The following is a 115,343-nucleotide window of genomic DNA, read 5'->3' as shown; positions in this document are numbered from 1 at the left end:
TCGGTGGACGCGACCACACCACCGTGCTGCACGCGGTGCGAAAAATTGCCGATGAGCGCAGCAAGGACGCGCAACTGAACCACGAATTGCATGTGCTGGAGCAGACGCTGAAAGGCTGAGCGGCCGGGGAGGGAAGCGGCAGAAAAAACGACCTGTTTATTTCCAAACTCGCCCCCATTTTAGTGAGGCGGTTCCGTTTTCAGGCACAATACAGGTTTAACCGCCCGGCGGCCGCGGGCGGATTTCACGCCGTGACGGGCGCTGCGTGGCGCCGGCGGGGAGCTGCGGTTGCGTGCCGGAAAAAATGCCTCACAAGGCTGAAAGGCACGCGGGCCGTTATATCAACGAAGGAACTCTATGCAACTGGTCAAGACCGAACGCGATAACCTCCTCAGGCCGCTGCAAACTGTGAGCGGCATCGTCGAACGCCGCCATACGTTGCCGATCCTCGCCAATTTGCTGATTACCAAGAACGGCCCGGACGTGTCGTTCCTGTCGACCGACCTTGAGTTGCAGATCACCACGCGCGCCGATTTCGGCGTGGGCGGCGATTCCGTGGCGACCACGGTGGCGGCGCGAAAGCTCCTCGATATCCTGCGCGCCATGCCCGACGGCCAGGTCACGCTCACGCTGAACGACAAGCGTCTGACGGTGCAATCCGGCAAGAGCCGCTTCGCGCTGCAAACGCTGGCTGCGGATGAGTTTCCGACCGTCGCACAAGCTAAAGACTACGGCGCGAGCCTCGTGGTTCCGCAAAAGACGTTCCGCCAGTTGCTTGGCATGGTGCATTTTTCGATGGCCCAGCAGGACATTCGCTACTACCTGAACGGCATGCTGCTGGTAGTGGACGGCGACCAGTTGATGGCGGTCGCGACGGACGGTCACCGTCTGGCGTTTTCGTCGATGAAGATCGAAGGCTCGTTCGCGCGCCAGGAAGTGATCATTCCGCGCAAGACGATTCTGGAATTGCAGCGTCTGCTCGAAGATATCGACGACACGCTGAACATTGACATCGCGCAAACGCAAGTGAAGTTCACGTTCGGTCAGGTTGAACTGGTGTCGAAGCTGGTTGAAGGAAAATTCCCCGACTTCCAGCGCGTGATCCCGAAGTCGCACAAGAATCAGTTCGTGATCGGCCGTGAAGAACTGCAGCGTTCGCTGCAACGCGCCGCGATTCTGACGTCGGACAAATTCAAGGGCGTGCGCTGCATCATCGAGCCGGGCCAGTTGAAGATCATGTCGACCAACGCCGATCAGGAAGAGGCGCAAGAAGAACTGGAAATCGCGTACGACGGTGATAGCGTCGATATCGGGTTCAACGTCACGTATCTGCTCGACGTGCTCGCGAACCTGAAGGTGGACACGCTGCAAGTGAGCCTTGGCGACGCCAGCTCCAGCGCGTTGATCACGATTCCCGAGAACGACGAATTCAAATACGTCGTGATGCCGATGCGCATCTAACGCGTCCAAAAACCAGAACACACCAAGGGGCGCAGCGCCCCTTTGGCGTTTTTATGGCGTTTTGAAAAGTCCCGAGCAGCAACCCAGCAGTAATGCAGAACCGGAAAAAATCCATGACTGAAACGAACAATACGCAACCCGACAACAGCTACGGCGCCTCGTCTATTCAGATCCTCGAAGGTCTGGAGGCGGTGCGCAAGCGGCCGGGGATGTACATCGGGGATACATCGGATGGCACCGGTTTGCACCACCTCGTGTTCGAAGTGCTCGACAACTCGATCGACGAAGCGTTGGCCGGGTACTGTAACGACATCCAGGTGATCATTCACGCGGACAACTCCATCTCGATCACCGACAACGGCCGAGGTGTGCCGACCGGCCTCAAGATGGACGACAAGCACGAGCCGAAGCGCAGCGCTGCCGAAATCGTGATGACCGAGCTGCATGCCGGCGGCAAGTTCGACCAGAACAGCTACAAGGTGTCGGGCGGCTTGCACGGCGTGGGCGTGTCGTGTGTGAACGCGCTGTCGGCGTGGCTGCGCCTCACGGTTCGCCGCGACGGCAAGAAGCACTTCATGGAATTCCACCGTGGCGTGCCGCAGAACCGTGTGATCGAAGAGATCAACGGCGTGGCGGTGTCGCCGATCCAAGTGGTGGGCGAGACCGAGAACCGCGGCACGGAAGTGCATTTCATGGCCGACGAGACGATCTTCGGCAATGTCGAATATCACTACGACATTCTGGCGAAGCGGATTCGCGAACTGTCGTTCCTGAATAACGGCGTGCGGATTCGCCTGACAGATCAGCGCTCGGGCAAGGAAGACGATTTCGCGTTTGTCGGCGGAGTGAAGGGTTTTGTCGAGTACATCAACAAGACCAAGAGCGTGCTGCACCCGACCATTTTCCACGTCAACGGCGAGAAAGATGGCGTAGGTGTCGAAGTGGCGATGCAGTGGAACGACAGCTACAACGAGAACGTGCTGTGCTTCACGAACAACATTCCGCAGCGCGACGGCGGCACACACTTGACGGGTTTGCGCGCGGCGATGACGCGCGTGTTGAACAAGTACATTGCCGACCATGAAGTCGCGAAGAAGGCGAAGGTCGAGACGTCCGGCGACGACATGCGCGAAGGGCTTTCGTGCGTGCTGTCGGTGAAGGTGCCGGAGCCGAAGTTCAGCGCGCAAACGAAGGACAAGCTGGTGTCGTCAGAAGTGCGCGCGCCGGTGGAAGATGTGGTCGCGAAGGCGCTCGAGGAATTCCTGCTTGAAACGCCGAACGACGCGAAGATCATTTGCAGCAAGATCGTCGATGCAGCGCGGGCTCGCGATGCGGCTCGTAAAGCGCGTGAGATGACGCGGCGTAAGGGCGTGCTGGATGGCGTTGGTCTGCCGGGCAAGCTCGCGGATTGCCAGGAGAAGGATCCGGCGAAGTCGGAGATTTATATCGTCGAGGGCGACTCGGCAGGTGGCTCAGCGAAGCAGGGCCGCGACCGGAAATTCCAGGCGATCTTGCCGTTGCGCGGCAAGGTGCTCAATGTGGAGAAGGCGCGCTATGACAAGCTGCTTTCTTCGGAGCAGATCGTGACGCTGATTACCGCGTTGGGTTGCGGGATTGGCAAAGAGGATTACAACCTCGATAAGCTGCGTTATCACCGCATCATCATCATGACCGATGCCGACGTGGACGGTGCGCACATCCGAACGCTGCTGCTGACGTTCTTCTATCGGCAAATGCCGGAGATGATCGAGCGCGGGTATATCTATATCGCACAACCGCCGCTGTACAAAATCAAGGCGGGTAAGGACGAGCGGTATTTGAAGGATGAGAACGAGGTTAATGCTCATATTCTGAAGCTTGCGTTGCAGGGCTCGGAGCTGTTGCCTTCCGAGAATGCGACGGCGATTACCGGCGATGCATTGGGCGAATTGGCCCGGGCTTATTTGCTGGCACAGGCGGTGGTTAATCGATTGAGCCGGTTGTACGACGCGGGCGGACTCGAGGCTGTGATGGATGGGGTTGTTATTGATCTCTCCAGCGGAGATGCAGCCGAGGCTTCAGCTAAAGCGCTCGAGGCCAAGTTGCGGGATGACGCGCTGAAGCCCGAAGTTACCGTCACGACAATGTACGACCCGGTGCGTGAATTGCGCTCGCTGCGCGTTGCGCGGACGCATCATGGGAATCAGAAAATTTCCGTGCTGGATGAAGAGTTTCAGTTGACTGCTGATTACCAGCAACTGGTCAATACCGCTAATACGTTCAAGGGCTTGATTGGTGCGGGTGCGGTCATTAAGCGCGGCGAGCGGAGTATGGCTGTTAGCGACTTCAAGTCTGCGATGAAGTGGTTGCTGGCCGATGCTGAGAGGAATGTTTCCAAGCAGCGCTATAAGGGACTCGGGGAGATGAACCCGGGGCAGCTTTGGGAGACGACTATGGATCCGGCAGTGCGTCGTTTGCTGAGAGTGCAGATCGAGGATGCTATTGCGGCTGATGGTATTTTCACTACGCTTATGGGGGATGATGTTGAGCCGCGTAGGGCTTTCATTGAGTCTAATGCGTTGCGGGCGGGGAATATTGATGTTTGATGTCAGTTCTCAGCGTAGGGCGCCAGAGTAAGTGCGACTGGCGCCACAGTTTCGCGACTGTGGGACGGAGTTAATGAGACTGGCCTACTTTAGACGTGAGGTGACCGCCGCCGCTATTGGAGACGTAGGTCGTAACAGCAATTGGCTGGCGCAACAGACATGAGACGGGTAAGTGCTAGAAATCGCGAATGCCCCAAGATCGGGCTGCGCGATGCAGAGTCATGGATTCGATCCCCCTTCCCTCCGGCTTCCGTTGACAGTCGGGGGCATGTAGCCATATTTTTTCAGGCGAGCACGCTGGAGACTGATGAACGCAAGCCGTCGGGTTCGACCGGGATGAAGCGCCGCGCGGCGAGCGCGAATGTGGAGGCCGCCTTGCGGCCTTTACCGGGTCAAGGTGTTGCGTCAGGGGTTGATGCCCGAAGAATCGAGACACTGCAGGCGGCTCGATGTCCGCCCTTTCACATGCCATCGAACATACTGTTACATACCGTTGTCAGTTCCTCATCGTGGAAGCACGGAAAAGTCTTGCACGATCCACGGGCGTACCTTTCCATCGCTCCGATCTACGAATACGACCTGTCTTGCCGGTTCGGGGCTGAATGAGACATGTATTGGACGGTCCGTCCCATAGATGTAGATGCGATCAAACGGCAGGTTGGCCGCGATCCACTCGGCGACCGCATACATGTCCTCGTCCCGGATCAGGAAGTCGACAGCGGCGCCTCCACGCGAGCATATTAGATTCCCTGATCGGTCGACTTCGTGGGCAGCGTGCTGATCAAGATTTGCTGCGATCCGACCTGTGCCCTGTCGCTTGATTGCACGTGCCAACTGCGGTGAGCAAAAACCATACGTGAGTTCGATTCGACCAAAATAGTCGATAATTGGGTCAACGATATTTTTAGTGAGTGCGAGCAGCGCGTTGTAGCTTTGAGGCACAAGGGGTGCGTTGTCAATCCCAGTGCTTTGAGCTGTCTCGCTGCACCGAGTCAGATCTCGATATGAGTACCATTTGCCGCAGGCATCGTCCAAGCTTGGCAAAGTTTCTGAGGGTCGAAGCTCAAATCCGGACAACTCGATCCGTTCATTGCGCAACAATTGCTCAAACTGGGACTTGGTCGGACCATGTTCGGGCAGCGATAGGCATAAGGGTACTAGCTGTTCATCCAAAGCTGCCTGGTGTGCGTATCCGGGGAACTCGTCGTTGATAAACTTCGATTTGCCAAGCAAAAGCGTAGGTTCGTAGTTTTCCGCATACTCGAACACATCGATTTCCTGCGTACGCAGGTGTATCTTCACGCGACGCCGAAGCAGCGGTGTTGGCGATGAGTCGAAGTCGTCAAATTCAAGTATGGTGAGTTTTCCCGATTTAACGTGAACCTTGACAAGGTCTCCGCTCCGGACGTCTCCCCGGCACAGTGACGGGTCCCAAAGGAGGAAGTTACTCGCCGACCGGCACGTCCGATGCATTCGGAAATCCTATATACCTCGGTAACAATGGCAACTACTACACACTGTCAACAGATGGCTCGACTCGAGTCGTATCCCCGAATCCGCCAACGGGTATTGGAGCTACGGGGAAAATTGGGGAAGATGCGCTTAAAGCGCTAGGGGGCAGCCCCAAGTGACGTTCCCAACGACTCTAGGGCCGCGCGTGGTCGATCAGCTCGCCCCGGGCAATGTCGCGAATGAGGGCAAAGTGGGATACGTCGCGTACGACGCATTTACAGCACAACAGGTCGCTAAAGATGCGGAACTATTAAATACAGGTGCCGTGAATGGCGTAACATGGAATTTTTATCGTAGCCCCGTTACGGGGCAAGTGGGACCATCTCCGGCGTTGAGCGACGCGCTCAACAAGGCGGGGATTAAAATTGTGACGCACTGACTATGAAATTTTCGACTTCTTATACCCCGGTGACGACGGCGTTCACATTGATGGGCAAGAGCGATCTAAAGGAATTTTACGAGTGGTTCATGAGCAATTTGCCGTATTGCATCGAAGAACTGATGCAGCTTGTGCGGAGCACGCCTGGCTTCGAGAATTGGAATCCCGACTATTCTCCCGAGTCGCTGAACTCACTTGGCGATTGGTTTTCCGTAAAGGCCAAGAAAAGGAGATTATCGCAGCAGGAAATAGATGCACTCAGTAGTAGCAACGATGGATCGGCGGAAACTTCACCGTGGGATCTGACTGACGAAACAAAGACACTTGCTGCCTATGTGGGTATGTACTACGGGCAAGTGGCGCTAGAAAATTTTCCGTCGCTCAAGTGGAAGCAGCAACTGGAAAATAAGAAGCTGGTGATTTCGGTCAGCCCGTGATAGTTGGTGACGGCTTTTTGCCCTGCAATCCTGTAAGGGTTGCTAACGCTTTCGCGTGGGGAATAATTGAAGGATCCAGATCAGGATCGCGATTGCGTGAGGTTTACGATTACTGGACAAACTTGAGCAAGTAGTGGATCGGTTGCCGTGCGCGGTGAACGCGCGTGCGAGATGGCGCTTTCGGGGGACTGTGAAGCGCATGAATTTTGAGCCCGAGCGTGCGATGCTGGTCTTCCAGCTTGCTGGCTCGAATGCTACTGATGCAAAACAAGTGCACCGCAGGAGGCGCTGACCGATGGCTTGGGGATTGCCCGCCGCACGGTCGCCGCAGTTCAGAATGAGGCGGTTTATGAGATATGGCAGTGAGTTGTGTCCCCGACAAACATACCGTTGCTGTTGGATTGTTTCGGAATGCGAAATGCCGCGTGCGACTAGGATCGACTGTCACAATCTAGCGAATCGTTAGAAAAACAAAAAAGAAGCGGAGTCCTGCTGTAGTGGTCAACTAATTTCGGACAGGCAGATAGGTTCTTTTGCTGTCGGTTTCGCCTCCTAAGCGGCGGGCGACAGATATGCGCCGATTCGTTCTCGAGTAGCCTCGCGAGATAACCTTTCGTGAGCATGACGTTGAGGACGTCCTGCCGTAGGTCTGCTCGACGACCCACCCTCGATGATTTCCGCCATATGCCAGAGCGCTGGTTGTTAATGATTTTATTAGGGTCGCTTGTTGATTTGCACGGAATCCTGACCCACGGCGGGGTCAGGATTCCGTGCAAATCAACGCCATTCCAGGCACCGAGCGAGCCCACTCCCGGATACTCCTGCTTTTTGGCCTTCGGCATCGCGAGCGCGGCAGGGGTAGGTCCGGCGCTATCGAAAGCGCGATGCGAAGAGAAGCCTTGACGCTGGAAGCGCGTGGATGCCAGCCATCGATCGAAAGATCAGCGCGTTGCAGTGCCCTCGCAAATCGCCACAGCGATTCATACTCGGTTTCAATGGCAGGCAGTTCCGCCCAGGACAGGCGGAACATCAATACGAACCTCAGGGCCTAATGGATGCCGTCGGTCCACTTGAGTTTGACCTTAGAGTTCAGTGAATAAAGGCAGCAAATCCTGATCGACTAATCGCTCTTCAATTGCGTTGGCGATCTTCACATGCTCCGGATTTGAAGCAGAGAAAGGCTCATCGATAACACTGACGATGAGGGTGCCTATCCGCTGCTTACCATCCATGACCGGAATCAGGTCGCGAGCCTCGGGCACTTGCTGCGCGGTGAAAACTCTCGGCAAATAAAGCATCCAACCGGCGCCGGGTCGTTTTTCGAAGACCTGCTGCTGCGAAAAATACTTGAATGGCCCGACCTGAACGCTCGACGCGGACCAGATGCGCGCTGCTTCCGAAACAACGTCCGCCACCAGCGTTGTCTGCTGAAATCCGACAATGCCTTTCATCTGGAAGGTCACCGAGCACACACTATCAATGCCTTGCGAGTCGGAAAAAGCGGCTCCACCGTCTCCCTCCAGGCCATTCCATACCCCGAGCGACCTGATGCTGGTGCCATTGGATAAAGCGGAATTCTTCGCCATGGCAATCGCCGCGCTGGTCGGTCCATTGGCATCGAAGGCAGCGTTTAGCAGTGACGCTTTTTCCGTATCCGCTGCTGGATACCATTTGTCCACGGGTAAGCCGGCTCGCGTCAGGACCTTCGCAAACTGCCAAAGTCGGCCGTATTCCGACTCGATGGTCGGCAATTGCGGGGCAACTAGGCGATAGGTGACGTCAATATTCAGATGAAAGGCCATGTTCGTCAACGTTCTGTGCTCGTGCTCATTAAAGTGGCTTCAATTCTGTGTTAACCAGCGGCGCGGTGGTGCGAAAACTGCGCGTGAAGTACCGATAGCTGAGCGGCTGCATGAAGTACCAATGCAACAGCGCCGGTGTATTGGCCGCCGCAACGAGGTTTTGTTCTCTCGCCTGGTTGCGCATTTTTTCAACACCAGATATCAGGAAGAATCGCTTTGGATTGCCCGTCTCCGGATCAAAAAACTGATCATAATTCGCCTTTGCCTCTTCCAGCTGGCAAAGCGACGCACGAAACCCATCGAAGTCGAGCCCGCTGAAATTCCACTCCGTATTCGGCGCGAAGCCTGTCACCTGCGCCTGATACGTGCGCGAGGTATCGGACATATTCCAGTTACGCGTCACGAGGTTACCCGCGTCCGGTGGACACTTCTTGCATGCTTCGTCCGTCTTCGGCATGGTTCGCGCGACAGGTTGGGTCTTGCTCTTGTCTTGCGCCTGATCGCCGGATAGCGACAGGATTCCCGCCACCGCGGTCCCGCCCAACAAAGCGGGGAATGCTTCGGCGAGCAGCGCGCCCGCTCCTTCGATGAGCGGAATTGCCAACACAGCCATCAACGCTTCTCCCTATCCCGATCAATCAACTTCCGCCGAGTCACCGCCAGCAGATCCTCGAACCGCTCCTCGACCGGTCGTCCCGGCTTCGCGAGCCAGGCCGCGATCCCCGGCTTGCGATAAAACTCCGGCACATCCGCCTCGATATAAAGAAACTCCACCAACTCCTTGTCCTGCTGAAAGCCCATGCGCTTCGCGTCTCCATACGCGCGCACCAGACGGTCGAGCAAGGTCGGATCGTCGGCGTAACGCGGGGCGTCGCGCACGATATCGTCACGAATTGTCGCGACGAAATTGCGTTCGTCGCTCGCGCACAAAGCGGCCCATTGTTCTGCGGTCAGTTCAAGCATGGTGAGAGACGTGAAAGCGTTTGCCGTCCGCGAGGCCGTGCCACTCCTCCACATCGCCGAAATAAGCGCGACGTCCTTCGGTGTCGAGCGCATTGAAGAGCGGCACGAAAACACGCGGATCCCAGAACCGGAGCAACGCAATCTTGCCATTCGGCAGTTTGCTGTTGAGCTTGCATTGCAGTGTCCGCACGAGCGACTCGATATCCTGCGTGCTGAACAACCACATCACACCAGGCCGCGCTGTTTCCAGTTCATCGAGTGAAGCCACCACGTCGGCATCGGGTTGCGCGATGTCGACAAGCCATGGTCCAGCGGATGCCAATGGCTCATCTTCTGTCCCGGCGAAAAGCGTGTGCACAGTGCCCCAGCGGCGCCGCAAGCTGCGGCCAAAATGCTGTTCGTACTGCAGGCCATCGACCAGCGCATACGCACGCAGCCCCGGCGTATCCGCGCGCAAACGCTCCAGCCGTTCAGCGAGAGTCGCCGGGATCATGAGCGCACGACAGTCGAAGCGCCCGTTTCTGCGGCATGAGCGAGGCACTCGCGACACAGCGTCGGCGCGACTGTGGACTCCGCCGCCGCGGCCGTCGTGCCCTGCATCGACGCAGGTACATTGCCGGTGGTCTCGGATTGCGCGGCGATCAACACCGCACCGCACGAGGTCTTGTCGCCATGAAAAGCGAGCGGCACGCCTTCCACGGTCATTGCCGGATTCTGCGAGGTCACAATCGGAAACGTGCCGTCGCATTTCGGACAATGGACTAGGTCACCGAGCCGGGCGGCGCGCCGTCCGCTGTCGCCGACGCCGATGGTCGCCGAAGCGGAAACGATCTTGCCGCCGTGCGACGTGCTATCGCCTTCACATGCGATCGAAGTCATAGGTCACCTGCCATCAATCTCGAATATCGAATCACGTTCAAAGCTAGGTCCGTTTGCTGTGGCGCGCACCGCTGAAGTCGACGGTGCTGACAAAAAACACACCAACGGCGAAGAACGGCAAGCCGATGACAACGAGGATGGCAGGCAGTCCCCAGTGCTCCCAGAAGCTGTCGATCATCGCGCGATCGGGCGTATTCGCATCGTAGAGAACACTGACCTCGTCACCGCTGCCGAGATCGTTATGCGATGACGACGACCCCTGCGCAAAGGTGACTTCTTTCCCCGTCGCGGTTTTGAACGCGACAATCGCCGAGTACATGTGCGAGCGCGGCTGATAAGGCCGCTCGGCTTCCTGGACTTCGACGACTTTGCCAGTCGTGCGCGTATAGCTTCCAATGATCTGCCGTTCGCGCATCGCCGAAGCGGCAGCGCCCAGCAGAAATCCCGCGCCGATGACAATCGGAATCAGGCAGATCAGTAGATTCTGTCGGCCGCGTTTGCGCCTCCCCTGCGAGTACGACGAAGGCCCGACATGTTTAACGTTGCCGCGCTCGAGTACGAACATCATCGCGCCAATCGCTGAAAACACCACGCTGAGCAACATCACTACACCGACAGGAAACCAGCGCTGCCCAAAGTCGTCGATGATCGCCGAGCGTGCGGGGCTCGCAGGGTCGTAGAACACGCGCAACGTTTGGCCGATATCGTAGGCCGGCTGCGTCGACGACGTCTGGCCCGTGATCTGTTCGCGCTCGCCGCGTGCGGTCGTGAAGACGATCACGGGTTGATACGAACGCCAGTTCCGGCCGCCCTGGTCGTAACTCACCACGGTTCCTTCGGCGACCGTCATGCGATGCGTGGCGATCAGCGAAGACACGAGCCAGCACAGCGAAAAAAGCAGCGCGCCGAGACTGAGCGTCAGGATGACGAGCGTGCTCCGACTGTGTGGCGACGGGGCGGCGGGTGAATTCATCATGAGTGGCCGGTTGGAGCGTGCGTGAGCATCTCACTGACCTGCTGGCGAAGACTGGTTGAGCACGCATCGAAACCCGAGATCGGCCTTCGTGGTATCGGGCGCGAAGCCTGTGCGGTCAATGACGAGTCGCGTGCGGCTATCGGTTGCATACCGGACGCTGCGCAGGCTGCCTCGCTCCGGACCTCGCGGATCGTGCGACGCCGCGTGGCTATAGTAGTTCTTGTCGAACCAGTCATAAGTCCATTCCTTGCCGCGGCCGAACACGTCCGACACGCCCAGCCGATTGTCGCCATACGTGCCTACCGGCCGGCTAACCAGCGGCTCCGGGCTGGTGCCGTTCTCTTCCATTTTGTCGATGATGTTGTCGAGCTGTTCGAGGTTGTATTTGCCGTCGACAACCGGCACCGCGGCACTGGGAATCACCCACAATTCGCCGCGCGAACGTGCTGCATATTCCCACTGCGCCTCAGTCGGCAAATCGACCGGCAGACTCACGAGCTTACCGACCCATGCGCAGAAATCGCGCGACTGTTGCCACGTGATATGCGCCACGGGGTAGTCGGGAAAACGGAACTCCAGGTCTTCGTGTTTGCTGATCGCGATCGGCGGCAAGCCATTGGCGCGTGTGTAAAGGTCATAGTCGGCGTAAGTCACGCGGTGCTTGAGAATCGAGTAACTGTCGAGCGTCACGTTGTGTGCGGGCGCGGCACCGTCGTTGGCGGAGTAGGGCAGTCTTTCCTGCGACTTTTCCGGACCGAAGTCGCCCATCAGGAACTGCCCGCCTTTGACGAAGACCAGTTCGCGATGCACCTTGTCCTTGAATCTGGCGAGTTCGTCATTAGACGGCGGCGGCAACGACTTGAAGTAATCCTGCAAGATACGGATGGTGTCGTCGTACGGCTTACCGGTTCCCCAGTTCAGCACAGTGCTGAGATGTTCCCACGTGTCCTTCTTCGGTGACGGTGTCGTAATCTCGCGGATCAATCGATCTTTGTCAGCGGGTGCGTTCACATCGACTTTCTGCGCAAAAACGCTGCCCGACAACAGCAACGATATTCCAGCAACCAATAACGCCCGTGATTTCATTTGAGCCAGACGCGACCGATAACCCATGCAGCACCACTCCTATATTCTCTATTGAACCGATGTCGCCGCTCAAGCCATCTGGGAGCCGTCGCCCGCGGTCGTTTTTGGATCCATCCAGGCGAGCGCGGTTCCTTGCTGCATCTGGTACGCGGCCGAATCGTTGAAGACAAAGCCGAAACCCGGCGCCGGGTCGACACGCATACGGCTTTCCACCATCGCCAACTGGCTCGTGCCGAGGAGCTGTCCGATCTCATTGCGCGCAACTTGCGCATTGCCCTTAACCGCAATTTCCGACGAGGTGAACTGGTAGACGTTCTCCAGTTCGTTCCTTATCTGGGCGGCTGCCAGAATACGGCTGATCGCATCGGTCGCTTCCAGCCGCCATTCGTCGAATCGGTCAGCGATGGACTTTAACGCATAAACGATATAACCCTTCACCTCCGCAAGACTGTTCAGCAGCGAGTCATGTGCGTTCCTGATTGCGTTCAGAAATGCCCGAGGCTGGGTTCGGATAAAGTCGGTCAGCTCGGTTCTCATTTCGTCGAACTGTTTGCCGACGTAGGCGCCGATCTCCTTACCCTTGGCAATCGCCAACGTGTACATCGCCACGAACGTCCTGAAGGCGTCCTTGGCGAAGTACTGAAGGTTTTTGTCGCCAGCATAGGCAATCTGGGTTTTGGCCCACCAGGCGAACTCGGCCATGTTGACGACGTCGACCGCGGCTTCCACTTCGCCCTTCAAGCCAACACCGACGCATAAGCCCGCCCTCATCAGAATGCGAAACTTGTCGTCATAGGTAATGTGGAACGCGGCCTGCGCGCCGGCGCCGGCCTGGCCGCTCACGCCCGGCTTGACGGATGCGAACGAGGTCCATTTGACCTTTTCCTGCGGGCGCCGCCATTCGAATGCTCCTTCCACGGAGGCCTCCGCCTCGACGCCGGCAAAGGCCTTCAAATCACCGCCTGCGTCAGCCTTGACTTCGACCTTTGTGACATCGAGTTTGGGCTGCTGCATTTGCGCCGCGTTGCGAGTAGCACGCGTACCTTTGACCTTCTGCGTCTTACCGTCGCGGCCGACTTTGAATTCGACCCCGCCTTCCGCGAGGAGGCTCGCACCGCAAGAAGCTTCTGCCTTTGCCGCGAGCGAGATCCTGAAGAAGCCCAGCGTGGTGTCGGGCGTGGTCTTCCACGAGATCGCGCCGCTCTGGCTCTCGGTCGGTGCCGGAATCCATAGTTCGAGCCCGGATTTCCACGGCAGATAAAGCGTGGCTTTGATGTTTCCGTCAGCCAGCACTCCGCCGACTTCCCCCTTGGCTTTTGCCGATGCAGCGACTTCGCCGCGCAGATGCAACAGGTCGTCGAACGACTTGATGGTGCTTTCCGCTTTGGCGCTCGCGCCAGCACCGGCGAACAACCGCAGGATCTGAGTGCCACCGGAGAACTCGCACATTGCGTTGGGATCGTCCGGTGACTTGAATTTGGCGGCCTTGTTGAATGCCTCGGCGAACTCAGGCGCCCACTCGCGGCCCCAAGGCGGTGTCTTCCATTCGTGGAGCTTCGCTTTCTTGAACGCTTCGTCGAGCTTCTCCTGGATCTTCTCGTGATCCAGCTTGTAGTTGCCCGTCGTCGCGTCCTTGACGAGAAAGGACTTGAGTTGGGGCTTGTCGGAGTCCAGCTTGTAGCGTCGAAAATGGTTCTTCACTTTCGACGACCGCACGTACGTAAAGCGCTGACCGCTGTACTTATCTTTGCCGGCCGCAGTCTTGCGCAAGGGCAAAAGCTCCCACACGCCATCCTTGTTGAAGGCTGGCGTCTCCTCGAGCTGCTCGTGAACTTCGGCAGTGGCAGCCTCTTCTTTCTTGATCGCTTCTTTCAGGTTTGCTTCAAGTTGCGGGCGCAACGCCACGTTCGCCTGCTGCTCCAGCCACGCAGCGTGCGCGACGCCCAGTGCTTGCCGTGCCTCGATCAGGTTTTCGGATAGCCGGCTCATCAGCGCAATCTCTTTCGCCACGGCATCGACGGATTCGACCGGGCATTCGAAAAGCTCGGCTGTATCCGGATAAAAAAAGAAGAGCGGCCGCTGCTTACCCTTGGCGTCGGCGGTGCTGCCTTCCTGCGCGTTCGATTGGCTTGTCCCGGCTGCGTTCTGACTATTCATGATTTGATCTCGACTCGCCCGTCATGTTGTTGTCGATCCTAGGCCTGATCGTCCTCATGGAACATCTTCAACTGCTGTTCCTGAGTACCGGTGAAGACCCGCACGGTTTTGCCCTCGGCGTCGGTAATGCCGCGAGCCAGCACCTGACCATCGCCGCTTTCGATGCGGTAGGGCGCGAGCGGCATCACGTTGCCGGTGGTCTCGTCCTTCAGGATGAATTGCTGGTCGTTGACCACACTCTTGGGCAATGTCGCGGGTTGCCCGTCGTAGCGCGTCGGGCCGGTGAACGAATGTTCGGATCCTTTGATATCTACCTGGCCCGGCGCGTGAACCTGGATGTTTCCGCCGCTGATGCGGATATAGGCGCCGCCCGACGTGAGCAGAATTTCTTTTTCCGCGCTCAGCTGGATGGCATCGGTGGAAGATGAAATCTTGATGCCTTTGCTTGCAAGAACGTCAATGCCGTCTGTCTGCGCCTGAATCTCGAGCTTGCCGCGCGCGGCGATCAGTTTCATGCCGAGCTTGTATGCGAACAGGCTGATCTTATCGACCGCATTTGCGACGAGGCTCTTACCGATCGCAACGTTGATATCGGTGTTCGCGGATATCGTCGCGTTCTCGCCCGCGTGAATATGGACGCTTTCCGGCGTGGTGATTCCTACGCCTTTGGGGGAAGCGAGCAACAGCACGGGATCGCTGAAGCCGTTGGCTTGCCCAGTGCCGCCCGACGTCTCCTGTCCCTGCGCGGAGGAAGCCGACGAGGCAGGCGAAGCGCTTCCGCCGTAACTGGATTGGGTGGCATTTGTGAACGTCTTCAGCGAGTCGATTGCTTGCATATCGGCTGCACCGTGTTGTTGCGCAGCGTCCGCCGTTGCGCTCAACAACTGCTGACCTGCGGTTAACTGACCGCGCGCCTCGGTGGCGTCGAGTTGCTCACCGCTCGCAGCCGGACGGCCAAACGTGCTGATGTAGAGCCCTTTCTGGGAGCGGATCGCGCCGTAGGCGTCGGTGGCAAGTTCGAAGCCGGTGCCGCGGAATGCGCCACGCGTGTTGTCGGTTTGCGAGACCAGATAGCCGAGATTCAACTGTGCTGCGGTTTGCGTGCTGTAAAGCTGCGCGCGATTCTGACCGGTGGAATCGTCGAGTACTAGCTGGTTATACCCCGAGCCTTTATGTTCCTTTGACTTATAGCCGGACAACTGACCTTGGGTGTGCCACTGCGGCGAGCTTGCGGAGTTATAGACGCGGCCTGTAATGAGCGGCCGGTCAGGATCGCCGTCAATGTAAGTGACGATGACTTCCTGACCGATACGCGGCACGAAGACCCCGCCCCAGTTGCTGCCGGCATTCGGGTATGACACGCGCACCCAGCAGGATGCCTTTTCGTCGCCGCTATTGACCCGGTCCCAGTGCATGCGGACCTTCACGCGATTCAACGAGTCCGTAAAGACTTCTTCACCCGGGGGACCGACGACCGTTGCGGTCTGCGTCGGCATGACGGGTTTGTGATGCTCCAACGGGCTGCGAAACGGAATGCTGCGCCGCTGAGCCTCAATGGTCGCCATGAAAAAGCCGGTGCTGCCGTCACCGCTCGGAATCAGCGCGGACGGCTGCGCAGGGCCGAAATTGGCGCGCGTCGCGTTGACCTTGGTCTGGAGACTATGGGGAAAATCGGCACCGCCACGTGATACCGGCAGATTGTTCTCGATCACCCACTCCACTGCTAGCACAGCGAACTGCCGCTCCTGCTCGTTGCCGCCTGAATGATCCGGATGATCGACGAGTTCAAACCACTGCCCCGCATCGAGTCGCCGCACTGCGCCTACGCCATAGAAACGCTTGGCGCGCGACTCCCACTCCTCCATGCGGATCTTCGAAAGCGCATCGCCACGGTCCTGCTCGCGATAAGTGTACGCACCGGAATATTCATAGACTTCCGCTTGCGAAGGCAATGAACCTTGATTGCCGACCGTCGGGATATTGGTGCCTTTCGCATATTGCGGCGATTTATAGTCGAATGTACTCGTGACAAGCGAGGTGCTTTGCAGCGTTCGGATACCGGACCATTGAACGAGCGCGTCGGTTTCGCTGTTTGTGCCCGCCCGATAGAACGCCACGCTTTGCGGTGAAGCAGGTTTGAACGAATCCAGATTGTCCGTCACCACCAACTTGTGCGACTGTCCGTCTTTGGCCTGTTCAAAATAGCTGTACCAGCCTTCGGCTTCCATCAAACGATTGACGAAATTCAAGTCGTCTTCGTATTGAACACAGAATGACCGCGGCTGCAGCGGCTTGTTCAGCGCAAAACGAAATGCGCCTTGGGCTTGAGGATGCTGATTGAATACGTTGGTAATGATTTCATCAACCGTGACGTCCTGCCAGATGCGCGCATCACGCCTGAAGCGCAGAAAATGCAACCAGCATGCAAATGCGATTTGATAGCTGGTCAGCCCGCCATCCGAGCCGAGCCGGCGAGCGGTGTGAACGAAGCCGTGCACTGGCCGATACGATTTGTCGATTTGCTGGATCCATAGCGTAACCGGCTGCGCAATAAGCCTTTTGAGTTCGATGTTTTCGTCTGTAGACGCGATGTCGACGGTAAATGCGTAATCGCGACCTATGCGACTCGTTCCCACTACCCGCTGGACGAGCAACGCATTCGCACCGATAGGTGTATCCAGTTTAAGCAAACGCTCATTCTGGAAGATTCCCGAACGAATTTGTTCGATCAGGTCAGCTGCGCCCATTTTTTGCACCCCGTCTTGTCACGTATTGTTTCCCGCCGGCAGATTCTAAGTCTGATGATAGAGGATAGTAAACGTTCTTTATTCGTTTCTGGTAAAGGTGGCTGCGACTAGAAATGCGTCCCGATCAAATTGTTAAATTCCGCAAATCGGAAATATTTTCCTTGACATGTGCGCGTTACTGTAATCGGCTCCAATTGGAAGGATGGGATTCGTGACAATGAGTTTGGCTTGGAAAACGAATCCTTTGCCGAGCAGAGACACACAAGCAAGGGAGCAGAAGATAACCGCTCGACTTATAAGTGAATGCGTTGTTGATGATAAAGGTATGTTGTTGGAGTTGGTGCTGGATGAATTCGTAACGTTGGCGATCTGAATTATTGCTGCGGATGGTGAACTTTGCCTTTCTTTCAACGGAGCCTAGCCATTCCATGCTGCCGGGATCAGGACCGTGTCCCTGCCCATCCGAGATATCAAAATAATGTTGACTCAGGTATGACAGCCACTCATCGCTGCCGGGCCTCGATTCAGGTGGGTTCGGAATATTTGTATTGATGGCGAGCCATGCAGCTACGATCAACGCAACAACGTAAAAAAGTCTTCTTCATCGAAAATTTGTCTCTACAAGGATCTTGCCGAACTTGATGCGCTACTCCGTAGCTAGGAATTCACGCATTGGGCATATACGATTCTCTTTGGGGATGTGGATGATGTGGGCAATGGACAGAGAATATTATCGACAACGGAGCGAACTTTTCAACACTAACTCACAGCACTGAACTGCTGTTGATCGAGCGAAATCGTTTCAACAATCGTTTGGGACTCTGCGAGAAGGTCCGACTGTCGCTGCCGCAGATATCGTCACGGACACCCAGCGCGCGGCGACCTCTGGCCGGTGATCAGCAACGGGCGCGGGCCGCAGTACGTTTTCCGGGCCGAGACGCGCGACGAGCAGTTCGAGCAGCCGAGCGTGATCGGACGCGGTGCCGCCGGGCTCCGGAAAGAGCGAGTCCGATGCGGCTTCCGCTTCCTTCACTTCCTGCACGACGAGCTGGAGCGCAATCACGGCGGCCGCCAGTTCAACCCGCGTAAGCCGTTCCTTCAGCAGGCGCATAAGGTGGTCCTCGCGCCACGTTGGCTCGGCTAGCGACACTTCGATTGGAGTCGGCTCAATTGCGTCGCGGCCGCGTTCGTGTTCCAGCAGCAGGACGATGCGCGTCACAGCAAGCTGTTTCTGTGACAGCCAGCCGGCATGACCGACAGCGGCTCAATCATTCCCACTTCTACGATCGAGCTTATGATTTGCCTGAACTTGCGCGATATCGTCACTCCAGTCGACAAGCGTTTGGACGGCAGGATATTGCCGATCGGAACTGTCAACGGTTCGGGAATAAATCCACGCGCAACGATGCTCATGCCGGGCTCCCGCCAGACCAGTGATATGGCGACAAGCACGCGATGTCCGCGAGCCGACTGATGTCGAGCGGCTCGTCGAGATGATCGTAGATATGGTCGAGCACGCGGCCAAGCCGTGTCTCGTAGCGGGTCCGACTCGCTGATCCGTTCATGTTGTTGCCGGCGTTCAGGTCGTCAATGGGATGCGAGCAGAGGAATAGAAGCGAAAATACCACGCACCGGTTTTCCAAATCCTGCAAATCCCCAGCGCATTTCACGCGCAACCACTTAAGCGCCCATTGATATAAACCCCCGCCAACTTTGCCGAATTTCGATAACACCTCGAATAATGGCTCACTACCATCGGCGAAAGCCTGTCCGCCCATTCACCGCAAAACCTTGCGACGTCGAACAAGCGGCAAACTCAGGGAGTGCCCGATGAAATCAGAGTCCAATAGTCAGCACGTCGGAAAAGTCACGCATCACGAGTTGAAGCAGACGCTCGGCACATGGCAGCTATGGGGGATCGCGGTCGGTCTCGTGATCTCCGGCGAATACTTTGGCTGGAGTTATGGCTGGGCGAGCGCGGGCACGCTCGGCTTTGTCGTCACGGCGATTTTTATTGCCGCGATGTACACGACCTTCATTTTCAGCTTCACGGAACTCACCACGTCGATTCCGCACGCAGGCGGCCCGTTCGCCTACGCGCGCCACGCGTTCGGTCCGACTGGCGGCTATCTGGCGGGCGCCGCGACGCTCGTCGAATTCGTGTTTGCGCCACCGGCCATTGCACTCGCAATCGGCGCTTATCTGCACGTGCAGTTTCCGGGCCTGGAGCCGAAACATGCAGCAATGGGCGCGTATCTCGTCTTCATGGCATTGAATATCGTCGGCGTGCAGATCGCTGCGGCTTTCGAACTATGCGTGACATTGCTCGCGATCTTTGAACTGCTGGTCTTCATGGGTGTCGTATCGCCGGGCTTCGAGTGGTCGAACTTTACGAAAGGCGGCTGGGCCGGCGCGGACACTTTCAGCATGGGCTCGTTTAACGGCATGTTCGCAGCGATCCCGTTCGCGATCTGGTTCTTCCTTGCAATCGAAGGCGTTGCAATGGCCGCGGAGGAAGCGAAAAACCCGAGGCGCTCGATTCCCATTGCGTATGTCGCCGGCATCCTGACGCTGGTGGTGCTGGCCATCGGTGTGATGGTTTTCGCGGGGGCCGCCGGAGACTGGACGAAGCTCTCGAACATCAACGATCCGCTGCCGCAAGCGATGAAGTTCATCGTTGGCGAACATAGCGGCTGGATGCATATGCTCGTGTGGCTCGGCCTGTTCGGTCTGGTCGCGTCGTTTCACGGCATCATCCTCGGCTATTCGCGGCAGATCTTTGCGCTGGCTCGCGCGGGCTATCTGCCGGAGTGGCTTTCCAAGGTGCATCCGCGCTTCAAGACACCGCATCGCGCGATTCTCGCAGGCGGCGTAATCGGCATTGCGGCCATCTACAGCGATGAGCTCATCCAGTTCGGCGGCCAGACGCTCACGGCGAACATCGTGACGATGTCCGTATTTGGCGCTATCGTGATGTATATCATCAGCATGTTGTCGCTGTTCAAGCTGCGCCGCACGGAGCCGAACATGGAGCGTCCGTTCCGCGCGCCGCTGTTTCCGGTCTTTCCGGCGTTCGCGCTGGTGGCCGCGGTGATCTGTCTGGCAACGATGGTGTACTTCAACTTTCTGGTGGCAGTGGTATTCGCGATCTTCCTCGCGCTTGGCTACGTCTATTTCCTGTCGACGCGCCATCAACGCGAGGCCGCGCCCGCGGACGCGCTGCTCGAAGAATGACGGACGAAGCCGCTGCGCGCGCAGCGGCGCTGGAGTCGTAAAGATGAGCTATACGGAGACAATCGGCAGCCGAACTTATCGCTTCGCCGATCTGAAGACACTCATGGCGAAGGCGAGCCCGCAACGTTCCGGCGATCAACTCGCGGGCGTGGCGGCGGCGAGCGAAGAGGAGCGCGTCGCCGCAAAGATGGCGCTCGCGCAAGTGCCGCTGCGCACCTTCCTCAACGAAGCGCTGGTTCCATACGAAAGCGACGAAGTCACGCGTCTTATCATCGACGATCATTCGCCGCAGGCGTTCACCGAGATTTCGCATCTGACGGTGGGCGACTTTCGCAACTGGCTTTTGAGTACCACGACGGATGCCGATGCGCTCACGCGTATCGCTGCCGGCCTCACGCCTGAAATGGTCGCAGCCGTGTCCAAGCTGATGCGCAATCAGGACCTGATCGCAGCGGCGCGGAAACGCCCGGTGATCACGCGCTTTCGCAACACGGTCGGCTTGCCGGGGCACATGTCGGTGCGCCTGCAACCGAATCATCCGACGGATGACGTGCAGGGCATCGCGGCCTCCATGCTCGACGGCCTCATGTACGGCTGCGGCGACGCAATGATCGGCATCAACCCTGCGAGTGACAATCTCGCCGCGATCACACGACTGCTGCTAATGGTCGATGAATTCCGGCAGCGCTATCAGGTGCCGACACAATCCTGCGTGCTGACGCACGTCACCAACACAATTGCTGCAATCGAAAAAGGTGCGCCGGTCGACCTGGTGTTTCAGTCGATTGCGGGCACTGAAAAAGCGAACGCCGGTTTCGGCATCTCGCTCGCGTTGCTCCAGGAAGCGTATGAAGCGGGACTGTCGCTAAAGCGCGGCACCGTGGGCAACAATCTGATGTACTTCGAAACGGGCCAAGGCAGCGCGTTGTCGGCGGATGCGCATTTCGGCGTCGATCAACAGACCTGCGAAGTGCGCGCTTATGCGGTCGCGCGCAAGTTCAATCCGTTTCTCGTGAATACCGTGGTGGGTTTTATCGGCCCCGAGTATCTGTACGACGGTAAGCAGATCACGCGCGCCGGTCTCGAAGATCACTTCTGCGGCAAGCTACTCGGCGTGCCGATGGGTTGTGACATCTGCTACACGAATCATGCGGAAGCCGACCAGGACGACATGGACAACCTGCTCACGCTGCTTGGCGTGGCGGGCATCAATTTCATCATGGGCATTCCAGGCGCCGACGACGTAATGCTCAACTATCAAAGCACGTCTTTTCACGATGCGCTCTATGTGCGCGACGTGCTCGGCTTGCGCCGCGCGCCGGAGTTTGAAGAATGGCTCGAGTCGATGCAGATCGCCGACGCGCGTGGCGCATTGCTGAGCGCGTCTGCACAACAACCGCTGCTCGAGGGCGCGCGCGACTGGATGGGCATCGAATGAGCGACTTTGTAGACAAGAACCCGTGGAATGCGCTGCGTCGGTTCACGAACGCGCGCATCGCTTTGGGTCGGGCAGGCAACAGCTTGCCGACTGCGCCTTTGCTCGAGTTCAATCTTTCCCATGCGCAAGCGCGCGACGCCGTGCATCATCCGCTCGATGCCGACGCATTGCACGAGCAACTGCGTGCGCAAAACGTAAAGACACTGGATGTGCATAGCGCGGCGCCCGACCGCGAGCACTACCTGCGGCGTCCCGATCTCGGGCGGCGTTTATCCGACGAAAGTCGCGCAGCGCTCGCGCAGTCGCCCGGTGAATCTCCCGATGTGGTGTTCGTGATCGGCGACGGCTTGTCGGCGTTTGCTGCATCCAGGCAAGCCGTTCCGCTGCTGCAAGCGGTCACTCCGCAACTCGCGGATTGGACGATCGGTCCAGTCGTCGTCGCGAGACAGGCACGCGTTGCACTCGGCGACGAAATCGGCGAGTTGCTGAATGCGAAGATCGTCGTGGTGCTGATCGGCGAGCGGCCGGGTCTCAGTTCGCCAGATAGTCTCGGCGTCTACATCACGTACGCGCCGAAAGTGGGCTGCAGCGACGCGCAACGCAATTGCATTTCCAACGTGCGTCCCGAAGGACTCGACTATCCGGTAGCCGCGCACAAGCTGCACTATCTGCTAACCCATGCACGGCGCCTTGGTCTCACCGGCGTGGGCCTGAAAGACGATAGCGACGCATTGCTGGCAGCCGCGCCGGCAGCGCGCGCGATCAGTGATGACAAACGCACGAGCTCAAACCCGAACCCGACTCAAAGCTAACTCAGGCATCGGCTCGCTGAACCGGATGCGCCTCAAGCCACGCGTTCTCGTCGTCGTCGAACAATCGGGAACGCGTCAGAAAGCGCAGACCGGTTGGCCGTTCCAGCGAAAACATGCCGCCGTTGCCCGGCACCACATCGATGACCAACTGTGTGTGCTGCCAATACTCGAACTGCGAATCGCTCATGTAAAACGGCACGCCTCCAATGGTGCCGAGCTTGACGTCGGACGAGCCGACCATGAATTCGCCATGAGGAAACATCATCGGTGCGCTACCGTCGCAGCATCCGCCGGATTGGTGAAAGAGCACCTCGCCATGTTCCGCGCGCAACTTGTCGATCAACTCGATAGCGGCGGGAGTGGCAATCACGCGAGCTACTTCTTTTTCGTCGGCCATCGTGCCCTCGCTGAAACACAGCGAGCCGCACAATCGGCCCGCTCTCAAAGAAACGCTACACCACGAACACTTAGAAGAAACCGAGCGGTTTCTCGCTGTAGCTGACGAGCAGGTTCTTCGTCTGCTGGTAATGGTCGAGCATCATCTTATGATTTTCCCGGCCGATGCCCGATTGCTTGTAGCCGCCAAACGCCGCGTGTGCCGGGTACGCGTGATAGCAATTGGTCCACACGCGGCCCGCCTGAATCTGCCGGCCGAAGCGATAGGCGCGCGTGCCGTCGCGTGTCCATACGCCGGCGCCCAAACCATAGAGCGTATCGTTGGCGATCTCGAGCGCTTCGTCTTCGGTCTTGAATGTAGTGACCGAAACAACCGGCCCAAAGATCTCTTCCTGGAAGATGCGCATCTTGTTGTGACCGCGGAATACGGTCGGCTCCACGTAATAGCCTTTGCTCAACTCGCCGCTCAACGTGTTGCGCTCGCCGCCGATCAGACACTCAGCGCCTTCCTGCTTGCCAAGGTCCACATACGACAGGATCTTCTCCAATTGTTCCTGCGAAGCCTGCGCGCCGATCATCGTCCTCGTGTCGAGCGGATGACCTTGCGTGATCGCCGCCACGCGCTTCAACGCGCGTTCCATGAAACGGTCATAGATCTTTTCGTCGATCAACACACGTGACGGACAGGTGCACACTTCGCCCTGATTCAGCGCGAACATCGCGAAGCCTTCGAGCGCTTTGTCGAAATAGCTGTCGTCCTGATTCATCACGTCCGCGAAGAAAATGTTCGGGCTCTTGCCGCCGAGTTCGAGCGTGACGGGAATGATGTTCTGACTCGCGTATTGCATGATGAGGCGGCCGGTCGTGGTCTCACCGGTAAACGCGATCTTTGCGATGCGCTTGCTCGATGCCAGCGGCTTACCGGCTTCCAGGCCGAAGCCGTTGACAACATTCAGCACGCCGGCGGGCAGCAGGTCCTGAATCAACTCCACCAGCACGAGAATCGACGCGGGTGTTTGCTCGGCCGGCTTGAGCACTACGCAGTTGCCGGCAGCGAGCGCGGGCGCGAGCTTCCACACGGCCATCAGAATAGGGAAATTCCACGGAATGATCTGGCCCACCACGCCAAGCGGCTCGTGAAAGTGATAGGCAACGGTGTCGTCGTCGATCTCCGAGATCGAGCCTTCCTGCGCGCGCACGGCGCCGGCGAAATAGCGGAAATGGTCGATGGCAAGCGGAATGTCGGCGGCCATCGTTTCGCGCAACGGCTTGCCGTTGTCGATGGTCTCAGCGACCGCGAGACGCTGCAGGTTCGCTTCCATCCGGTCGGCAATGCGGTTCAGAATGTTCGCGCGATCGGTCGTCGAGGTCTTGCCCCATGCTGCTTTAGCGCGGTGCGCAGCGTCGAGCGCGAGTTCGACATCGGCCTCACGCGAACGTGGAATCGAGGTGAACGGCTCGCCTGTGATCGGCGATACGTTGTCAAAGTACTCACCGCCCGCGGGTTTCACCCATTCGCCGCCGATAAAGTTCGCATATTGCTTCTTGTAGGGGAATTCGGTCGTCAGAAACTGCATCTCTGCGTGATTCATCTGTGTGCTCCTCACATGTCTGAATGGGCTATAGCCGGCGCGATGCTGCGCGCGGTTGCAATCCGTTGAAGTCGGCCGCGTCACCGTAGAGCCAGAACTATGCCAATGCACCTGGCTGGTGAGCCATGCACGCGTGGCACGCATAGGCGCACCGGGTCGCGCGTTTTTACGTTGAGTCGACGGCGGCGTGGCGCGTCGTTTCTGATCAATGCGGTTGTTGCTGTTCACGAATTGAACAAGGGCGGAGCGCGTGACGAGGCAATTAGTGCGGTAAGCCGGTGCGCGCGATCGGCATGGGACTTGCCTTGTCTTTTCTCATCGATACTCCATTGCGCGGATTCGCCATGACGATCGAAACCACCAGCGGCAACCCGGCAAGCGCAACGGCCTGCACAAGCGCCACGCTCACGCTACAGCCGGGCTTTCGCGTGCAGACCCGCGTCGCTTACGACGCGGACGAACAGGCGCGCAATCTTCACGGCTGGCATCAGACCTACGACCAGTTGACCGCGGGAAGCTTTGTCGGCGGCTTGACGGAGTTGTGCCTCGATCACATGCAGGTCTTTGTCGAAACGACGAGCCACACGTTGAGGCAAACCTGCGAAGTGCAGAAAGACGCGTACTGGTTCGGCATTCCGACGAGCCGCGCAGGCTCCGGTCGCATCGACGCGCAAGTCATTGGCGGCGACGCGCTCGCGTTTCGTCCGGGCGGCATCGAGTTCGAACTGCTGACGTCGGCGGGCTACGAGATTTTCGGCGTGGTCGTGAAGGGCGACGTGTTGCGCCGCTACGCAGCGCAGGTGGAGCGCGTCGGTCTGTCCGAACCGTTGCCGCAGGCTGAAGTCGTGCCGCTCGGCATGGCGCGCAAGGAGCGCTTGTGCGCTTGGCTGCGTGAGCTTTTCCGGCACAGCGCGGCGAGCGCTGCGCCCTTGTCTTCGTCCGCGCGCGAGAACTTGCAGGCGTCGGTGCTGGCGTCGTTGTTCGACGTCGGCGCGTTACCCGCATCTTCCGAACCGGTGACGATACCCATGCGCGCGCGCCGTCAGTTGATCGTCTCGGATGCGCGCGACTATGTGCTCGCCCATCGCGATCGCGCGGTCGGCGTACCGGAACTTTGCGAACGTCTGCATGTAAGCCGGCGCACGCTGCAGTACTGCTTTCAGGATGTGCTCGGCATGGCGCCCGCGACCTATGTGCGGGTAATTCGTCTGAACGGCGCGCGGCGCGATCTGTGCAATGCATCGCGCGAGTCCCGCTCGGTGCAGGACGTGGCAGCCGCGTGGGGCTTCTGGCATATGAGCCAGTTTGCAACCGATTACCGCAAGCTCTTCGGCATGCGGCCCTCGGATACCTTGAAGGCCGCAATCGGCGCGAATCCGGCCATGAACAGCCGCTCGTTCGCGCACTAGTCGTAGTTGCCTCGCGGCGGCGCCCGGCGTGTTCTCCGCGTGTCTATTTGCGCAGCAACCGCAAACCGTTAGCTACGACTAGCAGGCTCGCGCCAACATCGGCGAAGACAGCCATCCACATAGTGCCGAGACCCATCACGGTCAACACCAGAAATACGCACTTGATGCCGAGCGCGAGCGCGATGTTTTGCACCAGCACGGCATGCGTCGCTTTCGATAGACGGATGAAAAGCGGAATCTTGCGCAAGTCGTCGTCCATCAAGGCGACGTCGGCGGTTTCGATTGCGGTGCCGGTTCCCATCGCGCCCATCGCAAAGCCGATGTCGGCGCGTGCAAGCGCGGGCGCGTCGTTGATGCCGTCGCCCACCATGCCCACTTTCGCGCCATCGGCCGACCACTGCGCGATAGCGTCCAGCTTGTCTTGCGGTAGCTGATTGCCGCGCGCTTCGTCGATACCGACTTGCTGTGCGATCGCGGCAGCCGTGTGCGGATTGTCGCCAGTGAGCATGGCTGTGCTAACGCCCACGCGGTGCAATTCGGCGATAGCGGCGGAGCTCGTCTTCTTCACCGTATCGGCGACGGCGAACAGCGCGAGCACGCGCTCAGCGTCGCTTAGCAGCACCACTGTTTTGCCTTGACGTTCAAGCGCGTCGAGCCGCGCTTCGAGTGACGGCGAACAACGCCCGAGTTCTTCAGCGAGCCGATGATTGCCGAGCCAGTACGTCAGGCCATTTATGTCGCCGCGCACGCCGCGTCCCGCGAGCGCTTCGAACGAATCGACGGTGACTTTGCCCACGCCGTCGTTCTTTGCCGCCGCCGCAATCGCCATCGACACCGGATGATCGGAGCGCGCCGCAAGACTCGCGGCGAGCGTGCGGCAACGCGCGGCGTCGGCATCGGCATCGGCGAAGATGACGAATTCGGTTTGCACGGGTTTGCCGTGCGTGATCGTGCCGGTTTTATCGAACGCCAGGCGCCTTAGCTTGCGGCCTTGTTCGAGGTAAGCGCCGCCCTTGATGAGGATGCCCTTGCGCGCAGCGGCGGCAAGACCGCTGACGATAGTCACCGGTGTCGAGATCACGAGCGCGCACGGACACGCGATCACCAGCATCACCAGCGCTTTGTAGATCCACGCTTGCCACATCCCGCCGAACAGGAGCGGCGGCACGAGCGCCACCGCCAGCGCGACGGCGAACACGAGCGGCGTGTAGACACGCGCGAACTGATCGACGAAACGTTGCGTGGGCGCTTTGGTGCGTTGTGCCTGTTCGACTGCGTGGATGATGCGCGCAAGCGTCGTGTTGCTCGCCGCGGCCGTCACGCGATAGTCGAACGAGCCGGTTTGATTGACGGTGCCCGCGAACACGGCGTCGCCGATGGCCTTCTCGACCGGCAGACTTTCTCCGGTGATAGGCGCCTGGTCCACGCTCGAACGCCCTGCGACGAGTTCTCCGTCGAGCGCAATCCGCTCGCCCGGCTTTACGCGAACCAGCGCGCCTGGCGCGATCGCCTTCAGATCGGTGAGCCGCCAGCTGCCGTCGGGTTGCCGCACGCTCGCCTGTTCGGGCGTGAGTTGCATCAGCCCCTGGATCGCGTTGCGGGCGCGGTCGAGCGACTTTGCCTCGATCAGTTCGGCGACGGTGAAGAGCACCATCACCATCGCCGCTTCCGGCCATTGACGCAGGATCAATGCACCGGTCACCGCAATGCTCATCAGCGCGTTGATGTTGAGGTTGCCGTGGCGGATCGCGAGCCAGCCCTTGCGGTACGTTGTCAGGCCGCAGGACGCGATCGCGATGACCGCGAGAACCGCTGCCACCCAGGCAGGCGCGCCGAGCCAGCCAGCCGCCTCTGAAGCCGCCGCGGCGACGCCCGCGAAGGCGAGCGGCCACCAGCGTTTCGACTGACCGGGCGCGGCTTGTTGAGTGGCTGGTTGCAAAGCCTGCGTTTCAGGACCCGCGAATTCGGGCGTGAAGTCGAGCGAACGAAGCGCGGCAAGAATGGAGTCGAGCGCATCGGGCGCGTGCACTACGGTCAGCGCGCGCTGCATCAGGTTGAACTCCACGCTGCGTACGTCCGGCATACGACTGAATTTCTTGCGGATCAGCGCTTCTTCGGTCGGACAATCCATTTGCATAATGCGGATCGCGGTGCGCACGTCGTTGCCCACCACTTCGGATGGCGGCAACTGCGTGCGCAACTGCGCAGGAGGGTGAGCCGAGACGCCGCAGCAGCCTCCACCCGCATGGTCGTGTCGATGCTTTTCATGGTTATGGGCGCGGGCTTTGGCCTCTTCGGCCTGATCAACATTCGCCTCGTGGGCGTGCGGCATGGTGGCTTCCTCGTTCGATTTGTGGTCTAGTAAACACCTTGAAGCCACTACAAGGTCAAGGCCGGCATCGGGAGGGCCCATGAAAATAGGCGAATTGGCGAAGATCGCCCATTGCACGACCGAAACCATCCGCTTCTACGAGAAGGAAGGGCTGTTGCCCGAAGCGGAGCGCACCGAGGCCAATTACCGCAGCTATACCGCGAAGCATGTCGAGCGGCTGCGCTTCATTCGCAATTGCCGCGCGCTCGACATGACCCACGACGAGATCCGCGCGCTGCTGCGTCTGACCGACGCGCCGGCTAACGGCTGCGGCGGCATCAATGATCTGATCGACGAGCATATTGCGCACGTCGATACGCGCATCGACGAACTGCAGCAACTCAAGGCGCAACTGCGCACGCTGCGCGAGCAATGTCACGGCGAACAGGCCGTCGAAGATTGCGGCATCGTGCAGGGTCTGAGCGAAATGGACGTGAGCGTACCGCGTGCGCGGCATACGCATCTCGGTTGATGCGTCCCGTCGAATCAATAATCGAATCCAGTTGGAGAAGCAACGTGTTCACATGTAGAAATCAGTCCTGCGGCGCGCAGTGGGAGCAGTCGGACGTCGTCATCAAAAACGAGGGACAGGGGCTGCTGTTCCGTTGCCCGCTGTGCGGCGCGCGAAATTACGTCGAGCGTTTCGAAGGCGACGACGGCTCGGTGCTGTACGAGCAGATGGAAGGCCGCCCCTTTCCCGGCCCCGTTGCCGAATAGTCTCCAGCCTTCACCCGATAACGAGCCATCATCCTATGAACAGTCCCACCACCGCCGGCGCGCCGTTTAGCCAGTTGCCGCTGCCGCCCGCCGCGCTCGCGAACCTCACGCAACTCGGCTATGTCGAGATGACGCCGATCCAGGCCGCGAGCCTGCCTATTGCGCTCGCCGGCCACGATCTGATCGCGCAGGCGAAAACCGGCAGCGGCAAGACCGCGGCGTTTTCGCTGGCGCTGCTCGCGCGTCTCGATGTGCGCAATTTCGCCGTGCAGGCGATGGTGCTCTGTCCGACGCGCGAACTCGCCGATCAGGTCACGCAGGAAATTCGCCGTCTCGCGCGCGCGGAAGAAAACATCAAGGTGCTGACCTTGTGCGGCGGCACACCGATGCGTCCGCAGACCGCGAGCCTCGAACACGGCGCGCATATCGTGGTCGGCACGCCGGGCCGCATCATGGATCACCTGGAGCGTGGCAGCCTGCCGTTGCAGTCGCTCAACACGCTCGTGCTCGACGAAGCGGACCGCATGCTCGACATGGGTTTCTTCGACGATATCGCGACGGTCGTGAAGCAATGCCCGAAGGAGCGGCAGACGCTGCTTTTCTCGGCAACGTATCCTGAAGGCATCGTCAAGCTCAGTCAGCAGTTCCTTCGGAACCCGAAGGAAGTGAAGCTCGCCGAGCGGCACGACAATACGAAGATCCGCCAACGCTTCTATGAAGTGACCGAAGACGAGCGTCTGCATGCGGTCGGCCTGTTGCTGAACCACTATCGCCCGGTGAGCACGCTCGCGTTCTGCAATACCAAGCAGCAATGCCGCGATCTGCTGGACGTTTTGCGCGCACAAGGTTTTCATGCGCTCGCGTTGCATGGCGAACTCGATCAGCGCGAACGCGATCAGGTGCTGATCCAGTTTGCGAACCGCAGCTGCTCGGTGCTGGTCGCAACAGACGTCGCCGCGCGCGGCCTCGACATCGCGCAACTGGAAGCGGTGATCAACGTGGACGTGACGCCCGATCCGGAAGTGCATGTGCATCGTATCGGTCGCACGGGTCGTGCCGATCAGGAAGGCTGGGCGTTGAGCCTCGCGAGCATGAACGAAATGGGGCGCGTCGGCAGTCTGGAGCAGGCGCAAAAGCGGGAAGTCGAATGGCACAAGCTCTCCGAACTGACCGCGGCCAGCAATGAGCCGCTATTGCCGCCGATGGAAACGCTGCAGATTCTCGGCGGCCGCAAGGAAAAAATCCGTCCGGGCGATGTGCTCGGCGCGCTGACCGGCGAGGCCGGTTTCGCCGGGTCGCAGATCGGCAAGATCAACGTGACGGAGATGTCGACGTATGTGGCGGTCGAACGCAGCGTCGCGCGCGAAGCGGTGCGCAAGCTGAGCGCGGGCAAGGTGAAGGGCAAGAAGGTGAAGGTCCGTTTGATGGACGAGGCCTGATTCCCCAACGAAGCGGTGAGGGCGGCGCGCCGGCATAGGCGCGCCGACTGCCTCAGCGGCATTCACCGCATTCGCCACTTTGGCCGCTTTCACTGCTGATGCGCACCTGCTGCACCTTCCCTTAGGTCGCCTTGCCGTGTTCTCCGCTTCGACTGTCGCCCGAAGCCGCATCACCTCCGGTCATACCTAAAAGCTGTTCCACCTTCCGCCGTACCTCCTTCTTCTTCCATCGAACTCCATATACGGCCGCTCCTCCGGGCGCACGCGCCGTGGCGCGCGCCATGACATAAACGCATGCCGCGTATGACAAAGTTTCGATTGTGACGGTTCTTTGGCTGATGCCTAATCATCCAACCGGCAACAGCCGCAACGACCGGCACTCGACCGGAATGGACAGCCGCGCGATCCGCAGCCGCAAATTCGCCGCCGGACGAAGATAGGGAGAAGCCTTATGAAGAGCGCCACGCAAGCCCGCTCGAAATTGCCAGACGTTGGCACGACGATCTTCACAGTGATCGGTCAACTGGCCGCCCAACACGATGCGCTTAACCTGTCGCAAGGCGCGCCCAACTTCGCGCCGGACGCCAGGCTGATAGACGGCGTCGCGCAGGCGATGCGCGCCGGCCATAACCAGTACGCGCCGATGGCCGGCATCTCGGCCCTGCGCGAAGCGCTCGCCGACAAGGTGCACACACTCTACGGCGTGCGCTACGACCCGGCGAGCGAAGTGACGGTGATCGCGAGCGCGAGCGAAGGCCTTTATTCGACGATCAGCGCATTGGTGCACCCAGGCGACGAAGTCATTTACTTCGAGCCTTCGTTCGACAGCTACGGACCGATCGTTCGGCTGCAAGGCGCGACGCCGGTGCCGATCAAACTGTCGCTGAGCGATTTTCGTGTGAACTGGGACGAGGTCGCCGCCGCGATCACGCCGAAGACGCGCATGATCATCATCAATACGCCGCACAATCCGACCGCGACCGTGTTGAGCGAAGCTGACATCGCTCGATTGAAAGCGATCACGCGCAACACGGACATTGTGATTCTCGCCGACGAAGTCTACGAACACGTGGTGTTCGACGGCGCGAAACATCAGAGCATGGCGTGCGATAGCGAGCTTGCCGAACGCAGCGTAATTGTGTCGTCGTTCGGAAAGTCGTATCACGTCACCGGCTGGCGCGTCGGCTATTGCCTCGCCCCCGCCGAATTGATGAACGAAATCCGCAAAGTGCATCAGTTCATGGTGTTTTCCGCCGATACACCGATGCAGTACGCGTTCGTCGACGCATTGTCCAATCGCGACAGCTACCTGGGCTTGTCCGCGTTCTATCAGCACAAGCGCGATCTGCTCGCGCGTGCGCTTTCCGAATCGCGCTTCGAGCTATTGCCGAGCGAGGGCAGCTTCTTTATGCTCGCGCGGTTTCGCGGATTTTCCGACGAAAGCGATAGCGATTTCGTGTTGCGCCTGATTCGCGATGCGCGCGTCGCGACGATACCGCTGTCCGCGTTTTACAGCGACGGCACCGATTCGGGCCTGATTCGCCTGAGTTTTTCGAAGGACGACGCGACGCTAATCGAAGGCGCGCGCCGTTTATGCGAGATCTGAAGTGGATGGGCGTCCGCGCGACGGCGGCAAATCCAGGCGCAGTATGATCGCCGCACCGTTGCGCCGTCGCGTCGCTGAACATCACACGCTGTGCATTCGCAGTACAACGAAACCGGAGAAAAGGGACCTGCTATGAAATTGCTCAAGCCTCTATTGGCGCTGGCCTGCGCATTCGCATCGATGGCGGCCTCGTCTGCTGCCGTTGCCGCCGATACATCGACGCTGCGTTTCGGGCTCGAAGCGCAGTATCCGCCGTTCGAATCGAAAGGGCCTAGCGGCGAACTGCAAGGTCTCGACATCGACGTCGGCAATGCTGTATGCGCCGCCGCGCATATGACCTGCAAATGGGTCGAGACGTCGTTCGACGGTTTGATTCCGGCGCTGCAAGGCCGCAAGTTCGACGCGATCAACTCGGCGATGAACGCAACCGAACAGCGCCGTCAGACGATCGACTTCACGACAGTTGTCTATCGCGTGCCGACGCAACTGATCGCAAAGCGCGACAGCGGTCTGCTGCCGACGCCCGAAGCGTTGAAAGGCAAACGCGTGGGTGTGTTGCAGGCGTCGATTCAGGAGACGTTTGCGAAGGCGCATTGGGAACCGGCTGGCGTCACGGTCGTGTCGTATCAGGATCAGAACCAGGTCTACACGGACCTCGTCGCCGGGCGTCTGGACGCAACGCTCGTGCTGGCGCCCGCGGGACAAACCGGCTTCCTCTCGAAGCCGAATGGCAAAGACTACGCGTTCGTCGGACAGCCGGTGCGCGATGACAGGATTCTCGGCAGCGGCATTGCATACGGCATCCGCAAGGGCGACACGGCGCTGCGCGAGCGGCTGAACGCGGCGATTGCGAAGGTGCAGGCCGACGGCACCGTGAAAACGCTCGCGGCGAAATACCTCGGCAATATCGACGTCTCGGCGAAGTAATCGTTTGCGGTTCCCGGTTCCCGGTTCCCGGTTCGCGTACCGCGTGAGTCCGCTTGTTCGCTGAGCGTTTGACGGCTACGATAAGTGGCCTCGCTGAGGCTGCAGCTTCGGCTGCGGTCGCTGCTGCGAGGTCCACGCAAAACCGGAGGCGCGCGAATGAGCGGAACTATAAAGGCGGCAATTCGCGCGAAGCGCGCATGCGAGCCGCGTTTCTGGCGTAGCGAGGCATTGCCGTTCATCGAGGCGCGCTCCATCGAGGACGGCCGCGAAATCTGCTACGCGAAGCATTCTCACGAAACGTTTTCGATCGGCGCTGTCACAGGTGGACGCAGCGTGTACGTGAATCGTCACACGCGCGAATGGACCGGCGCGGGCGCGGTTGTCCTGATGAATCCCGACGATGTACACGCGTGCAATCCCGTTGCCGACGAGCGCTGGTCGTATCGAATGCTTCACCTCGACGTTGCATGGCTCACTGGCCTGCAACACGAACTAGGCTTCGGCGAAAACCACGCGTTTCGTGCGTTTTCACAGACCATGACGACAGACGCGGCACTATTCAGCGGTTTGAACAGGCTGCATCAGATTCTTGTCGACACACACGCGGACCTGCTGCGCAAACAAAGCGCGGCGACCACGTTTTTCTCGGAAGTACAACAGCGTCTGAACCCCGCACCTCTTTGCGCCGACGACGCGAGCCGCCAGATCGCGCGAGCGGCCGAATTCATCGCTGAAAATTGCACACGCTCGCTGAAACTCGAGGACGTGTGCAATGCGGCGGGCTTGTCCGCATCGCATCTGATTCGCGCATTCAAGCAGCGTTACGGCATGACGCCGCACGCCTATCTGATCAATCGCCGCATTCAATACAGCCGCGCTCAACTCAGGCGGGGCCGTCTGATCGCCGACGTGGCGCTCGACGCGGGCTTTGCCGATCAGGCGCATTTGCAGCGTACGTTCAAGCGGCTTGTCGCGGCAACGCCGGGGCAGTACCGCAACTGAGATCGTGCCGGCGCTCACCGCTACTCTCTTCGTGGCGCATCACGTTGCAAGCAGATACAGCGCGCTCGCGGCGAGTAACGCGGCCATGATTCGATTGAAGAACCTGACACGCTTCGGCGCCTGCAAGTACTTGCGCAAGAACGTGCCGGCGTAAGCCCAGCTTGCAATCGACACATAGCAGATCACGAGGTAGATCACGGTGAATTGCCAGACGAGTTTGCCGTCACCGTCGGCTGCATACGCGCCCATGCCCGCCAGCGAAGCGAGCCATGCTTTCGGATTGAGCCATTGCATCGCCGCGCCATAGGTGAAGGAGGGACCGCGTGACGGCTTATCGGTGCCGAGCTGGCCATCATCGGCGGCGAGCTTGTAGGCCATGTACAGCAGAAACGCGACGCCGGCCCATTTGACGATGCTGATGAGATGGGGGAAGTGCGCGAGCAGTTCATGCAGACCTAGGCCAATGAGCAGAAGCAGCAACGTGAAGCCGGCAGTCGCGCCGCTCACATGACGCATGCTCGCGCCAAAGCCGTGCTGTGCGCCGGCGCTCAGCGCAACGACATTGACCGGGCCTGGCGAAATCGACGAAGCCAGCGCGAACGCGGCCATAGAAAGCAAAGCGGACATCGGGTGCCTCGATACGTGAATGCGCGGGATTGACGCGGCTCAACGGTATCGGCGGCGAGGCGGAGTGTATTGAAGGAAATTGCTGTGCGAGCCTACATACCGGCATTTTCGACGACGCGGCCTTCCGCGCGCCAGCGCAGCATGCCGCCGGCGAGATTCGCGACGTCGTTGAATCCCGCTTGCCGCAGTATTACCGTGGCTTGCGCCGAACGGCCCCCGGCACGGCACACCGCCACGATCGGCCGCTCTTTCCCGAGCTCCGTCGTGCGCGCGGCGAGATCGCCGAGCGAAATAAGCCGGGCTGCCGGAATGCGGCCGAGCGGTCCGTCGAATTCGTCCGGCTCGCGCACGTCGACGATTTGCACTGAGCGGAGATTGTCCTCCAGCCATTGCGGGCTGACTTCCCAGATGCCCGCGAAGGTGTACGCGAGCGGCGCCCATTCCGGCTCCGCGGCCTGCGTGGGATCGCTCGCGGCGACGCCGCACTTCAGATTCGCCGGCACCGCGATGTCGATCTGCTTCGGATGCGGCAGACGCAGGTTCGTCACGTATCCGACGAAATCGTCTTCGCACAGTTCACCGCCCAGGCGCGGATTGAAGCGCCGCTCTTCACCGACACTCGTGACAGTTAAACCGCGGTAGTCGTGCGCCGGGTAAAGCAGGCATGTGTCCGGCTGACTGAATATCTCATTGTGGATTGCGCGGAACATCGCGCGCGCGTCGCCGTGCTGGAAGTCGGTGCGGCCCGTGCCTCTGACCAGCAGACAATCGCCGGTGAACATCATCGTGCCGTCGTCGAGTGCAAGGCTGATGCAGCCGTTCGTGTGGCCCGGCGTCGCGCGCACTTCAAGGTGACGTGTGCCAAACGCGCAGCGGTCACCGTGGTTCAGATAGCGGTCGGCGCCTTGCGCGCCACTTGCGGCCGATATCGCGATCGCGCTACCTGTGCGGCGTTTTAGCATCCACGCGCCCGTCACGTGATCGGCGTGCACGTGAGTGTCGATCGTATAAAGCAGGCGCAGTCCGAGTTCCTGGATCAGCGCGGTATCGCGGCGCACCTGCTCGAAAACCGGATCGATCAGAATAGCCTCTCGCGCTGTGCTGTCGGCAAGAAGATAGGTGTACGTCGACGATTGCTGGTCGAATAGCTGCCGGAAGATCATCACGTTTTTGCTCCGGTGGCCCGCGTCGTAAAAAACACCAGGCGCATGCGATGCGCCCGGCTTCACTACACCGCGATCACTGCGGCTGTGTCACGTACCGCAGATAAGGCTTCACGGTTTTGAAGCCTTCCGGGTATTTTTTCGCCGCATCGTCGTTTGAAACCGATGTCGGAATGATGACATCGTCCCCCGGCTTCCAGTTCACGGGCGTCGCCACCGAATGCTTTGCGTTGAGCTGCAGCGAATCGAGCAGACGCAGCACTTCGTCGAAATTACGCCCCGCGCTCATCGGATACACGAGCATGGCCTTGACCTTCTTGTCCGGCCCGATGATGAACACCGAGCGTACCGTTGCGTTGTCGGCCGCGGTGCGCGTGCCGCCGCTCGCGTTCGGATGGATCATGTCGTAGAGCTTCGCGACATTTAGATCAGCGTCGCCGATCAGTGGGTAGTTGACCGCGTGGCCCTGCGTCTCTTCGATATCCTTCACCCAGTTCTGGTGATCACTGACGGGATCGATGCTCAGCCCGATGATTTTCGTATGGCGCTTCTCGAATTCGGGTTTGAGGCCGGCCATGTAGCCAAGCTCAGTGGTGCATACAGGTGTGAAATCCTTCGGATGCGAAAACAGAATCACCCAATGGTCGCCGATCCATTCGTGAAAATGAATCGTGCCTTCGGTGGTTTCGGCAGTGAAATCTGGAGCTTCTTCTCCAAGTCGAATCGACATTGTCATCCTCCATGAGAGTGCGCCGGGCGGTGGCGCCGCTATTCGAAGAGGCGGTCCCCGGGCTGCCTGATGTTTCGATCAGGCGATTGCTTGACTCACGATCAGCCTCCAGCCGGTTGGACTGTATTTGCGCGGGAGGACCATGCGGACGCAGCGAATCAAGAAGTTTTCGCAGATTGCTGTGGAGCCGAAAATACCGATGCGCTACGCGTCGCGCTTAAAGCGTAGGACAAAAATGCGCATCGCTCTAGCCAGCTTGCAGGGCTAATCCGCCGTTTGCCGGAATTTACGTATCGCTCCACATGCGCAGCAGGTTGTGATAACAGCCGACGAGCGTGCGACGCGCGGCGTCATCCGCATTCGAGGCGTTCAGACGCTGAATGGCGCCGTCCATATCGAACAGCATCGCGCGCTGCGTATCGTCGCGCACGAGGCTTTGCACCCAGAAGAAGCTCGACACGCGCGCACCGCGCGTCACCGGCCGCACCTGGTGGAGACTGGTGCCGGGGTAAACGATTGCGTGGCCGGCGGGCAGCTTCACTTCCTGTACGCCGAAGGTATCTTCGATCAGCAGTTCGCCGCCTTCGTATTCGTCGGGCGGCGTGAGGAACAGCGTGACCGACACGTCGGTGCGCACGCGCGCGCCGCTGCCGGGCACGAGACGGATTGCACCGTCGACATGGCTGCCGAAATGCATGCCGCCTTCGTAGCGGTTGAAAAGCGGCGGATAAACCTTGTTGGGCAGCACCGCGCTGATAAAAAGCGGATGTCGCTCGAGCGCCGCGATGGTCCTGTCGCCCATTTCGAGCGCGATCGGCGAGCCTTCCGCGATCTGCTGGTTGCGCTTGACTGGCGCTCCCTGATATCCCGCCGTCGCGCGGCCGTCAACCCAGGCATCCGTTGACGCTTCGAGATGCGCGCGCATCGCGGCGGCGTCGGCGGGGCTGAATACGTCGGGGATCGAGACAATCATCGTGGGACTTTCCTGCGAAACCGCACGCTTTGCCGCTGTGTGACAGCGGACAGCAGCAAAGCGCGCGGCGTGCGTGGCGTGGGTCGCCCGTTGTGGCGATCAGAAGAACCGATAGTTTAACGTCGCGAGGAACGTGCGGCCGTTACCCGGCACAGCGCGCCCGCCGTCCGATGGAATCAGCGCGTCGTAGTAATTCTTGTCCGTGATGTTCAGCACGTTGAACTGCACGTCGTACTTTTTCGCGTGATACGCAGCCATCGCATCCCAGCGCGTGTAGCCGCCGACCTTCACGAAGTTGTTGTTCGCCGCATAGCGCGAGGACGTGTAGATCGGACCGCCGCCGATTTCCCAATGCGGCGTGAATGCATACGTCGTCCACAACGTCAGCATGTTGCGCGGCGTGTTCGCGGGCGTCTTGCCGGTGGTGCCGTCGAGCGCCTTGAGAATCGTCGCGTCCATGTACGTGTAGCCGCCGAACACTTGCCACTTGTTCGTGATGTGGCCAGCGACGCCGAGCTGGTAGCCGCGCACGCGGATGTCGCCGTCGAGCGTGTAGCTGCCGTCCGCGTTCAGCGTGCGGGCGTTCGTCTTCTCGATGTTGAAGAGGGATTGGGTGACCGAGAGGCCGCCGCCCAGCAGATCCCATTTCGCGCCGACTTCGTACGACTTGTTGTGCTCCGGCGGCAGGCTCTGCGTGTTGTTCGTGAGCGTGAGCGCTTCGAGCGACGGATTGAACGACGTGCCGTACGACACGTAGTAAGACTGCCAGTCGGCCGGCTGCCAGATCACGCCGCCGCGCACGCTAGTGAAGTAATTCGTCTGCGTCGCATACGAAGGCGAATTGATCGAGTTGTGGATCGACGCTTCGTAGCGGTCCCAACGAAGGCCGCCCACGATTTTCCAGTGTTCACCGATCGAAACGGTGTCGTTCGCATAGACGCCGACGCCGTTCGCGCTCGATTCGGCGAGGTTCGTCGCAACGGTTTTGGCATTCGACGGACGCGTCGTATAAGATGGATCGACGAGCGGCACGATGGCGATCGTGTTGGACGGAAGGCCCGGCGTGGTGGTTGCGAAACTCTGGTTGCTGTACGTTTCGTGGCTCAGATCCACGCCCGCGACGACTTCGTGCTTGATGAAGCCGGTGTTGAACTTCGCCTGAATGTCGGTCGAGTTGTAGACCGAATGGTCGTTGATGTTGCGGTCCTTGCCCTGCAACTTCACGAACAGTTGCGACGGATCGATCGTCGTGAAATTGCCGTTGGTCAAAGCCGTCGACGTCGGCAGCGGACCCGTCAGCACCGACGCCGCGTTCGTCGCGCGCGCTTCTGTGCTGTAGTGGCTGAACTGGGTCTGGTTGCGCACCTTGAGGTTGTCGTTGAAGCGGTGTTCGATGCGCGCGTTGAGCGTCTGCACGTCCTGGATCGTGCGGTCGTCGGTGAAGCCGTAGAACGTGCCGCGATTCACTGGCGCGGGATGACCGTTCAGCGCCGGAATGCCGTAGTCGGGCTGATCGCGGTTGTGTTGGATCAGCGCGGACAGCGTGATTTCCGTCGGCGTGCCGATGCCGAATTTCACTTCGGGCGCGACGCCGTAATCCTTGCTCTTCATCACGTCACGCGAGGAAGCCAGGCTTTGGCCGAATGCGTTGATCCGGAACGCGGACGTCGACGTGATCGGCGTGTTCAGGTCGACGGTCGTGCGGTAGCGGTCATGCGTGCCGGCCTGCACGGAGACATCGGCACGGGGCTTGAGCGTGGGCTGCTTGCTGACCTGATTGATGACGCCGCCCGTCGAGCCGCGCCCGAAGTACAGCGACGACGGGCCGTACAACACGTCAATCGATTCGAGGTTGAACGTGTCGCGATAGTACTGGCCGCGATCGCGGAAACTGTCGAGGTAGATGTCGGTGCGCGCGGAGAAGCCGCGCAGATTGATGTTGTTGCCGATTTGCCCGCCTTCCGCGGCACCGATGGTGATGCCCGGCACGTTGCGCAGGGCGTCGGTGAAGGAACTCGCAGCCTGCGATTGCAGCACGGCCTTTGGCACAACGACGGCCGCTTGCGGAATGTCGCGCAGCGCCGTTGGTACTTTTGCGCCGACGCTCGACACGTCGGGGGCGAAATCCGCGGACGTGCCGTTTTGGCCCGTCACTTTGACGGCGGGCAAGGTGGCGCTTTCCGCTGTCTGGCTCGAAGAGGTGGAAGCTGGTGCCGCGCTTTGGCCGCCGGTCGCGGTCGTTGCAGTCGTTTGAGCGTAGAGCGGCGTCGCGAACGCGACCAGAACGGCCGCCGCGAGAGGCGTGTTTCGGAACATCTCGATACCCTGTCGTTGTCGCTATTTTTCTGATTCGACGGACGCCAACGCCCGTTGCAGCACCGACAGGTGGACTGTCTGCCCCAAAGCGTTATGGACCCATCGTCTTGTTCTCAAATGAGAATCAGTATCATTACACGGATGATAATAGTTCGCAATAATTCGTTACGCATCGGAAATTTTTCAGGCGGCGAATTGGGCTTGCGGTTTGGGGCGACAGCCGGCGGACGAGGGCGCGATCAGGAGCGCGTGGTTTTCGTGAGGAGATAGGGGATGTAGCGAGGTGTTCGTTGAGCTCCTTCGGATGCCGTGGCCAAAGAAAAAGGCCGGTTAGCTTTCGCTAATCGGCCTTTCGATTTCTTTGGTGGGGCGTGAGTGACTCGAACACTCGACCTACGGATTAAGAGTCCGCTGCTCTACCAACTGAGCTAACGCCCCCAACAGAAGCGAAATTATGCAGCATGTTCCAACCGTTGCCAAGCCCCCGTTAGCAGTTTTCTTAAAAATACCGCGAGGGCCGTGTAGAGCCTTCGCTCGTCAAAACCCATGCCGTCGGAAACGCGTCGCGTCCGGCCTCCCGGTATCATGTCGCGGACACTTGCCGCTCCGCGCCGCGCGGCTTTCAACGGGGAATCGTCATGGATGACAAAGAGATCGCCGAATTGCTCGACCGCGTCCTCGCGCCGTGGGTCCGGTCGCTAGCGTTAAGCCCCGTCAAGGTCGATGCCGACAGCGCCACGCTTCGCCTGCCTTTTTCCGGCGAACTGCGCCATTCGGGCGGCGTCATCTGCGGACAGGTGTTCATGGCTGCGGCCGACACCGCGATGATCGTCGCCATTTCGGCTGCGCTCGGCGGCTTCAAGCCGATGACCACCGTATCGCTCAATATCAGCTTCATGCGCGCCGTACGTAACGGCGACGTGCTGATCACCGCGCGTGTGCTGCGTCTGGGCCGCAACCTCGTGTTCGGCGAAGTCGAACTCTTCGACGACACCGGCAATATGGCAGTTCACGCGACGACGACCTACGCGTTGCTCGGCTGAAACGAGCCGCCAAGCGGCATTAGAGGAAATCAGGATGTTCGATCAGGTCGTATTCGCGGGCGGCGGCAATCGCTGCTGGTGGCAGGCGGGCTTCTGGGACGTCGTGCAACCGGAGTTGCGCATGCGTCCGCGCGTCATCGCCGGCATTTCGGCCGGTGCTGCCACCGCGTGCATGCTGTACACGCGCGATTCGCAGTGGGTCATGCGCTATTACGAAGACGCGCTGCGCCACAATTCGCGCAATGCCTATTGGGGCAACCTGCTGCGCGGCGAGTCCGTGTTCCCGCATTACCGCATCTATCGTCAGGCGCTGCTCGATATTTACGGCGAGAACTTTTCGTCGCTTGCCGATGCGCCCGAAATTCGCATCGGTGTTTCGCATCTGCCGCGCTGGCTGGGCGCGCGCAGCGCCGTCGCGGCAGGCCTGATCGCGTACAACATCGAAAAATACGTGCGTAAGACATTGCACCCTACGCTCGGACAGACGCTCGGCTTTCACCCCGAGTTCGTGCGCGCACAGGACTGCGCGACCGTCGAAGATCTCGCGGACCTGATTCTGCAATCGTCGAGTACGCCGCCTTTCACGCCGGTCCTACGGCGCAACGGCCGCCCGGTGCTCGACGGTGGAATGGTCGATAACGTGCCCGTCGGTGCGCTCGACGCCGACGCGCCCGGCAACGTGCTCGTGATGGTCACGCGCCTCTATCCGCGGCCGCAGATGTTCGTCGTGCCGCACGGCGCGCAGCAGCGGCTTTACGTGCAACCGTCGCGCAAAGTGCCGATTTCCAGCTGGGACTACACTAGCCCTTCGCAAATGGTGCATGCCTACAACCTCGGCCGCGCGGACGGCGAAGCTTTCCTCGAACGCATGCCCGATCTGCTCGAAATCGCCGCCTGACTTTAGCCCTTACCGTCGGCGTCCGCCCTGCAACGCTTCGGGATTGGCCACGCTAGCGGTGTCGCCGGCGTCGAAAGCCAGGATGTTCCGGAACGCCGCGCTGAAATACAGCTCGTAGCTCTCGCGCTCGACATAGCCGATGTGCGGCGTGCAGATCACATTCTCCATGCGCAGCAGGCTATAGCCCTGCAGAATCGGCTCGCTTTCGTATACGTCGATCGCGACCATGCCGGGACGATTGTGCGAGAGCGCATTGACAAGCGCGTTTTCGTCGAGCAACTCGGCGCGGCTTGTGTTCACTAGCAACGCGGTCGGCTTCATCCGCATGAGATCTTCCTGCTTGACGATGCCGCGCGTGTCGTCGTGCAAGCGTAGATGCAGTGACAGCACGTCGCTTTGCTCGAATAACGCTTCGCGGCTTTCCGCGACGCCGTAACCATCCGAGCGAGCGGCTTCGCGCGAATGCTCGCGGCCCCAGATCAACACGTTCATGCCGAACGCCTTGCCATAGCCGGCGACGAGCCGCCCGATCTTGCCATAGCCCCAAACGCCCAGCGTCTGACCACGCAACACCTGACCCAAACCGAAATTCGGCGGCAGTGCCGACGTCTTCAGGCCGGACTGCTGCCAGGCGCCTTGCTTAAGGTTTGCCACGTATTGCGGAATGCGCCGCTGCGCGGCCATGATAAGAGCCCACGTCAGTTCGGCCGGAGCAATCGGGGAGCCGCTGCCCTCCAGCACGGCGATGCCGCGCTCGGTACAGGCGGCGAGATCGATGTGGTTGGACACCTTGCCCGTCTGGCTGATCATGCGCAAACGCGGCAGTTTATCGAGGAGTTGCGAGCTAATGCGAGTGCGTTCCCGAATCAGAACAAGAGCGTCGACTTCCGAGAGACGGCTCGCCAGTTGGCCGAGCCCGCGCACGGTGTTGTTGAAAACTTTGACCTCATGGTCGGCCAGCAGTTGAAAGCAATCGAGCTTGCGAACGGCGTCCTGATAATCGTCGAGGATGGCAATCTTCATGGTATGTGTCTTGCGCCGCACCAGGAAGGTGCGGAACGGAGTGTTATGCTGACTGTCCCACCATGTGACCCAGGTCACATGCCGGTGTGGCTGGATGCCTTACCGTAGAAGCTGCCGCGGAGAACGACAGCGTTATGGCAAGGCCGATTGACATCGTTTTTAACAGTTTGTTGCGTGTTGAGGCAAGCCGCTTTACAGACGGTTGCAGACGCCCGTCCCGCGCGCCTTCGCCCAACAGACTGCGTTGAAGCCCGTGATGACCTGCGCAATTGCGCGTCGGTTTGTAGAAACTGGCGCAACCAGTTAAATGCCTCTCGCATGCAGCATCGCCGGGCTTGTACCGTTTTCCAATTCCCTACAAACGGAGACAAGTCGATGAATCTTCCATCATTCGAAGGACAACCCACGGTCAAAGCGTCAGTACAGGCGCCGGAGTGGGTCAAACATCGGAAACTGATCGACTGGGTCCAGCGCGTTGCCGCTATGACCAAGCCAGACAACATCGTCTGGTGCGACGGCTCGCAGGAAGAGTACGACCGCCTGTGCGCGCAGATGGTCGAAGCCGGCACGCTCAAGAAGCTCAATCCCGCGAAACGCCCGAACTCGTACCTCGCATGTTCCGATCCATCCGATGTCGCGCGCGTCGAGGATCGCACTTTCATTTGCGCGCAGCGCGCAGAAGACGCAGGGCCGACCAACAACTGGGTCGCGCCGCAAGAAATGCGCGAAACGCTCAACGGCCTGTTCGACGGTGCAATGCGCGGCCGCACGATGTACGTCGTTCCGTTCTCGATGGGTCCGCTCGGCTCGCCCATCGCGCATATCGGCGTCGAACTGAGCGACAGCCCGTATGTAGTCACCAACATGCGCATCATGACGCGCATGGGCCGCAAGGTGTACGACGTGTTGGGCGAAGACGGCGAGTTCGTGCCGTGTGTGCATTCGGTCGGCGCGCCGCTGGAAGCGGGCGCGAAAGACGTGCCTTGGCCGTGCAATCCGACCAAGTACATCGTTCATTTCCCCGAGACGCGTGAAATCTGGAGTTACGGCTCAGGCTACGGCGGCAACGCGTTGCTCGGCAAGAAGTGCTTTGCGCTGCGCATTGCATCGACGATGGGCCGCGACGAAGGCTGGCTTGCCGAGCACATGCTGATTCTCGGCGTGACTTCGCCCGAGGGGCGCAAGCATCATGTGGCCGCGGCGTTTCCGTCGGCCTGCGGCAAGACCAACTTTGCGATGCTGATTCCGCCAGAAGGGCTGAACGGCTGGAAAATTTCAACCATCGGCGACGATATCGCGTGGATCAAGCCGGGCAAGGACGGCCGTCTGTACGCGATCAATCCCGAGGCAGGCTATTTCGGTGTGGCGCCGGGCACGAGCGAAAAGACCAACTTCAACGCAATGGCGACGTTGAAGGAAAACGTGATCTTCACCAACGTGGCCCTGACCGACGACGGCGACGTCTGGTGGGAAGGCATGACCGACGAAGCGCCCGCACACCTGATCGACTGGCAAGGCAAGGATTGGACGCCGGCGAGCGCGAAGGAAAGTGGGCGCAAGGCGGCGCATCCGAATGCGCGCTTCACGGCGCCGGCGTCGCAGTGTCCGTCCATCGATGCGGACTGGGAAAATCCGGCGGGAGTGCCGATCGACGCGTTTATTTTCGGAGGCCGCCGTTCGACCACGGTGCCGCTCGTCACGGAGGCGCGCAATTGGGTCGAGGGCGTCTACATGGCGGCGACGATGGGCTCGGAGACGACCGCCGCGGCCGCCGGCCAGCAAGGCGTGGTGCGGCGCGATCCGTTCGCGATGCTGCCGTTCTGCGGCTACAACATGAGCGACTACTTCGGCCATTGGCTGAAAACGGGCGAGCGCTTGCAGCAGTTGAATGCGAAGCTGCCGAAAATCTTCTGCGTCAACTGGTTCCGCAAGGGCGCCGACGGCAAGTTCGTGTGGCCTGGCTTCGGCGAAAACATGCGGGTGCTGGGCTGGATGGTTGGCCGCATCGAGGGTACGGCGCGAGGCGAGGAGCATGCGTTCGGCGTGTCGCCGCACTACGACGACATCGACTGGAGTGGTTTGGACTTTAGCCGCGAGCAGTTCGAGCAAGTAATTTCGGTCGACGACGCCGCCTGGCGGGCCGAGCTCGCCCTCCATGCCGAACTCTTTGACACATTGCAGCAAGGCTTGCCGCCTGCATTGGCCCAAGCAAAGAGCCAACTGGAAGGCAAGCTCGCCGCCTGACCATGTGAGCGTTCACTCCGCATGCGGGAGCCGCCTTCGGGCGGCTTTTTCATTTGCGGCGTCACGAAACGTTGTCGTCATAGTGCCGCCACGGCGGCGAGCGCGGCCGGCGGTCTATTCGGAGACACACCCGCCGCAAGCTGCATCGCAGCACATTGTTTCGTATTAAGGAACAATCAGTGATGGTGCCTCACACTAGGGCGCACAGTCGCACAAAATTTGACGAGATTTCCGCTTTTGCGGGCAACTTCTGCACGATTGCGCGAGTCGTAGGAGAATCCCTAGTTCGCTTCCAATGGTTATCACCAATTGTCAGGAAGCCGTAACACGGCAGGAGTCGTCATATGGATCATTTGCAGTCGATGCGAGTTTTCGTCAAAGTGGCGGATCTCGGCAGTTTTGCCCGCGCTGCGAGCGCGATGGATATTTCCAACGCAGTTGCCACCCGTCACGTTGCCGACCTCGAGGGGCGTCTTGGTACGCGACTGCTGAACCGCACAACCCGCAGCTTGTCGCTGACCGAATCCGGTCAGGTCTATCTCGAGCGCGCGCGCCAGATTCTCGACGAACTCGAAGACGTCGAGCAGATGGTGGTCGCGCGAAATCACGAACCCGTCGGCACGTTGCGAATCGTCGCGCCGGTCGTATTCGGCTTGCACAACCTCGCTCCGGTGCTCCAGACCTATGCGGAGCGCTATCCGAAAGTCATTCCCGACGTGACGCTGGTCGACCGCCAGGTGGATCTGGTGGAAGAAGGTTTCGACGTAGGCGTCGTCATTGCCCGGCACATGCGTAGCGCGAGCATCGTCACGCGGCGTCTGACCACCGGCTGCATGACCGTTTGCGCAACGCCGGCTTATCTGGAGAAGCACGGCACGCCCACGCGCCCCGAGCATTTGCTGGAGCATCCGTGCCTGAGCCTGCCCTCCGAGTATTGGGGCGATGAGCGCGTGTTTACGGGCCCGGAAGGCGAAGTGCGCGTGCGTCCGTCGAACGTGATCGTGGCGAACAATACCGAGATGCTGCGTCAGTTCGCGCTGCTTGGCATGGGCATCGCGATCCTGCCGAGTTATCTGATCGGCCGCGACATGACGCGCGGAAGGCTGGTGCGCTTGCTCGGTGATTATCGTTTGCCGCAAGTCGAGATCAACATCGCGTATCCGAGCCGTCGTCACTTGCCGGCGAAGGTGCGCACCTTCATCGATCACCTGGTCGAGCATTTTAGCCAGACGCCGAACAGCATGCTTGGCGAACAGTGGATCAAGGACGGCGTCGGGCGGCCGGCTTCGCAGGCGTCGTTCGAAACGGCGGATTCGTCGATGCCTCCGGAAGCCTTTGACGGCGCCGAGCCACTATCGCGACTGCTGGACAGCGAGTTGTCGCCGGTGCCGAAGACGTTGGCCAAGAGCTCGAACCGTACCCGGCCCGCGGCGTTGACGCCGCTGTAAAGGCGGTGCGCAATACGGGGCGCGTAGTAGAAGCGCATTCCGAAGGGCATTAAAAAAGCGCGGTCACCTCAAGTGATCGCGCTTTTTTATCGTGAGCGTCAGACCAGGCGGGCCGCAGCGGAGAAGCCGCAGGCCGCGCCATCTTGCCGCTCGATCAGGAGCCTGTTTTACGAGCTGCCGTCTTTTTGGCTGGCGCCTTCTTTGCTGCAGCGGTTTTTGTCGCCGGGGCTTTCTTCGCCGCGGTTTTTTTCGCCGCTGGCGCTGCCTTCACTGCGACCGCTGTCTCGTCTTCGTCCGACTCTGCATCCGCACCAGCCTTTGCAGCCGACTTCGCCGCCGCGGTCTTCGCAGCCGTCTTGGCCGACGGCTCTTTCTTCTCGAATTCGAAGCCGATCTTGCCGTCGCTCTGCTTGACGAGGAACGCCTTGAAGTTACGACCTGTGCGCGATGACTTGAAATTCGTCAGCAGGTCGGTGCGTCCTTCCTCGAGCAGCTTGGCCATCTGCTCGCGAGCGATCTCCTGCTGCAAGATGACTTTGCCGGAGCGGAAGTCGCAAGTCTTCGGGCTCGCGACCGAGTTCTCGCAGACGTAGCTCATGCCATGCTCGAACACGCGGCCCTTGCATTTCGGGCATGCGCCCACCGATTCCTGATCGGAGAAGTCCGGCGGTTCGCCGTCTTCACCGCCCGCGTCCTGACCGAAATCAAACTCGAGCTTGTAGTTCTTGATTTCGTCGTCGAGCGAAAGCTTGAGGATCGCCGAGAACGGACGGCCCATCTTGCTGCGGAAACCCGACAGCGGTCCGATCGTCTTGTTCTTCAGCAACTCCTCGACTTCTTCTATCTCGAACTGGCGGCCGCCCGGAATCTTCGAAATCGAGAACTCGCACTTCGAACACGCGAAGCGGCGGTAATTCTCCTTCACCTGGCCGCCGCAATTCGGACACGGCGTTTGCAACGTCGCGTAATCGCCGGGGATCGTGTCCGAATCGTATTCTTTCGCGCGCTTGACGATGGTCTGCGTCATGCGGGCTATTTCCTGCATGAACGCGTCGCGCGGCAGGTTGCCGCGTTCCATCTGCGACAGCTTGTATTCCCACTCGCCCGTGAGCTCCGGTGCCGTCAGTTCCTTTACGCCGAGGCCGCGCAGCAGCGTCATCAACTGGAATGCCTTCGCGGTCGGAATAAGATCGCGGCCTTCGCGAATCAGATATTTTTCACCCAGCAGACCTTCGATGATGGCGGCGCGCGTGGCCGGCGTACCGAGACCTTTCGCGGCCATCGCCTCGCGCAATTCGTCGTCTTCCACGAGCTTGCCCGCGCCTTCCATCGCGGAGAGCAACGTGGCTTCGTTGTACCGCGCAGGCGGTTTCGTCACCAGTTGCTGGGCGGCGATCCTGTCGGTCTTGACTTTCTCGTCCTTCTGCACCGGCACGAGGTTGGCATCTTCACCGCTGATTTCGCGGCCGTAGACCTGCAACCAGCCCGGCTCGACCAGCACCTTGCCTTCAGTCTTGAAGTGATGACGGACCACTTCCGTGATGCGCGTGGTCACCTTGAATTCCGCTGCCGGGAAGAACACCGACAGGAAGCGCTTCACCACGAGGTCGTAAAGCTTCTGTTCCGGCTCCGACAGATTCTTAGGCGCTTGCAGCGTCGGGATAATGGCGAAGTGATCGCTGATCTTTGAGTTATCGAAGATGCGCTTGTTCGGTTTCACCCAGCCCTTATCGAGCACCTGCTTGGCAAACGGCAGATAGTTGTTGCTCTCCTTGAGCATGCCGAGCGTCTGCGTGACCGTATCCATATAGTCTTCGGGCAGCGCGCGAGCGTCGGTCCGCGGATAGGTCAGCACCTTGTGCCTTTCGTACAGCGCCTGGGCGAGCCCTAACGTGTTCTTCGCCGAGAAACCAAAGCGGCCGTTCGCTTCGCGCTGCAAGCTGGTCAGGTCGAAGAGCGCAGGCGACAGTTGCGTGGACGGCTTCGATTCCTCGCTCACCGTACCGATCTGGCCGCGACACGCCGCCACGATCGTCTCGGCCGCAGGCAGCGCCCACAGACGCGAGTCGCGCTTCTCCGGATCGAACTCGTCGCGCTTGAACTTCGGGTCGAACCAGCGGCCCTCGTAGAAACCGGCCGCGCAGACGAACTCCGCTTTCACTTCCCAGTAGTCGCGCGGCACAAAGCGGCGAATTTTCTCTTCACGTTCGACGACGATAGACAGTGTAGGCGTTTGCACTCGTCCGACCGTGGTCAGGAAGAAGCCGCCGCCTTTACTGTTGAACGCGGTCATCGCCCGCGTGCCGTTGATGCCGACGAGCCAGTCCGCTTCCGAGCGGCAGCGTGCGGCGTCGGCGAGCGGCTGCATTTCCTCGTCGCTGCGCAGACGCGCGAAGCCGTCGCGGATCGCGGCAGGTGTCATGGATTGCAGCCACAGGCGCTGCACCGGCTGCTTCGCTTTCGCGTGCTGCGCGATCAGGCGGAAAATCAGCTCGCCCTCGCGCCCCGCGTCGCATGCGTTGATGAGGCGGTCGATATCCTTGCGCTTGAGCAGCTTGGTCAGCACCTTCAGGCGCGACTCGCTTTTCGCAATCGGATTCAGATCGAAATGCGGCGGAATGACGGGCAGATTGGCGAAACTCCACTTGCCGCGCTTGACTTCGTACTCGTCGGGCGCGGCGATTTCCAGCAGGTGGCCCACTGCCGAAGAGAGCACGTACTCGTCGCTCTCGTAGTATTCGTCATGCTTGGTAAAACCGCCCAAAGCGCGCGCGATGTCGTTCGCGACGGAAGGCTTTTCGGCGATGATCAGTGCTTTAGACATGACTCGATGTGAGGTTGGTATATCCGGGTTGGTGGCCTTGAGCGCGCCCAGTTGGCGCGACTCTCGTTTGCGACCTTGCGACCCATTAACGACCGCTTTATAGCACACGGCGCGAAAGCGGCGTGTCAAGTGCCATAAAAGCGCGCCATCATAATTGCGCGTTCAGCAATCGGGCAAGCTGCGGCAAACGCGCTGTGCGCCGGTCGCAACCGCCATGCCGCAAGGGCCTGCGCGACCGTCATGCGGGCGCTCAGGCGACCGTCAGCGCCGGCCGTAATTTGGGCGCGCCGCTTACGCCGGGCAATGCGGTCAGGTCCGACAACATCCGCTCGACGATCGCCGTCTGCGGCAAGACGGTGCCGAAAAATCGTGTCGTTACTGAGTCTTCGATCAGGATGGTCGGAAAATTCTCGACATCGAGATCGTCGAAGCGGTCCGCATGGGTTTCGATGTCGATCCATGCGAAACAGATTTCCGGGTGCCGCTCGGCCAGCTTGTCGAACGCCTCCTGATACTCGCGACAGGTTCCGCACCATTCCGCGCACAGGCAGGCAACGAACAGCGTGTCGGGTTCGTTGACGCGCTCGGCAATCCGGTCTTGGTCGGTGTCGAGATTCAGCGCGGGCATGGTGGTTCCTCGGATGCTTTGTGGAATGCTTTGGCGCGAATGTAGCATGGCCGATCCCGGAGAGTGGTCAAGCTCGGTCAAGGTGGCTTAGCCGTGGCTTGCTCGCGTGTAGCGCCCGCCGGGCAGCGCGCTGACGTGGCCGGCCAGTTCCAGCTGGAGCAACGTCGTTTGGAGAACGGCGTAGTCCATCTCGGTGCGCGTGGCCAGTATTTCAAGGGGCGTTGGGCTGTAGCCGAGCGCGGCGAGCAGCCGTGCGGCGTCCGGGCCTGGCGAGCCGACCACGTTGAACGTGCCCTCTCCGGCCGCCGCTTGCGTCGACTCTTCGCGCTGCGCCGAGCCCATTGCCGCACTGCCGGCCGCCGTGACGAGAGACGCCTGCGTCGACGCCTTTTCCCGCCCGGCGCCCGCGACTGCGGGCGCGGCTTTGGAAAAACCCAATTCCTCCAGCACCTCCTCGGGCGTCTCCACAAGCTTCGCGCCCTGCTTGAGCATCCGATGACACCCACGCGACAACGGCGCGTGGATCGAACCCGGCAACGCAAAGATATCGCGGCCCATCTCGTTGGCGAGGCGCGCCGTGATGAGCGAGCCCGAACGCATAGCCGCCTCGACGATCAGCACGCCGCTGACAAGCCCCGCGATCAACCGGTTACGCTGCGGAAAGTTGGCGGCGCGCGCGGGCGTGCCGAGCGGCCACTCCGAGAGAATCGCGCCTTGCACCGCGATTTGCCGCGCAAGAGCGTGGTGCGCCGCCGGATAGACGAGATCGGCGCCGGTGCCGATTACAGCGACGGTGCTGCCGGCGCCCTCGAGGCCGCCCCGATGCGCCGCGCCGTCGATGCCCTGCGCGAGCCCCGACACGACGGTCACGCCCGCCGTCGAAAGCGTCCGCGCGAAGCGTTCGGCGTCTTCCATGCCTTGCGGCGTCGCGCTGCGGCTGCCCACCAGCGCGACGGCTCGGGTATGCAGCAGATCGAGCCGGCCCTTTATATATAGCAGCGGCGGTGGATCGGGCATGGTGAGAAGCGCCGGCGGATACGCCGGGTCGTCGAGCGTCACGAGGTGGTTGCCGGGTAGCTCTCGCCATGCGATCACCGCGCCGAGCTGAGCATCGAATTCGGGACTCGCCGGAGCCAGTGTGGCGCGCGCCGCAGCGTCGCCGGCGACTGCGGCGAGCGTTTCATGATCCTGCTGGAGGATCGCTTCGGGCAGTCCGAAGGCTGTCAGCAGCACGCGCAGCGCCGCGGGTTTCAGCCCCGGAGCAAGGGAGAGCCGCAGCCACGCGGCGACTTCAAGATGGGTTGCAGGCAAGGTGTGCATTGCAGATCGATCCTCGTACAGGGCCGGCGGGCAGGCGGGCGCCATGCTAAAATTTTCATCATCCGAAATAACTGCAGCGCCGCGCCCACCCGCGCGGGCTCGTCGTCTCGCGCATGTGGCGCGTTGAATCGCATCGGTTCGACACCATCTATCGTGTGCGTATTGCGACGGGCCGGCAACCTGGCCGAATGGCCAACGCGAGCCTTCCCACGGTCAGCGGCGCCGAAAATCACACTCGAAATCATGGCTTTACTGAACATCCTCAATTACCCGGACAAACGGCTGCACAAGGTTGCGAAGCCGGTGGAAAAGGTCAACGACCGCATCCGCCGCCTCGTTGCGGACATGGCCGAGACCATGTATGCCGCGCCGGGCGTCGGCCTCGCGGCGACACAGGTGGACGTGCACGAGCGCGTGATCGTGATCGACGTGTCGGACGCGCACGACCAACTGCTCGCGTTCATCAACGCGGAAATCGTCTGGTCGAGCAACGAGAAGAAGCTGTCCGAGGAAGGCTGTCTGTCGGTGCCGGGCATTTACGACAACGTCGAGCGCGCCGAGAAAGTGCGCGTGCGGGCGCTGAACGAGAAGGGCGAAACCTTCGAAATGGATTGCGAAGGTCTGCTCGCCGTGTGCATTCAGCACGAAATGGATCACCTGATGGGCCGCGTGTTCGTCGAATATCTGTCGCCGCTGAAGCAAACGCGCATCAAGAGCAAGATGAAGAAGCTCGCCCACGCGATGTAATGCGCGCCCGTCCCGCTCCCTGCTTCCGCCCCTGCTCATGAGCCATTCGTTGCGCGTTGTCTTTGCCGGTACGCCGGAATTTGCCTCGGCCGCGCTGGCCGCGATCCACGGCGCCGGTTTCCCGGTGCCGCTCGTGCTGACGCAGCCTGACCGCCCGGCCGGGCGCGGCATGAAATTGCAGGCGAGCCCCGTCAAGCGTTACGCCGAAGAGCACGGCCTTGCCGTCGCGCAGCCGCCCTCGCTGCGCCGTGCAGGGAAGTACCCGGCCGAGGCCGCCGCTGCCATCGATCTGTTGCGCGCCACGCCGCACGACGTGATGGTGGTCGCTGCCTACGGCCTGATCCTCCCGCAGGAAGTGCTCGATACCGCGCCGCTCGGCTGCATCAATATTCACGCATCGCTGCTGCCGCGCTGGCGCGGCGCGGCGCCGATTCACCGCGCGATCGAAGCGGGCGACGCCGAAACCGGCATCACGTTGATGCAAATGGATGCGGGCCTCGACACCGGTGCGATGATCTCCGAAATACGCACGCCGATTTCCGCCGACGACACCACCGCCACGCTGCACGACCGCCTCGCGCAAGAGGGCGCCAAGTTGATCGTCGAAGCACTCGTCGAACTGGAGCGCAGCGGCAACCTGGCGTCCACGCCGCAACCCGCCGACGGTGTGACTTACGCCGAAAAAATCGGCAAGCACGAGGCCGTGCTCGACTGGAGCCTCCCGGCTTCGGTGCTCGCCCGCCAGGTGCGCGCGTTCGATCCGTTCCCAGGCGGCGTGGCGACTCTCGAAGACGGCACGTCGATCAAGATCTGGGCTGCTGCTGAAGAAGACGCGCAAGGCGGCGATGCGCCCGGCACGATCGCGAGCGTTTCACCGGAAGGTGTCGTCGTGGCCTGCGGCCAAGGCGCGCTGCGTCTTACGCAGCTGCAGAAGCCCGGCGGCAAACGTCTGCCGGCGCGCGAATTTCTGGCCGGCTTTGCGCTGGCTACGGGCCAGCGTTTCCAGCTTCCCGAAGCAAAGTAGCACCGATCGGCGGCGCGTGAATATCGTCCGTTCGGCCGATGCTCGACGGGGCCGCTGCACGCTCGCTGCGCGTTAGAATCCTCCTGCGAAGGCTCAGGTTTCGAGGATCCCCATGTTCGGCATCACCCATTTCGAGTTTTTCATCGTCGCCGTCTTTCTGTTGAATGTGACGCCCGGGCCGGATACCGCTTATATCGTCGGGCGTAGCGTCGCGCAGGGCCGCGGCGCGGGGCTCATGTCCGCGCTCGGCATTTCGGCCGGGTGCTGCGTTCATTCGCTCGCTTGCGCGTTCGGCTTGACGGCGCTGCTCGCCGCGTCGGCCACCGCGTTCACGGTCATCAAATTTGTCGGCGCGATTTATCTGATTTATCTCGGCGTACGCCTCATTTTTGCCAAACCCGACGCCGACGAAACCCGCGGCGAAGCGCGCGCGGCCGGCGCCCCGAAGTCGCTGCGCCAGCTGTTCCTGCAAGGTTTCTGGACGAACGTACTGAACCCCAAAGTCGTGCTTTTCTTCGTCTCGTTCTTTCCGCAGTTCGTCACCGCCGGCACCGATCACAAGGCGCTCGCTTTTCTCACGCTCGGCGCCGTGTTCGTCGTGATGAGCATGCTGTGGAACAGCTTTGTCGCGTGGATCGCCGGCAGTGTCACGCGGCGCTTCTCCGGCAAGCCGTCGGTCAAGAAGTGGCTGGATCGCGGCGTCGGCAGCGCCTTTGTCGGCTTGGGAATCAAGCTCGCCACCGCATCGAGATAATTGAATTTTCCGCGCGCGCCTATATCTAACATTTCGCTTACAATCAGGCGCCGCGATGATGCGGCACGGAAATGAACCCCGCGTTAGGGCAAGGAGTTGCAGACATGTTCAATTGGGTCAAAACCGCGATGTTGATGGCCGCGATCACGGCCCTTTTCATCGTGATCGGCGGGATGATCGGCGGGTCGCGCGGTATGACGATCGCGCTCGTCATCGCTCTCGGCATGAATTTCTTTTCGTACTGGTTCTCGGACAAGATGGTCCTGCGCATGTACAACGCGCAGGAAGTCGACGAAACCAGCGCGCCGCAGTTTTACCGTATGGTGCGTGAGCTCTCCACGCGCGCCGGCTTGCCAATGCCGCGCGTCTATCTGATCAATGAAGACGCGCCGAACGCGTTCGCTACCGGCCGCAATCCGGAGCATGCAGCGGTTGCCGCAACCACGGGCATTCTGCGCGTGCTGTCCGAGCGCGAAATGCGCGGCGTCATGGCGCACGAACTGGCGCACGTGAAGCATCGCGACATTCTGATTTCGACGATTTCGGCCACGATGGCCGGCGCGATTTCCGCGCTAGCGAACTTCGCGATGTTCTTCGGCGGCCGCGACGAGAACGGGCGTCCTACGAATCCGATCGCCGGCATTGCCGTCGCGCTGCTTGCGCCTATCGCGGGCGCGCTGATCCAGATGGCGATTTCGCGCGCGCGTGAATTCGAAGCGGACCGCGGCGGCGCGCAGATTTCCGGCGACCCGCAAGCGCTCGCTTCGGCGCTCGACAAGATTCATCGTTATGCGAGCGGCATTCCGTTTCCTGCCGCCGAGCAGCATCCGGCTACCGCGCAGATGATGATCATGAATCCACTGGCCGGTGGCAGCATCGCGAATCTGTTTTCAACGCACCCGGCCACTGAAGAACGCATCGCGCGTTTAATGGAAATGGCCCGAACCGGGCGCTTCGAATAACGGCGATGCGCGCGGCATAGCCAAAGGCGAGTCTCTGGGCTCGCCTTTTTAATTGGCGGAACTGCGCGCGCCGACTGCCGACGCCGGGTGGCGAGCCCGCGAGCCGCGCCACGCTACAATGTGTGTCCATTGTGTCGTGCGTACCGCGCGGCCTGCCTTTGTCTTCCCATGATCCCAAAGCCTTCTTCGCGTTCTGCTTCTTCGTCGGCGCGTCCGCGCGAATCCCGCTTGTCCGTGTTGCATCTCGCGCCGGAATCGCTCGGCTTTGCGCTCGATTGCGCCGCCCAAGCAGTCGGCGCCGTGCGCCTCGGCGCGGCTTTGCCGGCCGCGCTGCAATCCGTTTTCCTATCCGCGCCCGAGGGCAGCGCCGCTGCTGCACGCGGCGCGGTGCAGGACATCGCTTATCGCACGATGCGGCGTCTCGCGACGGCCGAATGGTTGATCACGCGGCTGGTCAAAAAGGCGCCGCCGCCGCATGTCGGCCATGTGCTTGCCTGCGCGCTCGCGCTTTTAATCGACGATGAAGCCAGCGCCGCCTATACGCCGTTCACGGTGGTCGACCAGGCGGTGAGTGTGATCGCCGCACGTCGTGAGTTCTCATTCGCGAAGGGGCTCGTCAACGCCGTGCTGCGGAATTTTCTGCGCGAACGCGAGGCGCTACTGAACGACGCGCAAGCCGATGAAGTCGCGCGCTGGAATTACCCGGCCTGGTGGATCGACGCCGTAAGGCGCGCATGGCCCGACGCATGGCAAGACGTGCTCGCGGCCGGCAACACGCAAGGTCCGTTGACGTTGCGTGTGAATGCCCGTCATTCGACTGTCGAAGCGTATTTGCAAGTTCTCGAGGACCATCACATTGCCGCGAGCAAAGCCGGCGAGTACGCGGTGAAGCTTGCCGCGCCAATGCCTGTCGATCGAATTCCCGGCTTTAACGACGGTGTGGTGTCGGTGCAGGACGCAGGCGCCCAGCTCGCCGCGCAACTGCTTGGCGTGCGCGACGGCATGCGCGTGCTCGACGCGTGCGCGGCTCCTGGCGGCAAGACCGGGCATCTGCTGGAACTGGCGAACCTGCAACTGGTTGCGCTCGAAAGCGATGCGACGCGTGCGCGGCGCATCGGCGAAAACTTGCAGCGCCTGAAGCTCGAGGCGGAAGTGCGTATCGGCGACGCGGGCACGCCGTCCAAATGGCACGACGACATCGACCAGCCGTTCGACCGCATTCTGGCCGACGTGCCGTGCTCGGCGTCGGGCATCGTGAGGCGTCATCCGGATATTCGCTGGCTGCGTCGCGCGTCCGATATTCCCGCGCTCGTCGACGAACAGCGGCGCATTCTCGACGCGCTCTGGCCGCTGGTTAAGCCCGGCGGCGAATTGCTCTACGTTACGTGCTCGATCTTTCCGGAAGAAGGCGAATTGCAGGCGCAGTGGTTTGGAAACAAGCATCAGGATGCGGTACGATTGGACGCGCCGGGGCAACTTTTACCTTCAGTCGCCCGCGCGCCCGCCGACACATCGGCCGGTTCCCATGCCGGAGAATTCGCTGACATCAGCGCCGGCGCGAACTCAGACCACGACGGATTTTTCTACGCGCGCTTTCAGAAACGGTGACCATCAAACGCTTCTTCCCGCTTCGGCTCGCTGCCGTGCTTTGGGTCGCGCTGGCCGTCTGGCTCGTTGCGCCCGGTGCGGCGCACGCCGACTCGATCGCCGTGCAGCGCGCTTCGCTGCAAGCCGACAATACCGGTTGGAGCCTCGACGCGCGTTTCGACTTCGAACTGAACAGCAATCTCGAAGACGCGGTCAATAGAGGTATTCCGCTTTACTTCACGACTGACTTTGAATTGAGCCGGCCGCGCTGGTACTGGTTCGACGAGCAGCCGGTGAACGTGTCGCAAAGCCTTCGCCTGTCGTTTCAGCCGCTCACGCGCGAGTATCGTGTGTCGAGCGTGTCGTCCGGCGGTTTGCAACTCGGCTTCACGACGCTTAAGGATGCGCTTGCGGTCATCAAACATGTGACCTCGTGGCATGTGATCGACCGCAATGACGTGCACGTCGGCGAAACGTACAACGCGTCGGTGCGCATGCAGCTCGACATTGCATTGATGCCCAAGCCGTTTCAGATTGACGCGGTGAACAACCGCGACTGGAATCTCGCTTCTGAATGGAAGCGTTTTACTTTCACGGTGACCGAACGTGCTAAATAGAGTGCGCTCCGCCACCAGTGTCAGCAGCATCGTCGTGCGCGTGCTGGTGTCCACGGTCGCGGTGACGGCCGTCTTGCTGCTCGTGCTGCTCGCCGCGGCAAGCGCAAACACTGAGTTTTTCGACCGCTATTACCAGTGGCTGTACGCCGCGAACCTCATCGTCGCGATGATCTTTCTGCTGGTGGTGGCGACGCTCGTCATCATCATCATTGCGCGGTTGCGAAAGGGTAAATTCGGCACGCGGCTTCTCGCCAAGCTCGCGTTCTTCATGGCGCTCGTCGGCGTAGTGCCTGGCGGCATCATCTATGTGGTCTCGTATCAGTTCGTGTCGCGCAGTATCGAGTCGTGGTTCGACGTGAATGTCGAAACTGCGCTCACCTCCGGTCTGAACCTGGGGCGCGGCATGCTCGACGCGTCGCTGTCCGATCTGCAAACGAAGGGCCGCTTGATGTCCGAGCAGCTCGCGAGCGCGGACGCAGCCGGTACGACGCTCACACTGCTGCGTCTGCGCGACCAGTTCGGTGTGCAGGACGCGACGATCGTCGAGCCCACGCGCAGCATGTCCGGCGCGACACCCGACATGCATGTGGTTGCGCAGGCATCGAGCAATTACGCGTCGCTCGTGCCGAACGACCTGCCCACGCCGCTGATGCTCGACCAGGCGCGCGGCCGCGGCTACGCGGCGATCGAAGGCGAAGTCGACGGCGATCCTCGTGCACACGGCGGTAAAGGCGCGTTGCGGCTGCGCGTCGTGCAGCGCATTCCCGACTCGAATGCGTCGCTGCTGCAGCCCACCGAGCGATTTCTGCAACTCACGCAGCCGGTGTCGCAATCGCTCGCTCGCAACGCCGATGCTGTGCAGCGCGCGTATCGCGAGTATCAGGAGAAAGCGCTCGGACGTACCGGCTTGCGCAAGATGTATATCGGCACGCTGACGCTCGCGCTCTTCCTCGCTACTTTCATCGCGATGATGCTGGCGCTCGCGCTCGGCAATCAGCTTGCGCGGCCGCTGTTCCTGCTCGCCCAAGGCACGAAGGAAATCACCGAAGGCGACTACACGCCAAAGCGCGAGATCAAGTCGCGCGACGAACTCGGCTTTCTCACCCAGTCGTTCAACGCGATGACGCGGCAGTTGTCCGAAGCACGCGCCGCGGTCGAGAACAATCGCATCGCGCTCGAGCATTCGAAGGCGTATCTGGAAAGTATTCTCGCTAACCTCACGGCCGGCGTGTTTGTGTTCGACCGTCAGTTCCGGCTCACTACTGCGAATCGCGGCGCCGAGCGCATCTTCCGTCAGCAGTTCCAGGAGGTGCTGGGCTCGGCGCTCGAACAGATCGGCGTGCTGAGCGAATTCGGCGGCATGGTGCGCAAGGCGTTTGCCGATCGCGAAGCGGCAAGCGGCGACGGTCACGACGACGGCGGGCACTGGCAGCAACAGTTCTCGGTTCAGGTGGCGGGCGAGAGCGAGCCGCTGACGTTGCTCGTGCGCGGCGCGCGCCTCGTGTCGGCGACCGATCGCGACGCACAGGACATGCAGACGTCCGGCTATGTGGTGGTTTTCGACGACATCTCCGACGTCATTTCCGCGCAGCGTTCTATCGCGTGGGGCGAAGTCGCGCGACGGCTCGCGCATGAGATCAAGAATCCGCTCACGCCGATCCAGCTTTCGGCGGAGCGTTTGCAGATGAAGCTCGCCGACAAGCTGTCGCCGTCCGACGCCGATGTGCTCAAGCGCGGCGCGACCACGATCGTGAACCAGGTCGCGGCGATGAAACAGATGGTCGACAATTTCCGCGACTACGCACGCACGCCTCCGGCCGTGCTCGCGCATCTGCAACTGAACGATCTCGTAAGCGAAGTGCTGACCCTATACGGTATCGAGGAAGGCAAGGGCGCGATTCAGGTCGAGCTCTCCGAGTTGCCCGCCATTCGCGGCGACGCAACGCAATTGCGCCAGGTGATTCACAACCTGCTGCAAAATGCGCAGGACGCGGTGGCCGAGGTCGAGCGCCCGCGTGTGCTGCTCGAGACGAGGACAGTAGAATACGGAGACCCCGACGCGGAAGGCAAGGCACGCGTCGCGGTACGTCTGACAGTGTCGGATAACGGACCGGGTTTCCCCACGCGTATTCTCACGCGTGCATTCGAACCTTACGTGACGACCAAGGCAAAGGGCACGGGCCTGGGTCTTGCGATGGTCAAGAAGATCGTCGACGAACATGGCGCGCGCATCGACATTCGCAATCGCATGAAAGCGGGCGATGTCATCGAAGGCGCGCAGATTTCGATTCTCTTCCTTCAACTGGCAGACGACGCCGCGGCTCCCGAAGCGGGACCGCGTCCTGCGCACGGCGGTGCGTCGCAGGGAAAGACAAAAGCAACAGTGCAGACAAAGGCAGCGTAAATGGCAACCATCCTGGTGGTAGATGATGAAATGGGCATCCGGGAATTGCTCTCGGAGATCCTGAGCGACGAGGGGCATGTCGTGGAGGCGGCGGAAAACGCGCAACAGGCGCGTGAATTCCGTTTGCGTCAGGCGCCGGACCTGGTGCTGCTCGACATCTGGATGCCCGATACCGACGGCGTCACGTTGCTCAAGGAGTGGGCTGCGCAAGGGCAGCTCACCATGCCGGTGATCATGATGTCCGGTCACGCGACGATCGACACGGCAGTCGAAGCAACGAAGATCGGCGCGCTGAATTTTCTGGAGAAGCCGATCGCGTTGCAGAAGCTGCTGAAAGCCGTCGAGCAGGGTCTCGCGCGCGGCACGGCGGCGATTGCGCCGGGCGGTGCGGCAGCGAAGTCGACGTCGCCGATGAATTCTTCGGCTGTGGCCTCCGCCGCGGCGTTGCCGATGCTGTCGGCCGACGGCATGGGTGGCAGCGGCGTGCTCGCTGCGCAAACCGCATCCATCTCGTTCGACATTCCGCTGCGCGATGCGCGTGATGCATTCGAGCGCGCGTACTTCGAGTATCACCTCGCGCGCGAGAACGGCAGCATGACGCGTGTCGCGGAAAAGACCGGCCTGGAGCGCACGCACCTGTATCGCAAGCTCAAACAGCTCGGCGTCGATCTCGGGAAGAACAAAGGCGAGTGAGCAACGCGTTATGTGCGCGGATTTCACCCCTGGATTTTTTCGGGAAGGGGGCTTGTCCAGTTGATGACCCTTTGATATCATTTCGTTCTTCGTTGGCCCGGTAGCTCAGTTGGTAGAGCAGCGGATTGAAAATCCGCGTGTCGATGGTTCGATTCCGTCCCAGGCCACCAGGATTCAGCCCCAGGAAATCGCAAGATTCCTGGGGCTTTTCCTTTTGCGGTAAGAATCGGGTGCTTCAGCGTTTCGGGCGGCGAGTCGAGGCGCGCCCGACGGGGTTCGGCATCGCATGATAAAATCGCGCCAGTTCAAGGACTTGCGCGCGAGTGCATCGCCCGTCGCGGGGCGCACGAGCAAGCCGCGATCCGCACCGAACCCCTCGCCCGACGATCAACGGTATAAGCGCCCAGCGACTTCGCAGGCAGAAGGCGCGGCCTATACTGCTTTGGGCCGGCAGCAGTGCCGGCTCGCGTCGCGCCGCGTTGCTTGCATGGGCGCACCTCGCGCAGCGCGACGCGGCACTCATCATTCACGGAGTTTCACGGTGATCCGCAAAGACGCTAAACGTAGCGCTCTGGTGCTGTTTTCCGGCGGCCAGGATTCCGCCACGTGCCTCGCATGGGCACTTGAACGTTATGAAACGGTCGAGACACTCGGCTTCGATTATGGTCAACGGCACCGCGTCGAACTCGAATGCCGCGAAGGGTTCCGCAGTGCGATTGCACGCACGTTTCCAACATGGGGCGAGCGTCTAGGCGACGATCACATAATCGATCTGTCCGTGCTCGGTTCGATCAGCGAAACGGCGATGACGCGCGAAATCGAGATCGAGGCCACGGCTAACGGTTTGCCGAATACATTCGTGCCGGGCCGCAATCTGATGTTCATGACGATTGCGGCGGCCATCGCTTATCGGCGTGGTTTGCAGGTGCTGGTCGGCGGAATGTGCGAGACCGATTTTTCGGGCTACCCGGATTGCCGCGACGACACCATGAAGGCTTTGCAGGTGGCGTTGAATCTCGGCATGGACTCGCGCTTTCTGCTCGAAACTCCGCTGATGTGGCTCGACAAGGCGGACACGTGGCGCCTCGCGCACGAACTGGGCGGCGACGAACTAGTGGAGCTGGTGCGCATAGAGACGCACACGTGCTACGTCGGCGAGCGGGCGGAATTGCACGCGTGGGGCTTCGGCTGTGGCGAATGCCCGGCCTGCCGCTTGCGCAAGCGTGGTTATGAAGCTTATCTGGCGGGCGAAAAGGTAACCGAGCCGGTCTAACAAATCCGCGCAGCACCGGGGCTCAGGCAATCGTTTATAGGTACACAAAGTACTTAAGGTACATCTCAAGGCAGAAAGCAGCATGACGTACGCGGTCAAGGAAATCTTCTACACGTTGCAAGGCGAGGGCGCGAATGCCGGGCGCCCGGCCGTGTTTTGCCGCTTCGCCGGCTGCAATCTGTGGTCGGGCCGCGAAGAAGACCGCGCCGAAGCCGTGTGCCGTTTCTGCGACACGGATTTCGTCGGCACGGATGGAGAGAACGGCGGCAAATACCGCACGCCCGACGACCTGGTGCGGATGATCGCGTCGCAATGGCCGGAGGGTGAAGGCCAGCGCTTTGTCGTGTGTACGGGCGGCGAGCCGATGCTACAGATCGACCCGCCGTTGGTCGACGCACTGCACGCGGCCGGCTTTGAAATTGCGATTGAAACCAACGGCTCATTGCCGGTGCTCGAGACCATCGACTGGATTTGCGTAAGCCCGAAGGCGGACGCGCCGCTCGTCGTCACGAAAGGCAACGAACTGAAGGTCGTGATTCCGCAGGACAACCAGCGCCTGTCCGACTATGCGAAGCTCGACTTCGAGTATTTCCTCGTCCAGCCAATGGACGGCCCGTCGCGCGACATCAACACCAAGCTCGCGATCGACTGGTGCAAACGCCATCCGCAATGGCGCCTGTCGATGCAGACCCACAAGTATCTGAATATTCCCTGATTTGCCGTGCTGACGATTACACGAAAACTCGAATTCGACGCGGGTCACCGCATCCCCGATCACCGCAGCCAGTGCCGTAATCTGCACGGCCATCGCTATGTGCTCGAAATCACGCTGCAAGGCGATCTGGTCGACACGGAAGGCGCGCCCGACCGCGGCATGGTGATGGATTTCGCCGACGTGAAATCGCTCGCCGTCGAGCATCTCGTCGACAAGTGGGATCACGCGTTCCTCGTCTATGAAGGCGACACGCAAGTGCGCGGCTTCCTCGAAACGATGGCGGGCCACAAGACTGTCGTGCTCGACCGCATTCCGACCGTGGAAAACCTCGCGGCTGTCGCGTTCGACATCCTCGCGAACATTTACGACGCGCACTATGGCGTGAATCTGCGCCTCCACAAGCTGCGTCTGTACGAGACGCCGAATTGCTGGGCCGACGTCGTTCGCGACTAACCTCGCGCACGTTACGCCGCTCAACCGCCGCGTTATTGTCACGGTATGATCGCTCCGATAACCACACGGAGCGAGACATGCCGGTTACCGCAATGCGTCGCAGCAGGCACCCGGGCCGTCAGCGTCCGAGCCTGGCTCTTTGCCGAACTCACCTGACACACGGGCTTTCGAGCACGCTTCCCCACGTGTCAGGCAATGAAGTTGGTCATCGTCGAGGAGTGCGGCGATGAGCGCCTTCACTAATCCCCTCAAGCAACGTCTGAAAGAGGCCGATCCGCTGTTCGGGCTGTGGCTCTCGCTCGGCAGCGATGCCGCCGCGGAGGCGCTTGCGCACGCCGGTTTCGACTGGCTGCTGATCGACATGGAGCACGCGCCCAACGACAGCGGCGACGTGACTTCGCAATTGCGCGCGATTGCCGCCGCGCATCTGCCGAGCGAACCCGTGGTGCGCTTGCCGGCGAGCGAGGGCTGGCTCGTCAAGCGTGTGATGGACGCGGGCGCGCGCACGTTGATGTTCCCCAACATCGAGTCCGCCGAAGAAGCGGCCCACGCGGTGCGTCTCACGCAATATCCGAGCACCGAGGCGCTCAATGGTCTGCGCGGCGTCGCTGGCGCCGTTCGGGCCGCGGCGTACGGCATGCGGCGCGACTACGTGCAAACGGCCAACGCGCAGATCGCGACCATCGTGCAGATCGAGTCGGCACGCGGCCTCGACGAAGTCGAAAAAATCGCGGCGACGCCGGGCGTCGATTGCCTGTTCGTCGGACCCGCCGATCTCGCCGCGAGTCTCGGTCATCTCGGCGATTCGAAGCACGCCGATGTTCAGGCGGCGATGGCGCGCATTGTCAGCGCCGCGGACAAGGCGGGCATTGCCGCCGGCATTTTTTCGATGGACGCCGCAAGTGCAAGACAGCATCACGATGCCGGTTTCCGTTTTATCGCTCTGGCCGCCGACGTCATGTGGATGTTGCGCGCAACCCGGCAGGCGTTGCAGGAGGTGAGGTCATGAAGTGGATGGTGCAAGGCGTTGCCGCGCGTATGGTCGTTACGGCCGCGTTGATGACGGGTGTCGCGGCGCATGCGCAGGACCGCCTCGCGAAGCCGAACGATCCGGAGACCCAAACCGCCGTTGCGGACTACAACGCCGGCAATTTCGGCGCGGCGCTTGCCGAATTCCGCAAGGCCGCCGAGCGCGGCAGCCGGCTCGCGGAGTTCAATTACGCGATGATGCTGCTCAACGGCGAAGGCACTGCGGTCAACGTCGATGAAGGCAAGAAATGGCTGCGCAAGGCCGCCGACGCGAACATGTCGCACGCGCAATATGTGTACGGCAAGATGTACGACGATGGCGAGTTCGTCGGCCGCGATCCAGTCGAGGCGCACCGCTGGTTCCTGAAGGCCGCGCAGCAAGGACACGTGCAGGCGGAACTCGCGCTGGCGAATCAGTTCCTCGATGGCCGCGGCACCGATCGCGACAACAAGCAGGCGTTCGTCTGGTACAAAAAAGCTGCGGAGGGCGGTGACATGACCGCGCAGTACGTGACCGGCTCTTTCTACGAGCGCGGCGGCGACGGCGTCGACAAGAATCTGAATGTCGCGCGGGCTTACTACGCGGCTGCGGCGGCCCAGGGCGATCCGGCGGCGCGCTTGAAGTATCAGCAACTAAGCGCGCAACTGCGGGATCACAAGGAAGTGAAACCGCAGTAAGCGAAAGGGGCGCATCTGGCGATGCGCCCCTTATCTTTTGAGCCTGCGGCGCGGCCTATTTGCAGCTCGTCTCGCAGCTTGTTGCAAGGCCGCTTGTTTCATGGCCCAGCGTGCTAGCTCTGCATCAACCGCTTCTGTCGCGCGACGCTCATGATCAGACCGATTGCCACGCCGAGCGTCGTTAGCGCCGTGCCGCCGTAACTCATGAATGGCAGCGGCACGCCGACCACCGGCAAGATGCCGCTCACCATGCCGATATTGACGAACGCGTAGGTGAAGAACGCCATCGTCAGCGATCCTGCCAGCAGGCGCCCGAACAGCGTTGCACCATTCGCCGCGATATAAAGTCCGCGCGCGATCAGCAACATATAGAGCGTGAGCAGTACGACGCCGCCCGCGAGCCCAAATTCCTCGGAGAAGACTGCGAAGATGAAGTCGGTGTGCTTCTCGGGGATGAATTCCAGATGCGCCTGTGTACCCTTCAGCCAGCCCTTGCCGAGCGGGCCGCCCGAGCCGATCGCGATCACCGCCTGAATGGTGTGGAAGCCCTTGCCGAGCGGATCGGAAGTCGGGTCGAGCAGCGTGCAGATGCGGTGCTTCTGATAGTCGTGCATGAGCGGCCACTGCACGTCCGGCTGGCAAATCTTGTCCTGAAACGCCGCAATCGAGCCGACTGCGATCACGCCGGCGATCAGCACCGGCACGATCAGTTTGAAGCTCAAACCGGCAAAGTAAATGACGAAGAAGCCGGCGGCGAAGACCAGTACGGCAGTGCCCAGGTCAGGCTGTTTGGCGATCAGACCCACAGGCACCGCGAGGATCAGGAGCCCGACCATGAAGTCATACCAGCGCATCACGCCTTCCCGTCGCTGATAGTACCAGGCAAGCATCAACGGCGTCGCGATCTTCATGATCTCCGACGGCTGAATCACCACGCCCACATTGATCCAGCGCTTCGCGCCCTTGCGCGTGAGACCGAACAACGCCACCGCCACCAGGAGCGCGATCCCGAATGTATAGAGCGGGACCGCGAAACGCATCAGCGTGGTGGGGGGAACATTGGCGAGTGCCCACATCAACACGAACGTCAGCATGATGTTGCGCAACTGGTCTTCAACGCGGCCGGGCATATCGAGACTCGCGCTGTACAAGGTGACGATGCCTACGCACAGCAGCAGAAACACCACCAGTGCGAGAGGGCGATCAAAACCTGCGAACATCCGCTTGATGCGGTCGAGCCAGGCGCGCTTGTCGAATTGCATGCCTTTCTCCTTACTCGTCGATGCCGCCGGAAACCGGCTGGCGTGGCGAGGTGGCTTGAGTGCCGTTATCGCGCGATGTATCACGGAGCGCATTGGCTCCCGAGCGTGCAGCGGCGGCGGGCGCCGGCTCGCTCGCCGGTCGTGGTCGATGCGGGGCGCCCGATTTGCGCGGCGCCGGGTTCTTTGCTGCTGAGGCGGGCGTAGCCGTAGTGGCCGAGGCGGGCAGCTTTGATGCCGGCCCGGTGACCCCCGGGGATGCCGACGACTTGGATGTCGCCGCAGCGGCAGACGAAGCCGCCGCACCGGACGCGATACCTGCCGCCGACGCACCATTCGACGCGGACGCCGACGCGGCTGCGGCCGACGCCGCAGCCGCGGCGGAAGCCGCACCTGGCATCGGCAACGCGGTGAAGCCCGCAGCGATCTTGACCGGTTGCCCAGTCTCCAGCGGGGCCGGCGCGCCGCCGACTTCGGGCGCGGACGCATCCGCAGTCGCCGACGCCGCCGCCGCAACTGCCGCCGCCTCCGCGCCCGGCTTGGTCTTACCGACGAGGTAATAGTCCAGGACCTTGCGCGCGATCGGGCCGGCCGCCTCGGCGCCCCAGCCGCCGTTTTCCACGATCAGCGCGAGCGCGATCTTCGGTTGCTCGGCCGGCGCGAAAGCGATGAAAAGCGCGTGGTCGCGCAGATGCTCCGCGACAGCGTGGCCCTTGTAGTTCGCGCCTTGCAGCGAGTACACCTGCGCCGTGCCCGTCTTGCCCGCGGCCACATACGGCGCGCCGATGAACAACTTCGACGCCGTGCCGTTGGTCACGACGCCCTCCATCGCGCGCTTGATGATGTCGATGTCCGACTGCTTGACGGCGATTTTGTCGCTCGGATCGCGCACGACCGGGCGCGTGTCTTTGGTGATCGGATTTTCGATGTCGCGCACGAGATGCGGCTTCATCACGACGCCGTTGTTGGCGAGCGTGGCCGTGGCGTGCGCAAGTTGCAGGATCGTGAACGAGTTGTAGCCCTGGCCGATGCCGAGGCTGATCGTTTCGCCTTCGTACCAGCGCTGCTGCTCGGGCTTGCGGTAGGCCTTGCGCTTCCATTCCGTCGAAGGCAGGATGCCGCGCGCTTCACCCGCAATATCGATGCCGGTGATCTGGCCAAAGCCCCACGGCTTCATGAAACCGGCGATCGCGTTCACGCCAAGATCGTGCGCGAGCATGTAGAAATACGTGTCGTTCGACACGACGATCGCGCGGTTCATATCGACCCAACCTTGGCCCGAGCGCACGTCGTTGCGGAACGTGTGACCGCCGAAGGTATAGGAGCCGGGGTCCTGGAAACCCCAACCCGGCGTGCGCTTGTGCAGCGACAGCGCGGCGAGTGCCATGAACGGCTTGTACGTCGAGCCCGGCGGGTAAGTGCCGTGCAGCGGCCGGTTCAGGAGCGGATGATCGGGCGAGTTGTTGAGCTCGTCCCATGTCTGCTGGTCGATGCCATCGACGAACGAATTCGGGTCGAAGCTCGGCGCGGAGACGAACGCGAGCACGTCGCCGGTGGCTGGTTCGATCGCAACCAGCGCGCCGCGGCGGCCCGCGAACGCCTGTTCGGCCACCTGCTGCAAGCCGATATCGAGCGACAGCACGAGGTTGTTGCCCGGCGTTGCCTGCGTGCGCGACAGCGTGCGCACGGGCCGGCCGCCGGCCGTGACTTCGACTTCCTCGAAACCCGTCTGTCCGTGCAGTTCCGTTTCGTAACTCTGCTCGACGCCGATCTTGCCGATGTAGTCGGTACCCTTGTAGTTGTTCGCATCCAGCCGCGGATCGTAGTGTTCGGGATCGCTGTCGTTCTGATCGCTGGCGTCGTCGATACGATCCTGGTCGCGCTGCGAAATCCGGCCGATGTAGCCGATCACGTGGGCGGCCGTCGGCCCAAGCGGATATTGGCGGAACAGGCGCGCGCGCACTTCCACGCCGGGAAAACGGAAGCGCTGCGCGGTGAAGCGCGCGACTTCGTCGTCGGTCAACCGTGTGCGGATCGGCAAGCTCTCGAAGTTCTTCGAGTCCTCCTGAAGCTTCTTGAAACGGCGGCGGTCGCGCGCGTCGATGGACACGACCGAGGCTAGATCGTCGATCACTGTTTCGAGCGGCGCACCGAGCTTGGACGGCGTGATTTCGAGCGTATAGGCCGAGTAGTTCTTGGCCAGCACCACACCGTTACGGTCAGTGATGATGCCGCGGTTCGGCACGATCGGCGCGACGGAGATGCGGTTTTCGTCGGCCTGCAGCGAGTATTTGCTGTAGTGCCACACCTGGAGGAATAGAAAGCGAAAGCCGATCAGCCCGAAGCAGACGAACACGAACAGGCCCGCCGCCGCGACGCGCAGGCGGAACTTCGAGAGCTGTTGCTGAGTGTCCTTGAATTCGGTCATGCGATTCTGCAAAAGGCCGGGCAACGGCCATCATGAGTGTGCGCCTGATCCGGCCCGAACCGGAAGGCATGAACGCGATGGCGACGAGCGGGAGCAAACGTGAATTCCACGAGAACCGCCTGCGCGCTCGACGCCTGGTTAAATCGGCCGCGTGTCGTCGGGGTCGGCCGGCCGGCGTTGCGGCATCAATAGCAGCACGCTGGCGACAGGCCACAGCGCCGCTTCGACGAATCCGTCAATCAGGTAACCCCAACCGGGAAAGGCCGCGCCCGTCAACAGACGGATCACGAATGGCACCAGTTGTGCGATCACCAGGAGCGGCATGACAGCGAAAGTTTGCACGCCGAGCGACATCCACAGAACGCGGCGGTGGATCGTGATCGCGCCGTACGACAGCAGCGTGTACGCAAGCGCGTGCTCGCCGAGCAGGCTGGCGTTGTGCACGTCCATTAGCAGACCGAGGAAAAACGCGATGCCCATGCCGACCTTGCGCGGCTGATGCACGTTCCAGAACAGCAGCACGAGCGCCACGAAGTCAGGCACGCCGATCAGGCGCCCCCACGGCATCAGGTTCAGCAGGAACGCCGCAGCGAGGCTGAACGCGATGAAGTACGGATTGACCGGCTGCAGAATATATTGCGGGCGGTTCATGGCTTTGCCCCCGGCGTGGCTTGCGGCTTCGCTTTTTCGGCGGCGGCGGGTTTCTTCGACGCAGCGGGTTTCTGATCCGCCGGCGCGGTTTTACCGGCTTGGCCAGGCGCGTTTGCGGCGGGCCTGGGCGTCGTGTTGTTGTCGGCGGCGGGCTTTTCCGCCGGCTTGGCGGATTTGTCGGCGGCGGCCTTGCTGTCGGCCGCTTTCGCGCTTTTCTTCGCCTTCGCGTCTTTTGCGGACAGTTCCGGCTCTTCGGCCGGACGCGGCGGTACATCGGTCACATAGTGCAGCACCAGCAACTGACGCGCGCCGCGCACCGGTGCAATCGGCAGGCAGATCACGCGCGCAAACGCCGTGTCCGCCTGTTTGTCGACGCGCACCACTTTGGCGACCGGCAGCCCCGGCGGATAGATGCCGTCAAGCCCGCTCGTGACGAGCTCGTCGCCCGTCTGAACATCGGCGCTGATCGGCACGAAGCGCAGGTCCAGCGTGTCGCCCTTGGGCGTGCCGTAAATCACGCTGCGCAAGCCGGTGCGCACGATCTGCACCGGCACAGCCTGGTCTTTGTCCGTGAGCAGCGTCACTTCGGCTTGCAGCGGGAACACGCGGGTAACCTGACCGATCACGCCGTCTTCGTTGACGACCGGCGAGCCGTTCTGGATGCCTTGCTGCGCGCCACGGTTGATCACGACCTTCTGCGTGAACGGATCGCGTGTGTCGTACTGGATTTCGGCGGGCAGCGATTGCGTGGTCGCGCGCTGCGACAGTTGCAGCAACGCGCGCAAATGGGCATTTTCAGCGGAGAGCTCGGCTGCGGTATTGGCTTGCTGCGAGAGCTGGAGGTTTCTCGTGCGCAGCTTTTCGTTGTCGCCGCGCAGCGTGGCACTGGTCATTGCCAGATCGGCTGCGCCCATGAAGACGTCGCGCGGCACGAGCGCCGCGCGTTGCAACGGATAAAGACCCGCGCCGAGCACGCCGCGAACGATTTCGAGCGTTTTAAAGCGTGCGTCGGAGATCAGCAGGGCGAGCGCGAGCACGACAAAAAACAACAGTCGTGCGAGGGCGGATGGGCCTTGCTTGAACAGGGGCGGCGGACTGTATTCCATGGTCGGCGCCGGGGGCGTAAGCGGTTGGGTGAGGCGGCGGCGCGCTGGAAACGCGGGTTCAGCGTACGGACGCTGGTTGGACCAGCCAACGGCAAACCGGCCCGCAAGGGGCCGTTTGCCAGATCCGCGCTACTGACATCGATCTCGCTCGCTTACTCGTACGAGAAGATGCTGCCGAGCTTGTCCATGCGCTCGAGCGCCATGCCCGAGCCACGCACGACGCACGTCAGCGGGTCTTCGGCGACGAGCACCGGCAAGCCGGTTTCTTCGGCGAGCAGACGGTCCAGATCGCGCAGCAGCGCGCCACCGCCCGTCAGCATCATGCCGCGCTCGGCGATGTCCGCGCCGAGTTCCGGCGGCGTTTGCTCGAGCGCAATCTTCACCGACGAGACGATCTGGTTCAGCGGATCGGTCAGCGCTTCGAGAATCTCGTTGCTGGAGATGGTGAAGCTGCGCGGAATGCCTTCCGACAGATTGCGGCCCTTCACTTCCATTTCCTTGACTTCGGAGCCGGGGAAGGCCGAGCCGATTTCCTTCTTGATGGCTTCGGCGGTTTGCTCACCGATCAGCATGCCGTAGTTGCGGCGGATGTAGTTGACGATAGCTTCGTCGAACTTGTCGCCGCCCACGCGCACCGAGCCCTTATACACGATGCCGCCGAGCGAGATCACGCCGACTTCGGTCGTGCCGCCGCCAATGTCCACGACCATCGAGCCGGTAGCTTCCGACACCGGCAGCCCGGCGCCGATTGCGGCGGCCATCGGTTCTTCAATGAGATACACCTGCGAAGCGCCCGCACCGTGAGCGGCTTCCTTGATCGCGCGGCGCTCGACCTGGGTCGAACCGCACGGCACGCAAATGATGATGCGCGGCGACGGCGAGAACATGCGCGATTCGTGAGCAGTTTTGATGAACTGCTTGATCATCTGCTCCGTTACCGTGAAGTCGGCGATCACGCCGTCTTTCATGGGGCGGATCGCCTCGATGTTGCCCGGCACCTTGCCGAGCATCTGTTTGGCTTCCTTGCCGACTGCCTGAATGGTTTTCTTGCCGTTGGGACCGCCTTCCTGGCGGATCGAAACCACCGACGGTTCATCAAGAACGATGCCCTTGCCACGCATGTAGATGAGCGTGTTGGCGGTGCCTAGATCAATCGCCAGATCGTTGGAAAAGTAGCTGCGCAAAAAACCGAACATTCAAAATCCTGTCTCGCTTGGGGCCGGGCCTCGCAACGTTGCGCAGGGCGGCAGCGGAAAAAATAACAGCTTCAACCGGGCGAAGCGGCGCCACCGGAACTTGAAGCTGCGAGGGAGTCTACCGGAGGCCGGTGCAAGGCCAGGTCCAGAAATATCCGAACTATCTTTACGAATTGTCCAGAAAGGCCTTGGTAAGTCGGTCCGGGTTTGGGTCGAACGCGTAATGATACCTTATAATTTTGGATGATTTGAAGGAAACGGACGGCACTTTTTGCCGCCGCTGGCCCCTTTTTCGAGGTCTTCCTCCCGCGTCGTAACTCGCTGTCGCAGCGCTCTTTTTCTGCTGCGGCGGCCTGCCACTTTTTCCGGTGACTGCATGGCTTTGACCCTGACCGATGTTAAGCGCATCGCGCATCTCGCGCGGCTCGAACTGGCCGACGCCGACGCCGAACACACGCTTGCCCAGCTCAACGACTTTTTCGGCCTCGTCGAGCAGATGCAGGCGGTCGATACCACGGGCATCGCACCGCTTGCCCATCCGATCGAGCAGATCGAAGACGTCGCGCTGCGCCTGCGCGACGACGCGGTGACCGAAACGATCGAACGCGAAGCTTTCCAGCGCCCCGCGCCAGCCGTGCAGGACGGTCTGTATCTCGTGCCGAAGGTAATCGAGTAACACCCGCGCGGCGAGCCCGGCGCGGCGTGCGAGCGGCGATGCATCAAGCGGCATGCCGTTCCGCGGCCTGCGCCCGCAGTCTTGCTTATAGCCGATATCTCGACTGGGCTTGCCGCCGCGCAAGCGAACGCCTCCACGGCAGCGCGATCCGCGCTGCCGCGCTTTCCAGGACAAAACGCAATGCATGAAAAAAGCTTGACCGAACTGCGCGCCGCACTGGCGACCAAGGAATGCTCCGCCGTCGAGCTGGCGCAGCTTTATCTGAAGCGCATCGACGCGGCCAACAGCCTGAACGCTTTCATCCAGGTCGATGCGGATCTGACGCTCGCGCAGGCGAAGGCCGCGGACGCGCTGCTTCACGCTGGTCACGGAGGTCCGCTGACCGGTGTGCCGATCGCGCACAAGGACGTGTTTGTCACCAAGGGCTGGCGATCCACCGCCGGCTCGAAAATGCTCTCGAACTACGAGAGCCCCTTCGACGCCACCGTGGTTGAGCGTCTGCAGAAGGCCGGCATGGTGTGCGTGGGCAAAACCAACATGGACGAGTTCGCGATGGGCTCATCCAACGAAAATTCGTACTTTGGCCCGGTGCAGAATCCGTGGGATCGTCAGGCCGTGCCGGGCGGTTCGTCGGGCGGTTCCGCGGCGGCCGTCGCCGCGCGCCTCGCGCCCGCTGCGACCGGAACCGATACGGGCGGCTCGATCCGTCAGCCGGCGTCGTTCTCGGGCATCACCGGTATCAAGCCGACATACGGACGCGTGTCGCGCTACGGCATGATCGCGTTCGCGTCGTCGCTGGATCAGGGCGGCCCGATGGCGCAAAGCGCGGCCGACTGCGCCACACTGCTCAACGCGATGGCTGGCTTCGACGAGCGCGATTCGACGAGCCTCGTGCGCGACGACGAAGACTACACGCGCTATCTCGGCCAGCCGTGGAAGGAAGACGGCACCGGCAAGCCGCTCGCCGGCCTGCGCATTGGCTTGCCAAAAGAGTATTTCGGCGCCGGTCTCGCCGACGACGTGCGTGCGTCGATCGACGCCGCGCTGAAGCAATACGAAGCGCTCGGCGCGACGCTGGTCGAAGTGACGCTGCCGAAAACGGAACTGTCGATCCCGGTCTACTACGTAATCGCGCCGGCGGAGGCATCGTCGAACCTGTCGCGGTTCGACGGCGTGCGCTTCGGCCATCGCGCTGCGGAATATCGCGATCTGCTCGACATGTACAAGAAGTCGCGTGCCGAAGGTTTCGGGCCGGAAGTGAAGCGCCGCATCATGGTCGGCGCTTACGTGCTGTCGCACGGCTACTACGACGCGTATTACCTGCAAGCGCAGAAAATCCGCCGCATCATCGCGCAGGACTTCCAGGAAGCGTTCAAGCAGTGCGACGTGATCATGGGACCGGTCGCGCCATCGGTGGCGTGGGACCTGGGCGCAAAGGGCGACGATCCGGTGCAGATGTATCTCGCCGACATTTATACGCTGTCCGTGAGCCTCGCCGGTTTGCCTGGCATGAGCGTGCCCTGCGGCTTTGGCGCTGGCGCGAACGCGCAGCGTCCGGTCGGATTGCAGATCATCGGCAACTATTTCAATGAAGCCCGGATGTTGCAGGTGGCCGACGCGTTCCAGCGCGCGACCGACTGGCACCGCAAAGCACCGGCAGGAGTGTGAGCACCATGACCAAGCAATGGGAAGTCGTGATCGGTCTGGAGACCCACGCGCAACTGTCCACGCAATCGAAGATTTTTTCGGGCGCCCCGACGCAATTCGGCGCTGCGCCGAACACGCAGGCGTGCCCCGTCGATCTGGCCTTGCCGGGCACGTTGCCGGTGATGAACCGCGGCGCCGTCGAGCGCGCGATCCAGTTCGGTCTCGCAATCGGCGCCACGGTCGCGTCGCGCAGCATCTTCGCGCGTAAAAACTATTTTTACCCCGATCTGCCGAAGGGCTATCAGATCAGCCAGTACGAAATTCCCGTCGTGCAGGGCGGCCAGGTAACGATCCAGGTGCCGGCCAATGAAAAGACGGGCACTTCGGAGTACTCGAAGGTCGTCAACCTCACGCGCGCGCACCTCGAAGAAGACGCGGGCAAGTCGCTGCACGAAGACTTCGCGGGCATGACAGGCATCGACCTGAATCGCGCGGGCACGCCGCTGCTCGAAATCGTCACCGAACCGGAAATGCGCAGCGCGGCCGAGGCGGTCGCATACGCGAAAACGTTGCATACGCTCGTCACGTGGCTCGGTATTTGCGACGGCAACATGCAGGAAGGCTCGTTCCGTTGCGACGCCAACGTGTCGGTGCGCCCGGTCGGTCAGGCGGAGTTCGGCACGCGCGCCGAGATTAAGAACCTGAACTCGTTCCGCTTTCTTGAGGAAGCGATCCAGTACGAGGTGCGCCGTCAGATCGAACTGATCGAAGACGGCGGCACGGTGGTGCAGGAAACGCGTCTGTACGATCCCGACCGGCGTGAAACACGTTCCATGCGCAGCAAGGAAGACGCGCACGATTACCGCTATTTCCCCGATCCCGATCTGATGCCGCTCGTGATCGACGCGTCGTGGGTCGAGCGCGTGAAGAGTGAAATGCCGGAACTGCCGGAAGCGATCCAGCAGCGCTTCGTGTCGCAATATGGCCTGACGCCGTACGACGCGAACGTGCTGACGTCGAGCAAGGCGATGGCCGCGTATTACGAAGCGGTGGTCGCGAGACTCGGCGCGGCGAACGCGAAGGTCGCGGCAAACTGGCTAATGGGCGAGGTGTCGTCGCAACTGAATCGCGAAGGCCTCGATATTGCGGACTGCCCGGTGTCGTCCGCCCAACTCGCGCTGCTGTTGCAACGTATTGGCGACGGCACAATCTCGAACAAGATCGCCAAGGAAATTTTCCTCGCGATCTGGGAAGAGAAGGCCACCGACGAAACCGCAGCCGACCGCATTATCGAAGCGAAGGGCTTGAAGCAGATTTCGGATACAGGTGCGCTGGAAGCGATCATCGACGAGGTGCTCGCCGCGAACCAGAAATCGGTTGAGGAATTCCGCGCGGGCAAGGAAAAGGCGTTTAACGCGCTGATCGGTCAGGCAATGAAGGCGACCAAGGGCAAGGCAAACCCGGCTCAGGTGAACGAACTGCTGAAGAAAAAGCTGTCGTGAGCCGGAGCCTGGTTGAAGCCAGCTTGAACTGCGGCTGAAGAAAAAATACGGCTGAAGCGTTTGCGCTTTGGCGACAGCGGGCTATTGCCGGAAACGAAAGTGGGGCAACGGCCCGTTTTATTTTGCGGCCCGCTTTTGCGAACCGCTGAATGCAGATCACGGAGCGTGTGGATGGCGAAGCAACCTGAACTCGACGATTTCCGCGTGCCTTATTTCGAGAGCAAGAAGAACGGCAAGTTTTCGCTCGACGATTTCAATCCTGCCCAAAGGCCTTTTTCTACGGGATCGAAAGACTCCGACCGCGCGCGTCTGTCGGAAATCGGCGCGAAGCTGGACGGCTTGCAGGAATGCCTGCACGCACAGCAGAAGCGTCGCGTGTTGCTGGTGCTGCAAGGCATGGACACGAGCGGCAAGGACGGCACGATCCGCGCCGTGTTTCACGAAGTCGATCCGCTCGGCTTGCGCATCGTGCCGTTCAAGGCGCCGACGCAGGACGAACTTGCACACGATTTCCTGTGGCGCGTGCATTCGCAGGCGCCCGCCGCTGGCGAGTTGACGATCTTCAACCGCAGCCACTACGAAGATCTGCTGGTGCCGACCGTGCTGGGTGCGCTGGATGCATCGGCGTTCGACGTTCGCTGCCGACACATTCGCCAGTTCGAGGAATTGCTTGCCGACAGCGGCACGACGATCATCAAGTGCATGCTGCATATTTCGAAAGACGAACAGCGCACGCGCCTGCAAGCGCGGATCGACGATCCGACCAAGCACTGGAAATTCGATGTCTCGGATCTCGACGCGCGCAAGCAGTGGGGCAAATACCAGGCCGTCTATCGCGACGCGCTCGCCGCGACTTCCACCGAATACGCGCCTTGGTACGTGATTCCTGCAGATTCGAAAACGCATCGCAACCTGATGGTCGCAGAATTGCTGTTGCGAACTTTCGGAGCGCTGAACCTCGAATATCCGCCCGCGAAAGAATCGCTGAAGGGCGTCAAGGTCGAATGAGCTTTACCATTCGTCCGAACGAATCTCATAACCAGATCGAAGACAAGGGAACGACATGTTGCGTGTGATTACCGCCAACCTGAACGGCATCCGCTCAGCGGCAAAGAAGGGCTTTTTCGACTGGTTCGGCGAGCAGAACGCCGACGTGCTCTGCGTCCAGGAAATCAAATGTTCGCAGGACGACATGACGCCGGAATTCATGGCGCCGCACGATTTCACCGGCTACTTCCAGCACGCCGTGAAGAAGGGCTATAGCGGCGCGGGCGTTTACACGCGTCACGAGCCGGACGAAGTAGTGATTGGCTTCGGCAGCGAGGAGTTCGATCCGGAGGGGCGCTATGTCGAACTGCGTTTCGGCAAGCTGTCGGTCGTGTCCGTATATGTGCCGTCGGGGTCGAGCGGTGAAGAGCGTCAGCAGGCCAAATACCGTTTCATGGATGAGTTCATGCCGCATCTCACGGAACTTGCGCGCGAGCGCGAAGTGATCGTGTGCGGCGACGTGAATATCGTCCACAAGGAAATCGACATCAAGAACTGGAAGAGCAACCAGAAGAATTCGGGTTGCCTGCCGGAAGAGCGCGCATGGCTCACCAAACTATTCGACGAAGTCGGTTACGTCGACGTATTCCGCACGCTTGATCAGCGGCCGGAGCAATACACATGGTGGAGCAATCGCGGCCAGGCGTATGCGAAGAACGTGGGGTGGCGTATCGACTATCAGATCGCAACGCCCGGCATCGCGAGCAAGGCGAAACGCACTGACGTGTTTCGCGACATCAAGTTCAGCGACCATGCGCCGCTGACGGTCGACTACGATCACGACGTGAAGAAGTGACTTTGCGTCTTTAGGCGGCTTGAGCGCCGGCACGGCAGCCAATCCGGACGTGCATCGGACCACGCGTGCTCGGTAGTTCAAGCCGTCTCAATCATGCACCAGCTTCCGGCGCGGACGGCCCATGCCGGCGTAATCCGGCAGCGCATCCACGGTCTTGCCGATCGCCTTCGCATAGAGCGGCAGCATGTCGGGCAAACGCTTGACGATGTCCTGACGGCGCGCCGGCGGGTATGGATGCACGTAGATGAAGCCCTGCTCGCGATTGCTCCGGGTGACCTGCGCGAGCTTGTCCCACAGCGTGACTGCCGCGCGCGGATCGAAGCCCGCGCGAGAGGCAATATCGCTACCGATTACATCGGCTTCGGTCTCGTCAGTGTTTTCGTACTTCATTTCGAGCAGGCGCGAACCGATGCCGAGCGGCGCCACGCCCAGATCCGCAAGACCGAATAGCTGCGGGATCGTGCCGGACGACTCCAGCTGGCTCGCCTGCAATTGACCGAGCCGCTCGCGCGCATGTTCGCGCAGCGCATGCGCGATCTCGTGGCCAATCAGCATGCCCAATTCGTTGTCGTTCAGATGCGCGCGGTCGAGCAGCCCGCCGTACACAACGATCTTGCCGCCCGGCAGGCAGTACATGCGAATGTCCGGCGAACGCACCACGGCTACATCCCACTTCCAGTTCTTCGCTCGCTCGTTCCATTTGAGCGAGTAGGGCATCATCTTGTCGACGATCGAGCGCACGCGCGTCACGTGCGAGTCCGTGTCGCCGTAGAGACGGTTTGCGTGTTCCGCGCCGTACGCGATCTGGCTAAACTCTTCAGCGGCTTGCGCCTCGAGCATGGGTGATGGGATCAGGTTGCGGAACACCAGGTAACCGCCAAAGCGCAACTGGTTGTTCGGGCTGTACGGGGCTGACGCCGACGCCGATGTGGCGGCCGGCGCCTTTGCAGCAGCGCCAGCAGGAGACGATGTTGCCGCCGGCGTTCGCGCCGTGGCGGGCGGTTGCGCCGATGAACCCGGTGACGTGCCTGCGGCCTGCCCACTCCCGGAACCTGGGGTGTTGGCCGCGTTGTTCGCTGCCGGTGTGGCGGAGGTCGGGCTTTCCGCAGTGGCGGCTGCCGCTGCGGATTTTGCGACCGGTGCGGGAGGTGTCGTGGTTGCATTTGCCGTTGTGCCGGCAACGGCACTGTTACCGGCGGCCGGCGCTGCTGCCGCCGGCGCGGCTGCATATGAGCCGGAGGGCGCGGCGACAGCTATAAAGCTCAGGCAGCCAACGCATAACACGGCGTGCTGCGCGCTGCGGCCCGCCTTGCGCCACGCAGCGCGCGGGGACGGCGAGAGCAACTGCCGCTTCGGAAAACGCGCCCTCACGACCGGACTCTCCACGGCGCGATGCGCAACAGAAGCAGCATGCCCGGCACGGCCAGCGCGGTGCAGACAATGAAGTAGTCGAACCAGCCGATCTTTGCCACCACGTAGCCGCTCGCCGCGGAAGCGAGCGTGCGCGGCACCGAGGCGAGGCTCGTGAAGAGCGCGAACTGGGTGGCCGTGTAACGCGGATCGGTCGTGCTGGCGATGTACGCGGTGAAAGCCGCCATCGTCAGACCGGTGGAAAACGTTTCGAAACCATACACAAGCGCGAGCGCAACGGAGCGCGGCTCGAGCTGCACCGACCAGTCGATGCCAATCAGCGCGAGCAGCCTCGTCGTGCCTTCGCTTATCCACACGGCGATGTCGTAAATCGCCGCCAAACCAGGCGACGCGGGTCCGAGATGTGCGAGCCAGGCGAAGCCGAGTGTCGACACCATCTGCAGGATGCCGAAGATCCACAAGCCTCGTCCGATGCCGATTTTCATCAGCCAGATGCCGCCGACGATTCCACCTGCGAGGCTCGCGCCGAACGCTGTGGTCTTGGCAATCACGCCAATCTGCGTGCGCGAGAAGCCGATATCGAGGAAGAACGACGTGGACAACGTCGTCGCCATCGTATCGCCGAGCTTGTACAGAAAGATGAAGCCGAGCACGAACAACGCGCCGCGCCAACCGTCGCGTTCGACGAATTCGCGGAATGGCTGCACGATCGCTTCGCGCAAATTTTTCGGCGGCGTGCCGTGCACTTCGGGTTCGCGCACGACCAGCGTCAACACCATGCCCGGCAGCATGAACGCAGCGGTCACCATAAAAACGGTGGTCCACGGCAAATGGTCCGACAGAATCAGCGCGAGCGACCCGGGCACCAGCGCGGCGATCTTGTAGGCGTTCACATGCACCGCGTTGCCCAGGCCTTGCTGCGTATCACTAAGCAGCTCACGCCGGTAGGCATCGATTGAAATGTCCTGGCTTGCGCCGAAGAACGCGACGAGCGCCGTCAACGCCGCGACCGACCAGATTGCGTCGCGCGGCGACACGAATCCCAGCGTAGCGATGGCGCCCGCAACCAGGATCTGCGTGACGAGCATCCAGCCGCGCCGTCTGCCTGGACGCCAGCCCGGAAAACGCGGGACATAGCGGTCCATTAGCGGAGCCCAGATGAATTTCCAGGTGTACGGAAACTGGATCAGCGCAAAGAGGCCGATTTCCTTCAGATTGACGCCTTCGGAGCGTAGCCACGCCTGCACCAGGTAGACGAGCGTGAACAGCGGCAATCCCGACGTAAAGCCGAGAAATACACAGATCAGCATGCGCGTATTAAAAAACGCGCGCCAGCCGGGATGTTCTTCGTGAGCGGTAAGTGCAGGCGCCTCGTGCGGCGGGTTCGACATGTGGATAACTTGCGTTAGCTTTTCTTGACGCGATAGACCGCAAGACTACCACGCCAGTTCACCCCCCACCGCACCGTCTGACCGTCGTGCAGTACGACACGGTCGAGAATTTCGATGCCGACCTCGGGCGCGAGCGCCTCGAAATCCTTGATAGTGAGCACGCGCACATTCGGCGTGTTGTGCCATTGATAAGGCAACGACTTCGACACCGGCATGCGTCCTTGCAGCACCGAGAGACGATGCGCCCAGTAGCCGAAGTTCGGGAACGACACGATGCATTCACGGCCGACCCGCACAGTCTCGCGCAAAATCGCGGCCGTCTGGTGAATGGTTTGCAGTGTCTGCGATAGAACCGCGAAATCGAAGCTGCCGTCTTCGAAAAGGCGCAGGCCATCTTCGAGATTCTGCTGGATCACGTTGACGCCGTTTTGCGTCGCGGCCAGCACGCCGGCGTCGTTGATCTCGATGCCGTAGCCTTGCACGTCCAGTTCCTCGGTGAGCAGCGACAGCAGCGAGCCGTCGCCGCAGCCCAGATCCAGCACGGTGGCGCGCGGTTCGACCCAGCGGGCGATCGCACGAAAGTCCGGGCGCAGCGCCAGATAATCGAGTGCTCGCTGGTTCATGCGTTCACCTCGTTTGCAATACGTTCGTAGTAGGCGCGCATCAGGTTGTGATACCGCGCGTCGTCCAGCAGGAAGGCGTCATGACCATGTGGCGCGTCGATTTCCGCGTAGGTGACGGTGCGCTTGTGATCGAGCAGCGCCTTCACGAGTTCGCGCGAGCGGGCCGGTGCGAAACGCCAGTCGGTTGTGAAGCTCGCAATCAGATACTTCGCAGTTGTGTGCGCAACGGCCGCTGTCAGATCGCCGTCGAAGGCCTTCGCTGGATCGAAGTAATCGAGCGCGCGCGTGATCAGCAGATACGTGTTGGCATCGAAGTAATCGGCGAACTTGTCGCCCTGGTAGCGCAAATACGACTCCACCTCGAACTCGACGTCGAAGTTGAAGTTGTAAGCGTCGAGCGCGCCTTCCGCGCGGCGCAGCGAGCGGCCGAATTTCTCGGCCATGTCGTCGTCCGACAAATACGTGATGTGGCCGATCATCCGCGCGACACGCAAGCCGCGCCTCGGCTTTACGTTATGCGCGTAGTAGTTGCCGCCGTGAAAGTCGGGGTCCGACAGAATCGCCGAGCGCGCCACCTCGTTGAACGCGATGTTTTGCGCGGACAGCTTGGGCGTAGACGCGACGACGATGCAATGCGCGACCCGCTCCGGATACATCACGCTCCACGCGAGCGCCTGCATGCCGCCGAGGCTGCCGCCCATGACCGCGGCGAAGCGCTCGATGCCGAATTGATCAGCGACGCGCGCCTGGGCGTGGACCCAGTCTTCCACCGTGACCACCGGGAACGCCGCGCCGTACGGATTGCCCGTGGCCGGATCGATGCTCATGGGCCCTGTCGAACCGAAGCACGAGCCCAGGTTGTTCACGCCGATCACGAAGAACTTATTGGTGTCGAGCGGCTTGCCGGGACCGACCATGTTGTCCCACCAGCCGATGTCCTTCGGATTGTCCGCATAGACGCCCGCGACGTGATGCGACGCGTTGAGCGCGTGGCATACGAGCACCGCGTTGCTGCGCGCGGCGTTGAGCGTGCCGTAAGTCTCGACCATCAGGTCGTAGCCGGCCAGCGAGCTGCCGTTCTGCAAACGCAGCGGCTCGGTGAAATGCATTTTTTGTGGAGCGACGATTCCGATCGATTCCATTCATTCCGCCATTTGACAAAGACAGGGCGGCTAGACGGTGTCGGCAAGCACGGAGGGAACGATTGTGCGCGGCTGACGACCTCTTTAGCCGCATTTATAGTGAACCGCGGAAATGTTCCACTGGTTCGCGCGCCCGCAATCGAGTCAGCAAATCGGCGCGTACTAGGCATTCACAACTTGTATTCACGCACGTATTCAGACGTGCTCTGAAGTGCGGCAACTGAAGCCTGGAAGTTATTTCCGGGGACATTCAGGCCCGCAGTCAGGCGCAAAGTATAGCGGAAATTCCCCGCGGCAGCGTCCGAGTGCCCGCCCGCACGCCTTCTCCAGCGGACTATTGAAGGATCACGCGCAGTTGCGAATCGGCTTCGTCGGTCGGCATTCGCACAAAGCCGCTGCGAACGAACCGATGCCAGCGGCCGATGATATAGCTGAGCAGCAGGCTCGCCCTCACGGCAGGATCGTAGTCCGCCGGGACCGGCGCGGACGATGGCGTGTCTTGCGCGGATGCATCGGCATTCACTGCGGCTAGTCGCAGACACTGTTTCAGCGAAGCTTCGACGCGCTCAAGCATCTGATTGACGCGGATGGTCAGCCGCTCATGCTCGCCGACAAGCGCCTCGCATGTCAGCACGCGCGTCATGCCGGGATTTTTCGCCGAGAAATTCAGCAGCATCAATGCGATTGCGCGCGCCTGCAGCACACCGCTGTTCTCCTTGTCGACGATCTGGTTGATGAGGCCGAAGATCGTTTGCTCGATGAACTCGATTAGTCCTTCGAACATTTGCGCCTTGCTCGCAAAGTGACGATAGAGCGCGGCTTCCGACACACCGAGCCGGGCCGCCAGCGCCGCCGTGGTGATTTTTTCGCTCTTCGGCGCTTCAAGCATGGCGGCGAGCGTCTGAAGGATGTGCACGCGGCGCTCGCCCGGTTTCAGGCGCTGCGCGCGCGGGGCAGCCGGCGCGGCGGGTTCGTGTTCGGCTACGGCTTCGTCAGGCTTGTCGATCGGCTGCATGGCTGTCGTCCCGTCTGCTGGCGCTTCACTCGAACCGAGCGGGTGCTCAGTCGTAGCGATTTTAACGAACGGATGCTGCGATCGACATAGTGCGGCCGGCCAGTACCCGGCAGCCGTGTGGGCACGCCGTCCGCGTGCGGCTTACGCGGCAGATGACCGGTGATCCACACGGTGCGGATGCCGAGCCGCCGGTAGTTCTTCAGGTGCGAGCGCGTATCTTCGACAAGGATCACGTCTTTCAGCGCGACATGAGCCTCGCGCATGGCTTTGCGCAGCATCGCGTGGTCAGGTTTCGCACGCCAGCGGCGCCGGTCGCGCATATGCTCGATGGCGATCACCTGCTCGAACAGACGTTCGATACGCAGTTGCGCCAGCACCGCGCGCGCATACGCTTCGGGTGCGTTGGTCAGCACGATCTTGCGGCCGGGCAGCGCCGCGACGAGGCGCGCGACTCCGCGCTCGTGACGGATCATCGAGCCCAGGTCGGGGAACGTATGGACGACCTTCAGGAAGTCGCTTGCGTCGAGCGGATGGTGGCGCGTCAGACCCAGCAGAGCAGCCCCATAGCGCTGCGTGTAGCCGGTGCGCAGACGGTTGGCTTCGTCGAGCTCAACTTGCAGCGCGTCCACGATGTACTGCGTCATCGCCTGATTGATCGCCGGGAAGATGGCGTGCGACGCGTGGTGCAGCGTGTTGTCGAGATCGAACAGCCACACCGGACGGCCGCCTGCGATGTGCGGGCGGCGGCGTCGGGAAGTTGGAGTGCGCATGGTCAAGAAGTCGTTCAGGCGCGAGCATTCGCTGCACGCGGCGAACGCAAGCGGTTCAGCGCGCGGGCGGCGGATGTGCGGGGAAAGGAGAGAACAGGCTCGCGCGCCGTGGCGGCGCGTGAGAAGGCGCCGCGTTTGCCGTATCTGCCGTGGACGCGATGCGTTGCGGCAGTCTTGACACAGGGCACGTAGGGCGAGCCTGTTCGGCGTGCCCCATGTGCCGGGTTCGAGACAGCAATCAATGCGAGCGGATCATCGTGCCGAACGGCTGCTCGGTGAGAATTTCCAGCAGCACGGAATGTTCGATGCGGCCGTCGATGATGTGCACCGAGCGCACGCCGCTCTTGGCTGCGTCCAGCGCCGACGAGATTTTCGGCAGCATGCCGCCGGAGATCGTGCCGTCGGCGAACAGGCCGTCGATTTCGCGCGCGGAGAGGTCGGTCAGCAGATTGCCTTCCTTGTCCATCACGCCGGGGATGTTCGTCATCATCACGAGCTTTTCGGCGTTCAGCACGACCGCCAGCTTGCCCGCGACGAGGTCGGCGTTGATGTTGTACGACAGACCGTCTTCGCCGAAACCGATCGGCGAGATCACCGGAATGAACGCGTCGTCCTGCAACGCTTTCACGACGGCCGGATTGATCGCCTCCACTTCGCCCACCTGGCCGATGTCCACGTACTGCCCGGGATTGTCACGGTCCGGCATCAGCATCTTGCGCGCGTGGATCAGGCCGCCGTCCTTGCCGGTCAGACCGACCGCGTGACCGCCGAAGTGGTTGATCAGCGTGACGATGTCCTGCTGCACTTCGCCGCCGAGCACCCATTCGACGACTTCCATCGTTTCTTCGTCGGTGACGCGCATGCCCTGAATGAACGTGCCCTGCTTGCCGATTTTCTTCAGCGCCTGGTCGATTTGCGGACCGCCGCCGTGCACGATGACCGGATTGATGCCGACGAGCTTGAGCAGAATGACGTCGCGCGCGAAGCCTTGCTTGAGCCGCTCCTCCGTCATGGCATTGCCGCCGTATTTGATGACCACGGTCTTACCGTGATACTGGCGAATATAGGGCAGCGCCTCGGCCAGGATTTCAGCCTTCAGTGTGGGCGCAATCTGCGAAAGGTCGGGTAGCTCGGACATGGCGGCAGGCTCGGGCACGGAACAGTTAAAACACGGCGAATTGTACAGGACTGGCGCGCTGCAACAGGGTTTTCGACACGCGCGCCGGCGGCATGCCAGACCCGTTTGCACACTGCGCAACCGCGGTTTGAACGCCAGCCGATGATCGAGCGTACCGCGCTTCGCGCACGCCTGTGAACTAGCCGAATGGACGTCTAACGGTAGGACGCTAGTCGTGGCATCATTTCCTCGTCGATGCTTCGCGAGGCCGTCCGCCTGCCATGAAACCGTCCGCTTCCCGCCCACAAGGCAGCGCGCGTTGCCCGCGCTGCGGCAACGCGTTCGATTGTGCGATGCATGCAGCGCCTTTCGACTGCTGGTGTCGCGAAATGCCGGTGCTGCCGCGCGACCGGCTGGATCCAGCCGGCCGTTGCCTGTGCCCCGAATGTCTGGCCGCGGAAATCGCAAGAGCGGCGCAAGCGGAGCCTGGTGCGGATTCGCCGTGAGTGCGACCAGTTTGCGTGAAGCTTAGATCGCGTTTCTGCCTGACGGGGCCGCACAGTGCCGGACCGTGAGCGCATCCAAATCGCGGGCCACCGCTTGCAGCGCTGGCTCCCATTCGCCGAATGCCGGCTGCCGGTACAGCGTCGCGCCCGGATACCACGGGCTGTCGCGGCGATCGATCAGCCAGATCCAGTGCGGATTCACGTCGAGCAGCACCCAGGTGCGCTGTCCAAGCGCGCCGCTCAAATGCGCGGCCGAAGTGCAAACGGTAATAACGAGATCGAGCGCGCCGACAAAGGCGGCGGTGTCGTCGAAGGTCGCGAACTCGGCCGTGTAGTCGGTGAGCGGCAGGCCGGCGGCGTTGGCTGCGCTCACGTCGGCAGCCGCACCCGGTTGCAGTGAATAAAACGCCACATTGCGCATGCCGCCAAAATGCTTCGCATAACGTTCCCATCCGACGCGGCGGAACGGATTGCGTTGATGTCCGTGACTGCCGGTCCATGTAAGCCCGACCTTGAGCCTCGACTCGCCCGCAAGCCGCTGCTGCCAGCGCTGCACGGCAGCTGGGTCTGCGTGCAGGTAGGGCGTGGTTGCGGGGATGGTCGCCTCGCCCGTGCCAAAGATCAGCGGCAGGCTCAGCAATGGAATCTCGAAGTCGAATGGCGGCAGCGATTCGACGCCGCCCCCCGCGGAGTAGTGATCGACGTGACCGCCAAGGCTGCGCAACAGCAACACTCCTATCTGCGGAAACGAATTCCATGCGAGACGGCCGCCTCCGCGGTGCACATGATCGGCTAGCATTGGAATGTAGCGGCTGAACTGCAAGAGATCGCCCATGCCTTGCTCACCCCAAACTAGCAGGGTTTTACCGGCGAGCGGCTCGCCGCGCCAGGTGGGTGCGGGCATGACGGGTCGATTGCCGCGCAGTTCCGAGGAGCCGTTCCAGCGCGCTTCATGCGACAGCCAGCCGTTAGCGTAATCGCCGCTCATCAGTTGCATCATCGCTAGATTGGAACGCATGCTGGCGTCAGTGGGCGCCAGCGCGCAAGCGGTTTGCGAGGCTTGCGTCGCCTCGGCCCAGCGTTGCGCTTCGCGCAGGGCCAGCGCATAGTTGTTGTGGGCGAGCGGGCTGAGCGGCGCATACTCGACGGCTCGTGCCCCGGCTTCGAGCGCGCGCGGCAAATCGAGATTCCTGCGATAAGCGCTTGCGAGATTGATCCAGACGTTCCCATCGTCGGGTCGCTGCCGCACAGCTTCTTCCAGGAGCGCAATCTGTTCATTCACCTCTGCGTCGGTGAACGCAAGTGCGCCGGCGAGATTGCAGCGCAGCGATGGAAACGTCGGGTCAAGCTCCAGCGCGCGGCGATACGGCGCGACGGCCTCGCCATGCCGTTGCGCCATCTGCAGCGCGTAGCCGAGAGCAAAGTGCGCGTGCACGTTGCCGTGGTCGAGTTGCGCAATAATGGCGGCCAGTTCGATCGCGTCGTCGTGACGTTGCTGTTGAACGAGGCTTTGGATCACCGATGCGAGCGACTCGTTGTCGAGCGAATAGCGCTGGGCGGCGGCACGCAGCGATTGAGCTTCGGTTTCGGCCGCGCCGTTCCCGCGGGCTGCGGCAGCCTGGCGCATGAAGCTAAGGAAAGCTGACGCAATATCTGAAGTGGCCATGAATGAGTGACGCCGAAAGGCCGCGCATAATCGACTTGCCTGTCTGCGCTGTCAGAAAAACATCTATGGTATCGCCGTATGGCGGCGACATGAGTCGGACGAGTCCGAACGGGTAAACTGAACGTGAAGTCATGCATCGTATAACCAACACGGGCCGTGTCAATCTGGGCCATCTCTTCTGGCTGCGCAGCCTCGCGATCATCGGCCAGTTACTGACAATCGCGTTCGTGCAGATCTTTATCGGCGTGCATTTGCCGTTGCCGGCCATGCTGCTCGTCATCTCACTCGAAGTGATCTTCAACGGGCTCACATGGTGGCGCGTCGCCCAGCAGCGACCCGAGTCGAACATGGAGCTGTTCGGCCAGATCTGGGTCGATCTCGGCGCGTTGTCCGCGTTGCTGTTTCTGTCCGGCGGCACAACGAATCCCTTTGTTTCGCTGTACCTGCCATCGCTCGCCATTGCCGCGGCGGTGTTGCCGTGGCAACTGATGGCGTGGCTCGCCGCATTCGCCGTGGCTTGCTACGCAGTACTCGGCTTCGATTCGGTGCCGCTGAATCTTGACAATCCCGCGAACCTGTTCGACTACTACCGCGCCGGCATGTGGGTCAATTTCATGGTGAGCGTGGGGCTGATCGCATGGTTCGTCGCGCGCATGTCGCGTGCCCTGCGGCTACGTGACGCAGCGCTCGGAGACGCGCAGCAGCGCTTGCTTCACGACGAACGCGCGGTCGCGCTCGGCGTCCAGGCCGCTACGGTCGCTCACGAAATCGGCACGCCTCTGTCTACAATTGCAATGTTGTCCGAAGAATTGCGCGATGCGGCGCGAACCGACAAAGGGCTGGCGCCGTACAGCGCCGATCTCGAATTGCTCGAACAACAGATGGGCTTGTGCACGTCGGCGCTCGCCAGATTGCGCAGCCGAGCAACGACCACCTCCAATCGTCAGCCGGTCGGCGAGTGGCTAGAGTCGTTTGCCGAGCAGTGGCGCTTACGTCATCCGCATGTGAAGTTTGAGCGGATCGGCGCGCCGCCTGCGGATGTCAGCCTCGACGATACGGTTGCCGTAAGTCAGATCCTGACGATCCTGCTCGACAACGCCGCGCGCGCGAGCCGCGATCACGTCACGCTGTTGTGTGCGTTGGGGGCGCGCGGCAATCAGATCGAGTTTGAAGTATGCGACGCTGGCCCGGGCATCCCAGCAGCGCTGCGCGGCTCGCTAGGCGCGATGCCGGTGGATAGCACGCAGGGCGGCCATGGCGTGGGCTTGTATCTGGCCTTTTCGGCAGCGGCGCGTCTCAACGGATCGATTGAATTGACCGATGTCAGCATGATCAACCCGCGTGGCACGCGCGCTGTTTTACGGTTGCCGCTCACTGAGCGAAAAATTTCCGGCACGGACCGTCAAGGCGCCGCGCCATCCAACACGGAGAAACAGGCATGAGCGAAATGAACTTTCTGGTGATCGATGACGACGAGGTGTTCTCCGGCATCCTCGCACGCGGTCTGACGCGGCGCGGCTATACGGTGAGCGAAGCTCACAACGCGGACGAGGCGATCAAGCTCGCGAACCAGCAGAAATTCAGCCAGATCACGGTAGACCTGCATCTGGGCAATGACTCCGGCCTCACGCTCGTCGCGCCGTTGCGCGACCTGCAACCCGACGCGCGCATGCTCGTGCTGACCGGCTATGCGAGCATCGCCACCGCGGTGCAAGCGGTAAAAGACGGCGCGGACAACTATCTGGCCAAGCCTGCCAACGTCGAGACAATTCTGTCGGCGCTGCAAAGCGAGGCGAGTGCGTTGCAGGCGGAAGAGGCGATCGAGCATCCCACGCCGCTGTCCGTCGCGCGTCTGGAGTGGGAGCATATTCAACGTGTGCTTGCCGAACACGGCGGCAATATTTCGGCCACCGCGCGCGCGTTGAACATGCATCGCCGGACTTTGCAGCGAAAGCTTGCGAAGCGCCCCGTCAAGCAGTAAGCGCGGCTTTGGCCTTAGCGCCACGCATCGTGGAAAACAAAAAACGGACTGCCTTGTAAGAGGTAGTCCGTTTTTTTCTGGCGCTCGCTTGCGCTCTACGTCACAGCACGTAACGCGAGAGATCTTCGTCTTCCGCTACTTCGTTCAGAGCGCGATCCACATACGCCGCGTCGATCTGCACGCTTTTGCCAGAGTGGTTGCCGGCAGAGAACGAGACTTCTTCAAGCAGCTTTTCGATGACCGTGTACAGTCGGCGTGCGCCGATATTCTCGGTCTTTTCGTTCACCGAATAAGCGATCTCGGCTAAACGGCGAATGCCGTCGTCGGCGAATTCGAGATGCACGTCTTCCGTTTCCAGCAATGCCTGGTATTGCTTGACGAGGCTCGCGTCCGTCGACACGAGGATCGATTCGAAGTCGTTCACCGACAGTGAATCGAGTTCGACGCGGATCGGAAAGCGCCCCTGCAGTTCCGGAATCAGATCACTCGGCTTTGCCAGATGAAACGCGCCGCTCGCAATGAACAGGATGTGATCCGTCTTCACCATGCCGTATTTGGTGTTGATCGTGGTGCCTTCCACGAGCGGCAAGAGATCGCGCTGCACGCCTTGACGGGACACTTCGCCGCCGCCGGCTTCGGCGCGCGAGGCGATCTTGTCGATTTCGTCGAGGAACACAATGCCGTTCTGCTCGACGTTCTGCACAGCCTTCGCTTTCACCTCTTCGTCGTTCAGCATCTTGCCGGCTTCTTCGTCGGTGAGAACCTTCAGCGCTTCCTTCACCTTCATCTTGCGGCGCGTTTTCTTGCCGCCGCCGATGTTCGCGAACATCGAGCGGATCTGCTCCGTCATGTCTTCCATGCCCGGCGGCCCCATGATGTCCATGCCGACTTGCGGCTGTTCGACGTCGAGTTCGATTTCCTTGTCGTCGAGCAAACCTTCGCGCAGACGCTTTCGGAACGTCTGACGTGTGGTGCCGCCTTCGTCGGCGGTATCAACAGTGCTTGAACTGGAGCCGAAACCGACCGGACGCGCGCTTGGCAGCAGTATGTCGAGAATGCGGTCTTCGGCCTGATCTTCAGCCTTGGTTCGCACCTTGCGCATTTCCGATTCGCGAGTCTGCTTGACCGATATCTCGATCAGATCACGCACGATGCTGTCCACGTCGCGGCCGACGTAGCCCACTTCGGTGAATTTGGTGGCTTCGATCTTGATGAACGGCGCGTCGGCGAGCTTGGCCAGACGCCGTGCGATTTCAGTCTTGCCGACGCCGGTCGGCCCGATCATCAGAATGTTTTTCGGCGTGATTTCCTGGCGCAGCGGTTCTTCGACCTGCTGACGGCGCCAGCGATTGCGCAACGCCACGGCAACTGCTTTCTTCGCACGGCCTTGGCCGATGATGTGTTTGTCGAGTTCCGAGACGATCTCGGCGGGGGTCATGGTGCTCATCGTGGGTCCTTACTCGATCGTCTCGATGACGCGGTTATGGTTCGTGTAGATGCACATGTCGCCGGCAATCTCCAGCGACTTCTCCACGATTTCGCGAGGCGAGAGTTCTGTGTTGTCGGCGAGGGCCTTTGCTGCCGCTTGCGCATACGCGCCGCCCGAACCGATCGCGCAAATGCCGCCTTCCGGATCGAGCACGTCGCCGTTCCCGGTGATGACGAGCGTGGTGGTTGCGTCCGCCGCGATCAGCATGGCTTCGAGACGACGCAACATGCGGTCCGTGCGCCAGTCTTTCGCGAGTTCAACCGCGGCTCGCGTGAGATTCCCCTGATGCTTTTCCAGCTTCGCTTCGAACCGGTCGAGGAGCGAAAACGCATCCGCGGTGCCGCCGGCGAAGCCGACCAGCACCTTGCCGTTATAAATGCGCCGGACCTTCTTCGCACCGCCCTTCATGACGATGTTGCCGAGCGTCACCTGGCCGTCGCCGCCGAGCGCGACCTTGTCGCCGCGGCGCACGGAGACGATCGTCGTGCCGTGAAATTGCTCCATATGCGTTCCTCTTTGCAAAGCGGGTAGGACGCGGCAGCGCGATGCGCCACCGCATGAATCCTGGAAGCGGACGGCGCGCGACGCATGAAGCCCTCGTGGTCGGCGCGCTCGTACAGCGCATGTCCGGTTTATTTTAGGGCTTGCGCGGGCATATCAAGAGCCGGCAAATGGCATAAGACAAAAAACGTGTCCGAGCAGGGATGAGGTCCGCGATTGGCGCCAGATCGGCGCGCAAAAAAAAGGCGCACGGATCACCGTGCGCCTCTCGACGAAGCAGCGTTTATGGGCGCAGCGCCGAAGCCGCGCCGCCGGCGTTCAGTCGCCGAACAGCTTCTGGCGCAGTTCGCGGCGCTCCTGCGCCTCGAGCGACAGCGTAGCCGTAGGCCGCGCGAGCAGACGCGGAATGCCGATCGGCTCACCGGTTTCTTCGCACCAGCCGTAGTCGCCAGAGTCGATGCGCGCGAGCGATTGCTGCACCTTCTTGAGCAGCTTGCGCTCACGGTCGCGCGTGCGCAGCTCGAGTGCATGCTCTTCCTCGATCGTTGCCCGGTCGGCAGGGTCCGGCACGATTACGGTTTCGCGCAGGTTCTCGGTCGTTTGGCCGGCATTGCGGAGAATTTCCGCTTGCAGCTGTTCGAGCTTGTTCTTGAAGAAAGCGAGCTGATCCTCATTCATGTAATCCTTGTCGCTCATCTTCAGGATTTCGGCTTCGGTCAAGAGTCGTTTCGTCGTCATCTGGCTTACTTCTTCAATGTGAGGCAAAACTCTGCATAGTGCCCGCACTTTCGTATTGCCCGCAAGGCGCCTGGGGCGCTGAGCATAGGGCGGACACGGACGATGGGCTGCCGTGACGCCGAAGCGTCTCACGCCCACCTCGGGCGTCGCAACGCCAATGCGGGGCCGAACTCCTCTGGAAACCGGTTCTCAAATGCTCCTGAGGTATTGCTCCCGTGCAGCAGGCCTTCTCGGGCTGCTGCTGCGGGCATTGTCGGCGCGTTCCCCGGATAAGATTTTCCGGCGCCGCTTAAGCCCGGCGCGCAATATGTGATCACCGCGCACTGACCGGGCAAATCGTTCTCATTCTCCAGTGGGCACGTATTGTAACTGAATCACAATCCGGCACCGCAACTGGTGGAAATCCCTCGGCGGCGCACCGGTATCCCGAAAATATAACGCGCGAGCGGTCAAAAAGCGATGGTCGTGCACGCATTAATACAGCAGGGTTTTCACGCGTTTTTCACACGTGTGCGCCACCGCACATTTCGCCGCGGCCATTGCTCGGCCGCGCGCGGTTTTTCAACAGACCATTGCCGCGCAACCGCGCACGGCACGCTCAGGCCAGACAGGCGTCCAGGCCATCGGTAATCAGGTCTTGCGGCAATTCGATACCGATAAACACCATCTTGTTCGTTTTTTTCTCGACCGGCTGCCATTTCGCCGCGAGGTCGCTGCCCATCATCTGATGCACGCCCTGGAACACGACTTTGCGGTCGACTCCCTTCATGTACAGCACGCCCTTATAGCGCAGCAGGCGTTCGCCGTAAATCTGCAGGATGCCGCCGAGGAAATCCTCCAGCTTGTTCGGGTCGAACGGGCGGTCGTTGCGGTACACGAACGACTTGATCTTGTCGTCGTGATGCGCGTGATGGTGGTGCGCGTGGTCATGGCCTTCGTGGTCGCAGTGGCCGTGGTCGTGATCGCAATTCGCGTGATCGTGCCCGTGGTCGTGCGTATGGCCGTGCTCGTCGTGGGCGTGCGCGTGGCTGTGTGCGTGTTCGTCTTCGGCGAGGAAGTCCGGATCGATCTCGAGCTTGGAATTCAGGTTGAAGCCGCGCAGATCGAAAATTTCCTTGATGTCCGCGTCGCCGAAATTGACGACCTTGATCGCCGCCTTCGGATTCATATGCAGCAGGCGGTGCCGCAGATCGGTCAGGTGCTGCTCGTCGACGAGATCGGCCTTCGTGATGAAGAGGCGATCGGCGAAACCCACTTGGCGCTGCACGACTTCATGCTCGTCCAATTGATGGTTCGCGTGCTTCGCGTCGACCAGCGTGATGATCGCGTCGAGCAGGAATTCGCTGGCGATCTGATCGTCCATGAAGAACGTCTGTGCGACGGGGCCGGGATTCGCGAGCCCGGTCGTTTCGATCACCACGCGGTCGAAATCCAGCTTGCCCGACTGATTCTGCGCGGCCAGGTCGCCGAGCACGCGCGAGAGATCGCCGCGAATCGTGCAGCAGATGCAGCCGTTACTCATCTGGATGATCTGCTCGCTTGTGTCCTGCACGAGAATTTCGTTGTCGATGTTCTCTTCGCCGAACTCGTTCTCGATCACGGCGATCTTCATGCCGTGCTTTTCGTTCAGGATGCGCTTGAGCAGGGTTGTTTTGCCGCTGCCGAGAAAGCCGGTCAGGATCGTGACTGGGATCATGTTGTTCGCCTATAAGGTCGTGAATCGATGCGTAATCGGATGCCGAATCGTGTGCATAAGCGGGCGCGGCAGCCTCGCGGCGCGCCGCCCGCCTAGCCGGATATTGAAACATATCTGCCAGGCCGGCGCTGGCAAGCGGTATTCCAAAGCCGCCGCCGCGCATGCGTCGATCGAAATAACCGTGAAGTTATAGGCGATCAGGCGATTTGCAACAGCAGCCCCTTCAGGTATTCGCCTTCCGGAAATGCAGTCAGCAACGGATGATCCACCCCGGCGCCGAGGCGCTTGAGGATTCGCGCATCGACGCGCGCATCCGCGGCCGCGCTCGCCACGATCTTCTGAAACAGCTCGGAATCGATCGCGCCGGAGCAGGAATAGGTGAAAAGCAGGCCGCCCGGGCGCAGCAGCTTCAGGCCGGTGAGGTTGATGTCCTTGTAAGCGCGCGAGGCGCGGTCCACGTGCTCACGCGAAGGCGCGAATTTCGGGGGATCGAGCACGATCAGATCGAAGCGCTCGCCTTCGTCGTAAAGGCGGCGCAGCGTTTTAAACGCGTCGGCGTCGAGCCAGGTCGCGCGTTCGGCGTCGAAGCCGTTCGCAGCCACGTTCTGCTGCGCGAGCGCTAACGCTTCGCCGGACGAATCGATCGAGACGACACGCTTCGCGCCGCCTTTGAGCGCCGCGAGCGAAAACCCGCCTGTGTAGCAGAAGCAGTTCAGCACGTCGCGATCTTGCGCGAGCTGCTGCACGAGCAGGCGGTTGTCGCGCTGATCGACGTAAAAGCCGGTCTTGTGGCCGTTGCGTACGTCGACGTGATAACGCACGCCGTTCTCACTCGCGATCAGCGCTTCCGAAGGCGGCTCGCCCGCTAGCACGCCGGTGATCTGTTCGAGCCCTTCCTTCTGACGAATCGACACGTCCGAGCGTTCGTAGGCATTCGGACAACCGGTCGCGTCGACTAGCGCGGCGACGATCGCGTCCTTCCACGCTTCGACGCCCGCCGCCATGAACTGGCATACAAGCTGGCTGCGCTGGCCTTCGTCCTGGGTGACGTAGTGATCGACGATCAACCCGGGCAGGCCGTCCGCTTCGCCGAAAATCAGCCGCACTGCGCCAGTGTCGTGAACCATCGTTTGACGATGCGCGAGCGCGCGCTGCACGCGGCGCTTGAAGAACGCGTGGTCGATCGGCTCGCTTTCGTCGAAGCTCCACACGCGCGCGCGGATCTGCGAGTGCGGGCTGTACGCGGCGCGCGCGAGGAAGCGGCCGTCGTGCGCGCGCACCAGCACAGTCGCGCCGGACGCGGGATTGCCGTCGATCCGGTCGATCGCGTTCGCATAGACCCACGGATGGCGGCGTAGCAGCGATTTTTCTTTCGACGGTTTGAGCGTAACGGTATTCATCAGGATGTCAGCGAGAGCAGTGGGCCGCGTGGCTTGCGAGGTGCGCGGCGGATGAAGCGAAGGCGGAGACTAAAAAGCCGCAAAAGCGGTGTCAGTCGCGTTTTTTGGCGCGCGGATGCGCCTGATCGTAGACGTGCGCGAGGTGCTGGAAATCAAGCCCGGTGTAGACCTGCGTCGCCGTGATGCTCGCGTGCCCGAGCAACTCCTGCACGGCACGCAGGTCGCCGCTCGACTGCAGCACGTGCGTGGCAAACGAATGCCGCAGCACGTGAGGATGCACATTTGCGGGAATGCCGGCAACGAGGGCTGCGCGCTTCACGCGTTCGCGCACCACATTCGGCGACAGCCGATTGCCGCGCGCCGACAGAAAGAGCGGATGCGGGTCGTGTTTCACCATCTGATCGCGCACGGCGAGCCAGGCGTTCAGCGCGTCGAGCGCCTTGCTGCCGACCGGCACGATGCGGCGCCGGTTGCCCTTGCCGAGCACTTCGACTTCCGCGGAATCGAGCTTGAGCCAGCCTGCTGAGCGATAACCGCCAGCATCGGCGAAACGGGCGTCCAGGCCAACCAGTTCCGCGAGACGCAGCCCCGACGAGTAGAACAGTTCGAGCATCGCGTGATCGCGCAAACCTTCTGCGGATGCGGCGGGCGGGCTTTCCATCAGGCGGTTCGCGTCGTCGACGGACAGTGCCTTGGGCAGCGTCTTGGCCTGCTTTGGCGCGCGCACGGTGGCGACCGGATTGGCCGGCAGATCGACGCGGCCGGCGAGCCAGCGGTAAAACGCGCGCCATGCCGACAGGCGGTGGCTGATCGAGCGCGCCGTCAAGCCGCCCGCATGTGCCCGCGAAACTGCGCCGCGAATGTCGACGGCGGTGAGGCTTTCGAGCGGCCGGCCTTTGGCCAGCAGCCGGAGTTCTTCGAGTTCGTGCGTGTAGCCGCGCAAGGTATGCGCCGACAGTCGCCGCTCATGTTCGAGATTCGACAGATAGGCGGCGATGACGTCGGCTTCGGTCACGATGGGCTTGTTCGCTGGCTTGGGTGGGCGGCTAACGCGTCTGCGCGCTGACTCAGCGCGGCAGCAGACGGCTTAGCGCCGCGCTCGCGAGCGCACCGATCTGCGTAAGGAAGTCGGTCGCCATGCCTTCGTGGAAGCGGCGCGCATCCGCCGAGCCCATCACCAGCAGGCCGAAAGCCGACGCTTCTTCTTTGCCTTCCGGATCGCGTAGTGCGAGGAGCGCAATGGATTCGGTCACATGAGCCGGCTCGGGCGCCGTGCCGCCGGGCGTGCTTTCATCGGCCGCACCGGCTGCCGGCACGAGCCACTGCGCCGCCTCGAAACCGGTGTTGGCGCCGCAGTAAGGCGCGGTCAGGCTGTTCGCGAAGATGCGTACTTCCTCGCCGACGTGGCGCGCGAAGTCGGCTTGAGCGTACGGCTCGGCGACGTCCCACACGCGCAGCGCCGCTTGCGGCACGTCGAAGATGTCGCGCAAGCCATTGGCGATCGTACGCGGCAGCGCGTAGGGATCGCGCTCGGCCATCACACGGATGGTCCAGCGGTTGAACCGGGACGCGATGCTGTCGTTTTCGTGGCCGTAGCGCAGAAGTTCGGCGAGCCGGCGTTCGAGATGCTTGTTCTTGTCGCGCAGCATTTCCATCTGCCGCTCCTGCAGCGACACCGCGGCTTTGCCGTGCGGGTTCGCGAGCCGGATGGTCGCGAGCATTTCCGCGTGTTCGGCGAAGAATTCGGGGTTGGCGAGCAGGTATTCGGCGACTTCGCGATCGTTCATGGTTTCGGCTGTAGGACGACGGGACGACGCCTTCATGCGACGCGTCGGTCAATGAGTTAATGGATCAGTCATGCGCGATTGAACTGGATGCGTTCAATCGGCCAGTTCGATCTCGCCCTGGAAAACGGTTGTGGCCGGGCCCGCCATCAGCAGCGGTTCGTTTTGCTGCTTGCTGTCCCACGAGATGGTGAGCTTGCCGCCATGCGTATGAACCAGCACCGGCGCGTCCAGCAATCCGCGGCGAATGCCCGCTGCGACTGCCGCGCATGCGCCCGTGCCGCATGCCAGCGTTTCCCCGGCACCGCGCTCGTACACGCGCAATTTGATTTCGCCGCGGCCGACGATCTGCATGAAGCCCGCGTTCACCCGCTGCGGGAAACGCGCGTGCCGCTCGATCACCGGACCTTCGACGAGAACAGGAAACGCCTCCACGTCGTCGACGACTTGCACTGCATGCGGGTTGCCCATCGACACCACCGAAATCCAGCGCGTGGTGCCGTTGACGTCGAGCGGCCACAGTGTGTCTGCGCCTTCGCGGCGTCCTTCGAGACCTTTGGTGGCGAAAGGCACGCGTTCGGGATCGAACACCGGCGTGCCCATATCGACGAGCACATCGCCGTTTTCCTGCATGGTCAGCGTGATCGTGCCGTTTTGCACCTGCACGCGCACGCTGCGCTGGTCGGTGAGGCCGTTGTCGCGCACGAACTTCACGAAGCAACGGGCACCGTTGCCGCAATGTTCGACTTCGCCGCCGTCGCAGTTGAAGATGCGATATCTGAAATCGACGCCCTGCACCGTGGGCTTTTCGACCAGCAGCAACTGGTCGGCGCCCACGCCGAAATGCCGGTCAGCGAGCGCGCGTACCTGTGCCGGCGTCAGATTGACTGGTTGCGTGTAGCCGTCGAGCACGACGAAGTCGTTGCCCGCGCCGTGCATTTTGGTGAATTTCAGTTTCATCACGCTATTGTAAGTGACGCGCCCACATGTAAGCCGAACGGCGGGTTAATTCGAGGCTCGCCAGACCCGGCGCATGGCGGGAAACGCACTCCGCTCTATTCAGTTAACGCATCCTGCTTCAATACACGCTCGGCACGCCGGTCGGCCGCGTCTTGAAGCGCTTATGCACCCAGTAATACTGCTCGGGCATCGAAGGGATGTGTTTTTCGAGGAAAGCGTTCATACGGCGCGCATCGGCGTCGTCGTCGCCGGTCGGGTAGTTGTCCCACGGCTTGAACACTCTCAGCCGATAACCCTTGTAGTTCGGCAGCACTTCGCCGATGAACGGCACTACCTGCGCATGACCGACCTTCGCAAGACGCCCGACGGCGGTTAGCGTGCAGGTCGGCACACCGAAAAACGGCACGAAGGTGGAATTGCGCGCGCCGTAGTCCATGTCGGCGCCGAGCATGACCGGCTTGCGCTCGCGAAGCCAGCGCAGCACGACGCGCGCGCTGTCGGCGCGGCTCGCCATGTCGGCGCCGAAACGCGCGCGTGCCGCCTTGGCGACTTCTTCCAGTTCGGGATTCGACATCGGCTGATAAAGCGAGCCGCAACGGCGCTTGAGCGAGTAATTGAGAAAGATCGAGCCCGCCTCGATGCCGACGAAGTGAAAGCCGAGAAAAAGCGTAGGTGGCAGATTCGGGTCGGTCAGATCGATCGCGCTGTCGAGCTGAATCAGCTTCTCGAGTTTCTTCGCCGAGCCGAACCATTGCACGCTACGTTCCAGATAGCTGCGGATCGCGTGGCGAAAATGCTTCTGCGCGACTTCTTCGCGGCGCTCGCCGCTCCATTCCGGAAAGCACAGCTTCAGATTGATGTGGACGACGCGCTTGCGCCGGCTCGGAATCTGATAAAGCAGCCAGCCAAGTCCGTCGCCGAGACGGGCGATGAAACCGTAGGGCAGCAGCGCGAAGAGTTTCAGCAGGCCGATCGCAAGCCGGGCTCCATAGCGGCTCAGCATGTGGCCTCCGCGGAGGCGCTTTGCGTGACGGGGTTCAGGAAAGCGGAGAGGTTGACGTAATACCGCACTCGTGGACACTCTGTGACAATCAATGGAAGTCGCTATAATAAGGGCTTCGCCGAGTTAATAGACAACTTGCGGGGCGAAGCCGGGCGGTGCGATCCACGGGATATGCGCCTGCCGGTAAGGTAATCCGCTAAAGCGTCGCCGCTTCAGACTCCCCGAAGCTGGCTACGTGAAACTCAACCGTAACCACAAAACAGGAGTCTGCAACGTGGCAAACGACTATCTCTTCACCTCCGAATCCGTCTCCGAAGGCCATCCCGACAAAGTCGCGGACCAGATTTCCGACGCGATTCTCGACGCCATCCTGGCTCAGGACAAATACTCGCGCGTCGCGGCCGAAACGCTGTGCAACACGGGTCTCGTGGTGCTCGCGGGCGAAATCACCACGACCGCTAACGTCGATTACATCCAGATCGCGCGCAACACGATCAAGCGCATCGGCTACGACAATACCGACTACGGTATCGACTACCGCGGTTGCGCGGTGCTCGTCGCGTACGACAAGCAGTCGCCGGACATCGCTCAGGGCGTGGACCGTGCGCACGACAACAACCTCGATCAGGGCGCGGGCGACCAGGGCTTGATGTTCGGTTACGCGTGCGAAGAAACGCCCGAACTGATGCCCCTGCCGATCCACCTGTCGCATCGTCTGGTCGAGCGTCAGGCGAATCTGCGCCGTGACGGCCGGCTACCCTGGCTGCGTCCGGACGCGAAGTCGCAAGTCACCGTGCGTTATGTCGATGGCAAGCCGCATTCCATCGACACGGTCGTGCTGTCCACTCAGCATTCGCCGGATATCGAACTCGACGTGCTGCGCGAAGCCGTGATCGAAGAAGTCATCAAGCCGACGCTGCCGGCGGAACTCATCAAGGGTGACATCAAGTTCCTCGTGAACCCGACCGGCCGGTTCGTGATCGGCGGTCCGCAAGGCGACTGCGGTTTGACAGGGCGCAAGATCATCGTCGATACGTACGGCGGCGCGGCGCCCCACGGCGGCGGCGCGTTCTCGGGCAAGGATCCGTCGAAGGTAGACCGTTCGGCCGCTTATGCCGGCCGGTATGTCGCGAAGAACATCGTGGCCGCAGGCCTCGCATCGCGCTGTCTGATTCAGGTGTCGTACGCAATCGGCGTGGCGCAACCGACTTCGGTCATGGTCAACACGTTCGGCACCGGTCGCGTGTCCGATGCAACGATCACGCGCCTCGTGCAGGAGCATTTCGATCTGCGTCCGAAGGGCATCATCCAGATGCTCGACCTGCTGCGCCCGGTCTACGAGAAGAGCGCGGCGTATGGTCACTTTGGCCGCGAAGAGCCGGAATTCACCTGGGAAGCCACCGATAAAGCGTTGGCACTCGCCGAAGCTGCGGGCACTGAACCGGTCGCTGCGCTGGCGGATTAACGCTAGCAATTGGCTTGTCTAATATAACAACCCCGCCGGCTCGCGCCGCGCGGGGNTTTTTATCGCCGTCTGTTTTTGATCGAACAGCGGGTGATGCGCTCACATCACACGTAGGTTCAGCGTTTAAACGTCACGGCTAGAAGCCGTACGAAGCCGCCGCACCATCATTGCGCGTTGACGAGAAAGCCGTTCAACGGCTCGCGAACGCGAACGCAAACCAGCCCGTGCTGCCGTTCGTCGACATGCGACGCGGACGGCGGCTCGCGCTTTGCGCCGGTACGGCGACTGGCGCGCGCTGCGCCGTGCTCAGACGCAGCGGTGTCGGCTTCCGGAGCAGCGTGCGCAGCGAGAAGCGGCGCGAACCGCCTCGTGTGCGCAACGCCGAGAAGAAAGTATTGAACCAGGTGCGGATGCCGTCGACCGCTCGGGCATCGCGCCATTGTTCGCCTAATGCCCGCGTGCGCGTCGCGTGGTGGCGCAGCGCGCGTACCACATGGCGGCGCGCGGGACGGGCCGCTTTGAGTGCAGCTCGGGTGAAACGGGTGCTCAGAAGAGTATGCATGGCTTTACAGGTAGGCAGCGTGTCGCGCGACGAAATGTGCGCCAGTAGCAGCACCAAGCATGCCAATGGCGGTATCGCGATGAACGGCGCGAAGGCCCGGGATTCGTTGGAAAACTGCGCGGCGGACAGCCGAGCCGGCCTTGATGGCCAGTGCAGCGCGCAAACAGGCGGGAATAGCGATCAACATGCGTGCAGGCTACACGTGATTCGTGACGTCTGAAAGTCGGTTTTTACCCTGCGCGTACGGGTTTTCACGGAGCGCACCAGGACCTCGGGCCACATAACGCTCACTCCTTTTGCGGTCGATCGACGTGCGCCGCTGCCCATCGAATGTGCAGCGCAAGCGGCGTGCCGCATGCAAGTAGTGCGCTGTTAGCCGACGTGCATCAAGTTCATCGCGACGCGCGATGTGAAACAGCAGGCGGTACGATCGCGCCCGTTTTACAATCGGACATCGGCTAGTCGACGGTCACGGAACACATGTCACTCCATTCGAAGAAAGAGCAGATTCACACGTTGCGCGAGCAGGGTTTTGTCGTCGTGCCCGGTCTGGTTTCGCCTGAGCGTTGCGAGCAGATGAAACAGATCGCGCAACGTCAGTTGCAGGAGGCCGCGGCGCCGATCGAGTTCGAAGCGGACTTGCAATATCCCGGCGCGCCGCCTTCGAAACAGGCGCCTGGTGGTCATACCGTGCGGCGACTGCTCGATGCGTATGGCCGCGACCCGAGTTTCGCGCAGTGGGCGACGGCACCAGAAATTCGCGGCTGGATGGAGCTGTACTTCGGCGAAGAACCGCGTCTGTCACGCGCGCATCACAACTGCATGATGACGAAGCACCCGGCGTATGGCAGCTTGACCGGCTGGCATCGCGACGTGCGCTACTGGTCGTTCGAGCGCGACGACCTGGTTTCCGTATGGCTCGCGTTGGGCAACGAAACTGTGGACAACGGCGCGCTGTGGTTTGTGCCCGGATCGCACAGCGCTGCATTCACTGGCGAGCGCTTCGACGAGGCCAAGTTCTTCCGCTCCGACCTCGAGGAAAACCAGGCGTGGATCCGCGCCGCCGTATCGCCCGAACTGAAAGCCGGGGACGTGGTGTTCTTTCATTGCAATACGCTGCATTCAGCGGGCAAGAACATCAGCGACCAGGTAAAGTTCTCGCTTGTGTACACGTATCACGGCGCGAGCAATGTGCCGTTGCCGGGCACACGTTCGGCGGCAAAGCCCGAAATCGTCTTCTGATTCTTCGAGGCTTTCCGACACCGTCGAGCCCCGCGCGCTTCGGCGCCTAGCGCTTGCGTCCGGACAAAGCGATGCCCGTGATTCCCGCGAGCGTCGCCACCACACCGCCTACGATCAACATGATCGCCTTGTTCGACGGCGAACCTGTAAAGACGCGGGAGACGTCGCTGCTTACCGAGTTGAACGCCTGCCCGCCGAAATACAGCAACACGATGCCGCCGACAATCAGCGCGATTGAAATCGCCTTCGCCATTTAACGCTCCGTAAACTTGATCGGCCAAAGTGTAGGGGACCTGCAAGCAGCCGTCCATCCTGCATGGTGGGTGTCTGCACGCATCACGTCGATTGGCTACCATAGCGGTCTGGCCGCACATAAAAACAAACCCGCAGCAGCACGCCTCCCGCAGCATGCGATTGCCCCTGCCCACGTTTGACCGGGCGACATCATCATCAAGGACACTAGCAATGGCTTACGAAGCAGCTTCAGAACGCTATTCGGACATGCAGTACCGCGTATGCGGCAAGACAGGTCTCAAACTTCCCGCGCTGTCGCTCGGCTTGTGGCACAACTTCGGCGATACCACGCCGCTCTCGACTCAACGTGAAATTCTGCGCACCGCGTTCGACCTCGGCATCACGCACTTCGATCTCGCGAACAACTATGGGCCGCCGTACGGCAGCGCGGAAGCGAACTTCGGCCGCCACTTCAAGGACGACTTCAAGCCGTATCGCGACGAGCTGCTGATTTCGTCGAAGGCCGGCTGGGACATGTGGCCCGGTCCATACGGACAAGGCGGCGGTTCGCGCAAGTATGTGCTCGCGAGTCTCGATCAGAGCCTGAAGCGCATGGGCCTCGACTACGTCGACATTTTCTATTCGCATCGCTTCGACGCGAACACGCCGCTCGAGGAAACCGCCGGCGCACTCGCGAGCGCGGTTCAGCAGGGCAAGGCGCTTTACATCGGCATTTCGTCGTACTCGGCGAGCAAGACGCTCGAAATGGCGAAGCTGCTCGCCGAATACAAGGTGCCGCTGCTCATTCATCAGCCTGCGTACAACATGCTCAATCGCTGGATCGAACACGATTTGCTCGACACGCTCGAGCAGGTCGGCGCGGGCACGATTGCCTTCACGCCGCTCGCGCAGGGTCTGCTCACCGGCAAGTATCTGAACGGCGTGCCGCAAGACGCGCGCGTCAATAAGCCAGGCGGCGGTTCGCTGAAGCAGGAGCATTTGAGCGAGAAGAACATCGAGCATGTACGCAAGCTGAACGATATTGCTCAGCGTCGCGGCCAAAGCCTCGCGCAGATGGCGCTCGCGTGGGCGTTGCGCGATGAGCGCGTCACGTCGGTGCTGATCGGTGCGAGTCGTGCAGAACAGGTGCGCGAGAACGTCGGCGCGCTGAAGAATCTCGCGTTCTCGAAAGAGGAACTCGCGGAGATCGACCGCTACGCGACCGAGGGCGGCATCAACTTGTGGGAAAAGCCGTCGACGGATCAGGCGATCTGATTCCGGCGACGCTGCCGCCACGCAATGACAAAACGAAAGCCGCCGGTCAGGCGGCTTTTTCGTTATACGAGCGCGGGCAAGCCTTCGACCAGCACGACTGCGAACATCACGCCGAGCAGCGCGCCAAGCACGCGCAGTGCGTTGTGCCGCAATTCCGTCTTGCAAGGCAGCGCGCCTACGAACAGAGCCCCGGCTAGCGCCATTGGAATGACCAGAATGAAATCGCCGATCGTGAAATAGGTCGTCATACTCGTCTCCTTTTGTATTGGCGGCGCGAGCAGCTGATCGCTTTAAATCACGCGCTGCAAACGCTCGTTTTGAGTATAGATGACGCCTGAACCGGCGTAGACGCGTCCCGTAGCTTTCACACGCTTATTCGCAAGACGCAGAAGCCCGCGCCGGCAAGGGTTGCCGCACTTGTCGCGCCGCAGCAAACGCGCCGCAAAAAGTGAAGCGTTTGCTTACGCACGCCTTACTTTTACGCGCTATTCGATGCACGGAGGATTGCCGCGACACATGCGATGTCGCGTTTAAAGTCAGCTGTGAGCAGAGTCGAGCCGGCGCAGTCTCAGCGTTGCGAGCACGCCGATCACCAGCAGCGCGCTTACCAGCCCGGCGACGCCGTTCCATCCATAACCGGTCCACATGTGGCCGCCATACGAACCAATCACGCTCGAGCCGATGTAGTACGCGAGCAGATAGAGCGCGGCCGCCTGGCCTTTCGCCTCTTTCGCGAGACGCCCGACCCAGCCGCTCGCGACGGCGTGTCCCGAGAAGAACCCGAATGTGACGCACGCGATGCCGCCGACAATCGCCGCGAGCGGGCTCAGCATGGTGAGCGCGAGACCGAGGGCCATCAACAGCAAGCTTGCAGTCAGCACACGAGCGCGACCGAATGTATCGGCCATGCGCCCCGACCACGGCGACGCGACCACGCCCGTCAGATAGACCACGAAGATCGCACCGATCTCCGTCTGACTCAACCGGTACGGCGGCGCGAGCAGCCGGTAGCCGATGTAGTTGTACAGCGTGACGAAACTGCCCATCAGCACGAAGCCGAGCAGAAATAGCAGAGGCAAACCGGGCCGCGTGAATTGCCGCAGCAGCGCGCTGCGATGATGCATGAAGCCGAGACCGCGCCGCGGCACGAAATGGCGCGACGGCGGCAGCAGCGCGCGAAACGCGAGCATCGACAGAATGCCGAGCACGCCGATCGTGCCGATTGCGACGCGCCACGAAAACAGATCCGCGACGACGCCCGTGATCACGCGTCCCGCCATTCCGCCGATTGCGGTGCCGCCGACATACAGGCCCATCGCCAGACCGAGGCCGTCGGGATGCACTTCTTCCGCGAGATAAGCCATCGCGACAGCCGGCACACCGCCGAGCGCGAGACCTTCGAGCGCGCGCAGCACGAGCAGTTGGTGCCATTGCGGCGCGATCGACACGCCGATGGTGAGCAGCGCGGAGACGGTGAGCGACATCGTCATCAGCTTGTGACGGCTCCAGCCTTCGGAGACGAAGCCGGCCATGAAGATGGCGACTGCGAGCGCGGCCGTCGTCAACGACACAGTCAGACTGCTTTGCGCAGGCGTCACGTTGAACGCCGTCGAAAACGACGGCAACAGCGGCTGCACGCAGTACAGCAAGGAAAAAGTTGCGTAGCCGGCGAACAGCAATGCGATGCTGGCGCGCCAATAAGCGCGGGTGCCGCGTTCGAGATAAGGCGTGTCGGAGATGTTGGGCACGGCAGAAAGTAAGAGCAGAAAGGCGGAACGAAGCAGATGATCAACCGGCAGCGAGGTCACCAGATGTATCTGGCGCGGCGCGATGATGACCCCCGCATTCGCGAGACGCCGCGCCCGCAAAGCAGTTAAGGATACGCTGAAAATGGGGCTCGCGTGCGCCGCAACGGGCTAATCGCGCCCTCAGCGCACGTTTTTGATCTCTCTGCCCGCGAGGGTTTATGATGGTCTCGTCGCGATTCCGCGCGTCGCGACCAACAAAGCGAAACGACGGGCGAAGCGCCCTCAGTTTCGGCTTTGCAAGGCCCCGCAAAACGGGAACAATGACTCGAAGCTCTCACGCGTATCCACGCGCAGCAGATTGGGTGCGTACGCAACGTTACCGGCGAAGCGGCGCTTTTATCATCACCTTGACCGGCACGAATCCATAAAGCCGGCTATGGGAGAACGGGGAAACATCATGCAAATCGGTTCCATTGTCCGATCGGTGCATATCGCCGTGCCGCAGGGCGCGCGCGGAATCGTCATGCGCATTCTCGGCGACATGGCGATGGTGGCGTGGTATGCCGGCGAGCCCGGCGCTTCGCCGCAACTGAACACTGAACCCTTTTTCCTCGAAGACCTTATCGACACCGGTGAGCTTGTGCGTCCGTCAAGCGCGCAGATGCATTGAAGCGGTTGCGGTTCGGCTCGTCTGCCGCGTGGCGGCAGTCGCGCGCCGTAGGTTGACTCGCACTCGTCTTTGACGGCGGCGCGGCGCACAATGCGGGCATGAACGACATTCTCGATACACAGGACGGCGCAGACCGCGCCGTGCCTTTCGCCCGGCTCCAGCCGGAAATCGTGCTCGACGCGCTCGATAGCGTGCTCGACACAGTCGGCGTGCGCACCGACGGGCGCATGTTGCCGCTCAACAGCTACGAGAACCGCGTGTACCAGGTGGGCGTGGAAGACGGCCCGCCTGTCGTCGCGAAGTTCTATCGCCCTGAGCGTTGGAGCGACGCCGCCATTCTCGAGGAACACGCGTTCGTCGCCGAGCTTGCCGCGCGTGAGATTCCTGTGGTGGCGGCGCGTGACTTCGAGGGCCGCACGCTGCACACGTTCGACGACTTCCGCTTTTCGATTTTCGAGCGCCGCGGCGGGCGCGCACCCGATCTCGACCGGCGCGATACGCTCGAATGGCTGGGGCGTTTCATCGGGCGCATTCACGCGGTTGGGCAGACGCAGAACTACGTGGAGCGTCCCGCGCTCGACAGTCAAACCTTCGGCTATGAGCCGCGCGACTTTCTGCTTGCACACCGCTTCATACCGGACGATGTGCGCGCCGCGTGGGAAACCGTCGTCAATCTTGCTCTGGAAGGCGTGGAGCGCGCATTCGAGCGCGCCGGCGAGATCCGCATGCTGCGCATGCATGGCGACTGTCATCCAAGCAACGTGCTGTGGACCGACGCGGGGCCGCATTTCGTCGACTTCGACGATAGCCGCATGGGACCGGCCGTGCAGGATTTGTGGCTGTTGCTGCCGGGCGAGCGGGTCGAGGCGTCGCGTGCGCTCGCGGATCTGCTCGCCGGTTACGAAGACTTCTGCGATTTCGAGCCGCGCGAGTTGCATCTGGTTGAAGCGTTGCGCACGCTGCGGCTGATTCATTATCAGGCGTGGCTTGCGCGCCGTTGGGACGATCCCGCGTTTCCGGCTGCGTTTCCGTGGTTCAACACTCAACGTTACTGGGAAGACCGCATCCTCGAAATGCGCGAGCAACTCGGCGCGATGCAGGAAGGGCCGTTGTGGCCGGTGTGAGCGTTTGCTGTTGGGTTTATTGGCCGTAGACCTGCACAGTGGTCACCGAGTCGGGTTTGTTGACCTGGTTTTCGTCGGCCAGAAACCCGCCGCGCAAACAGCCAGAAACCCGCCACGCCCCCGCCCGGTCGCGCCGCGATTGAGCAAACGCGCCAACTGTGTAATGATAGCTATTCTCAATTGAAGGGCATCGCCAGCTTCCTGTCATATTTCTCCTCCTCTGTGACTGCCAGCCAGCCTTTCAACAGGACGGCTCCGGACCGCAAGCCGGACCCGTCCGCTCTCTCCTTTCGATATTTCTTCGTCGTCGAACTTTGCGCGCCTCGCCGCGGCGCGCGGGCGGCGGTTTAACTGCTGTGCCTGGAGCATGATGTGAACGCGCCTGATTCGATCGATATGAAATCCGTTGCCGATGGCGCTTCGCGATACGTCGCGCACGAACAGCCGCCCGGCCGCCATCTGATGGACGGCGCCGAGCACGCGGCGCGGCGTCAGCGTTCGCGGCGCGCGAACTTCATCAAGTGGTTGCGCAAAGTGCATGGATGGATCGGCCTGTGGGGCGCGGTGCTCGGGCTGATGTTTGGGGCGACCGGCTTCCTTTTGAACCATCGCGCGGGTCCGATGAAGGTCCCCACGGGCCAACCGCAGGTTGAGGAATTACAAATGGCCGTACCGGAAAAGCCGTTTCATTCGCCGATGGATATGGCGAAGTGGCTGAAGGGCGAACTGAAAATCGACGGCAAGCCCGGCAGGATGAAGCGCGAGCCGGCGCATCCAGTCGCGTGGGGCGATCGCAGCACGATTCAGCCCGAGTTCTGGCAGATTGCATTCGCCGCGCCGACGCAAAACGTGCAAGCCGAATACTGGGTCGGCAATGGCTTCATCGCAGTCAAACGCACGCAAAATTCCTTCCTCGCGACGATGACCAATCTGCACAAGGGCGTTGGCCTGAGCATCGGCTGGATGCTGCTGGTGGACACGATAGCCGGCGCGATGATTCTGCTTTCGCTGACCGGCGTGCTGCTGTGGACGGAGTTGAATAAGCGTCGCGTGGTGGGCGTGGTGCTGGTCGGCGGATCGGTGATCGCAGCGGTGGTTTGCGGCTTGATGTAAGCCGTCAGGTGTGTGAACGCCTTCGCGTCCAGACATCTACGCGCTGCAAGCCGCCCCGCCCGAGGCCGCGATTTCCCGCGCCGCCTTCGCGCCTTCAACCTGAAGCAGCGTAGGCAGCGAGACGCCGTTTTTCGCCGCCGTCACTTCTGCGAGAATCGATACGGCGATTTCAGGCGGCGTCCGGCTGCCGATATAAATGCCGACGGGTCCATGCAAGCGGGCCAGTTCGGTTTCGCTAAGATCGAACTCTTTGAGCCGCTCGCGACGCGCCTGGTTATTACGCCTCGAACCCAATGCGCCGACGTAGAACGCCGGCGTCTTGAGCGCCTCCATCAAGGCCAGATCGTCGAGCTTCGGGTCGTGCGTGAGCGCGATCACAGCGCAGCGTTCGTCGAGCTTCATGTCGAGCACGGTGTCGTCCGGCATGGTCCGCACGATCTTCGTGCCGGGAATATTCCACTCTTCGGTGTACTCCTCGCGCGGGTCGCAGACCGTCACCTGATAGTCGAGACCGATAGCGATATTGCACAGATAGCGCGACAACTGTCCCGCGCCGATCACGAGCATCCGGTAACGCGGGCCGTGAATGGTCATGAGACGCTCGCCGTCGAAATGCACGCCGTCTGTTGCTAGCGCCTTGTCGAGCCGCGCCTCGCCCGAGCTCATGTCGAGTTCGCGCGCAACGAGCCGGCCCTCTTCCACGGCATTGCAGAGTTCGGCGATACCGCTTCGCGACGTCAGCGGTTCGAGCACCAGTTGGATCGTGCCGCCGCAAGGCAATCCGAAACGATGCGCCTCTTCCGCCGAGATGCCGTACTTGACCGCCTCCGGACGCGTCTGCTCGATGCCCCGTTGCCGCACGCGGTCAATCAGGTCGTCTTCGATGCAGCCGCCCGAAACCGAGCCGACCACGAGTCCGTCATCGCGTACCGCGAGCATTGCGCCTTCCGGGCGCGGCGACGAGCCCCACGTTTTCACCACCGTCACCAGTAGCGCGCGATGTCCTTCCTCCAGCCAACGTGCGCTGGACTTCAGGACTTCGAGATCCACGCTGTCCATGATTTCTTCCTCTTCGTTGCATCGCCGTCGGACTCACCGTCCGCGGCCTCGGTCGATGCCGTATTGTGCCCCGGCGCGTCGGTGGCTGCAGCGTCGGCGGCACCGTCCGGATTTTCACCTTCGACGGCACCGTCGCCTTCGCCATCGAATCGCGCCCCGAAGCGCTTGAAAAACTCCCCGGCGATCTTGCGCGCCGCGCCGTCGACAAGCCGCGAGCCGATCTGCGCCAGCTTGCCGCCGACTTGCGCGTTCGCGGTATAGCTGAGCTTTGTCGCGGCCTCGCCGTCGGCTTCGAGCGTGACGCGCGCGTTGCCCTTCGCGAAGCCAGCCGCCCCGCCCTGGCCTTCGAAGACGATGTTGTAGGCGTTGGGCGCGTCGATATCGGTCAGTTGCATGCGTCCTTTGAAGCGCGCCTTGACCGGGCCGACCGCCGCACTCAACGCCACCAGGTAGGCATTCTCGCCGTCGGGATCGATGCTTTCGCAGCCAGGGATGCAGGCGCGCAGAACCTCGGTGTCGTTCAGCGCATCCCACGTACGCTGCTGCGAGACCGGCAGCGTATGAGTTTCGGTCAGTTCCATGAACTTGCTCCCGCGGTTGACATGGCAACGAGGTCCCGGCACGGCGCGCGCGTGAGTTGCGCGAGGTCGCGGCCGAACGTGGCCAAGGTGTCCAGATTATGAACCGGACGATGGGCGTCGACGTAAGGCAGGATTGCCTGCACGCCGCGCGCCTTCGGAGAAAAACCGCTGAAACGCAGCAGCGGATTGAGCCATACGATACGGTGGGCGAAGCGGCGCAGGCGGGCCATTTCGGCGTCGAGCACGTCGATCGCTTCGTGATCGAGGCCGTCGGTCACGAGCAGCACGGTCGCGCGGCCGGTCAGCACGCGCCGCGCCCAGCGCCGGTTGAATTCGGCGAGTGCCGCGCCGATTCGCGTGCCGCCCGACCAGTCGACAACCTGCTCGGTGAGCGCGGCAATCGCCACGTCCGGGTCACGCTCGCGCAGCGCGCGCGTCGCATTGGTGAGCCGCGTGCCGAACAGAAAAACCTGCAAGCGTTCGCGCGACTGTACGAGCGCGTGGCAAAAATAGAGCACCGCGCGCGAATAGCTGCTCATCGAGCCGGAGATGTCGAGCATCAGAACGAGCGGCGGCTTGCGCTCCACCACCGCGCGGTACTTCCACACGGTCCAGTCGCCGCCTGCTCGTACCGCCTGCCGCGCACTCGCGCGCAGATCCGCATGCGTGCCGTGCGAGGCGGCCTTGAGACGGCGCGTCGGCTCCTTTGCGAGCGGCAGACGCTGAGCGCGAATCAGATGGCGCAGCGTGCGCCATTCATCGGCGGAAAGGGTGTCGAAATCACGGTGACGCAGCCGCTCTTCCGCGCTGAAGGTAACGTGCGCGCGCAATTCCCGTTGTTGCGTTTCCTGCGGGCTATGCGCATGCGGCGAGGGCGGCGCGCGGACCGCGAGCGCATCGGCGAGACGGTTGTTACGTTTGGGCGGCGGAAGCCCGTCGCGGACTTTGGGCAGAAGCAGCGCGCGCAGCTTGCCTTCCCAATCCGGATCGCGCCAGAAAAGCTCGAACGCGGCGTTGAAGAGTTCGCGTTCGTCAGGCGCGGAGACAAGCGATGCGGCGAGCGCGGCGCGCACGTCGTCGCGGCGGCTCAGGTCGACCCAGTGCAGCGCGGCAAGCGCATCGACGGCCTGGGCGGGCGACATCGGCAGGCCCGCGCCGCGCAACACGCGCACGAAATGCACGACGTTGCGCGCGAGCGTCGGCGTGTTGGCGTCAAGCGGCGCGACGGGTTCTGTCCCGGCGACTGTCATGCGTCGAGTGCGCGGCAAGCCACCACGTGAGCCGGAGCCGGACGCGTCGCGCTCGTTTGCGTTGCCTTTGCTGTCTGGCGTCGTCATGCTCGCTATCCCGGCGCGGCGAGACACTGCGCGATCTGCTCAGCATCGACACGCGCCAGATCGTCCTGATACTTGAGCAGCACACCCAGCGTGTTCTGCACCGATTGCGGATCGAGTTCGGTTACCGACAGCGCTTCGAGCGCGCGGCACCAGTCGATTGTTTCCGCGATGCCCGGCGCCTTGAACAGATCCATGCCGCGCAGCCGATGCACGAAATCGACCGCGCGCCGCTGCAACTCCGCCGATGTTTGCGGCGCACGCACTGCGACAATTTCCAGCTCGCGATCGCGCTCCGGATAGCCGATCCACTGATACAGACAGCGGCGCTTCAACGCATCATGTACTTCGCGCGTGCGGTTCGATGTCATCACGACGAGCGGCGGTTGCGCCGCGCGCACCGTGCCGTATTCGGGAATCGACACCTGAAAATCGGATAGCAGTTCAAGCAGAAACGCTTCGAACGGTTCGTCGGCGCGATCGATTTCGTCGATCAGCAGCACGCGCCGCGAGCCCGGATGGTTTTCGTCGGACATCAGCGCTTGCAACAGCGGACGCTTGAGCAGGAATTCGCCGCGATACAACGTGTCGTTGTCAGGCCGCTCGCCGGCGGCTTCGGCAAGACGCAACGCCATGATCTGACGCGGATAGTCCCATTCGTACAGCGCGCTGGCGGTGTCGAGTCCTTCGTAGCATTGCAGCCGCAGCATCGACGTACCGAGCATGCCCGCCGCGGCCTTGGCAAGTTCCGTCTTGCCGACGCCCGGCTCTCCTTCGACAAACAACGGCCGCTCCATGCGCAGCGCGAGATACAACGCCGTCGCAAGTTCGCGGCTCGCGAAATACTTTTGAGCGGCGAGTTGCGCGAGGGTGTCGTCGATTGAAACGGGTTGCATGGCGTTCCTGAATCTGCGCGCTGGCTGCTTACGAAGTGGGGCGTCAATGAACTACGGCGTCAACGACAACGAAGCGGGAAGGGACCCGTTGGCACTGCACTGCGTGTGTTGGCGAACGCGGCTAACTAGCTGACGTGTTCAGGCAAAAAACCTGACACGTCAGCCACCAATAGCAAGCATCGCTAACCGTTCGCCTTCGCCACCGCTCGCGCCGCCAGGACCGGGATCAGATGCGCGCGATACTCGGCGCTCGCGTGCATGTCGTCGTTCAGATTCGCGGACGGCACAGCGACCGCTCGCGCCGCTGCCGGCGCGAAGTTCGCCGACAATGCGCTTTCGAGTTCCGGCACACGAAAGACAGACGCCGCCGCGCCCGTCACCGCAACGCGCACGCCGGTCGCGAACTTCGCGACGAATACGCCGACGAGCGCGAAATGCGATGCGGGATTGCGGAATTTCTCATAGGCCGCGCGCTCGGGCACCGGAAATTCCACGGCCACGATCAACTCGTCCGGTTCGAGCGCCGTCTCATACATGCCGACAAAAAAATCGCGCGATGCAATGCGCCGGCGCTGGGTCACGATGGTCGCGTCTAGCCCCATCGCGGCAGCTGGATAGCAGGCGGCGGGATCGTTATTGGCGAGCGAGCCGCCCAGCGTGCCCAGCGCGCGCACTTGCCGGTCGCCGATATGCGCGGCGAGTTCCGCGAGCGCCGGCGACACGCGCCGCAACTCCGCGTGATCGGCGACATCGGCATGACAAACAGCTGCGCCGATCGTCACCATTTTCGCGTCGACGGTGATCGACTTGAGCGCGGGAATGCGCGTGACGTCGATCAATTGCGATGGCTGCGCGAGACGCAGCCGCATGGTCGGCAGCAGGCTTTGTCCGCCGGCGAGGAACTTGGCGTCGCTGTCGGCGGCGATAGCTGCGGCGGCCGCTTGCGGATCCGTCGCGCGTTGATACTCGAATGAATACATGTCGAATGCTCCGCTCAGGGTCTCAGTGGGCTGCCTGCTTGGCGGCGTGAATCGCCGACCACACGCGATGCGGCGTTGCCGGCATTTGCAGATCGGTCACGCCGAGCGGCGCGAGCGCGTCGATGATCGCGTTGATCACCGCGGGCGGCGAGCCGATCGCGCCCGCTTCCCCGCAGCCTTTGACGCCGAGTGGATTGTGCGTGCACGGCGTGCCCTTCGCGGTTTCCACGGTGAAGTCGGGCAAGTCCGACGCATGCGGCATTGCGTAGTCCATGTAGGAGCCCGACAGCAACTGGCCGCTTTCGTTGTCGTACACGCAGCGCTCCAGCATGGCTTGCCCGATGCCTTGCCCAAGGCCACCATGAACCTGGCCTTCGACGATCATCGGGTTAATCACGTTGCCGAAGTCATCCACGGCCGTGAACTGCTGGATCTGGCACACGCCTGTGTCCGGATCGACTTCGACCTCGCAGATGTATGCGCCCGATGGATACGTGAAGTTGCTCGGATCGTAGAACGCGCTTTCTTCGAGACCCGGTTCGAGCACATCGAGCGGATAGTTATGCGGCACATACGCTGCGAGCGAAATTTCGGCGAATGCCTTCGTGCGATCCGTGCCCGCGACGCGGAATACACCGTCTTTAAACTCGATGTCTTCCGCTGCGGCTTCGAGCAGATGCGCGGCGATTTTCTTCGCCTTTGCTTCGATTTTATCGAGCGCCTTCATGATCGCCGAGCCGCCGACCGCGATCGACCGCGAGCCATACGTGCCCATGCCAAACGGAATGCGGCCGGTGTCGCCATGCACGATCTCGACGTTTTCGAGCGGAAGGCCGAGCCGGTCAGCGACCACTTGCGCGAAGGTCGTTTCGTGCCCCTGGCCGTGACTATGCGAGCCGGTGAACACGGTGACCGAACCGGTTGGATGCACGCGAATTTGCCCGACTTCGAAGAGACCCGCACGAGCGCCCAACGCACCCGCAATATTCGACGGCGCAAGACCGCACGCTTCGATGTAGCACGAGTAACCAAGGCCACGCCGCTTGCCGTTCTTTTCGGATTCCTGCCTGCGAGCTTCGAAGCCTTTGACATCGGCGAGTTCGAGCGAGCGCGCGAGAATTGTCTCGTAGTCGCCGGTGTCGTAGGTGAGGCCGACCGGCGTCGCATAAGGAAATTCGCGGATGAAATTGCGGCGGCGAATCTCCGCCGGATCGAGGTTCATTTCGCGCGCGGCGGTTTCAACCAGACGCTCGACCACGTAGGTCGCTTCAGGACGGCCCGCGCCGCGATAAGCATCGACGGGAACGGTGTTGGTGAAAACGGCTTTCACTTCGGCGTAAATCGCGGGCGTTGCATACTGGCCCGCGAGCAGGGTTGCGTAAAGAATGGTCGGCACGCTGGACGCAAACGTCGACAGATACGCGCCCATGTTCGCGATGGTGTGAATGCGCATGCCGAGGAACTTGCCGTCGGCGTCCATTGCCAACTCGGCTTTCGTCACGTGATCGCGGCCATGCGCGTCCGACAGGAACGCTTCCGAGCGCTCGGCGGTCCACTTCACCGGACGGCGAATTTTCTTCGACGCCCACGTCAGCGCAACGTCTTCCGCATACAGGAAAATCTTCGAACCGAAGCCGCCGCCGACGTCCGGCGCGATCACACGCAGCTTCGACTCAGGCAATGACAGCACGAAAGCGGCCATGAGCAGGCGCTCGACGTGCGGATTCTGATTCGCGACGTAGAGCGTGTAGCTCTCGTCCTGCGACGAATAGCTTGCATTGACGGCGCGCGGTTCGATCGCGTTCGGCACGAGGCGGTTATTGACGATGTCGAGCGTCGTGACGTGCGCGGCTTTGGCGAAGGCGGCGTCGGTGGCGGCTTTGTCGCCGTGGCCCCAGTTGTAGCAGACGTTGTCCGGCACTTCGTCATGAACGGCCGGCTGCCCGGCGTCAGCTGCATGCGCGGTATCGACCACAGCGGGCAGCACGTCGTAATCGACTTCGATCAATTCGGCAGCATCTTTCGCGGCCTTGATCGAATCGGCGATGACGAGCGCGACCTGATCGCCGACATGACGCACTTTCGTATGCGCGATGATCGGGTGCGGCGGCTCGTTCATCGGCTTGCCGTCGGTGCTGTGGATCAGCCAGCCGCATGGCAGGCCGCCGACGTTCTCCGCGGCCATGTCCGCGCCGGTGAAAATAGCGACCACGCCGGGCGACTGTTTGGCCGCAGTCGTGTCGATGCTTTTGATTTTCGCGTGCGCGTGCGGCGAGCGCAGAAATACCGCGTAGGTTTGCTGGGGCAGCAGGATGTCGTCGGTGTACTGGCCGTTGCCGGTCAGAAACCGATAGTCTTCCTTACGTTCGACGGAAGCGCCGATCAGGCTGTGAGTTTCGGGTGCGTTCATCGTCGGCTCCTCAGGCGGTGGCCGCTGCACTGGCATGTGCGGCGGCGCTGGCTGTGCCGGATGACTTCATGCCTTCGGCGCCTTCGAGTACCGCCTTGACGATGTTGTGGTAGCCGGTGCAGCGGCAGAGATTGCCGTCGAGTTGAGCGCGCACCTCGTCGCCGGTGAGATCGGGTTGACGCTGCACGAGCGAGATCGCGCTCATCACCATGCCTGGCGTGCAGAAGCCGCATTGCAGCCCGTGGCAGTGCTTGAAGGCGGCTTGCATCGGATGCAGCGCGCCGTCTTTGGCGAGTCCTTCAATGGTGGTGATCTGCGCGCCGTCCGCTTGGGCCGCGAGGATGTTGCACGATTTGATCGCGCGGCCGTCGAGGTGGACGGTGCATGCGCCGCACTGGGCCGTATCGCAGCCGACGTGCGTGCCGGTGAGCCGGAGTTGATCGCGAAGGAATTGAACAAGCAGGGTGCCGGGCTCGACTGAAGCGCTGATGGGTGCGCCGTTCACCGTCAGACTGATGCTGATCGCCATGAAGTCGTCTCCTTATGGGGTGAAACCGGACCGTTTTGTTTTGCCTTCAGCTGCCTGTTCGTGGGCCCGATTAGGGTGCTGCGGTTTTTATGAGTCTGCCGAAAAGTAAAGCACAAATCGGGCGGGCGCGCTATGAGGAGTTTTTTGCCTGCGGCGGGCTTTTTTGTTTGTCTGGATTGTTTTGGGGCTTCCTGAGGTTGCAGTTTGTTGTTGGGCTTGCTTTGGTTTGGTTCTTGGCCTTTCCTTGAATTGGCAGTGGTCTATTAGTGTTGCCCCTGTGCGGGGCGGCACTTACTTTCTTTGCCGCCGCAAAGAAAGATAAGCAAAGAAAGCGGCTTCACACCGCCAGCTCGTAGGTGGATCCCCCGGCTCGGGAGGGGCAGTGGTGCATCTGGAATCCGTGCTCCCGCACATTCGGCGCCAGTGACAAGGCAGTCATACGTCCCGCCTCACACTGCGTGCTCGCCGGAAGGGTCTGCTCTCAACCAGCGGCTTGCGTCGGCGCAGCGGGCCGTCGGCTTCGCCTCGGCGACGTTGATCGGATTTGTTTGGTGATCACG

103 protein-coding genes, 2 tRNA genes and 2 pseudogenes (1 of these 107 running past the window's edge) are annotated in these 115,343 nt (G+C 61.5%); 48 read left to right on the top strand and 59 right to left on the bottom strand.

The features are described from left to right. The 3 genes from dnaA to gyrB form a co-directional block, all read left to right on the top strand. A protein-coding gene (gene dnaA, locus F759_RS0106455; protein WP_027799131.1) for a chromosomal replication initiator protein DnaA crosses the window boundary here: on the top strand, nt 1-119 show its final stretch. 1,501 nt of this gene lie to the left of the window's left edge; only the last 119 of its 1,620 coding nucleotides appear in the window; its start codon lies beyond the left edge, outside the window; it ends in the stop codon at nt 117-119. 238 nt (nt 120-357) lie between these two features. Further along, nucleotides 358-1,461, top strand: a complete 1,104-nt coding sequence (gene dnaN, locus F759_RS0106450) for a DNA polymerase III subunit beta (RefSeq protein ID WP_027799130.1) — start codon at nt 358-360, stop codon at nt 1,459-1,461. Nucleotides 1,462-1,574: 113 nt separating this feature from the next. After that, the gene (gene gyrB, locus F759_RS0106445) at nt 1,575-4,046 is read left to right on the top strand and encodes a DNA topoisomerase (ATP-hydrolyzing) subunit B (RefSeq protein ID WP_027799129.1); all 2,472 of its coding nucleotides are present in this window, start codon (nt 1,575-1,577) and stop codon (nt 4,044-4,046) included. A 504-nt stretch (nt 4,047-4,550) separates the two neighbouring features. On the opposite strand, the gene F759_RS0106440 is transcribed toward gyrB, so the two are convergent. Continuing rightward, complete coding sequence (locus F759_RS0106440) at nt 4,551-5,348, bottom strand: hypothetical protein (RefSeq protein ID WP_152530594.1); 798 nt, start codon at nt 5,346-5,348, stop codon at nt 4,551-4,553. Nucleotides 5,349-5,703: 355 nt separating this feature from the next. On the opposite strand from F759_RS0106440, the gene F759_RS42025 reads away from it, so the two are divergent. Together F759_RS42025 and F759_RS0106435 are read left to right on the top strand one after the other, a co-directional pair. Then, nucleotides 5,704-5,937 (top strand): hypothetical protein, encoded by a 234-nt coding sequence (locus tag F759_RS42025; RefSeq protein WP_152530593.1) that lies wholly within the window; start codon nt 5,704-5,706, stop codon nt 5,935-5,937. A gap of 2 nt (nt 5,938-5,939) precedes the next feature. Next, nucleotides 5,940-6,374 (top strand): hypothetical protein, encoded by a 435-nt coding sequence (locus tag F759_RS0106435; RefSeq protein WP_027799127.1) that lies wholly within the window; start codon nt 5,940-5,942, stop codon nt 6,372-6,374. Between the two features lie 1,082 nt (nt 6,375-7,456). On the opposite strand, the gene F759_RS0106430 is transcribed toward F759_RS0106435, so the two are convergent. The 12 genes and pseudogenes from F759_RS0106430 to F759_RS42015 all read right to left on the bottom strand — a co-directional run. After that, complete coding sequence (locus F759_RS0106430) at nt 7,457-8,176, bottom strand: immunity 52 family protein (RefSeq protein ID WP_051377152.1); 720 nt, start codon at nt 8,174-8,176, stop codon at nt 7,457-7,459. 28 nt (nt 8,177-8,204) lie between these two features. Next, nucleotides 8,205-8,789, bottom strand: coding sequence for a restriction endonuclease fold toxin 5 domain-containing protein (locus F759_RS37315; protein WP_051377150.1), 585 nt, complete (start codon nt 8,787-8,789; stop codon nt 8,205-8,207). Further along, a complete protein-coding gene (locus F759_RS37310) occupies nt 8,789-9,139 on the bottom strand; it encodes a hypothetical protein (protein ID WP_051377147.1) in 351 nt (116 codons plus the stop codon). Before F759_RS37310 ends, F759_RS37315 begins: the two co-directional genes overlap by 1 nt. Then, on the bottom strand, nt 9,132-9,632 hold the full coding sequence (locus F759_RS0106415) for a DUF4123 domain-containing protein (protein ID WP_027799125.1): 501 nt from the start codon (nt 9,630-9,632) through the stop codon (nt 9,132-9,134). The genes F759_RS37310 and F759_RS0106415 overlap by 8 nt, the downstream gene beginning before the upstream one ends. After that, nucleotides 9,629-10,018 (bottom strand): PAAR domain-containing protein, encoded by a 390-nt coding sequence (locus F759_RS0106410; RefSeq protein ID WP_027799124.1) that lies wholly within the window; start codon nt 10,016-10,018, stop codon nt 9,629-9,631. The genes F759_RS0106415 and F759_RS0106410 overlap by 4 nt, the downstream gene beginning before the upstream one ends. A 43-nt stretch (nt 10,019-10,061) precedes the next feature. Then, nucleotides 10,062-10,994, bottom strand: coding sequence for a DUF3592 domain-containing protein (locus tag F759_RS37305; RefSeq protein WP_051377145.1), 933 nt, complete (start codon nt 10,992-10,994; stop codon nt 10,062-10,064). A gap of 30 nt (nt 10,995-11,024) precedes the next feature. Continuing rightward, nucleotides 11,025-12,005, bottom strand: coding sequence for a formylglycine-generating enzyme family protein (locus F759_RS37300; RefSeq protein ID WP_161633309.1), 981 nt, complete (start codon nt 12,003-12,005; stop codon nt 11,025-11,027). A gap of 144 nt (nt 12,006-12,149) precedes the next feature. Then, the gene (locus F759_RS0106395) at nt 12,150-14,237 is read right to left on the bottom strand and encodes a hypothetical protein (protein ID WP_027799123.1); all 2,088 of its coding nucleotides are present in this window, start codon (nt 14,235-14,237) and stop codon (nt 12,150-12,152) included. A gap of 38 nt (nt 14,238-14,275) precedes the next feature. Continuing rightward, entirely contained in the window at nt 14,276-16,984 is a 2,709-nt protein-coding gene (locus F759_RS37295) for a type VI secretion system Vgr family protein (protein ID WP_051377141.1), read from the bottom strand. An 856-nt stretch (nt 16,985-17,840) separates the two neighbouring features. Continuing rightward, nucleotides 17,841-18,230, bottom strand: a pseudogene (locus F759_RS0106385) (DNA polymerase Y family protein); the annotation flags it as partial. Next, entirely contained in the window at nt 18,200-18,397 is a 198-nt protein-coding gene (locus tag F759_RS0106380) for a hypothetical protein (protein ID WP_027799121.1), read from the bottom strand. The gene F759_RS0106380 and the pseudogene F759_RS0106385, both read right to left, overlap by 31 nt. A 17-nt stretch (nt 18,398-18,414) precedes the next feature. Beyond that, nucleotides 18,415-18,549: pseudogene (locus tag F759_RS42015) on the bottom strand (AraC family transcriptional regulator); the annotation flags it as partial. 265 nt (nt 18,550-18,814) lie between these two features. On the opposite strand from F759_RS42015, the gene eat reads away from it, so the two are divergent. From eat to eutC, 3 genes are read left to right on the top strand one after another with little or no spacing between them, the layout of a single operon-like run. After that, nucleotides 18,815-20,218, top strand: coding sequence for an ethanolamine permease (gene eat / locus F759_RS0106370; protein ID WP_027799119.1), 1,404 nt, complete (start codon nt 18,815-18,817; stop codon nt 20,216-20,218). Between the two features lie 43 nt (nt 20,219-20,261). Beyond that, nucleotides 20,262-21,656 (top strand): ethanolamine ammonia-lyase subunit EutB, encoded by a 1,395-nt coding sequence (locus tag F759_RS0106365; protein WP_027799118.1) that lies wholly within the window; start codon nt 20,262-20,264, stop codon nt 21,654-21,656. Beyond that, nucleotides 21,653-22,468 carry an ethanolamine ammonia-lyase subunit EutC gene (eutC, locus tag F759_RS0106360; RefSeq protein ID WP_027799117.1) on the top strand — a complete coding sequence of 272 codons (816 nt, stop codon included), beginning with the start codon at nt 21,653-21,655 and terminating at the stop codon, nt 22,466-22,468. The genes F759_RS0106365 and eutC overlap by 4 nt, the downstream gene beginning before the upstream one ends. A gap of 1 nt (nt 22,469) precedes the next feature. On the opposite strand, the gene F759_RS0106355 is transcribed toward eutC, so the two are convergent. Both F759_RS0106355 and adh read right to left on the bottom strand, forming a co-directional pair. Further along, on the bottom strand, nt 22,470-22,865 hold the full coding sequence (locus tag F759_RS0106355) for a DUF779 domain-containing protein (protein WP_027799116.1): 396 nt from the start codon (nt 22,863-22,865) through the stop codon (nt 22,470-22,472). 70 nt (nt 22,866-22,935) lie between these two features. Continuing rightward, nucleotides 22,936-24,456, bottom strand: a complete 1,521-nt coding sequence (gene adh / locus F759_RS0106350) for an aldehyde dehydrogenase (RefSeq protein WP_027799115.1) — start codon at nt 24,454-24,456, stop codon at nt 22,936-22,938. 344 nt (nt 24,457-24,800) lie between these two features. On the opposite strand from adh, the gene F759_RS0106345 reads away from it, so the two are divergent. After that, entirely contained in the window at nt 24,801-25,865 is a 1,065-nt protein-coding gene (locus tag F759_RS0106345; protein WP_027799114.1) for a helix-turn-helix domain-containing protein, read from the top strand. A 43-nt stretch (nt 25,866-25,908) separates the two neighbouring features. On the opposite strand, the gene F759_RS0106340 is transcribed toward F759_RS0106345, so the two are convergent. Continuing rightward, nucleotides 25,909-28,197 carry a heavy metal translocating P-type ATPase gene (locus F759_RS0106340; RefSeq protein WP_036023725.1) on the bottom strand — a complete coding sequence of 763 codons (2,289 nt, stop codon included), beginning with the start codon at nt 28,195-28,197 and terminating at the stop codon, nt 25,909-25,911. Between the two features lie 79 nt (nt 28,198-28,276). Between F759_RS0106340 and cadR the strand changes: the two genes are divergently transcribed. The 6 genes from cadR (at nt 28,277) to F759_RS0106305 (ending at nt 33,927) form a co-directional block, all read left to right on the top strand. Further along, nucleotides 28,277-28,708 (top strand): Cd(II)/Pb(II)-responsive transcriptional regulator, encoded by a 432-nt coding sequence (gene cadR, locus F759_RS0106330; RefSeq protein WP_027799112.1) that lies wholly within the window; start codon nt 28,277-28,279, stop codon nt 28,706-28,708. A gap of 44 nt (nt 28,709-28,752) precedes the next feature. Next, nucleotides 28,753-28,953, top strand: a complete 201-nt coding sequence (locus F759_RS0106325; RefSeq protein ID WP_027799111.1) for a hypothetical protein — start codon at nt 28,753-28,755, stop codon at nt 28,951-28,953. A 35-nt stretch (nt 28,954-28,988) separates the two neighbouring features. Beyond that, on the top strand, nt 28,989-30,392 hold the full coding sequence (gene dbpA / locus F759_RS0106320) for an ATP-dependent RNA helicase DbpA (RefSeq protein WP_027799110.1): 1,404 nt from the start codon (nt 28,989-28,991) through the stop codon (nt 30,390-30,392). Nucleotides 30,393-30,843: 451 nt separating this feature from the next. Next, on the top strand, nt 30,844-31,998 hold the full coding sequence (locus tag F759_RS0106315) for a pyridoxal phosphate-dependent aminotransferase (RefSeq protein WP_027799109.1): 1,155 nt from the start codon (nt 30,844-30,846) through the stop codon (nt 31,996-31,998). A 132-nt stretch (nt 31,999-32,130) separates the two neighbouring features. Next, nucleotides 32,131-32,925 (top strand): ABC transporter substrate-binding protein, encoded by a 795-nt coding sequence (locus F759_RS0106310; RefSeq protein WP_027799108.1) that lies wholly within the window; start codon nt 32,131-32,133, stop codon nt 32,923-32,925. Between the two features lie 156 nt (nt 32,926-33,081). After that, nucleotides 33,082-33,927: a helix-turn-helix transcriptional regulator gene (locus tag F759_RS0106305; protein WP_036023722.1), complete on the top strand. Its 846-nt coding sequence runs from the start codon at nt 33,082-33,084 to the stop codon at nt 33,925-33,927. 39 nt (nt 33,928-33,966) lie between these two features. Here F759_RS0106305 and F759_RS0106300 read toward each other — a convergent pair whose 3' ends face one another. From F759_RS0106300 to F759_RS0106275, 6 genes are all read right to left on the bottom strand, one after another. Further along, nucleotides 33,967-34,554 carry a LysE family translocator gene (locus F759_RS0106300; RefSeq protein ID WP_027799106.1) on the bottom strand — a complete coding sequence of 196 codons (588 nt, stop codon included), beginning with the start codon at nt 34,552-34,554 and terminating at the stop codon, nt 33,967-33,969. A gap of 92 nt (nt 34,555-34,646) precedes the next feature. After that, the gene (locus F759_RS0106295) at nt 34,647-35,717 is read right to left on the bottom strand and encodes an MBL fold metallo-hydrolase (RefSeq protein WP_027799105.1); all 1,071 of its coding nucleotides are present in this window, start codon (nt 35,715-35,717) and stop codon (nt 34,647-34,649) included. A 76-nt stretch (nt 35,718-35,793) separates the two neighbouring features. Next, complete coding sequence (locus tag F759_RS0106290; RefSeq protein WP_027799104.1) at nt 35,794-36,447, bottom strand: peroxiredoxin; 654 nt, start codon at nt 36,445-36,447, stop codon at nt 35,794-35,796. Between the two features lie 286 nt (nt 36,448-36,733). After that, nucleotides 36,734-37,420: a Fe2+-dependent dioxygenase gene (locus F759_RS0106285; protein WP_027799103.1), complete on the bottom strand. Its 687-nt coding sequence runs from the start codon at nt 37,418-37,420 to the stop codon at nt 36,734-36,736. A 99-nt stretch (nt 37,421-37,519) separates the two neighbouring features. Then, nucleotides 37,520-39,736 (bottom strand): TonB-dependent receptor, encoded by a 2,217-nt coding sequence (locus tag F759_RS0106280; protein WP_027799102.1) that lies wholly within the window; start codon nt 39,734-39,736, stop codon nt 37,520-37,522. A gap of 362 nt (nt 39,737-40,098) precedes the next feature. Continuing rightward, nucleotides 40,099-40,174 (bottom strand) — tRNA-Lys (locus tag F759_RS0106275). A 200-nt stretch (nt 40,175-40,374) separates the two neighbouring features. Between F759_RS0106275 and F759_RS0106270 the strand changes: the two genes are divergently transcribed. Both F759_RS0106270 and F759_RS0106265 read left to right on the top strand, forming a co-directional pair. Next, nucleotides 40,375-40,779: a PaaI family thioesterase gene (locus tag F759_RS0106270; protein WP_027799101.1), complete on the top strand. Its 405-nt coding sequence runs from the start codon at nt 40,375-40,377 to the stop codon at nt 40,777-40,779. A gap of 34 nt (nt 40,780-40,813) precedes the next feature. Then, nucleotides 40,814-41,677, top strand: coding sequence for a patatin-like phospholipase family protein (locus F759_RS0106265; RefSeq protein WP_027799100.1), 864 nt, complete (start codon nt 40,814-40,816; stop codon nt 41,675-41,677). 9 nt (nt 41,678-41,686) lie between these two features. Here the strand turns inward: F759_RS0106265 and F759_RS0106260 are convergent, their stop codons facing one another. Further along, complete coding sequence (locus F759_RS0106260) at nt 41,687-42,700, bottom strand: D-2-hydroxyacid dehydrogenase family protein (protein WP_027799099.1); 1,014 nt, start codon at nt 42,698-42,700, stop codon at nt 41,687-41,689. 375 nt (nt 42,701-43,075) lie between these two features. On the opposite strand from F759_RS0106260, the gene F759_RS0106255 reads away from it, so the two are divergent. Together F759_RS0106255 and F759_RS0106250 are read left to right on the top strand one after the other, a co-directional pair. Next, nucleotides 43,076-44,944, top strand: coding sequence for a phosphoenolpyruvate carboxykinase (GTP) (locus F759_RS0106255; protein WP_027799098.1), 1,869 nt, complete (start codon nt 43,076-43,078; stop codon nt 44,942-44,944). A 344-nt stretch (nt 44,945-45,288) separates the two neighbouring features. After that, a complete protein-coding gene (locus F759_RS0106250; protein WP_027799097.1) occupies nt 45,289-46,392 on the top strand; it encodes a LysR family transcriptional regulator in 1,104 nt (367 codons plus the stop codon). A 154-nt stretch (nt 46,393-46,546) separates the two neighbouring features. Here F759_RS0106250 and F759_RS0106245 read toward each other — a convergent pair whose 3' ends face one another. The 3 genes from F759_RS0106245 to dprA form a co-directional block, all read right to left on the bottom strand. Next, nucleotides 46,547-49,216 carry a DNA topoisomerase III gene (locus F759_RS0106245; protein ID WP_027799096.1) on the bottom strand — a complete coding sequence of 890 codons (2,670 nt, stop codon included), beginning with the start codon at nt 49,214-49,216 and terminating at the stop codon, nt 46,547-46,549. A gap of 250 nt (nt 49,217-49,466) precedes the next feature. Beyond that, nucleotides 49,467-49,844: a thioredoxin family protein gene (locus F759_RS0106235; protein WP_027799095.1), complete on the bottom strand. Its 378-nt coding sequence runs from the start codon at nt 49,842-49,844 to the stop codon at nt 49,467-49,469. An 87-nt stretch (nt 49,845-49,931) separates the two neighbouring features. Next, entirely contained in the window at nt 49,932-51,164 is a 1,233-nt protein-coding gene (gene dprA, locus F759_RS0106230) for a DNA-processing protein DprA (protein ID WP_027799094.1), read from the bottom strand. A 243-nt stretch (nt 51,165-51,407) separates the two neighbouring features. Between dprA and def the strand changes: the two genes are divergently transcribed. From def to F759_RS0106160, 14 genes are all read left to right on the top strand, one after another. Beyond that, nucleotides 51,408-51,911: a peptide deformylase gene (def, locus tag F759_RS0106225; protein WP_027799093.1), complete on the top strand. Its 504-nt coding sequence runs from the start codon at nt 51,408-51,410 to the stop codon at nt 51,909-51,911. A 37-nt stretch (nt 51,912-51,948) separates the two neighbouring features. Continuing rightward, nucleotides 51,949-52,935 carry a methionyl-tRNA formyltransferase gene (fmt, locus tag F759_RS0106220; protein WP_027799092.1) on the top strand — a complete coding sequence of 329 codons (987 nt, stop codon included), beginning with the start codon at nt 51,949-51,951 and terminating at the stop codon, nt 52,933-52,935. A 112-nt stretch (nt 52,936-53,047) separates the two neighbouring features. Continuing rightward, on the top strand, nt 53,048-53,689 hold the full coding sequence (locus F759_RS0106215) for a LysE family translocator (RefSeq protein WP_027799091.1): 642 nt from the start codon (nt 53,048-53,050) through the stop codon (nt 53,687-53,689). A 104-nt stretch (nt 53,690-53,793) separates the two neighbouring features. Then, entirely contained in the window at nt 53,794-54,651 is an 858-nt protein-coding gene (gene htpX, locus F759_RS0106210; protein ID WP_027799090.1) for a zinc metalloprotease HtpX, read from the top strand. A 168-nt stretch (nt 54,652-54,819) separates the two neighbouring features. Next, entirely contained in the window at nt 54,820-56,259 is a 1,440-nt protein-coding gene (gene rsmB / locus F759_RS0106205; protein WP_027799089.1) for a 16S rRNA (cytosine(967)-C(5))-methyltransferase RsmB, read from the top strand. Next, entirely contained in the window at nt 56,256-56,855 is a 600-nt protein-coding gene (locus tag F759_RS0106200; RefSeq protein ID WP_027799088.1) for a DUF4390 domain-containing protein, read from the top strand. Before rsmB ends, F759_RS0106200 begins: the two co-directional genes overlap by 4 nt. After that, on the top strand, nt 56,845-59,259 hold the full coding sequence (locus F759_RS0106195) for a sensor histidine kinase (RefSeq protein WP_027799087.1): 2,415 nt from the start codon (nt 56,845-56,847) through the stop codon (nt 59,257-59,259). The genes F759_RS0106200 and F759_RS0106195 overlap by 11 nt, the downstream gene beginning before the upstream one ends. Beyond that, nucleotides 59,260-59,952 carry a response regulator transcription factor EsaR gene (esaR, locus tag F759_RS0106190; RefSeq protein ID WP_027799086.1) on the top strand — a complete coding sequence of 231 codons (693 nt, stop codon included), beginning with the start codon at nt 59,260-59,262 and terminating at the stop codon, nt 59,950-59,952. A gap of 94 nt (nt 59,953-60,046) precedes the next feature. After that, nucleotides 60,047-60,122 (top strand) — tRNA-Phe (locus tag F759_RS0106185). 371 nt (nt 60,123-60,493) lie between these two features. Continuing rightward, nucleotides 60,494-61,225 (top strand): 7-cyano-7-deazaguanine synthase QueC, encoded by a 732-nt coding sequence (gene queC / locus F759_RS0106180; RefSeq protein ID WP_027799085.1) that lies wholly within the window; start codon nt 60,494-60,496, stop codon nt 61,223-61,225. 82 nt (nt 61,226-61,307) lie between these two features. Then, nucleotides 61,308-61,940 (top strand): 7-carboxy-7-deazaguanine synthase, encoded by a 633-nt coding sequence (gene queE, locus F759_RS0106175; RefSeq protein WP_027799084.1) that lies wholly within the window; start codon nt 61,308-61,310, stop codon nt 61,938-61,940. A gap of 9 nt (nt 61,941-61,949) precedes the next feature. After that, nucleotides 61,950-62,393: a 6-carboxytetrahydropterin synthase QueD gene (queD, locus tag F759_RS0106170; RefSeq protein WP_027799083.1), complete on the top strand. Its 444-nt coding sequence runs from the start codon at nt 61,950-61,952 to the stop codon at nt 62,391-62,393. A 226-nt stretch (nt 62,394-62,619) separates the two neighbouring features. Further along, on the top strand, nt 62,620-63,402 hold the full coding sequence (locus tag F759_RS0106165) for an HpcH/HpaI aldolase family protein (RefSeq protein WP_027799082.1): 783 nt from the start codon (nt 62,620-62,622) through the stop codon (nt 63,400-63,402). Next, on the top strand, nt 63,399-64,100 hold the full coding sequence (locus tag F759_RS0106160; protein WP_027799081.1) for a tetratricopeptide repeat protein: 702 nt from the start codon (nt 63,399-63,401) through the stop codon (nt 64,098-64,100). Before F759_RS0106165 ends, F759_RS0106160 begins: the two co-directional genes overlap by 4 nt. A gap of 113 nt (nt 64,101-64,213) precedes the next feature. Here the strand turns inward: F759_RS0106160 and rodA are convergent, their stop codons facing one another. The 5 genes from rodA to F759_RS0106135 all read right to left on the bottom strand — a co-directional run bounded on the left by rodA (nt 64,214) and on the right by F759_RS0106135 (nt 70,740). After that, nucleotides 64,214-65,362 (bottom strand): rod shape-determining protein RodA, encoded by a 1,149-nt coding sequence (rodA, locus tag F759_RS0106155; protein ID WP_027799080.1) that lies wholly within the window; start codon nt 65,360-65,362, stop codon nt 64,214-64,216. Between the two features lie 10 nt (nt 65,363-65,372). Further along, nucleotides 65,373-67,787: a penicillin-binding protein 2 gene (mrdA, locus tag F759_RS0106150; protein WP_027799079.1), complete on the bottom strand. Its 2,415-nt coding sequence runs from the start codon at nt 67,785-67,787 to the stop codon at nt 65,373-65,375. 138 nt (nt 67,788-67,925) lie between these two features. Continuing rightward, nucleotides 67,926-68,438: a rod shape-determining protein MreD gene (mreD, locus tag F759_RS0106145; RefSeq protein ID WP_025598047.1), complete on the bottom strand. Its 513-nt coding sequence runs from the start codon at nt 68,436-68,438 to the stop codon at nt 67,926-67,928. Beyond that, complete coding sequence (mreC, locus tag F759_RS0106140; protein ID WP_027799078.1) at nt 68,435-69,544, bottom strand: rod shape-determining protein MreC; 1,110 nt, start codon at nt 69,542-69,544, stop codon at nt 68,435-68,437. Before mreC ends, mreD begins: the two co-directional genes overlap by 4 nt. A gap of 152 nt (nt 69,545-69,696) precedes the next feature. After that, a complete protein-coding gene (locus F759_RS0106135) occupies nt 69,697-70,740 on the bottom strand; it encodes a rod shape-determining protein (RefSeq protein WP_004189550.1) in 1,044 nt (347 codons plus the stop codon). A 376-nt stretch (nt 70,741-71,116) separates the two neighbouring features. Here F759_RS0106135 and gatC point away from each other — a divergent pair, with 376 nt between their 5' ends. From gatC to F759_RS0106110, 5 genes are all read left to right on the top strand, one after another. Further along, a complete protein-coding gene (gene gatC, locus F759_RS0106130) occupies nt 71,117-71,416 on the top strand; it encodes an Asp-tRNA(Asn)/Glu-tRNA(Gln) amidotransferase subunit GatC (RefSeq protein WP_027776807.1) in 300 nt (99 codons plus the stop codon). Between the two features lie 180 nt (nt 71,417-71,596). Beyond that, entirely contained in the window at nt 71,597-73,084 is a 1,488-nt protein-coding gene (gene gatA / locus F759_RS0106125; protein WP_027799077.1) for an Asp-tRNA(Asn)/Glu-tRNA(Gln) amidotransferase subunit GatA, read from the top strand. A 5-nt stretch (nt 73,085-73,089) separates the two neighbouring features. Then, the gene (gene gatB / locus F759_RS0106120) at nt 73,090-74,565 is read left to right on the top strand and encodes an Asp-tRNA(Asn)/Glu-tRNA(Gln) amidotransferase subunit GatB (protein ID WP_027799076.1); all 1,476 of its coding nucleotides are present in this window, start codon (nt 73,090-73,092) and stop codon (nt 74,563-74,565) included. A gap of 171 nt (nt 74,566-74,736) precedes the next feature. After that, nucleotides 74,737-75,573: a PPK2 family polyphosphate kinase gene (locus F759_RS0106115; RefSeq protein ID WP_027799075.1), complete on the top strand. Its 837-nt coding sequence runs from the start codon at nt 74,737-74,739 to the stop codon at nt 75,571-75,573. 55 nt (nt 75,574-75,628) lie between these two features. Then, nucleotides 75,629-76,408 (top strand): exodeoxyribonuclease III, encoded by a 780-nt coding sequence (locus F759_RS0106110; protein WP_027799074.1) that lies wholly within the window; start codon nt 75,629-75,631, stop codon nt 76,406-76,408. 87 nt (nt 76,409-76,495) lie between these two features. Here the strand turns inward: F759_RS0106110 and F759_RS40655 are convergent, their stop codons facing one another. The 7 genes from F759_RS40655 to argB form a co-directional block, all read right to left on the bottom strand. Beyond that, on the bottom strand, nt 76,496-77,779 hold the full coding sequence (locus F759_RS40655) for a M48 family metallopeptidase (RefSeq protein WP_407668522.1): 1,284 nt from the start codon (nt 77,777-77,779) through the stop codon (nt 76,496-76,498). Further along, nucleotides 77,776-79,170, bottom strand: a complete 1,395-nt coding sequence (locus tag F759_RS0106100) for an AmpG family muropeptide MFS transporter (RefSeq protein WP_027799072.1) — start codon at nt 79,168-79,170, stop codon at nt 77,776-77,778. The genes F759_RS40655 and F759_RS0106100 overlap by 4 nt, the downstream gene beginning before the upstream one ends. Nucleotides 79,171-79,184: 14 nt before the next feature. Then, entirely contained in the window at nt 79,185-79,793 is a 609-nt protein-coding gene (gene metW / locus F759_RS0106095; protein WP_020067251.1) for a methionine biosynthesis protein MetW, read from the bottom strand. Further along, on the bottom strand, nt 79,790-80,935 hold the full coding sequence (gene metX, locus F759_RS0106090; RefSeq protein WP_027799071.1) for a homoserine O-succinyltransferase MetX: 1,146 nt from the start codon (nt 80,933-80,935) through the stop codon (nt 79,790-79,792). Before metX ends, metW begins: the two co-directional genes overlap by 4 nt. A gap of 334 nt (nt 80,936-81,269) precedes the next feature. Then, entirely contained in the window at nt 81,270-81,950 is a 681-nt protein-coding gene (gene slmA, locus F759_RS0106085) for a nucleoid occlusion factor SlmA (RefSeq protein ID WP_027799070.1), read from the bottom strand. Further along, entirely contained in the window at nt 81,917-82,720 is an 804-nt protein-coding gene (locus tag F759_RS0106080; RefSeq protein ID WP_027799069.1) for a pyrimidine 5'-nucleotidase, read from the bottom strand. Before F759_RS0106080 ends, slmA begins: the two co-directional genes overlap by 34 nt. 238 nt (nt 82,721-82,958) lie before the next feature. Beyond that, nucleotides 82,959-83,858, bottom strand: coding sequence for an acetylglutamate kinase (gene argB / locus F759_RS0106075; protein ID WP_007179687.1), 900 nt, complete (start codon nt 83,856-83,858; stop codon nt 82,959-82,961). A gap of 260 nt (nt 83,859-84,118) precedes the next feature. On the opposite strand from argB, the gene F759_RS0106070 reads away from it, so the two are divergent. Beyond that, nucleotides 84,119-84,343 (top strand): cysteine-rich CWC family protein, encoded by a 225-nt coding sequence (locus tag F759_RS0106070; RefSeq protein WP_027799068.1) that lies wholly within the window; start codon nt 84,119-84,121, stop codon nt 84,341-84,343. A gap of 22 nt (nt 84,344-84,365) precedes the next feature. Here the strand turns inward: F759_RS0106070 and F759_RS0106065 are convergent, their stop codons facing one another. After that, nucleotides 84,366-86,009 carry a tetratricopeptide repeat protein gene (locus F759_RS0106065; RefSeq protein WP_027799067.1) on the bottom strand — a complete coding sequence of 548 codons (1,644 nt, stop codon included), beginning with the start codon at nt 86,007-86,009 and terminating at the stop codon, nt 84,366-84,368. Nucleotides 86,010-86,140: 131 nt separating this feature from the next. Here F759_RS0106065 and F759_RS0106060 point away from each other — a divergent pair, with 131 nt between their 5' ends. Continuing rightward, the gene (locus tag F759_RS0106060; RefSeq protein WP_027799066.1) at nt 86,141-87,451 is read left to right on the top strand and encodes an ATP-binding protein; all 1,311 of its coding nucleotides are present in this window, start codon (nt 86,141-86,143) and stop codon (nt 87,449-87,451) included. Then, on the top strand, nt 87,448-87,990 hold the full coding sequence (locus F759_RS0106055) for a response regulator transcription factor (protein WP_007179684.1): 543 nt from the start codon (nt 87,448-87,450) through the stop codon (nt 87,988-87,990). Before F759_RS0106060 ends, F759_RS0106055 begins: the two co-directional genes overlap by 4 nt. A 100-nt stretch (nt 87,991-88,090) precedes the next feature. Here F759_RS0106055 and hslU read toward each other — a convergent pair whose 3' ends face one another. The 9 genes from hslU to F759_RS0106005 all read right to left on the bottom strand — a co-directional run bounded on the left by hslU (nt 88,091) and on the right by F759_RS0106005 (nt 97,561). After that, nucleotides 88,091-89,437 (bottom strand): ATP-dependent protease ATPase subunit HslU, encoded by a 1,347-nt coding sequence (gene hslU / locus F759_RS0106050; protein ID WP_027799065.1) that lies wholly within the window; start codon nt 89,435-89,437, stop codon nt 88,091-88,093. A 9-nt stretch (nt 89,438-89,446) separates the two neighbouring features. Then, a complete protein-coding gene (hslV, locus tag F759_RS0106045; protein WP_006050517.1) occupies nt 89,447-89,983 on the bottom strand; it encodes an ATP-dependent protease subunit HslV in 537 nt (178 codons plus the stop codon). A gap of 315 nt (nt 89,984-90,298) precedes the next feature. Next, nucleotides 90,299-90,718 (bottom strand): RNA polymerase-binding protein DksA, encoded by a 420-nt coding sequence (gene dksA, locus F759_RS0106040; protein ID WP_006050516.1) that lies wholly within the window; start codon nt 90,716-90,718, stop codon nt 90,299-90,301. Between the two features lie 598 nt (nt 90,719-91,316). Next, nucleotides 91,317-92,414, bottom strand: coding sequence for a CobW family GTP-binding protein (locus F759_RS0106035; RefSeq protein ID WP_027799064.1), 1,098 nt, complete (start codon nt 92,412-92,414; stop codon nt 91,317-91,319). Between the two features lie 197 nt (nt 92,415-92,611). Continuing rightward, nucleotides 92,612-93,814, bottom strand: coding sequence for a class I SAM-dependent rRNA methyltransferase (locus tag F759_RS0106025; protein ID WP_027799062.1), 1,203 nt, complete (start codon nt 93,812-93,814; stop codon nt 92,612-92,614). A gap of 91 nt (nt 93,815-93,905) precedes the next feature. Further along, nucleotides 93,906-94,829: a tyrosine recombinase XerC gene (gene xerC, locus F759_RS0106020; RefSeq protein ID WP_027799061.1), complete on the bottom strand. Its 924-nt coding sequence runs from the start codon at nt 94,827-94,829 to the stop codon at nt 93,906-93,908. Nucleotides 94,830-94,881: 52 nt separating this feature from the next. After that, nucleotides 94,882-95,601 (bottom strand): DUF484 family protein, encoded by a 720-nt coding sequence (locus F759_RS0106015; protein ID WP_027799060.1) that lies wholly within the window; start codon nt 95,599-95,601, stop codon nt 94,882-94,884. A gap of 93 nt (nt 95,602-95,694) precedes the next feature. Beyond that, complete coding sequence (gene dapF, locus F759_RS0106010) at nt 95,695-96,558, bottom strand: diaminopimelate epimerase (protein ID WP_027799059.1); 864 nt, start codon at nt 96,556-96,558, stop codon at nt 95,695-95,697. Between the two features lie 118 nt (nt 96,559-96,676). Then, nucleotides 96,677-97,561: a lipid A biosynthesis lauroyl acyltransferase gene (locus tag F759_RS0106005; protein ID WP_027799058.1), complete on the bottom strand. Its 885-nt coding sequence runs from the start codon at nt 97,559-97,561 to the stop codon at nt 96,677-96,679. A gap of 274 nt (nt 97,562-97,835) precedes the next feature. On the opposite strand from F759_RS0106005, the gene metK reads away from it, so the two are divergent. Next, complete coding sequence (gene metK / locus F759_RS0106000) at nt 97,836-99,026, top strand: methionine adenosyltransferase (RefSeq protein WP_027799057.1); 1,191 nt, start codon at nt 97,836-97,838, stop codon at nt 99,024-99,026. A 190-nt stretch (nt 99,027-99,216) separates the two neighbouring features. Here metK and F759_RS0105995 read toward each other — a convergent pair whose 3' ends face one another. Further along, the gene (locus F759_RS0105995; RefSeq protein ID WP_027799056.1) at nt 99,217-99,588 is read right to left on the bottom strand and encodes a hypothetical protein; all 372 of its coding nucleotides are present in this window, start codon (nt 99,586-99,588) and stop codon (nt 99,217-99,219) included. Nucleotides 99,589-100,068: 480 nt separating this feature from the next. On the opposite strand from F759_RS0105995, the gene F759_RS0105990 reads away from it, so the two are divergent. Beyond that, the gene (locus F759_RS0105990; protein WP_027799055.1) at nt 100,069-100,830 is read left to right on the top strand and encodes a phytanoyl-CoA dioxygenase family protein; all 762 of its coding nucleotides are present in this window, start codon (nt 100,069-100,071) and stop codon (nt 100,828-100,830) included. 46 nt (nt 100,831-100,876) lie between these two features. On the opposite strand, the gene F759_RS0105985 is transcribed toward F759_RS0105990, so the two are convergent. Continuing rightward, a complete protein-coding gene (locus F759_RS0105985) occupies nt 100,877-101,083 on the bottom strand; it encodes a DUF3185 family protein (RefSeq protein ID WP_027799054.1) in 207 nt (68 codons plus the stop codon). Nucleotides 101,084-101,295: 212 nt separating this feature from the next. Here F759_RS0105985 and mgrA point away from each other — a divergent pair, with 212 nt between their 5' ends. Next, complete coding sequence (mgrA, locus tag F759_RS0105980; protein WP_027799053.1) at nt 101,296-102,339, top strand: L-glyceraldehyde 3-phosphate reductase; 1,044 nt, start codon at nt 101,296-101,298, stop codon at nt 102,337-102,339. Between the two features lie 62 nt (nt 102,340-102,401). On the opposite strand, the gene F759_RS0105975 is transcribed toward mgrA, so the two are convergent. After that, nucleotides 102,402-102,587: a hypothetical protein gene (locus tag F759_RS0105975; protein WP_020067230.1), complete on the bottom strand. Its 186-nt coding sequence runs from the start codon at nt 102,585-102,587 to the stop codon at nt 102,402-102,404. Nucleotides 102,588-102,875: 288 nt separating this feature from the next. Beyond that, a complete protein-coding gene (locus F759_RS0105965) occupies nt 102,876-104,078 on the bottom strand; it encodes an MFS transporter (protein WP_027799052.1) in 1,203 nt (400 codons plus the stop codon). 466 nt (nt 104,079-104,544) lie between these two features. Between F759_RS0105965 and F759_RS0105960 the strand changes: the two genes are divergently transcribed. From F759_RS0105960 to F759_RS0105950, 3 genes are all read left to right on the top strand, one after another. Continuing rightward, nucleotides 104,545-104,757, top strand: coding sequence for a hypothetical protein (locus F759_RS0105960; protein ID WP_006050502.1), 213 nt, complete (start codon nt 104,545-104,547; stop codon nt 104,755-104,757). A gap of 98 nt (nt 104,758-104,855) precedes the next feature. After that, a complete protein-coding gene (locus F759_RS0105955) occupies nt 104,856-105,881 on the top strand; it encodes a serine/threonine protein kinase (RefSeq protein ID WP_027799051.1) in 1,026 nt (341 codons plus the stop codon). Nucleotides 105,882-106,253: 372 nt separating this feature from the next. Next, nucleotides 106,254-106,994 (top strand): PepSY-associated TM helix domain-containing protein, encoded by a 741-nt coding sequence (locus F759_RS0105950; RefSeq protein WP_027799050.1) that lies wholly within the window; start codon nt 106,254-106,256, stop codon nt 106,992-106,994. Between the two features lie 36 nt (nt 106,995-107,030). On the opposite strand, the gene F759_RS0105945 is transcribed toward F759_RS0105950, so the two are convergent. From F759_RS0105945 to F759_RS0105915, 7 genes are all read right to left on the bottom strand, one after another. Further along, nucleotides 107,031-108,053, bottom strand: a complete 1,023-nt coding sequence (locus F759_RS0105945; RefSeq protein ID WP_027799049.1) for an XdhC family protein — start codon at nt 108,051-108,053, stop codon at nt 107,031-107,033. Then, the gene (locus tag F759_RS0105940) at nt 108,026-108,634 is read right to left on the bottom strand and encodes a CoxG family protein (RefSeq protein ID WP_027799048.1); all 609 of its coding nucleotides are present in this window, start codon (nt 108,632-108,634) and stop codon (nt 108,026-108,028) included. The genes F759_RS0105945 and F759_RS0105940 overlap by 28 nt, the downstream gene beginning before the upstream one ends. Continuing rightward, a complete protein-coding gene (locus F759_RS0105935) occupies nt 108,625-109,971 on the bottom strand; it encodes a vWA domain-containing protein (protein WP_407668521.1) in 1,347 nt (448 codons plus the stop codon). The genes F759_RS0105940 and F759_RS0105935 overlap by 10 nt, the downstream gene beginning before the upstream one ends. Before the next feature lie 5 nt (nt 109,972-109,976). Next, nucleotides 109,977-110,864 carry an AAA family ATPase gene (locus F759_RS0105930; protein ID WP_027799046.1) on the bottom strand — a complete coding sequence of 296 codons (888 nt, stop codon included), beginning with the start codon at nt 110,862-110,864 and terminating at the stop codon, nt 109,977-109,979. Nucleotides 110,865-111,046: 182 nt separating this feature from the next. Beyond that, complete coding sequence (locus F759_RS0105925; RefSeq protein WP_027799045.1) at nt 111,047-111,844, bottom strand: FAD binding domain-containing protein; 798 nt, start codon at nt 111,842-111,844, stop codon at nt 111,047-111,049. A gap of 22 nt (nt 111,845-111,866) precedes the next feature. Further along, nucleotides 111,867-114,254 (bottom strand): xanthine dehydrogenase family protein molybdopterin-binding subunit, encoded by a 2,388-nt coding sequence (locus F759_RS0105920; RefSeq protein WP_027799044.1) that lies wholly within the window; start codon nt 114,252-114,254, stop codon nt 111,867-111,869. Nucleotides 114,255-114,264: 10 nt separating this feature from the next. Then, complete coding sequence (locus F759_RS0105915) at nt 114,265-114,783, bottom strand: (2Fe-2S)-binding protein (protein WP_027799043.1); 519 nt, start codon at nt 114,781-114,783, stop codon at nt 114,265-114,267. Between the two features lie 89 nt (nt 114,784-114,872). Between F759_RS0105915 and F759_RS42820 the strand changes: the two genes are divergently transcribed. Next, complete coding sequence (locus F759_RS42820; protein WP_154670904.1) at nt 114,873-115,031, top strand: hypothetical protein; 159 nt, start codon at nt 114,873-114,875, stop codon at nt 115,029-115,031. Nucleotides 115,032-115,343 lie beyond the last annotated feature (312 nt).

The organism is Paraburkholderia dilworthii (assembly GCF_000472525.1).
Taxonomy (GTDB): domain Bacteria; phylum Pseudomonadota; class Gammaproteobacteria; order Burkholderiales; family Burkholderiaceae; genus Paraburkholderia; species Paraburkholderia dilworthii.
This window is presented reverse-complemented; position numbering and strand designations above follow the sequence as displayed.

Bases quoted from the DNA above. Each gene is read 5' to 3' on its own strand.
- F759_RS0106305 (WP_036023722.1), top strand. From the start codon at position 33,082: ATGAGCGGAACTATAAAGGCGGCAATTCGCGCGAAGCGCGCATGCGAG.
- dbpA (WP_027799110.1), top strand. From the start codon at position 28,989: ATGAACAGTCCCACCACCGCCGGCGCGCCGTTTAGCCAGTTGCCGCTG.
- F759_RS0106060 (WP_027799066.1), top strand. From the start codon at position 86,141: ATGCATCGTATAACCAACACGGGCCGTGTCAATCTGGGCCATCTCTTC.
- F759_RS0105940 (WP_027799048.1), bottom strand. From the start codon at position 108,634: ATGGAACTGACCGAAACTCATACGCTGCCGGTCTCGCAGCAGCGTACG.
- F759_RS0106285 (WP_027799103.1), bottom strand. From the start codon at position 37,420: ATGATTGTCTCGATCCCCGACGTATTCAGCCCCGCCGACGCCGCCGCG.
- F759_RS0105935 (WP_407668521.1), bottom strand. From the start codon at position 109,971: ATGACGACGCCAGACAGCAAAGGCAACGCAAACGAGCGCGACGCGTCC.
- F759_RS0105930 (WP_027799046.1), bottom strand. From the start codon at position 110,864: ATGCAACCCGTTTCAATCGACGACACCCTCGCGCAACTCGCCGCTCAA.
- fmt (WP_027799092.1), top strand. From the start codon at position 51,949: ATGAGCCATTCGTTGCGCGTTGTCTTTGCCGGTACGCCGGAATTTGCC.
- F759_RS42820 (WP_154670904.1), top strand. From the start codon at position 114,873: ATGAGTCTGCCGAAAAGTAAAGCACAAATCGGGCGGGCGCGCTATGAG.
- F759_RS0106035 (WP_027799064.1), bottom strand. From the start codon at position 92,414: ATGATCCCAGTCACGATCCTGACCGGCTTTCTCGGCAGCGGCAAAACA.
- argB (WP_007179687.1), bottom strand. From the start codon at position 83,858: ATGTCCGAGCTACCCGACCTTTCGCAGATTGCGCCCACACTGAAGGCT.
- F759_RS0106250 (WP_027799097.1), top strand. From the start codon at position 45,289: ATGGATCATTTGCAGTCGATGCGAGTTTTCGTCAAAGTGGCGGATCTC.
- slmA (WP_027799070.1), bottom strand. From the start codon at position 81,950: ATGCAGCCGATCGACAAGCCTGACGAAGCCGTAGCCGAACACGAACCC.
- F759_RS0106065 (WP_027799067.1), bottom strand. From the start codon at position 86,009: ATGGCCACTTCAGATATTGCGTCAGCTTTCCTTAGCTTCATGCGCCAG.
- F759_RS0106215 (WP_027799091.1), top strand. From the start codon at position 53,048: ATGTTCGGCATCACCCATTTCGAGTTTTTCATCGTCGCCGTCTTTCTG.
- F759_RS0106430 (WP_051377152.1), bottom strand. From the start codon at position 8,176: ATGGCCTTTCATCTGAATATTGACGTCACCTATCGCCTAGTTGCCCCG.
- F759_RS0106235 (WP_027799095.1), bottom strand. From the start codon at position 49,844: ATGCCCGCGCTGAATCTCGACACCGACCAAGACCGGATTGCCGAGCGC.
- hslU (WP_027799065.1), bottom strand. From the start codon at position 89,437: ATGAGCACCATGACCCCCGCCGAGATCGTCTCGGAACTCGACAAACAC.
- F759_RS0106160 (WP_027799081.1), top strand. From the start codon at position 63,399: ATGAAGTGGATGGTGCAAGGCGTTGCCGCGCGTATGGTCGTTACGGCC.
- F759_RS0105995 (WP_027799056.1), bottom strand. From the start codon at position 99,588: ATGCATACTCTTCTGAGCACCCGTTTCACCCGAGCTGCACTCAAAGCG.
- F759_RS0106070 (WP_027799068.1), top strand. From the start codon at position 84,119: ATGAAACCGTCCGCTTCCCGCCCACAAGGCAGCGCGCGTTGCCCGCGC.
- F759_RS0105945 (WP_027799049.1), bottom strand. From the start codon at position 108,053: ATGGACAGCGTGGATCTCGAAGTCCTGAAGTCCAGCGCACGTTGGCTG.
- F759_RS0106265 (WP_027799100.1), top strand. From the start codon at position 40,814: ATGTTCGATCAGGTCGTATTCGCGGGCGGCGGCAATCGCTGCTGGTGG.
- F759_RS0105960 (WP_006050502.1), top strand. From the start codon at position 104,545: ATGCAAATCGGTTCCATTGTCCGATCGGTGCATATCGCCGTGCCGCAG.
- cadR (WP_027799112.1), top strand. From the start codon at position 28,277: ATGAAAATAGGCGAATTGGCGAAGATCGCCCATTGCACGACCGAAACC.
- mreD (WP_025598047.1), bottom strand. From the start codon at position 68,438: ATGAACCGCCCGCAATATATTCTGCAGCCGGTCAATCCGTACTTCATC.
- F759_RS0105985 (WP_027799054.1), bottom strand. From the start codon at position 101,083: ATGGCGAAGGCGATTTCAATCGCGCTGATTGTCGGCGGCATCGTGTTG.
- F759_RS0106415 (WP_027799125.1), bottom strand. From the start codon at position 9,632: ATGATCCCGGCGACTCTCGCTGAACGGCTGGAGCGTTTGCGCGCGGAT.
- metX (WP_027799071.1), bottom strand. From the start codon at position 80,935: ATGGAATCGATCGGAATCGTCGCTCCACAAAAAATGCATTTCACCGAG.
- F759_RS0105925 (WP_027799045.1), bottom strand. From the start codon at position 111,844: ATGTATTCATTCGAGTATCAACGCGCGACGGATCCGCAAGCGGCCGCC.
- F759_RS0106005 (WP_027799058.1), bottom strand. From the start codon at position 97,561: ATGCTGAGCCGCTATGGAGCCCGGCTTGCGATCGGCCTGCTGAAACTC.
- hslV (WP_006050517.1), bottom strand. From the start codon at position 89,983: ATGGAGCAATTTCACGGCACGACGATCGTCTCCGTGCGCCGCGGCGAC.
- F759_RS0106310 (WP_027799108.1), top strand. From the start codon at position 32,131: ATGAAATTGCTCAAGCCTCTATTGGCGCTGGCCTGCGCATTCGCATCG.
- metW (WP_020067251.1), bottom strand. From the start codon at position 79,793: ATGAACCAGCGAGCACTCGATTATCTGGCGCTGCGCCCGGACTTTCGT.
- F759_RS0106115 (WP_027799075.1), top strand. From the start codon at position 74,737: ATGGCGAAGCAACCTGAACTCGACGATTTCCGCGTGCCTTATTTCGAG.
- F759_RS0106280 (WP_027799102.1), bottom strand. From the start codon at position 39,736: ATGTTCCGAAACACGCCTCTCGCGGCGGCCGTTCTGGTCGCGTTCGCG.
- F759_RS37310 (WP_051377147.1), bottom strand. From the start codon at position 9,139: ATGCTTGAACTGACCGCAGAACAATGGGCCGCTTTGTGCGCGAGCGAC.
- queE (WP_027799084.1), top strand. From the start codon at position 61,308: ATGACGTACGCGGTCAAGGAAATCTTCTACACGTTGCAAGGCGAGGGC.
- dprA (WP_027799094.1), bottom strand. From the start codon at position 51,164: ATGCACACCTTGCCTGCAACCCATCTTGAAGTCGCCGCGTGGCTGCGG.
- F759_RS0106270 (WP_027799101.1), top strand. From the start codon at position 40,375: ATGGATGACAAAGAGATCGCCGAATTGCTCGACCGCGTCCTCGCGCCG.
- F759_RS0106435 (WP_027799127.1), top strand. From the start codon at position 5,940: ATGAAATTTTCGACTTCTTATACCCCGGTGACGACGGCGTTCACATTG.
- F759_RS0106315 (WP_027799109.1), top strand. From the start codon at position 30,844: ATGAAGAGCGCCACGCAAGCCCGCTCGAAATTGCCAGACGTTGGCACG.
- eutC (WP_027799117.1), top strand. From the start codon at position 21,653: ATGAGCGACTTTGTAGACAAGAACCCGTGGAATGCGCTGCGTCGGTTC.
- F759_RS0106380 (WP_027799121.1), bottom strand. From the start codon at position 18,397: ATGAGCATCGTTGCGCGTGGATTTATTCCCGAACCGTTGACAGTTCCG.
- F759_RS0106395 (WP_027799123.1), bottom strand. From the start codon at position 14,237: ATGAATAGTCAGAACGCAGCCGGGACAAGCCAATCGAACGCGCAGGAA.
- gatB (WP_027799076.1), top strand. From the start codon at position 73,090: ATGACCAAGCAATGGGAAGTCGTGATCGGTCTGGAGACCCACGCGCAA.
- F759_RS0106295 (WP_027799105.1), bottom strand. From the start codon at position 35,717: ATGATCTTCCGGCAGCTATTCGACCAGCAATCGTCGACGTACACCTAT.
- F759_RS0106015 (WP_027799060.1), bottom strand. From the start codon at position 95,601: ATGAACGATCGCGAAGTCGCCGAATACCTGCTCGCCAACCCCGAATTC.
- F759_RS37305 (WP_051377145.1), bottom strand. From the start codon at position 10,994: ATGATGAATTCACCCGCCGCCCCGTCGCCACACAGTCGGAGCACGCTC.
- F759_RS0106080 (WP_027799069.1), bottom strand. From the start codon at position 82,720: ATGCGCACTCCAACTTCCCGACGCCGCCGCCCGCACATCGCAGGCGGC.
- F759_RS0106255 (WP_027799098.1), top strand. From the start codon at position 43,076: ATGAATCTTCCATCATTCGAAGGACAACCCACGGTCAAAGCGTCAGTA.
- F759_RS0105920 (WP_027799044.1), bottom strand. From the start codon at position 114,254: ATGAACGCACCCGAAACTCACAGCCTGATCGGCGCTTCCGTCGAACGT.
- F759_RS0106345 (WP_027799114.1), top strand. From the start codon at position 24,801: ATGACGATCGAAACCACCAGCGGCAACCCGGCAAGCGCAACGGCCTGC.
- F759_RS0106110 (WP_027799074.1), top strand. From the start codon at position 75,629: ATGTTGCGTGTGATTACCGCCAACCTGAACGGCATCCGCTCAGCGGCA.
- F759_RS0106165 (WP_027799082.1), top strand. From the start codon at position 62,620: ATGAGCGCCTTCACTAATCCCCTCAAGCAACGTCTGAAAGAGGCCGAT.
- F759_RS0106410 (WP_027799124.1), bottom strand. From the start codon at position 10,018: ATGACTTCGATCGCATGTGAAGGCGATAGCACGTCGCACGGCGGCAAG.
- eat (WP_027799119.1), top strand. From the start codon at position 18,815: ATGAAATCAGAGTCCAATAGTCAGCACGTCGGAAAAGTCACGCATCAC.
- mgrA (WP_027799053.1), top strand. From the start codon at position 101,296: ATGGCTTACGAAGCAGCTTCAGAACGCTATTCGGACATGCAGTACCGC.
- F759_RS0106365 (WP_027799118.1), top strand. From the start codon at position 20,262: ATGAGCTATACGGAGACAATCGGCAGCCGAACTTATCGCTTCGCCGAT.
- F759_RS37295 (WP_051377141.1), bottom strand. From the start codon at position 16,984: ATGGGCGCAGCTGACCTGATCGAACAAATTCGTTCGGGAATCTTCCAG.
- rodA (WP_027799080.1), bottom strand. From the start codon at position 65,362: ATGCAATTCGACAAGCGCGCCTGGCTCGACCGCATCAAGCGGATGTTC.
- F759_RS0106055 (WP_007179684.1), top strand. From the start codon at position 87,448: ATGAGCGAAATGAACTTTCTGGTGATCGATGACGACGAGGTGTTCTCC.
- F759_RS0106100 (WP_027799072.1), bottom strand. From the start codon at position 79,170: ATGTCGAACCCGCCGCACGAGGCGCCTGCACTTACCGCTCACGAAGAA.
- F759_RS0106355 (WP_027799116.1), bottom strand. From the start codon at position 22,865: ATGGCCGACGAAAAAGAAGTAGCTCGCGTGATTGCCACTCCCGCCGCT.
- gatC (WP_027776807.1), top strand. From the start codon at position 71,117: ATGGCTTTGACCCTGACCGATGTTAAGCGCATCGCGCATCTCGCGCGG.
- F759_RS37315 (WP_051377150.1), bottom strand. From the start codon at position 8,789: ATGGCTGTGTTGGCAATTCCGCTCATCGAAGGAGCGGGCGCGCTGCTC.
- htpX (WP_027799090.1), top strand. From the start codon at position 53,794: ATGTTCAATTGGGTCAAAACCGCGATGTTGATGGCCGCGATCACGGCC.
- mrdA (WP_027799079.1), bottom strand. From the start codon at position 67,787: ATGACCGAATTCAAGGACACTCAGCAACAGCTCTCGAAGTTCCGCCTG.
- F759_RS0106245 (WP_027799096.1), bottom strand. From the start codon at position 49,216: ATGTCTAAAGCACTGATCATCGCCGAAAAGCCTTCCGTCGCGAACGAC.
- dnaN (WP_027799130.1), top strand. From the start codon at position 358: ATGCAACTGGTCAAGACCGAACGCGATAACCTCCTCAGGCCGCTGCAA.
- dksA (WP_006050516.1), bottom strand. From the start codon at position 90,718: ATGACGACGAAACGACTCTTGACCGAAGCCGAAATCCTGAAGATGAGC.
- adh (WP_027799115.1), bottom strand. From the start codon at position 24,456: ATGAATCACGCAGAGATGCAGTTTCTGACGACCGAATTCCCCTACAAG.
- F759_RS0106340 (WP_036023725.1), bottom strand. From the start codon at position 28,197: ATGCCGCACGCCCACGAGGCGAATGTTGATCAGGCCGAAGAGGCCAAA.
- F759_RS0106290 (WP_027799104.1), bottom strand. From the start codon at position 36,447: ATGTCGATTCGACTTGGAGAAGAAGCTCCAGATTTCACTGCCGAAACC.
- F759_RS0105990 (WP_027799055.1), top strand. From the start codon at position 100,069: ATGTCACTCCATTCGAAGAAAGAGCAGATTCACACGTTGCGCGAGCAG.
- def (WP_027799093.1), top strand. From the start codon at position 51,408: ATGGCTTTACTGAACATCCTCAATTACCCGGACAAACGGCTGCACAAG.
- dapF (WP_027799059.1), bottom strand. From the start codon at position 96,558: ATGAAACTGAAATTCACCAAAATGCACGGCGCGGGCAACGACTTCGTC.
- F759_RS0106025 (WP_027799062.1), bottom strand. From the start codon at position 93,814: ATGAATACCGTTACGCTCAAACCGTCGAAAGAAAAATCGCTGCTACGC.
- gatA (WP_027799077.1), top strand. From the start codon at position 71,597: ATGCATGAAAAAAGCTTGACCGAACTGCGCGCCGCACTGGCGACCAAG.
- F759_RS0106260 (WP_027799099.1), bottom strand. From the start codon at position 42,700: ATGAAGATTGCCATCCTCGACGATTATCAGGACGCCGTTCGCAAGCTC.
- F759_RS0106135 (WP_004189550.1), bottom strand. From the start codon at position 70,740: ATGTTCGGTTTTTTGCGCAGCTACTTTTCCAACGATCTGGCGATTGAT.
- esaR (WP_027799086.1), top strand. From the start codon at position 59,260: ATGGCAACCATCCTGGTGGTAGATGATGAAATGGGCATCCGGGAATTG.
- F759_RS0105955 (WP_027799051.1), top strand. From the start codon at position 104,856: ATGAACGACATTCTCGATACACAGGACGGCGCAGACCGCGCCGTGCCT.
- mreC (WP_027799078.1), bottom strand. From the start codon at position 69,544: ATGGAATACAGTCCGCCGCCCCTGTTCAAGCAAGGCCCATCCGCCCTC.
- F759_RS0106300 (WP_027799106.1), bottom strand. From the start codon at position 34,554: ATGTCCGCTTTGCTTTCTATGGCCGCGTTCGCGCTGGCTTCGTCGATT.
- rsmB (WP_027799089.1), top strand. From the start codon at position 54,820: ATGATCCCAAAGCCTTCTTCGCGTTCTGCTTCTTCGTCGGCGCGTCCG.
- gyrB (WP_027799129.1), top strand. From the start codon at position 1,575: ATGACTGAAACGAACAATACGCAACCCGACAACAGCTACGGCGCCTCG.
- F759_RS0105975 (WP_020067230.1), bottom strand. From the start codon at position 102,587: ATGACGACCTATTTCACGATCGGCGATTTCATTCTGGTCATTCCAATG.
- F759_RS0105915 (WP_027799043.1), bottom strand. From the start codon at position 114,783: ATGGCGATCAGCATCAGTCTGACGGTGAACGGCGCACCCATCAGCGCT.